The following is a 115,343-nucleotide window of genomic DNA, read 5'->3' as shown; positions in this document are numbered from 1 at the left end:
CACCGCCCTCATCATGCTCTTCATCCCCACGGGTTACAGCAGCCGCTACTTCATGCCCGTGGTCCCCGTGGTCGCCCTGCTGGCCGTGTCGTTTTTTGATCTCACCCTCGCCCGCATGCCCCTGGGCCGCTTTGGCATCCTCAGCCTTGTCCTCCTGGTCATCTTCCAGGTGCCGCATCTGCTGGTGAAAAACGTCCGTGGCTACCGCAGTGCCGTCGTTCAGGCCCTGGAAAAACCCGCCGCCGGGGAGCGCACGCACTGGCTGGTCTGCGCGGATCCGCGCGGGGAAGGGGCCGTCATCGCCTCCGCCGCCTTTGCCCTGCCGGTCCGTTCGCCCTCGCCTCTGCAGGTGCATCGCGCCAGCAAGGAACTCGCCGCTGCCGATTGGCTGGGCCGTGGTTACCAGGCCGCCTTTGACACGCCCGAGGCCCTCCTGGCCTACTTGGATAAAACCACCATCAGCCGTGTCTTTGTGCAGCTTTCCGCCGAGGGCGAGACTGCCCCAGCCCATGAGGAACTCCTGCTCAAGGCCCTGCGCAGTCAGCCGGAACGCTGGGCGCTGGAGCACAGCGGCCCCATCACCCGTCCGTACCAGGCCGCCCCCGGCCCGCTGGAAGTCTATGCGCGAAAGCTGTGAGTCTGCCGCCTCTCTTGCCCTCGTCTGAAAGACACGCCCTCTACGGTGGGTAATGTTCTCACTGGCACGTTTTGGGCTCCCCCCCGATCTCCCCTGGCGTATCCAGCCAAACGCATGGCCCCCCGACATACCTTTTCCGCCCTTCTGGTCCCCGCGCTCACCCTCGGCCTGGGTGCCTTTCTGCATGCCGCCGATGGCCCCCACCCCGGCAAGGTGATCTATGAAAAGCTCTGCGTGGAATGCCATGGCGACAAAGGCCAGGGCGTGGATGGCAAGTATGACGAGCCCCTCATCGGCGACCGCACCCTGGAGGCGCTGGCCCGCAAGATCGAGCGCACCATGCCGGAGGAAAACGTGGGCGCCTGTGTGGGCGACGATGCCAAACAGGTGGCCGCCTACATTTACGAGGCCTTTTATTCCCCCGAAGCGCAGGCCCTCACCCAGCCGCCCGCGCAGGATCTCACCCGCCTCACCATCGCTCAGTACCGCACCAGCGTGATGGACCTCGTGGGCCGCTTCCGCAATGGCCCCGGCTTTGACCGCCCCGTGAATCCTGAGACCGGCCTGAAGGGGGCTTACCGCGGTTTTGAGATCCCGCCCCCGGAGGAAAAGAAGCCCGAGGAAAAGCTGCCGGAACAGATCAAGCTCGACGAACTCATCGCCGCCAAGGCCGATGGCAAGCTCATCGCCAATGCCCGCAACGACCTCCGCAAGGCCGAGCAAAAGCGCCGCCAGCAGGAAATCGAAAAGGCCGATGAAAAGCGCAAAAATCGCAAGCCGCACCGCTTCGAGCGCGTGGATGGCCGCATCGCCTTTCATTGGGGCAAGACCAGCCCCGATGACGCGAAGATGATCCCCGAAGAATTCAACAACCGCTGGGATGGCGGTGTGGTGGCCGAGGAGACCGGCGTCTATGAATTCATCGTCAAAAGCGAAAACGGCGTCCGCCTCTTCGTGAACGACGACCAGGAGGCCCTCATCGACGGCTGGGTGAGCAATGGCCCCACCGTCCGCGAAGAGCGCAAGAGCATCTACCTCGTCGGTGGCCGCACCTACCGCCTCATGCTCGAGCATTTCAAATTCAAGGAGGAGTCCGCCTCCGTGGAGCTGTGGTGGAAGCCGCCGCATGGTGTGGAGGAAATCATCCCCCAGCACGCCCTGCGTACCGACCGCCCTCAGCAGCTCATGATCGTGAGCACGAATTTCCCCGCCGATGACCGCAGCGTGGGGTATGAGCGTGGCTCCAGCATCAGCAAAGCCTGGGACCAAGCCACCACCGAAGCCGCCATCGCCACTGCCGAGCATGTGGAAAAGCATCTGGACCGCCTCTCCGGCAGCAAGGCCGATGCCCCTGACCGCGTGGAAAAGCTGAAAAAATTCGCCCTCGCCTTTGCCGAGACCGCCTTCCGCCGCACCTTCTCCGAAGAGCAGAAGCAGCTCTACGTGGAGTCCCTTTTTCAAAGCGCCAAGACTCCCGAAGTGGCCGTGAAGCGCGTCGTCCTCCTCTCCCTGAAATCTCCCCGTTTCCTCTATCCCGGCCTGCAGGAAAAAGACCAGCCTGATGACTTCGATGTCGCCTCCCGCCTGGCCCTCGCCCTGTGGGATTCCATCCCGGACAAAAAGCTCACCCAGGCCGCTGCCGAGGGCAAACTGAAGACCCGCGAGCAGGTGCAGGCCCAGGCCTGGCGCATGATCTCCGACACCCGCACCAAGGCCAAACTGCATGGTTTTTTCCATCATTGGTTAGACCTCGAGCACGCCGAAAACACCTCCAAGGACCCCAAGGCCTTCCCCGGCTTCAATCAGGAAGTCCTCGCCGACCTGCGCGAATCCCTGCTGCGCTTCATTGACGATGTCGTCTGGAGCGAGAAGTCCGACTACCGCGAGCTGCTGCGTGCCGATTACCTCCTGCTCAATGACCGCCTCGCCAAGTTCTACGGCCAGAAGGTCGAAGGCGGCGAGTTCCAGCGCGTCTCCTTTGATCCCAAACAGCGCGCCGGGGTCGTCACCCACCCTTATCTGCTCGCCTCCATGGCCTACAGCAAGCAGACCTCCCCCATCCATCGCGGCGTCTTCCTCACCCGCAACATCGTCGGCATCTCCCTAAAGTCCCCGCCCATGGCCGTCACCTTTGACGAAAGCCACTTCAACCCCAGCCTGACCATGCGGGAAAAGATCACCGAGCTCACCCGCAACAGCTCCTGCATGTCCTGCCACTCCACCATCAATCCCCTCGGGTTCAGCCTGGAAAACTTCGATGCCATTGGCCGCTGGCGCACTCAGGATAACAACAAGCCTGTCAACGCCACCAGCGAGCTCGCCACCGAAGAGGGCCAAAACATCCGCCTCACCGGCCCGCGCGACATCGTCAACTACGTCGCCGACAACCCCGCCGGTCACCGCGCCTTCATCCGCCACCTCTTCCACCACACCGTGAAGCAGCAGATCCCCGCCTACGGCCCCGAAGTCATGGACACCCTCCAGCGCAGCTTCGCCGCCCACGGCTGCAGCATCAAGCAGCTCCTCGTCGAGATCACCCTCCTTTCCGCCCTCGAAGGCGTGCCCCAGAAGTAGTCTGCCCGTAGCTGCCCGCGCCAGCGGGTGGAGGGGCCGAAAGCTCACCCACCTCCGTTCGCCCCCTTGCAGCCCGTAGCTGCCTGCGCCAGCGGGTGGCCCACGCAGCCACACCGCCGCGAAGCGTCCTGGACTGCGCCAGTCCTCTGGCGCTTTCGAAAAGCTCTCACGCCTCCGTTTGCCATGGAGCGCGGGCGTCCCGCCTGCCGTTTCACGCGTCCTCGCGGGAAACTGTTCTCGCGCCCCGAAGCCCATGCCAGGCACCCCACAGTAGCCACCTCGGTTCACGGTCTTCGGCGGGACGCCGAACACAGCACGCGAGACGCGTGCGCTCCATCTAAAACCCCTCCGTCCGCCCCCTTGCCACACTTCCTGTTAATCCTGCCATCCTGTTAATCCTGTAAAGAAGGCCCCCCATTCCACCACCGATCCACGTCCGCTCAAAGCCCCCCAAGGAGCGGGACTTGCCAAGTCCCTGCCCCTGAACCTCCGCCCACCCTCAAGCCCCACTTCAGAAAATGGCAAAAGAGGTTGGGTGAAAAATGATGCCATTCCTCCTTGCCACTCAGCAACAGGACTCACGCAAAGGCGCAAAGCCGCCAAGATCCTGATTTTTTGCGCCTTTGCGTGCCAATTCATCCGGGCCGCATCCTCGCCCTATCGCCGCTTCCCAAACCACGGGACTTGGCAAGTCCCGCTCCTTGGGCTGTCCATGGCGGCACTGAGAAGTTTTGAGGCCTGGAACAATTCCGCACCCTCCCAAAAAAACTTAGGCTCTGACAGAGGTCGGAGAAAGGTTTGAACTTTCAATAACCTCCGTCAAAGCCTGTTTGAATTTAGAGAAAACGGATGGGTATTCTACATTTCGGAGAAGGCTTTCAATGTAGCTTGGGCTTTTTGGGCATCGGCCTTTCCGGTAGTTTTTTCTGAAGGCTTTTGCGCAGCTTTGTCCTGCTCGGTCTCCACTTGTTTTGTTTGCTGCGAAACCGTCGAGTCAATCTGGGCGATGCCACTGAGCAGCAGTCCAGATTCCCAATAGCGGCCTAAATCGCGAAGGACATCCTCAAGCGTGTATTGAGTCGCTTCTTTGTCGAAATTCACGGCCATCTCAGCATAAACTTTTTCTTTTTTGAGGTGGATCGCTTTAAGGATAACACTCAATGTTTGCTGTTGAAGCACGTGACCGTTGATAGAGGCTCCTAACCCTTTGGTGCCGGTGGCGATAGCGCTCAAAGCTCGGGTGGCTTGTACTCCTGTGCTGATTGCTGCAGAAGTGGTCAGTCCCATCGTTAAGAAATCGCTGATGATGTTGCTGCCCGTCATGTTGCGCCTCAATGACTCATGATAAATGGTGTGGTTCTCATCCACTAAAGCTGTCATTTCTTTAGCTATTTGATTTCTGACGACTTTTTGTTGTGGAGTGCCTTGATTGCTATCATAAACTTTCCTAAAGTAATTATCATTTCCGGGGTCGGTGTAATTAAACCGAGTTGAAGTGACATGGGTGCTGTACCTCGAATTCGCAGTGTCTAAACTGATTGCACGTTTAGGCACTTGATAGCCTCTGGACATGGGGACGCCGCATGAGCTGATGATGCAGGCAAACAGCGGAATGATAAGTATATTGATGGTGTTTCTCATCGGGAGTGAGTTGATGTTATTTAGTTTGTATTAATACACGGATGTAAAATCCATGGCGGCATAAGGTTGATGGCTTGGGTTAAGTCTTGCAAGATGCATTGAATCTTTATTTAGTTTAAATGAAATAAATATAATAAATTTTAATAAATAAGATAAATATGTATGCAAAATAACCAGGAGTCACTCTGGAGCAGGTCAGTGAACCTTAATGAGCGAGGGCTGCTCGTGCGCTAGAGCACATGGGTTGGCGCAAGCCCCATTGCCGCGCCCAACTCGAGGAAGAACAGGAACGGCGAGCGCGATCCGGAGATGCACCGGACAAAAGGGCGATCGTTGGCACTACGCTATCCCCCTCACTCCACCCATTCCAGCCTCATCGAATTCGCCACTTGCTGGAACATGGGGAAATATTTCTCCAGGCGTTCTTTGGCCATGGGGCTGTCGGCGGGGCCGGGGCAGTTGAAAAAGAGGATGATCATCTGGCCCTCGTAGAAAGTCTTGAACTCCACCACGGCCACGTGCGCTCCGGTGTTGCCCATGGGGCCCTCGGCGGTGGCGATCTTCAGCCGCAGGCTGCGTTTACCATCGGTCTCATTGAAGGTTTCCATCCTCGTTTCCTGGAACTGCATCAGGTTCAGCCCGATGGATTTGAAGTAGCGTGACTCCGAAGCCGGGGTACAGGCTTTGAAGGCCTCCTCCACGGTCTGGCCAGCGGGCAGAGGAAACACCTGAAGATTTCCATTCAGATGACCGTTGCCCCACACATGCACGTGTTTTTGGGTCATGTCGGGATTGCGCGGCATCATGGGCTTCCAGCTCATGGGCCAAGACAGCGTGATCTCCACTCCCTCGCGCTTCGTCGTCACCGGTGTGTGGTAGCCTTGCAGCATTTCCAGCGCAGGCTGTTCCCGATATTTCGGGCAAAAGCTCAGCAAGTGGCCACGGATCGCAGGCATCTTGATGTCCCCCCGCGCCCGCTCCTCCACACGCTGGAGAAAGAGCCGCAGCTCCGCCTCCCCGGTGATCTCCTTCACCGTCTCCACCGGGTCATCAAAGTTTTGGTCCATCTTGGCCAGTTCCGCCTTCATCGCCTCGCCACCGCCGCGCAGCATGTCCTCCTCCAGGGCACGTTTGCCCTGGGCCAGGGGCGACTGCGTCCACAGGCCCTGCGTCTTTTGGATCTCCGTTTTCATCGCCGGGAATTTCTCCAGCAGCAGTTCCATCTGCCGCTCCATCGCCGCGGCAAAGGCCCGCGCATGCATCAGCTCCGTCCGGCGATCCACCTCTTCCTCTTCAGCGGACGAGGACTGGCCCTGGGCAGGGAAAAGCAGCCCGACGAGGGCAAGGCAGCACAGCCACCGCAGCGGCGCCGAAAGGGCAGGGGAAATGGAAGGCATCCGCCTAAGAGAACGCCCGCGCCAGAAAAGTAAAAGGGGAAAACACCCCGGCGCAAACAACGCCCCCAGATGGCCGCCTGCCTGCTTCATGCCATCCAGGCGGGCCGCTGCTTCGTTGATCTCTCGGTCCCACCTTGCAACTTCCCGCAAGAAAGTCCTTCACTCCTCCGTAGCACCTTCACCCCCAATTCATGAAAGTCCTGAACCGCCGCCAATTTCTCCGCGACCTCGGCATCTCCGCCACGGCTCTGCCGTTCCTCGCGGGCCTGCCCAGCATCACGGGCGCACCGGCCCCGCAGAAGCGGCAGCGGCTCATCGTCATGTTCTCGCCCAATGGCACGCTGCCAGGCGAATTTTGGCCGGACAAAGAGGGCGCGGACATCGAGTTCAAGTCCATCCTCAAGCCCCTGGAAGCCTTCCGGGAAAAGACTCTGATCCTCCACGGTATCGCCAACAAAGTGCAGGGCGATGGCGACAGCCACATGCGCGGCATGAGCTGCCTGCTCACCTGCGATGAACTGCTGAAGGGCAACATCATGGGCGGTGGCGGCAATCCGGCCGGCTGGGCCAGCAACATCTCTATCGACCAGGAAATCAAAAACTTCCTCCAGAGTCGCCCGGAGACCCGCACCCGCTTTGGCTCCCTGGAGTTTGGCGTCGCCGTGCCAGACCGTGCCGATCCCTGGACGCGCATGAGCTACGCCGGGGGCAACCAGCCCGTGGCCCCTGTGGATGATCCCCACCAGATGCTGGGCAAGCTCTACGGCCGCATGAAGGACAAGGAAAGCCTCGTTAGCATCCTGGATGACGTGCGCAGCGACCTGAAGCGCGTCTCCTCCAAACTCAGCGCCCGCGACAAAGCCCTGCTGGACCAGCACATGACCCTCGTCCGCAGTCTGGAACAGGATCTGGAAAATGCCGATAAACAGGGCGCGCTGGCCCATCCCGTGCCGCAGATTGATCCCAGCATCGAGCTGGTGAATGACAACACGCCCGAGATCAGCCGCGTGCAGATTGACCTCCTGGTCAACTCCCTCGCCAATGACATGGCCCGCGTGGCCACACTGCAATACATGCGCTCCGTCGGCATGGCGCAGATGCGCTGGCTGGGCATCGAGGAAGGCCACCACTCCCTCTCCCACGATCCCGATGACAACAAGGACAGCTACGCCAAGCTGCTGAAAATCAACACTTGGTTCGCCGGTGAATTTGCCTACTTGGCCAAGCGCCTCAGCGAAACCCCGGAGCCCACCGGCGACGGCAACATGCTGGACAATACTTTGTTAGTCTGGACCAACGAACTGGGCAAAGGCAACAGCCACACCCTCAATGACATCCCCTATGTCATGGTCGGCGGCGGGGCCGGTTTCAAAATGGGCCGTACCCTGAAATTCGACAAAGCCGCTCACAACCGCCTCTGGCTCAGCGTCGCTCACAGCATGGGCCACACTGGCCTGCAGACCTTCGGCAAAGCCGAACTCTGCGACGGCGGTGCCCTCCAACTTTCCTGAGGCCAAGCGGCGGGAGGACACTTCCAATAAAGTCATCCGCCCTCACCGTCTGCTTGCACTCCGGCCTTGCCGGGGCGACTTCACGGGTTCATGACTCCCGCTGCCGATTCCCTCGCCACCCCTCCCCAGGCCCAGCCCTGGCTGGTGCGCATTCCTGAAATCTTCGAAGGCATTTCCGGCAGCATCCTCCAGCAGTTCGGCAGCAGCACCAGCACCCGCTTGGGGCATGAGTACCACCTCATCAAGACCCTCACGCCGAAGGCCATCCACCAGTCCGAGGCCGCCAAGTTTGCCCGCTGGAATCTGCCCATGCACCACACCTGGCCCTGCAATCCGCAGAAGATGGAGGGTTTCATCGAAAAGGCCGCCCAGACCCTGCTGAAGAAATTTGGCGAAAGCCAGCCCCAGGGCCTTTTCATCGGCCAGCTCAATCCCACCTCGCCGGACAAGTATTACAAAAGCCTCGCCTCGAATCTCCGTGGCCGCGCCCTCCAGGTCTTCCCGAAGATGGCCGCAGGCAATGTCGAGGAGCAGGACCCCGCCGCCAATACGCTCTACTGCCTTGTGGGCAAAGAAGGCCTCTTCACCGGCCTGCAGTCCCCCCGCCTCTGCAATGGCCTCTACCCTGGCGGCAGCAAGTACATCGACCAAGACTCCCCCGATACCATCAGCCGCGCTGGGGCGAAGATCGCTGAGGCCCTGCACTACCTCCTGCTGCACCGCCCGCCCATGCCCGCAGGCAGCCATTGGGTGGAGCTGGGCGCTTGTCCCGGTGGCATGACTTCCGAGCTCCTTGCCCGCGAGCAGCGTGTCACCGCCATTGATCGCGCCCCGCTGGATAAGCGCCTCAATGGCCGTGCCGGGCTGAAGTTCATCCATGCCGATGTCGCCACCTTCACCCCCCAGGACGGCACCGTGTATGATGCCCTCTTGTCCGATCTCAATGGCCCCCCGTTTGAGTCACTGGATCACGTCATTCGTCTGTCGCGCTCCCTGCGTCCCCGGGGCCTCATCGTCTTCACGCTGAAGGTGCCCCGCATCGAGACCGTGGAGGAACCATGCGACCTCTTCCGCAAGATCGTCAAGACCGCCACCGCCGCAGGCCTCCGCCTCTTTGCCCAGACCCACCTCACCTACAATCGTCACGAGTTCACCCTCTTCTTCGAAAAACAGGGTCAGGGAGTGGGCGAGTCATTTTGGAAAAACGCGCCGACCCGGAAGGATTAGGCTGTTTTACACCTTTGGTTAGGCGCATCAATCCTCGATGGAAACCCGCCCTCGCAAGGTCCAGCGAATGTCCTCCAGCGGCTGGAAACGGATGTCGTCCAGCAGCCAGCGGCTGCCCACACGCTTCAGCATCGGCATGTCCACCCACGGGTAGGTTTTGCCAGCCTCTTCATAGGTCAGCACCACAGGCACCCGAGCTTCATCGCCTGTGATCACGGCTTCCCCGACTTTGAAGGAGGTGCCCCCTTCGTAGCAAGACAGGAAGATGGAGCCCTCATTCATCGGCAGTTTCATCCCCTCGTTTGCGGGATCAGCCAGCCAAGTCTCAATCTTGGTCCGGCACTCATTAAAATGCGCCAGCAGGGAAGGGGTGAAGCAGCCCTGCAAATGTTCAGTCACCTGTTTTGGAATGGCATTGCGCTGGTGGAAAAAGATCTCGTTTTCGTACAGCGCCCGCACCGTCTGCTCTGGCGTGCTGCCAGCCTGGGGCGGGGGACCGGCCTCTGCATAGGGCCTTTGCGCGCCATGGAAAAGCTGCTCGTAACTGGTCCTCTCCTCGGTCTCCTTTTCAGGCCCAGCCCAGACAAGACCTGCGCATCCAGCACTGATGAGATAAAGACAGGCAAAGTTCATGGCGTGCGGTCTGTGACTTTCCAGCCCGCAATCTGTTCGACGAAATCCTTCCTCGCCTCCATCTTCCCTTCGTCGCCATGCCGTCCGCACTCCGCCTCTTAGCTCGCACCGCCCAGGCCCTGCTCGCAGCGTGGCTGCTCACGCATTGCGCCAGCATCACGCCCGTGCCCACCGTGTCATTTACTGATCACCGCCATGCCATGCTCCATGCGGACCTCGAGTATGTGGATGCCGCCACCGGCCAAAAGATCCTCGTGCCCGCAGGTTTTGTGACGGATCACGCCAGCATCCCGCCTAGCCTGCGCCCGTACTTTGAGTCCGGTGGCCAGGCTTACCAATACCCCGCCATCGTTCATGACTGGCTCTACTGGTCCCAGACCACCACTCGTGCGGAGGCAGACCGCATCTTCGCCTCGGCCATGGCGGATTGCGGTGTGGGCGAGGTAAAACGCAAGGCCATCTATGCCGGCGTGCGCGCTGGGGGCGAGTCCGCCTGGAAGAAGAACCAAAAGGAGCGCGAGCAGGGCCTGCCCAAAGTCATCCCCGCCACCCATCGCGATCCCCGCACCTGGCCCGCCCAGGTCACCTGGCCCCAGCTCCGCCAGCAGCTCTCCGCCGCCGGGGTGCGCTGAGCAGGTTTCTCTAAAACACGGGCAATCTCAGCTATTGCATCCCCAGGCCGAAAACGGCAATATTCGAAGTCATATCCGCCGCCGATCCGCGTTATCTCTCTCGTCCCCCCACATGCCCGAAGCCCCCGTCCTCCTTTACTGCCGTTGCGCCTATGCCCAGGTCGTCCCCTCCGGCGTTAAAAACGCTGTCCTCGCACAGCTCTGCGAATCCGGCACCAGCTTCGAGACGGTCTCGGACCTCTGCGAAATGGCCGCTCATCGCGATCCCCGCTTGCAGCAGCTCGCCCAGTGCGGCCGCCTGCGCATCGCCGCCTGCTATCCCCGCGCCGTCACCGGCCTCTTCCATCAGGCGGGTGCACCCTTGCCTGAGGGCACCGAGATCCTGAACATGCGCAGCCAGACCGCCGAGGACATCACCCAGCAGATGCTGCGCCCTGCCGATGCCCCACTCCCCGCGCCAGCCGTCGCTGCCGCTGAAGCCTGATTTTTCACCCGCCTGCCATCGTCATGATCACCCACACCGCCCGCCCGCTGAAAGTCGTCCTTTATGAAGGCAATGGTGCCCTGCCACTGCCGCCCGAGGCCCGCCTCAAGGTCATGACCGCCCTGCTGGACAAAGGCTACGCCGTATCCCGCGTCACCCCCACCAGTGTCACCGCCACACCATCGGACGATCACACGCTGCTCCTCCTCGGCACCTTCCCCCAGCGTCAGGCTCCGGCCCTGGAAGACGTCACCGGCCGCATCCAGATCGAAACCCGCGACATCACGGATCTCGATCCCGAAACCGTCGTCGCCTTGGTGGATAAAACACGCGGCGACAAGCCCATGAACGAACCCGGCAAGTGGAAGCCCTGGTTCCCCGTCATTGACTACAGCCGCTGCACCAACTGCATGCAGTGCCTCAGCTTCTGCCTCTTCGATGTTTACGGCGTCAGTGAAGAAAACAAGATCCAGGTCCAGAACAACGACAACTGCAAGACCAACTGCCCCGCCTGCTCCCGCGTCTGCCCGGAGGTGGCCATCATGTTCCCCAAATACCAGGCCGGCCCCATCAATGGCGACGACGTCAGCGCCGCCGACCATGGTCGCGAAAAGATGAAGGTGGACATCTCCTCCCTCCTCGGCGGCGACATCTACTCCGCGCTCAAGGACCGCAGCGCCGCCGCCAAGAGCCGCTTCAGCAAAGAGCGCAGCCCGGACAAGGCCCTCGACGAGCGCAAAAAATGCCTCACCAAACTCGTCAGCGATGGCTTCATCCCCATGGATGTCCTCGCCTCCCTCCCCAGCCCGGACGAGATCCTCCGCAAGGCCGAAGTGGCCAAGGCCCGCGCCGCCGCAGCCCTCGCCGCCCAGCCGGGTGCCCAGCCCGCCTCCTGAGCGGAAACTTTGACCCCCGCTTGACTTTCCTGGTAGCATCGGCACCACATCCGCTGCACATCGCCTCATGCCCAAAGCCTCTCCTCAAAAATGGTGGATCGTCCGCCGTTCCGCCATCCATCAGCGCGGCATCTTTTCCCGCACCCACATCCCGGCGGGCACGCCCATCATCGAATACACCGGTGAAAAAATCACCAAGGCCGAAAGCGAACGCCGTGGCAACGCCCTCGCCGCCCGCGCCGCGAAGACCGGCGGCGCCGCCGTGTACATCTTCACGCTGAACAAGACCCACGACCTCGACGGCAGCACCTCCGGCAACACCGCCCGCCTCATCAACCACTCCTGCGAGCCGAACTGCGAGGCCTTCATCACCCGTGGCCGCATCTGGATTCACGCCAAGCGCGACATCCCCGAAGGCGAAGAACTCTCCTTCAACTACGGCTTCGCTCTCGATACCTGGGAAGACCACCCCTGCCGCTGTGGCAAGCCTTCCTGCGTCGGTTACATCGTCGATGAAGAGCACTGGCCCAAGCTGCGCCGCCTCCTCAAAGCCCGTGCCCAGCGCGCCGAAAAAATCGCCGCCCTCGAAGCCCGCGCCGCCGAGCTCCAGCAGCAGCTCGATGCCCTCGACACCCCCAGCGCCCCCGCCACCAAAGTGGCCCAGAAGAAAACCACCAAGGCCACCAAGAAAAAGCCTCAAAGGTAGCCCGCACAGTCCCTGTGCGGAAAGCCGCGCCGCAGGGTCACACACCCCCGCACCAATAAACGCTACCGCCAAGCCTCACGCGTAGCTGCCTGCGCCAGCAGGTGGCCGAATCGTAGGGTGTGTTTGATAATCCGAACAAACACCGTCACCGCCCACCCGTAGCCACCTGTGTCCCGCACGCGGGATGGGCTCAAAGGTAGCCCGCACAGTCCCTGTGCGGATAGCAGCCCCGCTAGGTCACACACTCCCGCACCAGTAAACGCTACCGCCAATCCTCACCCGTAGCTGCCTGCGTCCCGTACGCGGGATGGGCTGTTTTTACAGGATTAACAAGATGGCAGGATTAACAAGATGTGTGGCAAGAGGTCGGGTTTGTTCGGTCTGCTGGTGTTTAGCCTTTAGGCGATTCAATGACCTCTCGCACCTTCTCAAAGATCGCCTAAAGGCTAGACACCAGCAGAGCTGGCGGGAGCCTGAATGTTAGATCGAAAGACCCCAAGGAGCGGAACTTGCCAAGTCCCGTGGTTTGGGGGGGGCGAACGGGGGCCTGGAGGAGTGGGATGGGCTGTTTTTACAGGATTAACAAGATGGCAGGATTAACAGGAAGTGTGACAAGGGTGCGGGTTTGTTCGGTCTGTTGGTGTTTAGCCCTCAGGCGATTCAATGACTTCTCTTACCTTCTCAAAGATCGCCTAAAGGCTAGACACCAACAGAACTAGCGGGAGCGTAGCGGTAGGCCGGAAGATCCCCAAGTCCCGCTCCTCGGGGGGCTTTGAGCGGACGACGGGTTTTAGATGGAGCGCACGCGTCTCGCGTGCCGTCTTCGGCGTCCCGCCGAAGACCGTGAACCGAGGTGGCTGCTACGGAGTGCCAGGCATGGGGCTGCGGGCCTGGAGAACCGTTTCCCGCGAGGACGCAGGAAACGCTCGGCGGGATCACCGCAGTCGCGGTACTTAGCGCCCGCGCTCCATGGCGAACGGGGACGGATGAGCTTGACGAAAGCGCCAGAGGACTGGCGCAGCCCAGGACGCTCTGCGGCTGCGGAGGCATCTCAGCCTAACCAAGGATTAGAAAGCGCTGGCCTGGTAGCGTTTGCGCAGGCGGGCGCGGATCTGGATGGCGGCGAGGTTCAGGGCCACGACGAGCAGGATGAGCAGGAGCGTGGTGGCAAAGACCATGGGCTTGGCCCCTTCGGAATCGGGGGACTGGAAGCCAAGGTCGAAGATGTGGAAGCCAAGGTGCATGAATTTGCGCTCGGCATGGATGAAGGGCCAGGAGAGGTCCAGGGGCAGGGAGGGGGCCAGTTTGACCACGCCGGTGATCATCAGCGGGGCGACTTCGCCCGCACCACGGGCCATGGCGAGGATGACGCCGGTCATCACGCCGGGCAGGGCGCTGGGCAGGACGATGCGCTGGATGGTCTGCCACTTCGAGGCACCGCAGGCGAGGGCGGCTTCCCGCACGCCACGTGGCACGGCGACGAGCGCCTCCTCGGTGGCGACGATGACGACCGGCAGGGTCATGAGGGCGAGGGTGAGCGAGGCCCAAAGGATGCCGCCGGTGCCGAAGGTGGGCGTGGGCAGGCTGTCACTGAAGAAGCCGCCGAAGTAGGGGCAGCGGGCCACGGTGATAATGACCAGGAAGACGCTGGCGATCCAGAGGGTGCCTTCGACCTTTTGCAGAAACTTCTGCCGCTTTTGCTGGGTGGGGATGGCGGTGCGGTTGTGGGTGGAAAGGTACACCGCGAAGCCGATGCAGGCCAGCGCGCCAATGCCTGCGGCAAACCACCAGTTGGGCGCGAGGGGATACTGCACACCACCGTCGATGAAGCCACCGACGCCATAAACGAAGAAGCCGAGACCGAAGACCCCGAAGACGATGGAGGGCACACCAGCGAGGTTGTTCACGCAGATGCGGACGACCTGCACCAGGAATCCCTGGCGGGCATATTCACGCAGGTAGATGGCGGCGATGATGCCAAAGGGGGTGACCATGAAGGCCATGAGCACCGTCATGACAAAGGTGCCGAAGATGGCGGGGAAGATGCCGCCCTCGGTATTGGCTTCGCGGGGCTCGGCCATGAGGAATTCCCAGATGGCCTGAAGGAAGACGATGAAACGACCGCCGAGGCCGAGGTCGTTGGGCTGGTAGAAGTGGAGGATGTCGCCGACGTTCTGCGTGCGCTCCTCGCCGGAGGCCAGCTTGTAGAGCAGCTTGTCGGCGGTCTGGGCGGCGCGGAGTTTCTGTGCCTCGTCGGCCAGGGTCTGATAGAGGGCCTGCTCTTTGGCGATCTCGGCCTTCACATCTTCTTTGCGGGAGCGGACCTCCAGCTTTTTCATGCGCGCATTGATGTCGCCAATCTCATGCTTCTCGATACGCAGGATTTCCTCGCGGCGTTCGTTGCCTTGCTTGACGAGGCGGGCGAATTCGCCAGCAAAGGCGGCATCGTCACCGGGGATCTTTTTGCCATCGGCCAGTTGCAGGGCCAGGGGGGTGAAGATGGCATCGCCATACTCCATGCGCTCGGCCACATAAATGCCTTTGGCATCGGTTTGGGAGACGATGTCGGAGTCGTTGATGAAGCGGAAGGCCAGGTTGTAGGCGTCCTTGTTGCCGGTGAAGATGGAGTGCTCGGTGACGAAGCTGCCGTCGGGCTTGCGGCGCTGCTGGGACTTCACCAGGCTGCCGGCGATGCGGGTTTCTTTGTCGCCTTCCTTGATGGTGTACACGGCCACGCGGTCCGGCCAGAAGACGGAGAGGCCATTGAAGGCAATGAGCAGCAGCAGGCCGCTGATCATGATGAGGCCGAGGGTGAGTCCTGCGGCGGTGAGCCACACTTTCACCTCGCCTTTGGTACGGGCCGGCTGTTGGGGAGTCGCGAGGGGCATCAGACGATTTTGAATTTGTCGCGCAGTTTCTGGCGCAGGACTTCGGCCACGGTGTTCAGCACGAAGGTCATGCCGAAGAGCACCAGGGCACCGAGGAAGAGGGTGCGGTAGTGGGTGGAGTTTTGCGCGGCCTCAGGCAGCTCCACGGCGATGTTGGCCGAAAGGGTGCGCATGCCGTTGAAGGGGTTCCAGTGGTCCGCCAGCGGGAACTTGCCGCCGCCGAGGCCGAACTCGCCTAACAAGAAGTTGCCCGAGGCATCGAAGAAGCCCGTGTTGCCCGTGGCCATCACCACGACCATCGTTTCACCCACGGCCCGGCCCAGGCCGATCATGACGGCGGAGAGGATGCCTGCGGAGGCGATGGGCAGGACGACGGAGCGCACCACCTGCCAGCGCGAAGCGCCGAGGGCTTCCGAGGCGGAGGTCAGGGAAGGGGGCACATTCGAAAGGGCATCCTCCGCGATGGTGAAGATGACGGGGATGACAGCGAAGCCCATCATGAAACCGACGACGAGGCAGTTGCGCTGGTCATAGGACATGCCGGTGAAGCGCGGCCACCACATTCGGAAATCGGCGATCTGGCTGCCATCCGGCATGGTGGCGACAAAGGCGACTTTCTCAAAAGCCGGGCCGAGTTGCCAGCCGAGCCAGGCAAAACCGAGCATGACCGGGGCGATGATGAGGTACTCCGTTCCTTTCGGCAGGCGGTTGCGGTAGACGATGGGCATGCGGCCCCACAAAACGCCCAGCAGGCTGGCGGAAACGGGGATGGAGATGACCAGCAGGATGACCGAGGGCACGCGGTTTTCGATGAGCGGGGCCAGCCAAAGGGCGGCGAGGAAACCGAGCACAACGGAGGGTAGTGAGGCCATGATTTCCATCGCCGGTTTGACGATCTTTTTCATCCCGGGGGCCAGGAACTGGGAGGTGTAAATGGCGGCCAGCAGCGCGATGGGCACCGCGAAGAGCATCGCGTAAAAGGTGCCCTTCAGGGAGCCCATGATGAGGGGGATGAGGGAGAGCTTCGGCTCAAAGTCATCCGTGCCGCTGGTGCTCTGCCACTCGTACTTGGGCCCGGCAAAGCCCTCGTACCAGACCTTGCCAAAGAAGGCGCTCCAGCCAGCTTCCGGGTGCGGATCGCTAATCTCATAGAGGTGCATACTGCCCTGAGTATCGAGAAAGCCGATGTGCTCCGCCTTGGCATCCATGGCCACGGAGACTGCCTCAAAGGGCAGCTTCACGCTGCGGCGCACGCTGGCCGTGGTGGCGTAGCAGAGGGCGCACTCTTTGGCATTGCCGACCAGGAAGGATTTGTTCCGCTGGCTGGCGCGGTAGTAGGTGATGGGGCCATCGAGGGGCTGAAATTCCTTGGTCTGGCCAAAGAGACGCATGGTGCCGCCCTCGGGTACGAAGAGGCTGAAGATGCGGACTTTCCCCTGCTCATTGTAACAAACGAGGCTGACCTGACCAAAGAGGTAATCCACCCCGGAAACCTGGCCGCCATCGAAGGGCTTGAAGCGCTGGCGCAGTTCCCAGCCGCTGCCCAGGCGGTAAAAATACAGCACCTCCCCAGCATCGGTGAGGGTCACGAGACTGTCGGCGGTACCCGCAACGAGGACGCGCTGAGGCTTGGCCCCGGCGAGGAGGGGGGTGAGGTCTTCGCGGGCATCAATCTCAGTCTTGCCCTTGCCCATGAGGCTCTTTTTTTGCCGCAGGCTCATGGTGGTGAGCTGGGGCTGGCCATTGACCTCCTGAATGGCGGCAAAGAGCTTTTTGTCACCTGAGTCCGCGTAGTCCATGTCTAGCACGGGGGTGGGCGTAGCGGCGGGAGCTGCTGCTGCGGCTTCGCGCAGGGGCAGCAGCGGCTCGGCCTTGACGGCGGGTTTGATCAGCGGTTTGCCCTGGGCCTGGTATTCCGACTGGTAATGGATGCCGACAAAGCCCACCTGCCCATCTGCCGTGCCGATGGCCATGCGGCCTGTGACAGGATCGTGACGTTTCGCGGTGATCTGGGTGCCTGTGGGCAGGCCCGTAGGCAGGCGCTGGGCGGGGCCGCCTTTCACAGGCTGGAAAACGACCTCGCTGCCACCATCAAAGTAGAAGGGCAGTTCCGACCATTCATCCAGGCCCACCAGGGCACCCGTGGGGGCGGAAAGGGCGATCTTGGTCTTTTCTTCCACCCGTGCGCCCTGGAAAAGCGGGGCGATCTCCAGAGCGATGAAGGCAAAGATGCCGGAGACGGCGACGATGATGCCGATGCCACCGAAGACGATGGCCGAGTTCATGAATCGATCCCAGCGCAGCGTGCCTTTAGAGACAATGAAGCGTTCTGGAACGGGGCGTGATGCACCCGGTGTCTTCGTGGCGGGTACGTCTGAGGGACTGGGCGACATGCGGGAGGAGACCGGGTCTTACCGACCCGAATGGCTAGAAAGACGGTGGTGGCCCTTTTTGCAAATGACAAAAACGACGCAAAGGTGACGGAATTGTCACATTGGACGGTGGGTAAAGCGATGCCAAAGGCTGGGGGTGACGAAATTTGCCCAAATCATAGAGGCGTGACTGGGGCCTGGGCCGCGAAGAGTGTGGATGAAGTGATTCATTCCGAGGCTGGACAGTCCCAGCATTCGGCTCTTTTTTGACGAGTTTTTGGAGAAGCGACCTTGCCCAGCGGCGTATCGCCCTCTACCTACCCAGTCTAACCCAAACCAAACGATTATGGCTCATACACTGCCCGCACTCCCCTACGACAAGACGGCGCTCGAACCGCACATTGACGCCACCACGATGGAGATCCATCACGGTCGCCATCACAACGCCTATGTGACGAACCTGAACAACGCCATCGCTGGCAAGGCCGATCTCGAGGCGCTTTCCATCGAAGACCTGTGCAAGAAGATCAGCAGCGTGCCTGCCGACATCCAGGCAGCCGTTCGCAACAATGGCGGTGGTCATTTCAACCATAGCCTGTTCTGGAACATCATGGGCCCGAACGCTGGTGGCGCCCCTTCGGGTGAGCTGGCCGAAGCCATCAACGCCGCTTTCGGCAGCTTCGATGCCTTCAAGGAAGCCTTCGCAAAGGCAGGTGCCACACGTTTCGGCTCCGGCTGGGCATGGCTGGTGGTGAAGGACGGCAAAGTGGCCGTGACCTCCACCCCGAACCAGGACAATCCCCTCATGGACGGCAGCGGCACCCCGATCCTGGGCTGCGACGTCTGGGAGCACGCCTACTACCTGAAGTATCAGAACAAGCGCCCTGACTACATCACCGCGTGGTGGAATGTGGTGAACTGGACGGCTGTCGCCGATCTCTTCGCCAAGGCCAAGTAAGCCTCGCCGGATAAAACTTTGAAGCGGGACCTTCGTGAGAAGGACCCGCTTTTTTGTGCCCAGGAAGAATAGAGGAACCGCAAAGAGCCACCGCACTTTTGATTGAAGCGGCGGTTTCAAACCGATACTGTTTCCTTATGCGTTTTGTTTTGCCCTTCCTGTTTGCTGCCACGCTCCATGCTGAGAACTGGCCGCAGTGGCGGGGGCCGCGCCTGGATGGCACGAGCCAGGACCGGGGATTCCCCATGGAACTGACGGAGAAGACGCTGGCCTGGAAGGCGGAACTGCCCGGGGAGGGCCATGCCTCGCCTATTGTGTGGGGTGACCATGTTTTCACCGTGGCCTCCCTGCCGGAGGAGCAGGCGCGGGTGCTGCTGTGCCTGGACCGCGCCACCGGCAAGGTGCAGTGGCAGAAGGAAGTGCTAAAAACGGGCCTGGAAGGCAAGCACCGGCTGAACAGTCATGCCTCCAGCACACCGGCCACGGATGGGGAAAAGGTATTCACCGCCTTTCTGGATCAGATGGAGGTGGTCGTCAGCGCGCATGATTTCAGTGGCAAGCAGGTGTGGCAGGTGCGGCCGGGCACATTTGCCAGCAAGCATGGCTTTTGCTCCAGCCCCATCCTGTTTGAGGACAAGGTGATCGTGAACTGCGACCACGATGGTCCGGGCTACATGGTGGCTTTTTCCCGCGCCGATGGGCGCGAGCTGTGGCGCATCCAGCGGCCCAACCAGACGCGCAGCTACTGCGTGCCGCTGATCCGCGAAATGGCTGGGCGCACCCAGATGGTGCTGACCGGGACCAAATGCGTGACCAGCTATGACCCGCGCGATGGCCGCCTGCTGTGGATGATGGACGGGCCGACGGAGCAGTTTGTGGCCTCGCCTGTCTTTGATGAAAAATCCGGGCTGCTGCTCCTCAGCGGCGGCTTTCCAGAGCATCACATCCTGGCCATCCGCCCGGATGGGGCGGGCGATGTGACAAACACCCACATCAAATGGCGCACGAACAAGGGCGTGTCCTACGTGCCCAGCCCCATCTGTGAGAAGGGCTGGCTGCTCATCGTCAGCGATTCAGGCATCGGCCACTGCTTCGATGCGAAGACGGGTGAGATCGTGTGGGAGGAGCGGATGAAGGAGCACCACGCCTCCCTGGTGAGTGCGGAAGGGCGTGTCTATTTCATCAATGACTTCGGCCTGATGCGCAGTGTGAAGCCCGGCAAAAAGTATGACCTGCTGGCAGAAAGCGAACTGGATGAAAAGGTGTATGCCTCACCCGCCATGAGCGAGGGACAGATCTTTGTCCGGGGCAGCAAGCACCTGTTCTGCATCGGCAAACGCACAGCCGCGACGGCGGCGCGGTGAGGATTACAAGCAGGCTTTGGCATCCGCCAGGAAGGTCTGCACATCCGCCTCGGTGGTGGCCCAGGAGCACATGAGGCGGGAGCCGCCGCCGATGAAGCTGTAAAAGATCCAGCCGCGTTCCTTCAGCCCGGTTTTGATGGATTCGGGAAGGCGGGCGAAGACGGCATTGGCATCCACGGGGTAGAGGATCTGCACCCCGGGCAGGTGGCCCAGGCCATCGGCCAATTGGCGGGCCAGATGATTGGCGCTGTTGGCGTGCTTGCGCCAAGTGTCATCGCTGAGGATGCGCAGCCACTGAGCGGAGATGAAGCGCATTTTGGAACAGAGCTGCCCGGCCTGCTTGCAGCGGTATTCGAAGTCGCGGGCGAGGTCGCGGTTAAAGAAGACCACGGCTTCCGTGACGGCCATGCCCAGTTTGGTGCCGCCACAGCAGAGCACATCCACACCGGCCTTCCAGGTGATGTCGGCAGGCTTGCAGCCCAGGGCGGCGAGGGCATTGAAAAAACGCGCACCGTCCATGTGCACATGCAGGCCATGCTGTTTGGCCACCTGGCAGAGGCCGGCGATTTCACCGGGGCGGTAGGTGCTGCCCAGCTCGGTGCTTTGGCTGAGGCTCAGGGCCCGGGGACGCGGGTAGTGCAGGTCTGTGCGATGGGTGATGAGGCGTTCGACGTCGGTAGGGTCCAGCTTGCCTAACGAACTTTTCGCCAACAACAGCTTGGAGCCGTTGGAAAAGAACTCGGGTGCGCCGCATTCATCGGTCTCCACGTGGGCCACATCGGTGCAGATCACGCTGTGGTAACTCTGGCACAGGCTGGCCAGGGAGAGGGAATTGGCTGAGGTGCCGTTGAAGACAAAGAAGACCTCGCAGTCCGTTTCGAAAAACTGGCGGAAGCTTTCGCAGGCTGCCGCCGTGATGGCATCGGCCCCGTAGCTGGGCTGGTAGCCTGCATTGGCCTCCGCCATGGCCTGCCAGGCCTCCGGGCAGATGCCGGAGGTATTGTCCGAGGCGAAGTGGTATTTGGCGGCGACCGTGCTCACAGGGATGGAGGGCAGGGGGCTTACTTGGCCACGTAGTCGAGCACGCAGACCTTATCGAGGATCGGCTTGAGCTGGGCGACAAAGCTCTGGTGGGAAGGATGCGGCAGGTAGGCTTCCAGGCCCGCTTTGTTGGCGAAGGTGACGAAGAAGCAGTGGGTGAAGCCGTCGTTGAGATTCTCCGGACTCACATTGGTGCCCCACTCGAAGCCTTCCACGGTATCGATCTTTTTGGCCAGTTCGATGAAGGCTTTTTCGATGGTTTGCACCTGCTCTGGTGTGGCGGTGTCCTTGAATTTGAAGAAAACGACGTGGCGGTAGGGGGATTCAGCGGCGGCGGAGGTCATGAGGAGAACGGTGGTGGCGAGGGTGAGGAGGAGGAGTTTCATGGCAGGAAAAAACGCAATATCCCGCTTTCATGATGCAGAAGATATCCGGTGTCGAGCCTGCATTCGCTCTGGCATGTGAAGTTCTACCGGGTATGTCTTGCGCCCCCCGCTATGCCCCCGCCGACTGCAGCCCTCCTTTCCGCCAATGAACTGGCCCTTTCCTATGGCAACCAACGCCTGCTGGAAGAGGTAACCCTAGCCGTGGCTGCCGGGGAAAAAGTGGGCCTGGTGGGTCGCAATGGCTGCGGCAAGACCAGCCTGCTGAAGATCCTGGCCGGGGTGGAGCGCCCTGATTCGGGCGAGCTCTCCATCCGCCGTGGCCTGCGCATGGGCTACCTGCCGCAGGAATTCGAACTGGACATGGACCGCACGGTTATGGAAAACATCCAGGCAGGTGCGGCCGATCTGACGAGCTGGCTGACCCGCTATGAGGAAGGGGACGGCAGCGAGGCGGAGCTCTCCGAAATGCTGCACCAGATCGAAGCCGCCGACGGTTGGAACCTGGATGCCCGCATCCGCGCCACGGCGACTGCCCTGGATGCCCCTGCGCTGGATGCCGTGGTGGCCCCGCTTTCCGGTGGCGAAAAACGCCGTGTGGCCCTGTGCCGGGCCCTGGTGGCCCAGCCGGACCTGCTACTGCTGGACGAACCGACCAACCATCTGGACGCCGACTCCATCCGCTGGCTGGAAGAGACGCTGCGGAGCTTCTCCGGGGCGGCGATCTTTGTCACCCATGACCGTTACTTTCTGGATGTCATCGCCACCCGCATCATTGAGCTGGCGGATGGCAAATGTTACTCCCACCCAGGCAACTACACGGCCTTTTTGGAAAGCAAGGCCGCGCGCCAGGCCATCGCCGAGCAGTCTGAACGCCGCCGTCAGCGCTTTCTCCGCACGGAACTGGAGTGGGTGCGTGCCGGGGTGAAAGCCCGTGGGACCAAGCAGCGCAGCCGTCTGGAGGCCTTCTACGCCATCGAAGGCCAGGAAGCCCCGCCGGAGGAGCGCGAAATGGACCTGCTGCTGCCACCGCCTGCTGACATGGGCGACATTGCCGTGAATCTGGAAAACGTCGGCGGCATGGTGGAGACGGATGCCGGTGAACGCTGGCTGTTTAAGAACCTGGACATCATCTTCCGTCCCGGCCAGTGCACGGGCATCGTGGGGCGCAATGGCGCGGGGAAGACCACGCTGCTGCGCATCTGCATGGGGCAGCGCCCGCCAGAAACTGGCAAGGCCACCGTGGGCAAAAAGGTGGTGTTTAACTACATTGACCAGACGCGCATGCAGCTCAGCGGCGATGGCACCATCCTTTCCGAAGTGGCGGATCAGGACGACGTGGTCTTTTTTGGCCAGCAGCGCCTCAGCGCCCGCGCCTACCTGCGCCGCTTCCTCTTCAGCGATGAGCGTACGAATGAGCGCGTGGACCGTCTGTCCGGGGGCGAACGCGCCCGCCTGATGCTGGCGAAGGTGCTGAAGCGCGGTGGCAACGTCATCGTGCTGGATGAGCCGACGAACGATCTGGACCTGCAGAGCCTGCGCATCCTGGAGGAGGCTCTGAGCAATTTCTCTGGCACATCCATCGTCGTCAGCCATGACCGCTACTTCCTGGACCGCGTGTGCGACCAGATCATCGCCTTTGAGGAATCCGGCGTGCATGTACAGGTGGGCAACTACAGCTACTACCTGGAGAAGCGCAAAGAGCGCGAGGCCCGCGACAAGCTGTGGACGGCCCCCGCCAAGGCTGAAAAAGCCAGCAGTGCTGCCGCCGCGAAAAGCCAGGCCAAGCCGCGAAAGCTGAGCTTCAAGGAGATCCGTGAACTGGAAGAGATCGAGGGGATCATCTTGGAGGCCGAAGGCAAAGTAGAGACCCTGGATGCCACGCTAAATGATCCGTCATTTTACGTCACCCGCTCCACCGAAGCGGAAGGACTCATCAAAGAACTCGAAGATGCCAAAACCCGCGTCGCCCGCCTGTATGCCCGCTGGGAAGAACTCGAAGCCGTGAAAGCCGCGAGTGAGGGAGTGTAGTATTGCAGCGAGCCACCTTGTCAAACAGGGTAAGGTGGCAGAAGTGAATATGCACCTTTGGAGTGTTAACTAGGTTCCCACCAGCCTCCGCAGCCCAGCAACGAAGACTTGAAAACTTTGGGAGAGATTAGCTTCCACGGCCATTTTGCCACTTATCGCCCTGGCCCGCCCCACCTTCCCAGGCACGTCTGTGAGCCGGTATAGTTCGTCTGCAGCATTGGTCATCCGGTCTGGGTCATGATATTTGCGGTGTGAAGCCTTCAGTTTACGGGCCGCTACCGGATATGCGGCCGCGACCGCATCCAAGTCTCCTAGAAACCATCCCTCCAGCTCCTGGCAGACGATTCTCACCAGTACCTGATTTACATCCCTGGCGGCTGCTAGACCGAGCAAACGTTGTTTATGAGCACGACAATCACCACCGTCGTTGTCACGCATGATGACAAAACGATCTTCCGGTATGTTCCAAGCGCGGAGTTTGCGAGGAATAGATGCTTCGAGGTCCGACTTGCCATTGTGATGCACGGCGATCCAGTGCTGGTTCTCCACCCAATCTGGAAAGATCTTGGGCAGAATTCCACGCAAGAGTTCGACCATGGATTGCTCCTCAAGGAGAAAAACGATGCGTCTCATGATCACAGCTTCTGGGAATCAAAAAATCCTTGGTTCCATATCCAGCCGGGCTTGTCTCCCTCCTTGACTAGGCGCTGGAGTAATTCTTTATCGGAGGCACGATGCACTGTGCTAGTACCGTCCTCCTTTTCCAACCAAAAGATACTCTCCAAAGGAACCGCGTTGAGGAAGTCTGGCGAGTGGCTGGATACAAAAACTTGTCCGCCTCTCTGAGCGTATGCTGCGAATTCCTCTGCTAGCACTGTCATCAAATCAGGGAAAAGTTGGTTTTCAGGTTCCTCCACACAGAGAATAGGGTGCGGCTTGCTATCCTCCAGCAGCACAAGATAAGAAAACATCTTGATGGTACCGTCAGATACATTGCTGTCGAGGAATGGATCCCTGAAGGCTCCATCGCGGTAACGCATCAACAGGCGTCCATCGTCTGTCGGTCGTACCTCAACATCAGCCACTCCAGGCACGCGTTCCCTCATTTTCGTGATGATTCGATCGAACGTTTCCCTTTCATTTTCATACAAATGCCGAGCAACAGAAGCCAAGTTGTCTCCTGAAGAAGAGAGATGAATGGAGGAGTCTTCATCCTTCACCCCACGTGTGGCAGTGATGTGAAAATCTGAGATATGCCAGTTCTCGATTAGGCGGCGAAATTCGCTCGCAGCTTTGAAACGTTCAAACTGGCCGAGCCCTTTTATAGCAAGGATGTCCGGCGAGTCGAGTTTCTGCTCTTCCCTGAGCAGTTTTTTCTCGGGTTCGTCAAACTCATTCTCGTTCGTGACCACCAGACCAGTACCGTTGGAGAAATCCAGGTACCGATATGGAGCACCATAACGTCCGCGCTTGTAGCGAAGAATTTCCCGCTTGATGTATGGACGAGCTCCAGTCTGATCGTAACCGATTTGGAGTTCATAAGTGACTAGTCGGTTGGTCCCCAAAATTTCAAGCCTAAACTGGATTTCGATCTCAATATGCTCATCGGCATGACCGCGTGACACCACCTCCTGAAATCCCAAACGACCGCCCTCCTGCTGCAATGCGATGCGGATGTTCGTTTCTAGCGCTTTTTTTAGAAAAGCAAAAACACGGAACAAAGTTGTTTTACCAGTGCCATTTTTGCCCACGAACACACAGAAACCGGGAAGATTCGTGAGATGGACGTCCTGTAACGCTTTAAAGTTCTGGATCCTTATGGTTTCAATTCTCATGGCATCACATGTTTATCGCTCAAATGTGTTTTGTCCGACATTTGTCAAGATTATCGACAGACTTTGGCCTTCAATTCATCATTAGGCTTAACTGCTGATGAAGTCCCAAAAAACGTTTCGGGCGGTCAAACAACGTTTTCTATGGCAGGTTCCAGGCTCCTGCATCTTCCGGGACTGAACTGCAGGTGGATTACTCTTTTCTGGCCGCAGGCTCATTGTTCCGGGGACTTATCTGTTCTTGGCATCCCGGATTCTTGAATCCGGGAGATCACCACTTCTTGGCTGCTGCGGAGGATGCTGTAGAAGATACCGGGCTGCACGGGGTCCCAGGCGAAGGCTTGGCCTGCGGCGGTGATGGGGATGGTATCGGTCCATTCGAGGACGGAACCGGCTTTGGGGAAGCGCAGGATGAAGAGCTGCCGGGCATCGTGGCCGGTGATGAAGAGGGTGCCATCGGAGGTGATGCTGCCGCCGGAGCTGCTGGAGTTGCCGAAGATCTCGACGATGCGCTTGGGGAAGATCCAGCCGCCGGTGCGCCGCCATTCGGGATCGAAGCGGACGAGTTCGGTCCAGGCGGGATCGCGGCCTGTGGCAGGCTGGCTTTTGGCATAATGGGCGAAGCAGGCGTACCAATGGCCGTCGTGCCAGGTGATCCAGGTGAGGGAGCCGGAGTCAATGCCCAGGCTATGAGTGCCCACATGGGTCATTGTTTTGGGATCAAAGATCTTGATGGAGCTCGTCATCGGCACGCTGGGGAAATTCGAGTGGGCGCACAGGAGCTTGCCCTCATGAATGATGCCGGAGTTCATGTGGATGAAGGGGCCGCCTTCCTGGTCCTTCCACTCGCCGACACGTTCCAGGGTGTCTTTGCGATACTTGCCCAGAGCGCGATTCGTGATGACGTAGATATGCTCATCATCGGCGGCGACACCCTGTTTGGCCTCGGGGGCTTTGAATCGTTTCAGTTCCTCATGCTTCCAGGTGCCGGTGGTGATGAGTGGCAGATCCTCCTTGGCTTTGTCTGCGGCAAACGCGGGGCTGAGAATGGCGAGGCAGAAGGCAAGGCAGAAGGCAAGGCAGAGACGTTTCATCACAGGGCGGTGGACTTCAGGCTGCGGCTGGTCTGGCGGCGGAAGCCGTGCAGGCGAAGGGAGCTGTCGGGCAGGATGTCCAGCAGGGTGTAGCCGCTGCTTTCGATGCCGGTGCCCTCGATCATGGCAACGAGGGTGCAGTAAGGGATGCCGTTGATTTCCTGGAGATCGTTCTTGTGGGAGTGGCCTTGGAAGACGGCGAGGACCTTCTTCGACTTCTCCAGGATGGTGCGCACTTCGGCGGCATTTTTTACGGCGTGGGCCTTGTCCAGGTCCAGCCGCTGATGGGCCAGGATGATGACGGGGCCGGGGGCGCGGGCGAGTTCATCCTTCAGCCAGGAGAGCTCCTGGGCGGGGATGTGGCAGTCCTGCCAGTGGGCGTTGTTGCGGCCATAGGCGGTGCCGTCTTCGCGGAAGCAGGCATCCAGCAGGATGAAACGGATGCCATTCTGCTCAAAGGAGCTGTAACCGGAAAGGGCGGCCCCGGTGTGGGCGGCGAATTCGGCCTTGGTGAGGGTGGCGACGCAGTGGTTGCCTAACACATAGTGTCGCGGCATGGTCAGGCGGGCGTAGTGCTGCTCCATGGTCTTCAGCCACTCCAGCTCCTGTTCCACGGTGGGGGCTTGATCAATGAAGTCGCCCAGCTCCACCACGGCGGCGGGTTTCTCCCGGTTCATGAAGGCGACGGCTTCATCCAGCTTGCCGAGGGCTTCGCGATAAAAGCGGGTCTTGGTGGCGGCCTTGTCGGCGTAATGGAGGTCGGTCATGAGGCCGATGCGCAGGAGCGGTTTGGCCTCGGGCTCGGCAGCGAGTAGAGTGCTGGAACCGAGACCGGCAAGGCAGAGGGACCCCTGCTGGAGGAAGGCGCGGCGGCTGGTCATGATCGGTTACTTAGCGGCGTGTTCGCGCAGGCGCCACCAGGCGGACTCCAGGGGGAAGAACTGGGAGAGGTAAGCCTTGTCGGGATTGTAGTGAGTGATCACTTTTTCAATCGCGGCACGCTGGGTCTCCACATAGGCGGAGTCCGGGCAGAGGGTGACGACCCAGGCGGCGAAGCAGGGCTCGCGCAGGTAGTCCTTTTCCAGCTTGAGCCGGGGGGAGCTTTTGCCCTGCACGCGCAGTCCCGCCTGTGCGACATCCACGGCATCCTTCTCGCTGAACTGGGGCTTCCACGCTTCATTCATGATACGCCAGTCGAGATTGAAAACCTCGGTGCCATTGACGTCGAATTTCTCGATGAGGGGCAGGCTTTGGGCGGAGAGTTCAGCACTGTGGCGCAGGCCCTCGGCATAGACGGCCTTGAGGGCGGGATCCTTCTCCATTTCCCAAAGGGCACGCAGGCAGATGACGCCTTCGCTGCCTGTCCAGGAGTGCCGTGCGCCCTGGCCGGGATCGAAGACCATGCCCTCGCGGCAGAAGTCAATGCGCGGGCGTTCTTTTTTGCCAACCTTTTCGTTAGCCGCAGCGAGGTAACGCTGGTGCCAGGATTCTTCACCCGTGAAGTGATGCATGGCCTTCATGACGAAAAGGAGGCGCGGCACGCCTTCCCAGGTGGGTTTGGTGAAGTCGCCACGGTAGGGGCAGGGCGGGCCGTCGGTAGGCATCTTCCAGCCGTTCTTGTCGAGGATGTTCATCTGCTCGATGAAGGCGGCAGTGAGCTTGGTTTTTTCCTCGGGAGTGGCGAGACCGTCGGTGAGGTAACGCCAGATGCCATAGTGCCAGGGGGTGCTCTGGTCATTGGAGCCGAGGGTGTAGGTGGTCTTGCCATCGGTGGCGATGCCACGGGCGATGAAGCCGGGCGTCTTACCCACGGTGGAGACGAGCAGGAGGCCCTCAATGAGGCGGCGGGCCTTGGCGCGGATGGCTTCGTCTTTCGTCAGCTTCCAGCGGGTGCAGAGGGCATCGAGGTAGAGGCCGTTGAACATGGGGCCGTCCTCATTGGGCACGCCCCAGCTCAGGGCGCTCGGTTTCATCTCGCGGCAGTCTTCCGGCGTGGGGCGGATGATTTTGCCATCGAGCCCGGTGTAGTCGAGCACGAGGTTGTACTCATCGACAAAGCGTTCCCAGATTTCATCATGGACCTTTTGCGCAGCCGCTTCTGGTGTGGCGGCTGGGGCGGAAAGGCAGAGGCTGGCCAGGAGGCTGGCGGCGAGCAGGACTGGGCGTGGGAACATGGCGAATAAAACAGGGCGAAACATACGCAGGGAATGCGCTGGTTCTATGTGAGGAACACGCGCCCCGTCGAGGATAAAACGAATCAGCACCCCCTGCGGAGTATCATCGCGCAAAACACATCCGGCCCACCACAGGGAGGCGTTTACGCCAGATCGAGGATGACTTTGCCAGCGCGGCCACCTTCCTGGGCACGCTGCATGGCGCGGCGGTGTTCGGCCATGGGGATGACCTCATCCACAGCGGTGACCAGCTCACCATGGAGGATCATTTTGACCAGTGGCTCCAGGACTTCATAAAGCTCAGCCGTGCTGGCCTTTTCAAACCAGCGTGTGATCCACAGTCCCTCTAGGCGAAGGTTTTTGAAGATCAAAAATTTGTTAGGCACCTTCAGACTGCGGCGACTCATGGCCCCGTAGGTGACGAGGGTGCCTTCTGGCGAAAGGAGGTCCATGAGGCGGATAGCGCTGTCGCCCCCCACGGCATTGGCGGCGAGCTTTAACTCCTGGCCTTGGAGAAGCTCTTTCGCGGCGGCAAACCCCTTTTCATCATCCAGAAAAACAGCGTCCGCCCCCAAGGCTTTCAATTCAGGAATGAGCTCCTCGCGGCGCACGAAACTCACGGTTTTGAGGCCGAGACTTTTGGCCACTTGAATCAGCGCGCGCCCGACACCGGAATTGCCCGCGTTTTGCAGCACCCACTCGCCTTCTTCGAGGGTGACATGCTTTTTCAGCAGATGCCAAGCCGTGACGGGATTGACGCGGAGCATGGAGGCCTGCACTCGATCAATGCCGGGCGGGAGCTTGGCGAAGAACTGCTCGTCTGCCGTCATGTGCTGGGCCCAACAGCCTGCGCCCAGAAGCGGGATGACAAGATCTCCCACCTCTAAAGACGTGACGTCCGGGCCGATGGCGATGACTTCGCCACAGCCTTCATGGCCAGGGATGGCGGGAGGATGGGCAGGACGACCATAGTTGCCTTCGATGAAGTTGAGATCGGCGGGATTGATGGGCGCGTAGCGCATGTGCACGCGGATCTCATGACCCGTGAGCGGCAGGAGCGGGCGCTCGACGACTTCAAGGACTTCGGCGGGATTGCCAGTGGTGGGGAAGGACAGGCAGAATGACATGAGACTTGATGGCACAGAATGGAGGCAATGCCAAGATGGAGTGCGGATGCTCCTTCACTCTCTCTAAGGCGTGGCCTTCAGCGCCCACTCGAGGAAACGGTAGAGGTGCTCGTTGGATTCGGGGGTGGGGGAGTGGTCGGGCCGGTTGGTCATGGCGATGCGGTTTTTATGGCCTAACAAAGTATTCAACTGAATGAGGTGGTTCAGCGGCACCCAGCGTTTGGGCGGGTCCTCGGCGCCACCGGAGACCAGGAAGGGACGCGGGGCCATGAGGGCCTGGAATTCGACGAGGTCGTGGCCTTTCTCGATCAGTGTTTTGTAAGCGCCGGTGCGCGGGCTGTCGGGGCGGATGAGGCCGGTCTTGCGGGTGAGGGCGGGATCCAGCCCCAGGTACCAGGGTTCCTGGTAGTTGATGCTCTGGCGGGTTTCATCAAAAACGATGCCGGGATCTGACCACACGCCGCAGGCATACTTGTCCCAGAGGCAGGCACCAAACATGGCCCACTTGCCGCCATAGGAGTGGCCCATGATGCCGATGCGTTTGGCATCCACTTCTGGCCTTTGCGAAAGGGCGGTCCAGGCATTGGCAGAGACGTAGCCCAGGTAGCTCAGCGGCTGGCATTGGGCCCCGGCAGTGAGCACGGGCTTGCGGGCATCGCCACCAGGAGAGCCAATGGAGAGGGTGACGAATCCGCGCCGAGTGAGTTGGTAGGCAAAGTCACGCAGAGGCTTGTCTGAATAGCCGATGCTGGTCTCTGGATCATAAAAGGGCACAAAGACGGCGGGGAAGGGGCCGGGGCCATCGGGGATGAGGAGGTAACCTTCACCCGTCTGTTGCGGGGCGATCTGCAAGCGGATGCGGTGCTGAGTAAAGTTGTCGCGGTGCTGGGTCTCCAGGATGTCGAGCTGCGGCTTTTCGACGAGGGGCGGCCATTCGCCCATGAGGCCGTGCCAGGTGGTGAGAATCTCCTGGCGGCGCTGGGCCCAGTCGGCGGCGGTTTTCACCTCACGCCCGTCTTTAAACTTCAGCGGGCTGGCGTAGTCACCATAGACAGCGGCGAACTCAGCCGGGGGCCGGAAGCTGGGGGCGATGGATTCCCACAGGGGATCGGCGGCATGGCCAACGGTGGCAATGAAAAGGGCGAAGAGACTGGCGCGAGTCATGCAGACTCATACGCATCCCTTCGCCCAAATTCTGGTCAGATTGGAATCTGTTTAAATACGGATCATGCCTCCAGCAGCTTGGAGCTGAGGCGGTCCACCATGGCGCGGAAGTCATGGGTTTCGCTCATGCGCTGGGTGATGACCTTGCAGGCATGGATGACGGTGCCGTGGTCGCGACCGCCGAATTCTTCGCCGATCTGGATGAGCGGAAGCTTCACCATGTGACGGGTGAGGTACATGGCCACCTGGCGGGCCTCGGCGATGTTCTTCGGGCGGCGGGGGCCGGTGAGGTCGCTCACACGGAGATCATACTGATTGGCCACAGCGCGCTGCACGCGGTCCACGGTGACGGACTTGGTGGGCTCCTCATCAATGACGTCGTGCAAGAAGGCAGCGAGGGCGGCCTCGTTCTGCATCACGCCTTCCAGGGAGAAGTGGGCGGCGACGCGCATGAGGGCACCTTCCAGCTTGCGGACGTTGGTGCGCACTCGCTGGGCGATGAACTCGAGGATCCAGGGATCGAGCTGGACATTGAAGTCGCTCATCTTGCGGCGCAGGATGGCCACGCGGGTTTCGAAGTCCGGCGTCTGGATCTGGGTGGTGAGGCCCCACTCGAAGCGGGAGACGAGGCGGCTTTCCAGGTTCTTGATGTCGCTCGGCGGACGGTCGCTGGCGAGGACGATCTGCTTGGCGTTGTTGAAGAGCTCGTTGAAGGTGTGGAAGAATTCTTCCTGGGTGCTGTCCTTGCCTTCAAAGAAGTGCACATCATCAATGAGCAGCACGTCCACCTTGCGGTACTTTTGGCGGAACTGGGTGAAGCTCTGCTTCTTGATGGCCTCGACGAATTCGTTGGTGAACTGCTCGGAGGTCACATAGCGGACGATGGCCTTCTTTTTGCGCATCAGCACTTCCTGGCCGATGGCCTGCATGAGGTGGGTTTTGCCCAGCCCGGTGGCACCGTAGAAGAAGAGGGGATTGTAAATGCGGCCCGGCTTTTCCGCGACGGCGCGTGCGACGGCGGCGGAGTAGCTGCAGTTGGAGCCGACGACGAAGTTGTCGAAATTGAACTTCAAGTTGAGGCCAGCTTCGGCAAAGGAGCGGGTGCTGCCTACCTCGGCGGTGACATGGGGGCTAGCCAGGGGGCGGTCGGTATCGCTGCGGGTGCTGACACGGGCGGCCTTCAGTTCGGGCTTGGCCGTGGCAGGGAAGACCGGCTGCAGTTCATTGGCAATGCTGTACTCAATGCGGGCAGCGGTGCCCAGCACTTCAGCGGCAGCATCGGCCAAGATGCCGGCGAAGTTGCTTTCGATCCAGAGCTGATGGATCGGGTTCGGCACATTGACGATGAAACGATGGCCATCGGCGATGCGGGCAGTGGTGCCGGAGAAGCAACGCTGGAAGTTGTCGTGGCCGAGCTTCTTCAGAAGGATGCCGCAGATCTGGTCCCAAGCGGTAGGCTCGAGATGAAACAGATCGTGTCCTTCGGTGCTGTCGTTGGAAATGGAGAGGGGGGGTTGGGATGTTTCTTCATGATCGGTCTCCATAAGTGATTTGGCTGCGGGTCGGGAAGGTGCGGGAAGGGACAAAGGCGGCGCTGATTCGGAGGGGAATGCAGCGCCGCAATTTTGTTTTTAAAATCTACCCCTGTGTATGTCGAAACTGACACGGTTCACAAGCAAATCTTGAGCTAATTTTTAAAGTTTTTGGATTCCTGACAGGCTGTCATCAAAAAATATCATGCCCACAGCTTAAGCATCTCTGTACAACTGGTGAATAAGCTGTGAACAGGGTGTGAGAAGCTGTGTGCAACTGACTCTTGGCATGGTTCATGAAACGCTCCTTGGCATTGGCCTGAGTTTGCAGCAGGGATAAGGCCATCACGCAATGACGGACCCCACGCACACCCTTTGGCTTCAGACCTTTTTGGTCATGATGCTGCTGGGGGCAGGGCTGATGCTGCACCTGAAGTGGCATCCCTTGCGGGAGGAGTTTTCAGAAGCGTGGGACATGCTGCAGTCGCTGCGCTGGCTGGTGCCGATGATGGCGGCGTTGCAATTGCTCTCCGGCACGGCCGTGCCCTGGGGCATCGCGCTGATGAATGGCGGTGAAGCAGGTGCTGTAACGGCGTGGTCGCAGATGCTGGCGCGGGTGCCTGTGGCGGCGCAGGAGGTGGCGGCCTTGACGCATGGATTCTTTCCCCCTTGGCCAGCGGCGCTGGCGGTGCCGTTTTTGCTGACGCTGCTGATGTGGCGCGTGAAGAAGTTTCCATATCGTTATGATTCGCGGCGGAAGCGGCCTGCGGTGTTTCGCGCGCTCATTGTGGCGGCGCTGGTGGCCTGGGTGTGGCTAGGGCTGGAGGTGGCCACGGTGATGAGGCCCATGCCGGAGTGGCTAGAGACGTTGCGACTGACCTGCCGCTGGGTGGCGGAGGCCTGCATGATGGCGGGTCTGCAAATTTACATGATCCGTCTGGTGATCGGCTGGGAGGAACCGACGGAGCCTGAGGATGAAAAGGACCTGTGGCTGGCGCTGGAGCACACGCTGGCGCGCTGGCAGGGCGGGGCTGTGCTGGCTGCGCTGGATCTGCTGTGGCTGCTGGCCTGGCGCACGCTGGGCGAAACAGGGCCTGCCTGGCCCGTGTGGGTGGTGGTGGAGGCCTCGCTGCTCTTTGCCGCCGTGCCGGTGGTGGCCGCGCGGCTGCGTGCGCCGCTGAGTGTGATGGTGGAGGCGACAGCCCAGGTGTGTGTGAAAACGCTGCTGCCTCTTTTGGGCTATGCCATCACGGCCACGGCGGTGCTGATGCTGGTGCATTTTTCTCTGCACGGGCTGCTGCCGCTGCTGCCAGAGGGGCCGCTTTGGCCGGGGCTGATTCGCATCTTGTCTGCTTTGGTGCTTGCCACCGTGCGCAGTTGGCTATTTCTAGCCTTTGTGCTCACTCTTCTTCGTCATGGTTTAAAAGCTGCCTCCCTGCAGGGGCAGGCGAATTGATGCGTCATGACTGATCCCCACCTTTCCTCAGCCGAGATCGCGAAGCGGGCGAAGTCCAATCTCGCCCTGGCGCTGGGCTGCCTGCCGGAAGAGCGGCGGCGCGACATGATCTCCTTCTATGCCTTCTGCCGCGTGGTGGATGACATCGCAGACAGCACCACGCTGAGCGAAGAGGAAAAGGAAAAGGAGCTGGCCCACTGGCGGCGCTGTGTGAGCGAGGGCGAGGCCCCTGGCCACCCGGTGCTGGATGAAGTGGTGCCGCTGGCGCGCAAGTATGGCTTTCCCCGTGCCTGGATGGCGGAGATCGTGGATGGTGTGGCCAGCGACATCGTGCATGTGCGCTATGAGACCTATGAGGAGCTGCTGGGCTATTGCTACAAGGTGGCCTCAGTGGTGGGTCTGGTGAGTGCAGAAATCTTTGGTGCCACGCAGCCACAGTCCCGAGAATACGCGGTGCGACTGGGCTATGCGCTGCAGCTCACCAACATCATCCGCGATGTGGGTCAGGATGCGCGCGAGACGGGCCGCATCTACCTGCCGCTGGAGGATCTGAAGCGCTTTGGCGTGACCGAGGCCGAGATCATGGAGGGGCGGCACAACCAGCGCTTCGTCCAGCTCATGGACTTTCAGTATCAGCGGGCGCGGGCAATGTATGATGACGCGGCCCGGCTGCTGCCTGCGGCGGACCGGGATGCGCTGCTGCCTGCGCGCATGATGGGCCAGGTGTACTTTGAAATTTTGGAAAAGCTGCATCGCGAGCGGTACCCGGTTTTTGAAAAACGCTGCCGCCTGCACCCGCTGCGCAAGGTGTGGATCCTGCTGAGCTACACGGCGCGATCCTGGCTGGCACGTGCGCGGCGAAAAGGGGCGTGATGATCTGAACAATTCCGAGGGGCCTGCCGTCAGAGGGGAAGAAGGGCGCTGCTGGCCCCGACGGGGGCTGTCATGGCCAGACCGTGGGGGCCAAAGAAACCCCTTGATGAAAATTAAATTTAAGAAACCTTAACGATATGAATACATGCCCCCTCCCTGAGCACGGAAAAGGCTCGCTCTGGCGAGTGCTGGCGCTGTCCTGCGTGGCGGCGTCGGCTTATGCCCAGCAGCCTTCCGGTTACAGTTATCCCCCGCCTCCTGGGTATGGCGCGCAGCCGCAGTATTCAGCCCCGCAGTACCCTGCCCAGGCTCCGGCCTATCCGCAGCAGGGCTATGCCCAGTCAGGCTATTCGCAGCCCTCCTACCCCCCGCAGGGCTATGCCCAGCCGCAGACGGAATATGTGAGCCCGGTGCAGTTTCTGCCGACGTTTGGCCGCAAGTTTGGCGACATGTTCCGCCGCGTGTTTTATGGCGATGGAACGCCTGACAACTACCAGGCCCCGCAGGGGTATCCGCCATCTGGAGGTTACCCGCAGCAGGGAGGCCGCAGCCTGGACAATGCACCACCGTCTTATCAAAGCCAGTATGGCCAGCCGCAGCCCGGCTACGCCACGCCGCCGCCGCGTTACCAGGAGCAGCCTCGCTACCAGCAGCCGCCAGCCCCCCAGCCGGGTGTGCCGCAGTACCAGACCCCGCCTGCACCGCAGCGCCAGGCCACCCAGCCCGCCCCACAGGCCGGCAGCCGCATGGGCAGCACCCCGCCGCCACGCACCTCGCTGAAGTCGAAGTCCGCCCAGACACCGGCCAAGAAGTACACGCCGCCGACGATGAGCCGGAAGCCAAAGCCTGCCGTGGAAGAGATGCCCCCGCCAGTGGTGGAGAAAAAGACCAGCCCAGGCGCGGCGGAGAAAGAATACTACCCACTGCCAGGGGCCAAGCCCAAGTCCGAGACCGCCCAGTCCACCCCGCCCAGCAAGACCACCTCCGACAAAGCCCCGGTGGGCGCGGGCAACAGCGGCTCCTTCCTCAAAGGCAAGCGCGCCAGCAAGCCGGGCCGTGTCATCAGTCCCTATGCGCCTTATCAGGAGCTGGATGTGACGGGCCTGAGCAGCGGCTCCCTGGCGCTGGACCCGACCACACAAAAGGTCTTTGAGATTCCGTAGGCGCATCGGCCAGATTTCCCCGCCCCACTTCACGGATTGGGCGGGTGTCACTTCAAGGGTGTCTTCGATGAAGACACCCTTTTTTGATGCGCTTTTTGTTAGGTCGGGCGCAGGTTTTTTTTCAACCACGAAAGATTCGGAAGACACGGAAGGGGGGCGATGATGGGGCAGACCCCCAAGGAGCGGGACTTGCCAAGTCCCGTGGTTTGGGGGGCGATGGGGCGGACGCTGCTTGAGGGAGTGGGCAGGAAGTGTGGCAACCGGCGAACGACGGTTTTAGACGGAGCGCACGCGTCTCGCGTGCTGTCTTTGGCGTCCCGCCGAAGACCGTGAACTGAGGTGGCTGCTGCGGGGTGCGAGGCATGGGCTGCGGGGTGGGAGAACGGTTTCCCGCGAGGACGCAGGAAACGGCAGGCGGGACGCCCGCGCTCCATAGCGAACGGAGGCGTGAGACCTTTTCGAAAGCGCCAGAGGACTGGCGCAGTCCAGGACGCTTCGCGGCGGCAATGTAGCTGCGCTGGCATGGGATTGAGATGGAGCGCACGCGTCTCGCGTGCTGTGTTCGGCGTCCCGCCGAAGACCGTGAACCGAGGTGGCTGCTGCGGGGTGCGAGGCATGGGCTGCGGGGTGGGAGAACGGTTTCCCGCGAGGACGCAGGAAACGGCAGGCGGGACGCCCGCGCTCCATGGCGAACGGAGGCGTGAGACCTTTTCGAAAGCGCCAGAGGACTGGCGCAGTCCAGGACGCTTCGCGGCGGCAATGTAGCTGCGCTGGCATGGGATTGAGATGGAGCGCACGCGTCTCGCGTGCTGTGTTCGGCGTCCCGCCGAAGACCGTTAACTGAGGTGGCTGCTGCGGGGTGCGAGGCATGGGCTGCGGGGTGGGAGAACGGTTTCCCGCGAGGACGCAGGAAACGGCAGGCGGGACGCCCGCGCTCCATGGCGAACGGAGGCCGAGAGACAATTCGAAAGCGCCAGAGGACTGGCGCAGTCCTGGACGCTCCGCGCGGCTTGACTCCCTTGACCCTTGACCCTTGACCCTTGACCCCTTTCCCGTCCCCCTTGACGGCCTGGGTGGGGTGCCTATGCTGGAGGGAAACATGGATCAAACGGGGTCGCACAATACTGGCAGGGGGGCGCAGCGTGGGCTGGCGCTGGGGGCTGGGCTGGGGGTGACTTTGGCGGGTGCGGCAGGCTGGATCATGGTGGGGACGGGGGAGCGGTCGCTGCTGTTTTGGCTCTGCGTCGCAGCGTTGCTGGGCGGTTTGCTGTGGGCGGCACTGGCGGCTTTTTTGCCGGAGGGGCGGCTGCTGCGGGCGCAGCGATGGGTGACGGGCAATGGGCTGGTGTTTGTGCTGATGCTGGGCGTAGTGGAGGGCGGATGCCGCCTAGCGGGGGTGAATTTCAACAATCTGACGGGCCAGACGGATGATCCTCGGGCGCATTACCCCCTGTGCCTGCGCATGCCGGACCGGCCCGTGGGGGAGATCTTTTTCACGCGGGCGGGGCCGCTGACGTGGACGGGGCGACCCTTGGCGACGTTTTTGAAGATCAATCACGGCACGGATGCGGCCTATGAGGAGGAGGCGGAGATCACGACGCGGTATGATGCGGACGGCTTTCGCAATCCGGAAGGTCTGAAGGATTGGCAGGCGGTGGTGGTGGGAGATTCCTTCACGGAGTGCGGGGCGCTGCCGGAGGAGCAGATGTTCACCACCGTGGCGGCGCAGCGCAGCGGGGTGGTGGTGCGGAATCTGGGCGTGTGCAATACGGGCACGCTGGCGCATGGGGAGTACCTGCGGCGGTTTGGTAAAGGGCCGTCCACGCGGCAGGCGGTGCTGGCCTTTTACGATGGCAATGACATCCTGGATACGGCGGAGGAGCAGGCGGATCTGGAGCGGCACCGACGCACGGGCTGGCGACCGCTGCGGGAGCCGCAGCCGCAGATTTCGCTGGTGAAGGCGGGCTATCAGGTGGCGCGGCATCTGCTGATGCGCCCCCAGGCGGTGAGTTACCAGAATGCCTGGCTGACGGCGGGTGAAAAGGAGACGCCGCTGATGATGCGGGCCCCGCCCATGCCGCTGGACCCGGAGACGGCGACGCGGGAGCAGATGGCGGTGATGGAGGGGGCCATCCGCCAGTTTGCCGAGGCCTGCCGGGAGCTGAAGCTGGAGCCTGCGCTGCTCTATATTCCGGCAAACAACCGCACGTACCACGGTCTGGTGCGGTATCGGCCTGAGGCGGATGCGACGACGCGGGCCTGGGTGCCGGGGACACTGCCGCAGCACCTGCGGGAGTTTTGCGCGGGGCAGGGGATGGCCTTCATCGATGCCTGCCCGGTGCTGAGGGGGGCTGCGGAAAAGGGGACACCAGTGTATAATCTCATTCTCGATACTCACCTGAATGCGGAAGGGGCGCGTTTGATCGGTGAACTGCTTGCAAAACATTTTGAAAATGCGAAAACAGGCAGACTGGAGATGACGACCCGACCATGAGCTTGATGCCCAAAATCGTGCGCGGATCCGCGATGCACGTGATTGAGCAGGTTGTCCGGCTCGGCTGTGGATTGTGGGTCACGCCCCTGATGGTCTACCATCTGGGGGAAAATGGCTTTGGCCTGTGGGGCATCCTGGTGGGGATTTTTTCGCAGTTCCTGCTACTAGACTTGGGGCTGTCCACCTCGATGCCGCGCTTTTTGGCCCGGTCCATCGGCAATGGGGATGTGGAGGACCTGCGGCACACGGCCAGCACGGGGACGGTGGGGATGCTGATCATCGGCTTCATCGCGCAGGTGGCCGGGGCCATCACGTGGGTGGCGCTGCCGTGGTTCCTTTCGGACGTGCATGATCTTGCGGAGGCGCGATCGGTGGTGATGGCGCTGACGCTCAGCTCGCTGGCGTTTTGGTTGGTGCGGCCCATCCTGGTGCATTTGCAGAGCCAGCTCCGGCGGGACCTCATCGCGGTGGCGGCCATCCTGCGGGTACTGGTGTGCACGGCGCTGGTGGCCTGGGCGCTGCGCAGCGGGCGGGGGCTGGTGACAGTGGCGTGGATCCATGCCTTTGGCGGGCTGGGGGAGCTGGTGCTGATGGCGCTGATGGACCGCTCGTTTTTCCCACTGGTGCGCTGGCACTGGGCGCGGCGGGGGAAGGCGCGGGAGCTGCTGATCTTTTCCCGCTGGAGCTACCTGCTGACGACGAGCGAGCGCATCAATTTCAGCGGCACGGACATTTTCATTTTGGCGGCGGTGATCAGCAGCGCGGCCTCGGGCATCTACTCGCTGGGGCAGAAGTTTGCGATCATGTTTTATGATGTGGCCTATGCCATTGTGGGGGCGCAGTTGCTTTCCACCTTCAGTCAATTGGACGGGGCGGGGAATCGCAGCGGGCTGGAGCGGGGGTTCATTGCGGCCTCGCGCATCTCGGTGCAGGTGGCGGTGATCGGGGGCGGCATCCTTTGGGCAGTGGGGCCGGCCTTTTTGAAACGCTGGGTGCCGCAGCAGGCGGCGGCGGCTACTCCGGTGCTGCTGGCGCTCATCCTGCCACATGTGCTGGGGGCGGCGCAGATCCCGGCGCGGCACTTGCTCATCAGCATGGCGCGGCATCGGCCGCTGGCATTGACGTTTCTGGTGGGTATCTCGCTGAACATTGGGCTGACCGTTCTGCTGGTGCGGCTTTATGGCATCGTGGGTGCGGCGGTGGCCAGCCTGGTGGTGATGAGCCTGGTGTATGCAGTGGCCATGCCGTGGCTGGTGGTGCGGCAGGTGGGGCTGCCCTGGCGCACGGTGGCGTGGGAGTGCCTGTGGCTGCCGCTGGGGCGCAGCACGCTGCTGCTGGTACCGGCCTTTGTGCTGGTGCGGCGGTGGCTGGAGGTGCCGACTTATGGGCACATCATGCTGGGCATCGCTGCGCTGTCGGCGGTGTTCTTTGCGCTGCTGGCGCTGGGGCTGCTGGGGCGGGAGGAGCGCACGTGGTTCCACCTGGGGCTGCGGCTTCTTTTCAAAAGGAACAAAGCCGCCGCAAGACCGCCGATGGCCTCGCCGTAGGTTAGGGCAGTGAATTCTGGTTCTCATTACAACTGCGCAGGCGTGGGCCGTCGCGACTTTTTGCAGATCGGCTTTGGGGCCATCGGCGGGGTGGCGTTTTCAGACATCCTGGCGATGCGGGCGCAGGCAGCCCAGGCGCGGGGCAAGTCGAGCCCGGACGAGATCAACTGCATCCTCGTTTGGCTGGATGGCGGCCCTTCGCACTACGAGACCTTCGACCCGAAGCCGGATGCGCCGCGTGAGATCCGGGGCGAGTTCAAGTCCATCCCCACCAGCGTGCCAGGCGTGCATTTCTGTGAAACGATGCCGAAGCTGGCAAAGTGCTTCGATAAGTTCACGGTGCTGCGCTCGCTCTGCCACAAGGATCCGAACCACGGCGGTGGGAACCATTACCTGATGACGGGCACGCCCACACCAGTGCCAGTGGGCTGCGGGGCCTTTGTCTCCTTCCACCCTTCGTTCGGCTCCATGGTCTCGCATGAGCGCGGGGTGCGCGGCGGCCTGCCGGGCTACATGACCCTGCCGAGCGTGACTCGCTCTGGCGGTCCGAATTTTCTGGGGGCGCAGCATGCACCTTTTGTGATTGGGGGCGACCCGAGCAGCAAGTCCTTTCGCGTGCGCGATCTGGCGATCCCGCAGGACATCAGCGAAGGTCGTGCCCTGAGCCGCAACAGCCTGCGCGCTTCTTTGGATAACCTGAAGCGTATCAACCACAAAGCGGCGGAAGATCCGACGGTGGGCTTTGATCAATTTTACCAGCAGGGCATGGAGCTGGTGACCTCCGACACGGCGCAGGCGGCCTTTGAACTGAGCAAGGAGCCGGAGGCCACACGCAAGCTGTATGGCGAAAATGACTTTGGCCAGCGCCTGCTGCTGGCGCGTCGCCTCGCTGAAGTGGGAGTATCCTTCACGGTCGCCTACTGGGGCGGGTGGGATCATCACCGCGACATTTTCAAGACCTTCAAGGACGGCTACGCGGCGAAGCTGGATCAGGGCCTGAGCGGCCTGATCACGGACCTGGACCAACGTGGCATGCTGGACAGCACGCTGGTGATTTGTCTGGGTGAATTTGGCCGCACGCCGAAGGTGAACAAGGACTCGGGCCGCGACCACTGGCCAGGGGCGATGAGCGTGGTGATGGCAGGCGCGGGCATTCCAGGCGGGCAAATCATCGGTGCTACCGACCCCAAGGGCTACTACGCGGCTGAAAACATCTATTCGCCGGAAGACTTCGCCGTCTCCCTGTACACGAAGCTGGGCATTGATCCGCATCAGGTGCTGCACACGAACACGGGGCGGCCCGTGCAGCTCGTCAATGGCGGCAAGCCCATCAAAGAGCTCTTCGCGTGAAGCCCTTTTCCGGACTGCGGCCCGCGTGGCCCCATCGTCTTCTTTGCGGCATCGTTCTGGGTGCCGGGGCGCTGTGGGCGGAGGCACCGAAGCTGGAGGCGCTGTTTCCTGCCGGAGGGCAGGTGGGCAGCAGCTTCACGCTGACGGCCACGGGCAAACTTGATGACACGGTGCGCCTGTGGACGGATGCGCCGGGGCTTTACCTGGTGCCCACCGGTAAGAAAAGCGAGTGGCAGGTGACGGTGACGGCGCAGGCGCGGCCAGGGCTGCACCACATCGTGGCGGTGAATGCAGAGGGCATCTCGGACCCTCGTGTTTTCAGCATCGGCCAGCACCCGGAAATCGCGGAGGCGGAGCCTAACGACATGGTTGGCAAAGGCCAGGCCGTGACCAAGCTGCCCACTTGTGTGAATGCCCGCCTGGACAAGGGAGGCGATGTGGACGGCTACACCGTGACCCTGAAAGCGGGGCAGACGCTGCATGCGCTGGTGGAGGCCTATGCGCTGGGATCGCCCGTGGATGTGATGGCGCATGTGCTGGACCCTGCGGGCCTGCGCGTGATGACGGTGAGCGACGGGCGGAATCTGGATCCTCGCCTGGTTTACACTGCGCCGAAAGACGGGGCGTACACAGTGCAGCTCGCAGGTTTTGCGCATCCGCCCCTGGCTGATGTGCGGTTCACGGGCGGCCCCACGGTGGTCTATCGCCTGCATCTCAGCACGGGGCCGGTGGTCACTCACCTGCATCCGGCGGCCATCGCCACCACGGGCAAGACGGAAGTCACCCAGATGGGCAGCGGGCTGGATGCGAAGAAGCTCGGCCTAACGGTGGATGCAACCACGCTGCCCAACAGCAGTGACAAGGTTCGGCAGATCCTCGTGGCAGGGGCCTTGCAGCCCATCCAGGTGCTGGCGGTGGAGAAACCGGCGCTGCTGGAAAAGGAGCCTAACCAACAATTGGCCCAGTCCACGCCGGTGCCTGCGGGCACGCTAACGCTGGCGGGGGGAATCGCGGACAAGGCCGATGTGGATCGTTATGCGCTGACGATGAAAAAGGGCGAAAAAGGGCAGGTGCGCTTGTACTCCCGCCAGCTAGGCCTGCCGCTGGATGCAACGCTGCGCATCGAGGGCCCCGATGGCAAGGTGCTGGCCACTGCCGTGGATCAGGGCGAGCAGCCAGACCCGAACGCGACCTGGACGGCGGCAGCGGATGGCGCGTACCAGATCATCGTGGAGGACCAGTTTCATCAAGGCGGGCCTAACAATCATTACGTACTCGATCTCTCCCCGGCATCTCCGGTGGTTGCCGTGACCCTGCCTGAGCGCAAGCCCATCGCGCTGGCCCCTGGAAAAACGGCAGTGGTGAAGGTGAATGTGAAGCCCCTGAACGGCTACAAACAAACAACCGTGCTACGCGTCTGCGGATTGCCCCCAGGAGTTGCAGCGGCAGAGGTGCCAGTGCCAGAAAAGGGCGGCGATGTGGAAGTGAAGCTGGTGGCTGCCACGAATGCCGAGCCTAGCCAGTCCCCCCTGCTGTTCCAGGCCTGGACGACCCAGGAGCCACTGACGACCATGATCGCCGACTACCCCTTGCGCAGCGAGGATGTGCGCGGCACGACCCTGCGGGACCGGAACTCGGTGCTATGGCTGCTGGTGGAGAAGAAGAAGTGAGGGGAGCGGGGGGAAAGTGCTCAGTGCGAGGTCAAGAGGTCAAGAGGTCAAAGGTCAAAGGTCAAAGGTCAAGATGGCGCGGAGCGTCCTGGAGTGCGCCAGTCCTGTGGCGCTTTCGATAAGCTCTCACGCCCCCATTCACCCCCTTGCCACACTTCCTGTTAATCCTGAAATCATGTCAATCCTGTCAAAAAAGCCCCCAACCCATTACCGATCCGCGTTCGCCACAAACACCCCCAAGGAGCGGGACTTGCCAAGTCCCGTGGTTTGGGAAGTGCCGATGGGGTAAGGAGGCGTTGTGTGAATTGTGCGTCCATTGTTAGGTGAAATGGATCATCCATCTTTTACCCGACATCATTTTGCCGTTCTCTGGAAGACGGTCCGTGAGGGTAGGCGCAGGTTCAAAGGCCGGGACTTGGCAAGTCCCGCTCCTTGGGGCGCTGAGGAAGCTCAGAAATGGATGAGCTTTCGAAAGCGCCTGAGGGTTGGCGCAGTCCAGGGCGCTTCATGCGGTATGTGGCACCTTGAGAGGCCGGTGTTACTCCAGCTTTTTCGGGCGTTTGGTGAAGCCGATGACCCAGTAAATGAGGGCAGGGAAGAGGACGAAGACGGCGATGAGGCCGGCGGAGTTGATGAAGGTGGAGAGGGGATCAATCGGGATGTCGGGGGAGTCCACGCGGAGGGAGAGGACGAGGACGAGCCATTGCAGACCCAGGCCGAAGAGTGCCCAGGTCCACCAGCGCTGGGGAGTCATCGTGGGGCTGCCCCGGCCAATGTGGTAGGCGGCGGAACCAAGCACCCAGACCAACGCGATTTTTAAGAGGAGACCGATCATCATAAGACGTGTCTCAGCACAGGCTGAGGGGTGAGATTTAGCCCTTCAGGGGCAGTTTAGAAAGGGGATTGTTCGGCAGCGGAAATTTTGTCCACGCGGGATGGCCTCCAAGGTAGCCCGCACAGTCCCTGTGCGGAAAGCGGCCCCGCAGCATCATACTCTCACGCCCCACTCCACAAGTGCCGCCGGGCCTGAATGGCCCATGAATTCAGCCCAGGGCGAAAACGCTGGCTCAACACACCCTCAGAATCTCACCCGCCTAACAAAAAGCATCGTTAGAGACCGCTCCGTCCCCCGCCTCACTTCGGTCGCAGCGGCCCGCGCATCTCCGGCGGCATCGCCTCCATCGGCAGCTTCCGTCCCAGCGCCTTCTCAAACCCCGCCCGGCACGCGGCCGACATGTATTCAGATTTCGCATCATGCTCTGCGAGACTCGCCGGGTAGGCGCGCGCGCTCGTCGGGTCCGTCGGCCGGGGCACCCCCAGCGCATAGCCGATCCCGCTCAGCAATTGCTTGTGCAGCCGCCCCAGCAGCTTCTTCCGCTCCGGCGGCATCTGGTTAAACTCACTTGTGTATCGCGCATAGGAGGTCACCGCCAGCCTCCCCCCCGTGAGGGCCGAGCCGAACAAATAGTTCACCTCATCCTCACACAGGTCCGCCGCCGTCACCCCCACCACCGTCACCGCACCGGGCATCGGCGTGCGCAGCAGATGGGCGCGCAGCATATCCAGCAGGCCCGAGGCCCGCCATTGCTTGTCCCATTTCTGAAAGTGGCGCATCTCTTTCTCCATGTTTTCAGCTTGCGCCTCCTGGCCCTCGGCACGCATCTGCGCCACCAGTCCACGCAAGAGCTTCTTCGGCTCGATGTCCGTCGGCACCTCACCTCCCAGATCCTTCAGCAATTGCCGCGCCACCGGGTGGCTCCACTTGATCGCCGGGATCACCTGCTTCGTCACCCACCGGTCCAGCGCACTGCGGTCCGCTGCCGGCAGTCCCAGGGTATCCTCCGCCAAATAGGCCGGCAGCCCCAGTGTCAGGCTGATCCTCTCCATCGCCTCCTTCATCACCACATCATCCACCGGGCCCACCTTCACAAAGCACAGCCACGGCCCCGCCACCGGCCCTTGGAAAACTGGCGGCCCCTCCACCGGCCCACGGCCCAGCAGCTTCAGCGCCTCATTCGCCAGTGCATCCCTCTCCGCCCGCTTCACCACCATCTCGCCGATCTCCACCGCCTCCTCCTCCCGTTTCAGCTTCCGCAGCACCTCCGCATACACCAGTTGTTCCTCCAGGCTCCACGGGCTCATTTGCAGCCCCTTGGCAAAATACTCCGCCGCCCGCGTCTCATCGCCCTTCTCATGCAGCGCCCGCGCCGCCTCAAAGACCGCCCCCACATCCTTCGCCGCATTCACAAAGTCCCGGTTCGAGGCCGCCATCACCTCCTCCGCCCGGCGCAGCACCTCATCCATCTCCGTATCCCGCGCAGGCAACTGCGCCATCACCGCCCCCGCACCCAGCAGCAGCATCGCCATCAGCACCTTCCATCGTGTATCACCCATGTTCATGCTTCCATCCTAGGGAAAAAGAGCGCCTGCACAAGCCCCACCTCCAGCCACCTTCACCTGCACCCCACCCAGCCTCCCGACGAACCGCATCAAAACCAAAGTTCCCCCTTTTCAACCCCACCGAGATGCCTTAAAATGCCCGTTCAGTTCCCCGAACGCATCATGGAGAGGTGGTCGAGTGGTTTATGGCTCCAGTCTTGAAAACTGGCGTGGGGTAATTCTCACCGTGGGTTCGAATCCCACCCTCTCCGCCACTTTGATCCAAATGCGAACTCGCAGTAGGATTTTCGCAATTCCTTGAAACCAAGTCACTTGCGTAAAGGTCCAAGTTCACCGCGAACCACTGAGTTCGTATTTTGGTGCTCCAAGTATGCGGATTCCCCGGAATCGGTTCCTTGTTCGGGTCAAGCCGGTTAACTCGAACCTGACGCAGCAGCAGCCGCAGAAGGTCGCATTGCTCGTCGAAAGAAACTCCGGCAATGGTCTTCTCGAAGTCCAGAAGGCTCTTCGCCACAAGGTGCTCGTCCGTCACCGCTCTCTCACGATACGCGATGTCGATCTTCACCTTCTCGATTTCCCGTTCCAGCTCGTGCTTTTGCTTCGCCAAGTCTTCCGCCGCCGCGAGGGTTTCCCGTCCGAAGTGCGCGGAATCGGTTTTGCGAACCATCACGAGGTAGCGCTGGAGTTCCTCGCCCATGTCGGTGTGCTGGCGTTGAAGCTGTGTGAGCTTCGATTTCAAGGGACGGATGGACTTGCTCTTTTCCTCATTGGACGAGGCGACCGCCGCCTTGATGATCTCAGGCCGACGGCCTATCTCTCCCAAAATCTGGATCACGAAGTCATCAATGGCCCGAGCGGGAACATTGCGCAGGGAGCACGTAGCGGCCTTGCCGTCCTTGCTCACGTTGTTGCAGGTGTAATAGAGGTAAGGATTGCCGTCTCGGTCCTTCTTGCCGCCCGGCTTGGGCGTGAGGCGGTGGCCGCATTCGCCGCAACGGATGATGCCCTTGAGCAGAGACTGATGAGTATTGCGCTCCAGCACCGCCTGCTGGCGGTTCTTCCCTTTGCCGCTCAGCGCGTCATTGGCGTCCTGCCAGAGCTTTTCACTCACAAGCGCCTCATGCTCGCCCGAATAGTCCTCCCCGTTGTGGTGAACAATCCCTTTATACAGTGGATTTGTGACGATTACCTTGATTTTGTTCGGGATGAACCGCTTGCCGCCCACGATCATTTCATTGCCCCGGCGACTCTTCACTGTCCGTTCAGGGGTGCGCAGCCCTTCCGCGTTCAACGTGCCGGCCACCTTTGAGGCACTGCGTAGCTCCTTGCTCAACTCGAAAACCCGACGGGCAATGGGAGCTTCCGTAGGATCGGGATGAATCTGCTTGGTGACGGGATCATGGGCATAGCCCAAGGGTGCCCAGCCGCCATTCCACAAGCCTTTCTTGGCGCGTTCCGCGATCTTATGGGAGACGCGCTCCGCGATCATCTCCCGCTCGAACTGGCCGAAGGAAAGCAGCATGTTGAGCATGAGCATTCCCATGGGGGTGCTGGTGTCGAAAGCCTGCGTGGCGGAAACGAAGTTGACCTTGTGCTCATTCAGGATTTTCCAGAACTCATAGAAGTCCGGCAGATAGCGGGTGATGCGGTCCAGCTTGTAGGCCACCACCACATCCACCTGCCCGGCCTTCACTTCCTGAATGAGCACCTGCATTCCAGGCCGCTCAAGGTTCTTTCCCGAGTATCCGGGATCATCCAGATACAGGGTGGTTTTCCACCCTTCATGGAGGTGAACCGCAATGGCGTGCTCGCAGATGTCGCGCTGGCTTTCCAGTGAGTTGTATTCCCCGCGTGCCTGGTCATCGGTGGAAACGCGGGTGTAGATCGCGCAGCGCACGAGGGGCGCGGCGGATGCCGTGGAGAGGGCTGAATTGGAGGCGGATCGTTTTTTCATAACCGGATGTGTTTCTGTGAGAAAGCATACTCTCAAAACCAAAAGTTCGCAATCGTTATCTTGGCATCCAAGGATAGATAAACCCGTTTTTTATAGGCCGCGCGCGCCCGATTCCGGGGTGCGCCTAACCGGCGCGAAAGCGGACATGGGCAAGCACTCATGGGAGTTTGGTTTCCGACAGGAAGCGGATTGCACTCGATTGGGAGCAAAGTGGAACGGCCATCTTGCCATGAGGCGGCCTGCGTCGTATGCTGCCGCCAACAACCCGCGCTTCCCGATGTTGAAGCGCCATCCCTGAATCCCGCTCTGGATTCCAACCGAGGATTTCCGCGCACCGACTGGCGTGCCCGCCTGCTAAACGCACGGAAACCTGTATCTCGTGGCCGCCAATGCGTCCGGGGTTTCCATGCCCCGCCATCGCATACGCCATGAATCTGTCAGACATTGGAACCATTGAAGCCGAATCCACTCACGGGCAATCAGGCCGTGCCTTCAGAAACGTGCGGCAGGAACAAGCCGCACGGAAACTGGCCGAAGTAACGCCGCTTCTCACTGAAACCCTTACGCACCACTGGAGCACCGGCCAAGGAACTCGCGTCCGCCACATCCTATGGAGTCTCTATTCGTGCAGCCATCTTGTGAACCTTGGCGATGCCTGTTCAGGATTGGATGCCAACCTCGCCCAAGCCGTGGGCACGGCGATTCACGCCCGTCTCAAATATGGCCCGGAGGTTGAGCCGTTGCTTGGCGAAATCCTGCGCGTCTCCGGCGAGTTCGCCCGCTTCGACCGGGAAGAAACCGCCACGCCGGAGGGCTTGCCCGTGATCTATCCGCCGACACCCGCCAGCGCGGAGACGCTGCGGCAACTGGCCGTTGCTGCCGAGCAGCGTCTTAAAGCCAGTTGCGGTTGAAGGAGCTGGTAGAGGCGACAACTGTCACGACTACCAGCGAGAAACCTCGATTCACTTTCAGACACCGAGGACTCTGTCGCATTCCTCGATCACGTAGTGAGGTATAAGTTCGTATTTCAGTGGGTTCACCTGCATTATAAAGTCATTCTCGATGTGAAATACCTCATTGATGAATTTAGCCAGAACCTCGTCATCTGGAAGATCCCCATCCTTAAGCACGCGGAAAATCTGCAATTTTTCGTAGTTCTTGTTTGCCGCCTTGTAGGCGGCAATCATTTGCGCATCGTCTGCGAATCGCGCTTGAAGAGCGCTGTAGTTGAAACCGGGAATATGCACTGATACCTCGGCGGTGGCCGCTGCAATCTCGCCTGATGTTAGCGCTGTCGTCACACCACCAATTCTTTTATCGGGGCTGACTCTTTTGTGGATTAGGCTCGAAAGCAGTTGGTAGGGCATCCCAGCAGGTTCGGTGATTTCCAAGAATCGACGCAGGTAAATGACCTTGTGCACATCGTCGGCTGCCCCCGCAATATTCGTCTTACAGACTTCACCATATGTCATGATGTCATCCTTCTTGATTTCGGTTTCAGTGATCTGTCCCTTCTGGTTCTCCAAGAAGGCAATGGTCACAGTCTGCATGAATTTTCCTGCAAGTGTGTGCCCCATGTCGATCACAGGCTCCAGATCGTGCGTCAACATCAAAACCGTTTTGCCTCGGAGGGATCTCGCTCCTCTAAAGAGCATCTCCACAACCGCGAACTTCTTACTGCGGTCGAAAGACGAAATCGGATCGTCTAGAATGACCAGGTTGGGGTTCTGTGCCAAGCAATCAAACATAAACAGCACAAGTGAAAGGGCGTTGCGTTCCCCGAAACTCAAATGTGCCGATCCGTCGGCTTGAGCATCCGGTGCGTCGATGTGGAAAAGTTTGAGCCGATACTCTTCGCCAGCCGGTTCAATATCTACGGTGTATTTGTAGCCTGCCGAACGAAGGAACAGATCGATGTGTTCTTTGTTGATCTTGATGGTTTTGGCGATGGCGCTCTTCTGTTTTCCCACTTCCCCTTGCAATGTCCCAATGTCCACGAGGACCTCGTCGATCTTCGCATTGATCGGATCAATCACCGCCCGAGTGGAGTCAGAATTTAGTGAGGTGAAAAATTCGAGTTTGATCCGCAAGTCCTCAAGGAGCGTTGAAAGTTTTCCAGCGTCTTTCAACGACGAGAAGCTCAGAAATCTCAGCTTCTGACACTTTTCTAGCAAAAGATCAATTTGCCTCCTGAGATCGACCAGATACGCTTTCTCCTCTTGGGAGATTTGGCCCGCACTTTTGGTGAGGGTGGAGATTTTCTGGCGTGTATCGTCCGTGAAATAGCTTCCCAGCTCTCCCACCACATGGCTGACGTTGTTGATATGCTCGACGGCTTTGGCATCATAATTCTCGCGCACCTTCTGAATCGTCGCCTTTTTGGATTCGATTGAAGATGTGCAGAATGGACAGTTATCTGACTTCGAGGAATACGTGGTTCCCTCCATCTGCCATTTGAGCCACTTCACATTGTCATCAGACTGAATGAAGAGCTTGTAGTCCTCCAAGCCTTCTGGAATATGGACGACACGATTACCCATTCCGGGGCCTCTCGCCCAAGCTCCCGATGCAGCCCATCCGTCTTTGCTTTTACCGAAAGCTCCGCTAAGTGTTTGAAGATCGGTGATGAGTTTGCTGAGATCCACTGAGTCCTTGAAGCTATCTTTGATCCCCTTGATGTGCGTCTCGATGGCCGCCAGATGAGCCTCATACTCGGGAGTTCTAACGAAAATATTGAAACTGTTGGCAATTACCTCGTCCGCTTGGAAGACGAATTGCCTAACATAATCCTCGTTGAAGACGAGAACTGACGAAAAGGACTCTGCGCCCTGGATGGAAGGCTTTGTTGCCACCTCGGTCGAGGCTTTATGCTTGAATGGGCAGAGCACACCGATGTCTTCACTCTTCGCGGCGAGGGTCAGGCATTTCGCGATCGTGCTTTTCCCTGTCCCATTAACGCCATAGCGGACATTGAGTTTTCCTTGCTCGATTGAAATATCTGCGGAGTCAATGCTATTGCAGTTTTTGATGGTGATGTTCATCGGGAAGGAGACGGGATAGCGCGACAGTGTTTTAGGCGTTGAGAAAGCTCAACAACGCGGGGTAGTAAATACACAAATGCACGGAGGAATTCAAGACCCTTGTCTTCAGTCAATGGTCTAAAATACCCAAGCTGAGATTCACTAAGGCGCGGACTCATCCGCGCCCGCATCTTGCTTGTCTTCCTCCACCTCAATCGAAGCGATCCACGTTGGCCCGTCGCCTTGGCTCATACGTTCGCTTTTCGTGGAGATCCGCACGGACTCCACGGCCTGCTTCTGGAAGGCGACGGCGAGCTTGCGCAGATTCCCCCCGGCAATTCGCACCTGATAGGGAGGAAACCGCAGTTCCAGCGTTTCGGTGGGAGACTCAGGACGGAACCACGCGGATTGCATTTGCGCATAGGGAAGAATGGGCCAGGAGCCGTCGACAAGTTCCAGCCGGACGCAGGGGCTTTCTTCGCGGGTCCAGCAGGTTTCGGATTCGCCCTCTTTATTCGACTGTCTGGATTGTTCTGACCGGATCATGATTTTGGTTCTGGTTTTGGAGTTCACGATGGCGGAGCCGCCACTTTTTGGCCGTCTCATGGCCTTTCTGGTTCCACTTGATGACATCGGGGTGATTGCAAGGCAGGACGCGATTGCCCATGCGCACCTGCGGCACCTGCTTGGCGGCGACCTCCACCGCCAGCCTTTCCTGCCCCGAACGGGTGACGTTCTCGCGCAGTCTCGCCTTGTCGGTGGTGAAGATCCGCACGCCCAGCCGACCGCGTGAAATGGTCACATACCATTGTTCCGCATTGGTCGCCGCCTTGATGCTGGAGTCTGAAAACAGCACATGGTCCACTGTCTTGCCCTGTGAAGCGTAGGAAGTCACGGCGTAGCCGCGCACAAACTCTCGATACTCGGGTGGCAGCACGCGGCCGTCATCGAGGTGAATTTTGCCGTTCTTCTCCACCCGCTTCACTGTGACGAGTTCCCCGTTGATGAAGCGCTTGCCTTGCGCGGTTTGCGCATTTGCTTTCAGTTGCAGGCGGTCTCCTTTCGACAGCTTCATTCCCTGCTTTTTGCAGACGGTGAGATGACCGGCTTGCGAGAGCGGAACCGCTCGGACACGCCCGGTTGCTTCCACCACGATGGATTCAGCGGTGACAGCCACGAGGCTGCCAATAGCACCCTTGGGAATGCCCCGGCAGGTTTGATTGAAGACGATGACGCGCCCGTCGTGGTAATAACGGGCATCGCCCTTTTGCGCGTCGGTCAGGTCATCCGCCTGCAAGGCCGAGACGGCCCATTCTTTTTTGCCGATCAATCCGGCAGCCTGCATCCTCTGCCGCACAGCGTCATTCACGCGGTGAATCTCTCCCCAGGTTGGAGACACGACCAAGGCGCTGCGGCCTTTCCGCACCAGTTCCAGATAGTGCTCCGCCAGCTTCTGCTGCTTGTCCGCGAGGGTGCATCCGACGACAGCCCCGGCTTCGTCGAGAAGGTCAAAGGAGCGGGCAAGCCTGCCCTCCGAAGCATCCTGCACCGCCTGCTTGTAGGTGGCGATCCATTGACGCTCCGCCTTGTTGCGGCCTCGCGCGGGGTCTTGGCGGCGGATTTCATTCAGTTCTGCAATGTGAAGATGCCCGTATTTCTCCATCGCCCGCAAAGCGTCCGATGCTTGCACGGGGCCATGCTGCCCCGTATCGCCGGAAAGAATGACGCGCCCTCCACGCTCTTTCACGAAGGTGAGCAGCGCGAGCATGTCCTTGGCTCCAATCTGCCCGGCCTCATCCACGATAACGACCGCGCCCGGCTCCATGCGGCGGCGCGTGAGAAACGCTCTGATGGTTTCCGCCCCGGCCATGCCGTCCTGCGTCAATCCCTCCACCTGCTGGCGCTGCGGGGCGAGCACCTGCACGGCATGGCCTTCCGCCTGCAAAGCGTCATACACGGTCTTCAGGGTGAAACTTTTCCCCGTGCCCGCCCGTCCGCGAAACAGCACGATGGAATCCCGAACGCTCAGGATGCGGCGGGCGGCCTCCGCTTGGGCGGCGTCCAGCCGCGCATCGCCCGGCCAGTCCGGCACGAGGGAGGAAGCGCAGGCATTGGCGCTTTCCTGTGCCAACCGGATGATGGCGGTTTCCCGATCCAGCACAGGCTGGATGCTGAATTGTTCCGGGTTGAGCGGATCATGAATGTAAGGCGCGCGGGCAGTGGCGGCGTGCAGGTCTTCCAAGGTGAAGGACTCACCCCGGCCCCGTTCCAGCGCATAGGCCCATAGCTGCCGCTCCACAACCGTCGTGTGACGGTCAAAGACATGCTCCTCAGCCCAGCGCAAAGCGTCGCTCTCCGTGATGGCCGGAGCCTGCTTGACCGCTTCCGGCCCGTCGCCCTCCCGCACCGTGGCCAACGCTGCCAAGCCCTGCTTTTCCTCCTCGCTCATTTGTTCCAGCCATGAGGCTTGCAGTTCGGCGGGACTCAGCGGTTCAGTTTTTTGGGGCCGCAGCTTGTGGGCCAGATGTGCTCGCACTTCCGCGACATTGCCCCCCGCCAGTTCCGGCGCTTGGGCCAGCAGTTCTCGGGTTTGTTCGTCAATCTGCCGGTCCCGTTTGGAAAAGGTCCAGATCAGGGAACGCGCCACGCTCTCCAGTTCAAAATCGCCCCGTGCCTTGTTGACGATGCCATAGCCGAAGCGCCTCAAATCGCGGGCCAGCTCGTGGTAATAGACGTTCTCCGCGTATTTGCGGGCTTTGTGCATTTCCTCCGCCTGCAATGCCTTCCAGCGCCCCTCCACTTCATCGTAAGTGGCGTTGAAGACGATGCAGTGGCTATGCAACTGCGGATCGACCGCCCGCGAGGTATCATGCCGAAAAATGGCGGTGACGAGTTCTCCGGTGTCCCGGTCCTCATTGCGACCGCCCCGGCGCACGCGGGTGGCGGCGAAGCATTCCAGTTCACGCATGGCCACGCGCACCGCGCGGTCATGGGATTCAATGATGCGTTCGTCACCCTTCACCAGCGCGGCAATGGAAACGGACTTCGGCGGCGAGATGGTGACATCGTAAAACAGGCGGCGGTTCGCCGCTTCCTTCACCTTGCCGTCGGCACCGAGTTCCTTCCGCGTGGTTTTGTGCAACGGAGTCAGTTGCTCGCCCGTGACGGGGTGGAGGTTTTCGCAGAGCGCGACAAACTCGTCTTTGCCAACGATGCCGGCCAAGCCCAGCCGCTCCGCGCCCACGCCCATCCACTCGCCGGGCACCACCTGCCCTTGGCTGTAGTAGTCACCCACCACCAGATGATTCTCGAAATACTCCCGCGCGTTGCGCAGGTTGCTTTGCGGCGTGAAGGTGAGCATGGCCCTCCATCAGTTGAGACCGAAAGGAGACGGGTTCGCCGGTGATCCGAGACATACGGCACCACCAGAGGCGAGTGCTTCCAGCAGCGACAGCAGGCCGCGATGGTGGCGCATCACGTAGGCGTATTCGTCGGCCATATCGGAAAGAGCCAGCTCCATTTCCGAAGTGTCCAGCCCGCTCCATCCATCCTCCGCCTTGTCAAAGGTAAGATTGAACAGAACGAAATGCGTGGAGAGACGCCCCGCCCCCATGCGGATGCAACAACGGTCAAAGCGCATCCCGACCACGTTGCCAGTCACTCTGAAGAACCCCACGGAACCAAGGTCCGCGCCCGCGTATGCTTCCAGCAGGTCAGCAATCACCCCCGCGGCTTCCCGATGCCGTTCAGTGAACCAGCGATCTTCATCCAGATCCACGGCGGGCAGGCGGACGGACGAAACGACGAGTTCCGTCAACAGCGGCATGGCATCCGCCTTCCACTCCGGCGGCACCAACGTCCATCCCTCCGACGGATGCCGGTTTCCGCACAGCGCTTCAATCGCTTCCATCTTCACGGCTCCATGCAGGCCCAGCCGCTCGGCACCGTCGCCAAACCAGACCGGTTCTCCCGTCAAACCGTTGCCGTCGTTCCTGCCGGACAACCGCTTCCCGACATAGGCCAACGCGCCAGCAGGATCATTGTGATATTTGAGAGTCATCATGCCGCGAGTATGCGGCACGGATTCGCCTTTCGTGGCCCGGATCGGGAGCAATGCTCAATCGCCAATACTGACGGGAGCCGCACCACTGGAAAGCACGCCATCCGCCGCCGCCGTCACACCGGGACGCAGCAAAGTTTCATCGCGGAAATCATTCCGGCGCTATTCCGCAGAGCAGGAATCCCCGCAGCAAATTCCCACATTCGTGAAGGGCTGCTCCCAATCGGGAATCTGAATCAGTGGACGCGATGCCATCATGCGAGGCATCGCGTTTCAACAGGGGAAGCCTGTCCCCTGGCTGGCGCCACGAACAAATTGAAGCACCAACCACCGATCAGATAAGCCATGAACAACGAACCGACAACGGGCGAACGCCAGAAACTCATCGCGGCAGCCGCCGACTCCTACACCGCACCGCCGCCGCAAAGCCATACGGTGCTCATGCCCATCCGTGAAAGTCTGGCGACGCTGCGGCGCAAGGGCGCATCCTACCGGACCATCGCGCAGATTCTGCGCAACGTGGACATCGAAGTGTCGCTCGACACGCTGTCCCGCTTCTGCCGCGAGCACGTCGAAGAACCGCCACCGCAAAAGGACAAGCGCCGCCCCGCCAACCGGGCCGCGTCCGGTCAGCCGGACGAAAGCACGCCGCCCGCTCATCCCGCTCCCACCGAGCCGGACAGTCCGCCCCCGGCCCCGCCGTCCAAGGAGGCGGACACTCCGCCACCGCCACGCGGCAAAGGCCCGCGCATCGCTGATCCGTCAAACATCTGACACCGCACCGGAGACTTCACCACCGCATGGCCATGAAGAAACGACTTGTTCTCATCCTCAACGGCAAGGGAGGCGTCGGAAAATCGTTCTTCGCCGTAAACTTCGTTCAGTATCTCAAAGACCGGAAGCACGACCATCGCGCCGTGGACACGGACAACGAGAACTCGACCCTGAAGCGATACCACCCCGAGGCAGCATTTGCCGATTTGAACGACCCGCGCGGGCTGGACAGTCTGTTTGCCGCACTGGAGGATGCCCCGCTGGTCGTGGTGGACGGCAGAGCGGCGTCCACCGATCTCGTGCTGGACTACTTCGCGGAAGTGTCCGCCTTTGAGTTGCTGGACAGTCTGGATGCCCGCCTGACCATCGTCATGCCGGTTAACCACGAGGCGGACAGCGTGACGCAAATCAAACTCATTGCCGACGCGCTGGCCGAGCGTTGCCGCTATGTCATCGTCAAGAATCAGGCCCACAGCGAACACTTCGCCCTTTATGAAAAGAGCCGGACACGCGGGCGACTGGTGGACGAATTGAACGCCGGGGAGCTGGTCATTCCCCGCATGTATGACTGGCTGGTCGCGGCGATCAATCAGCACAACCTGACCGCCACTCAGGCACAAGCCCACTCGTCATTCAACGTGGTGGACCGCCAGCGGTTGAAGAACTGGCAGAAGGCATTCTACGCCCAAGTGGACACGCACACCGGGGCTTTGTTGTCCGATGCCCAAACCTCCACGCCCCATGAGTGACGAGGCAACGGATATGGACCTGCGGGCTGCCATCGCCCGCTGGCAGCAGAAGCACGGCATTGGCGACGATGACCCGGCTATCGCCTGCGTGGAGTTGTTCGATTTGTATGTGACCGCACTCCGTGCCCGCACACCGGACAGTCCTCCGCTTCGTTTCGAGGAGTTCCGCTCGACGCTGGAATTGCTGGACGCCCGCAGCAAGACCTTCTCCAAGCACGCCGCCGAACTGATGCACGAGCTGCGCCAGACGGCGCAGACGCAACGCCAGCTACGCCGCGTCAGTGTTCTGTCCCTTCTTATGACCGCTCTCGCCACCTTCACCTCCGGGCTGCTGCTTGGCCGCTTCGTATGGTAATCCTCCGCCCGTTTCTCGCGGCCTTGGCCGCCGCCGCAGGCTGGTATGGATTCACCAGCCTGCCCGAGCCGTGGCCGGCCATCGCCCTCAGCGTCGGCGCGGCCTTCGCGCTGTGCCTCATCGTCCTGCCCGGCAGTCCGTCCGTATGGCGCTCGCCCGTCGTGGCGAAGATCAACGGCATGACATGGCGCATGGAAGACTTTTGCCGTGGCTGGCTCATCACTGGCGATACCGGCTCCGGCAAGACACGTTCGGGCATCACGCCCCTGCTCTATCAAGTCTTCAAGAACTGCCCCGGATGGGGCGGCCTGTGCATTGATGACAAAGGTTTGTATTGGGAAACGCTCTCGGCAATGGCCCGGCATTTCAACCGTGAGAATGACCTGATCCTGCTGCAAGTCAGGCCGGACAGCGCCCATGCCGACTGGACGCCCACACATACGTTCAACCTGACCACCGACCGGAGCATTCCCTTCGGCACGTATGCCAAGTTCGTCGTGGACACCGCCAGCAGCTTGGGACAACAGGGCGACAAAGGGTTTTTCAAAAGTCAGGCGCACACGCATATCGCCGCCGGGCTGGAACTCCTTTATGAGATCGGCGCGGACGTGACGCTGGAGAACGTCTATCATTTCTTGCTCAACCAATCGGACATGGAGGAGGCGCTGGACGACCTCGCCACGGCGGAGCCGACCGAACGCCGTCGCTTGTTGGGCGAGCACTTCACAAGCCGCTTCCTCAGTCAGCCGCCCGAACAGATCGGTGGCGTCAAAGAGACCATTGCCAACTACCTGCAATACTTCCTCACGCCGGACATTGCCCAGGTATTTTGCCCGACCGAGAACAGCTTTGATTTCTCGGACATCGACCGGGGCAAGATCATCTGCATTGCCATGCCGCAGAAATATCAGACCGAACGCCGTTACGTGAACACCTTCCTCAAGATGCTGTTCTACACGCACGTCCTGCGCCGCTTCGACAAGCCGAAGCACGAACGGCAGGAAGACAACCTGCTTGTCCTATGGGCGGACGAAGCGCAGCGCTTCATGACGGCAGCGGAAGACGGCATGTCGGACTATAATTCTGTCGATGTAATCCGCGAGGCCCGCGCCACGGTCGTGGCTGCCGCGCAATCCTCCAGTTCATTCATTCCGCCGCTGGGCCGGGAAAAGGCCCGCGTGCTCACGCTGAACTTGCGCAACCGCATGATCTTCCGTGCGGCGGACGAGGAAGGAGCCAACGAAAGCGCGGATTTCCTTGGCAAGAAGAAGGTCATCAAGAAGTCGTGGGGATATTCAGGGGGGCGGCAAAGCAGCAATTATTCAGAACTGGAGGAACACAAGATCAAGCCGCACATCCTCCGCAGCCTTCCCAAGCACACCGCCGTGCTCGTGCATTGCGAGCGCGGTTTCAAGAAGACCCTGCTGCCGCCGATTGAGCCGGACGGGAGCGTGTCGCCGTGGTTCTCGAAAGGTATCTTCTGAAACTTCAATAGCTTTTGAGCATCAGCTTGCAGAGTGTTTCGTGGAGGTTTGGATCTTGTGGATCAACCAACGGGAACAGCTCTTGAACTGGAACCTCGAAGGCTTTGGCCAGGAAAAACAAATGGGTATCGCCTACCTTTATCCTCCTCGATTCGATTTTTGCCAGTGCCCCGCGCGATATGTTCCAACCGGCCATTTGCAGTTTGACCGCCGCATCATGCTGAGTCCATCCCCTCAGCATTCGCAATCTTCTGACTTGTGGGCCGATGAGATTCAGATTTCTCATGATCGTATTGGGTTGAATCAGGCCATTGTGCTCATGACGCAGCATGGCATTGGGCAGATGCCAACGGTGATGCCGCTCGGGGGGACCGTTTCGCTGACCGCTTGAGTCATTGTCTATGCTTCTTATGCTCTTGTCCGATTGCTTTCAGACCGCCGATGGCGAAATGATAGAGATGCGCCGCCAGCGCCTCGCGCGGTGTGCTGGAAACCGCTTCGGCGACAGCAGGCACGTTGCGTCCAACGACCAGCATCATTGCGCAGGGTGCCGCGACGCTGATCGCACAACGGAACAGCGCGGGATCGTCCGGCGGAATCGAGGTGATTTCGCTGATGATGCCCAAGATCAGCCGAAACTTGGGGAAGACTTCGTTTTGCTGGAGAACCTGAAGGTGGGAGGAAGGTGACAGCAGTTCCCGCCCGAGAACTCTGGTGTGCCAGCCTTTCTGCCCGGCAGCGGCTTCCACCATGCCTTCGATCACTTTTTTCAGCTTGTCGCGGGCGGGCAGATTGGCGGCGGTGAGTTCCTGCAAGACCTCCATGCTAATGAGGCGGCGATGGGCTTCCGCCAGCACCGCTTGATATAGGCCGCTCCGGCTGCCAAAGTGGTAGTTGATCGAGGCGAGGTCCACCTCGGCTTTGGCGGCGATGGCTTTGCTGCTTGTCTCGGCGAAACCTGACGTGGCAAAGAGTTTGCCCGCCGTTTCTAAAATGCAGTTGTAGGTGGCTTCTCCGTCTGTCCGGAGAGCGCGAGGCGTTTTGTTCATGCGAGTGAATACAGGGTAGTTTCCGCGGCACTTTCGGGTTGACCCTAAGATCGGTTTAGTCTAAAGTAAATTTAATTTTGGACTCCGGGAGGGCATCAACCCCTCCGCTCCTTTCCAAGTTCCATCAGAATGAAAAAAGCTCTCATCGCTGTCCTGCTGCTTCTTGTCTCCATCGGTGCCGGGTGGTTCTGGTGGAGCGGGCGCGACGCCCGCGATGCCAAGGACGAACTGCTCCTGTATGGCAATGTGGACATCCGGCAGATTTCGCTGGCCTTCGATGGCAGCGGGCGGATAGCCGAGCTTCGCGCGGAGGAGGGAGACCGGATCAAGGCCGGTGATGTGATCGGCGTTCTGGATACGCGGACGCTGGAGCTTCAGGCCGGGCAGGCGGAGGCCGAAGTGGAAGCACAGCGGCAGACGCTCCTGCGGCTTCGCAACGGTTCGCGTCCGGAGGAAATCGCCGAAGCCCGCGCCAAGCTCGCATCGGCGGAGTCGGACGCCCGGCGGGCGGAACAGGAACTCTCGCGGAAAACCCGGCTTCAGGAAAGCCGGGCGGTGAGCGTGCAGGATGTCGATGAGGCGAGAAACAGCGCGGAGGTGGCGGGAGCCAAGGTCGAAGAACTGCGTGCGACGCTGCGCCTTGCCGAGCTAGGCCCCCGCGCCGAGGAGGTCGCCGCGGCGGAGGCGCAACTCGTGGCCTCGCAAGCGCAACTGGCCCTGCTCCGGCATCAGATCGAATTGGGAACGCTCCGCGCTCCCACCGATGCGGTGGTGCGCTCGCGTCTGCGCGAGCCGGGCGACATGGCCACGCCGCAGCAGGCCGTTTTCGCGCTGGCCCTCACCCGCCCGAAGTGGATGCGTGTCTATGTCGGCGAGCCGGACCTCGGCAAGATCAGGCCCGGCATGGAAGCCCAGGTTTTCACGGACAGCCATCCGCACCAGCCGGTCAGGGGCACGGTGGGTTATATTTCGTCGGTCGCGGAGTTCACGCCGAAGGCGGTGCAGACGGAGGAACTGCGCACCAGTCTTGTCTATGAGGTCCGCGTGATCGTCGAGGACGACGCCGACACCCTCCGCCTCGGGCAACCCGTCACCGTCCATCTCCCGATCAAGCCCGCCCCGTGAACGATGCCGCCGCCACAGTCGTCGCCCGGAGCCTGCGCAAGACTTTCACGGGGCCTGATGGAAACAGGTTCGCCGCCATCGACGAGGTGTCGATGACCGTGCGAGCCGGAGAACTGACCGCGCTGGTCGGCCCGGACGGAGCGGGCAAGACGACGCTGATGCGCCTGATGGCCGGATTGCTCAAGCCGGATGCCGGTTCGTTGCGGGTGCTCGGCATCGACATCGCGGACGATCCGCAGGCGGTGCAGGACCGCATCAGCTACATGCCGCAGCGTTTCGGCCTCTATGAAGACCTGAGCGTGCAGGAAAACCTCACCCTCTATGCCGACCTGCACGGGGTGCCGCAGGCCGAGCGGCGCGAACGGTTCGCCCGCATGTTGGAAATGACCGACATGGCGCGGTTCACCGAGCGCCCGGCGGGCAAACTTTCCGGCGGCATGAAGCAGAAGCTCGGACTCGCCTGCACGCTGGTCCGCTCGCCCGACCTGCTGATTCTCGACGAGCCGAGCGTCGGCGTCGATCCGCTGTCACGTCGCGATTTGTGGAAGATCGTGCAGCAGCTCGTCGATGAGGAAAACCTGAGTGTCATCGTCAGCACGGCCTACATGGACGAAGCCGAGCGTTGCGGGCAGGTCTTCGTCTTCAACAAGGGCCGGATGCTGGCAGACGGCGCTCCCGCAAAGCTGCGGCAACGGGCGCATGGAGTCACCTTCACCGCCAAGCCGCCCGTGGGAATGCCCGCGCGGGAGTTGCAGGCCCGTCTGATCGACAAGCCCGAACTCATCATCGACGCCGTGCCGAGCGGTGGCCGCGTCCGCTTCATCCGCCGGGCCGGGGAGGAGGAAACACGGCTGCGCGAATTGCTCCATGACGCGCCTTTCGCGCCGCGCCCGGAGGAACTGGAAGACGCCTTCATGATGATGCTGCGGCAGCAGGAGGAAAAGGAGGTGAAGGCCGCGCCGAAGCCCGCCGATGAGACTCCGCCGGTCGAGTCCAAGGGAGCGCACGACCCGCCGATGATCGTCGTGCGCGACCTCGTGCGGAAGTTTGGGGACTTCACGGCGGTGGCCAGCACCTCCTTCGAGGTGGCCCGTGGCGAAATCTTCGGCTTGCTCGGCCCGAACGGCGCGGGAAAGACCACTACGTTCCGCATGTTGTGCGGACTGCTGCCCGCCACCAGCGGCCATCTCGAAGTGGCGGGCCGCAATCTGCGCACCGCCCGCGCGGAGGCGCGGGGACGCATCGGCTACGTCTCGCAAAAGTTCGCGCTCTATGGAAACCTGAGCGTCCGCGAGAATCTGGAGTTCTTCGGCGGTGCCTACGGCCTGCGGCGCAAGGCGCTCAAGGCGCGGGTGGCGGCCTCGCTGGAGCAGTTCGACCTCGATCCGTCGGCCCAGAGCGGGATTCTCCCCGCCGGTTACAAGCAACGCCTCGCGATGGCCACCGGCCTGCTGCACGAGCCGGACATCCTGTTTCTCGACGAACCGACGAGCGGCATCGACCCACTCGCCCGCCGGGCCTTCTGGCGGACGATCACCGCCTTGGCCCGAAGCGGCGTGACGATCATCGTCACCACGCACTTCATGGAGGAAGCCGAGTATTGCGACCGCATCGCCATTCAGGATGCCGGGAAGATGCTGGCGCTCGGCACGCCGCAGCAGGTCCGCGAGCAGGCGGGCGGAGCGAGCGCGATGGACATGAACAGCGCGTTCATCGCCATCGTCGAGCAAGGCCGCGCACGGCGGGAAAGCAAAGGAGGTGCCGCATGAACGCCTCCGGCTTCACCACGCGGCTCGTCGCCCTGACGCGGAAGGAAACCCGCCAGATGATGCGCGACCGCAGCAATCTCGTCGTCGGCCTGCTGCTGCCCGTTGCGTTGATTCTGTTGTTCGGCTACGGCCTTTCCTTCGACGTGAAGAACGCCCGCCTCACCGTGGTGCTGGAAGACAGTTCGCCCACGGCCCGCCAGACCGTGGCCGGGCTTCAAGGCTCGCCTTACCTCGCGCCAGTCTGGGTCAGGACGATGGACGAGGCCGAGCATCTGATACGGGCGGGCAAAACCGACGCCATCCTGCGCGTGCCGGGGGATTTCTCCCGCCAACTGGCCGCTGGCAACGGGCGTGTGCAACTGCTGCTCAACGGCGTGGACTCCAACACCGCCGCGACCATCGAGGGCTACGTCAGCGGCGCACTCTCCACCCCGGCCCAGCAACAAGCCGACCGCACGGGCAACAAAGCCGCCGGTGCCACCGGCATCGTCATCGTGCAGCGCACATGGTTCAACGAGGCAGGAGAAAGCACCTGGTATCTCGTGCCGGGGTTGATCGTGCTGGTGATGACGCTGATCGGCGCGTTCCTGACCTCGATGCTGATCGCCCGCGAATGGGAACGCGGCACGCTCGAATCCCTCTTTGTCACCCCGGTGCGGCCATTGGAGTTGGTCTTGGCGAAGCTCGCGCCCTACGTGGTCATCGGCGCCATCGACCTCGTCATGTGCCTGCTGGCGGCGAAGTATCTCTTTCAGGTGCCGATGCGCGGTTCGCTCATCGTCATCATCGGGTCGTCGCTCCTCTACCTGATGGTATCGCTCGCGCTCGGGTTGTTCATTTCCGGCGCGATGCGCAACCAGTTCGTGGCCAGCCAGACGGCGCTGCTCGCCAGCTTCATGCCCGCCATGATGTTGTCGGGCTTCATCTTCGACCTGCGCAACGTGCCGGTCGTCATTCAGGTCGTCAGCCATGCGCTGCCCGCCACACACTATATGTCTCTCATCAAGACCCTGTTCATGGCGGGCGACCTCTGGCCGGACATCCTGCGAAGCGGCTCCATCCTCACCCTCTACGCGCTCGTGCTCGTTGCCGCCACCTGCCGCAAGCTGCGCAAAACACTGGAATGAAGGCCATGAGAAACTTCCTCGACTCACTCGCGAAAATCATGGCGCTGTTCCGCAAGGAACTGCTGACCATCCTGAAAGACAGGTCGAGCCGTTCGCTTCTCATCGCGCCCGCGCTCATGCAGGCGCTGCTCTACGGCTACGGCGCGACCTACGACCTCACCAACGTCCCCTACGCCCTGCTCGATCAGAGCCAGGGAGCCGCCTCCACGGAATTGCTGGCCCGGCTGGACGGAACCGGAGTCTTTCACCGTGTGGCGACGCTCGCCTCGTCCGACCAGATCGCCGGGACGATTGACAGCGGCGATGCGCTCCTCGTCATCGGCATTCCCTCCGACTTCGAGACCCTCCGGGCCTCCGGCCAGCAGGCTCCCTTGCAGGTCATCCTCGACGGACGCAACTCCTCCACCGCCGGGTTGGCGTCGGCCTATGTCTCGTCCATCGTCGCTGCCTACAACCAGTCGCTCGGCGGTGCCCCATCCGTGGCCGTCGTGCGCCGCGCTTGGTTCAACCCCAACCTCGAATCCCGCTGGAACCTCATGCCCGGCCTGATCGCCTCGCTGAGCATGTTGCAGACGCTCATGCTGGCCGCGCTCTCGGTGGCCCGCGAACGGGAACAAGGCACCTTCGACCAGTTGCTGGTGACGCCGCTGACCCCGCTGCAAATCCTCATCGGCAAAGCCCTGCCGTCCATCTTGGTCGGACTGCTCCAGTCCACGATCATCTTTCTGATTATCCTGTTCTGGTTTCAAATCCCCATGAACGGCTCCGTCTGGCTGCTCTATCTCGGATTGTTCACCTTCACCGTGGCATCGGTCGGCATCGGTCTGTCCATCTCAGCCGTGGCGTTGAACATGCAGCAGGCCATGCTCTACACCTTCATGCTCATCATGCCCCTGATGCTGCTCTCCGGCCTGCTCACGCCGGTGCGCAACATGCCCGCGATTTTGCAGATCGCCACCTATGCCAACCCGCTTCGCTTCGGTATTGATACGGTGCGCCGCGTCTATCTGGAAGGAGCCGGGTTCAGCGATGTGGCCTTGAACTTCGTTCCATTGCTGATTGTGGGAGCCATCACGCTGCCGCTCGCCGCATGGTTGTTTCGCAACCGCCTCGCCTGATCGGGAACGCATCCGCCTCGTTTCAGCCACGCTTATGAAGCCGCATGAGGAAAGAATGGCAAAGCCGCCTCCCGCATCCGTCGGTGTCAAGTGTCCGGAGTGCAAGGGAAGCGGAACGATCCGTAACGAATCCTTTTGCAGCGCGTGCCGGGGCACGGGATTCCATTTCAGGCGCGTTTCCCGCCCGGTCATGGAACCTTGTCCGGGGTGCGGTGGCAGTGGCCGCATGTCTGCATTTCAGGAAGAACGGCAATGTTCGGCGTGCGGCGGTGCGGGGCGGATGAACCGCTGGAGAGACGATGAAGAACCCGATGGCCCGTGCCGGGTCTGCGACGGTGAACCTGTATCAGAATGGTTTACCGATTGTGCGGTTTGCCACGCCACGGGCCGTATCACCACCCGTCAGAAGAACCGGCGATGGCTGAAAATCGTCGCCGTGAAGCTCCTGAAGGTGATTGTCATCATCGCATTGTTTTATCTGCTGCGGGGAGTTTTCGTGTATGTCACGCAGCGGCTATGACATCGTGTTTCCGTCAGCATCCTCCCTGCCATCATTTGTCTCCGGGCAGCGCCCCACGCACCACGTCCGCAAGCTGCTTCGCCGTAGGCAGCTTCCCTTTGAACTCCGCCGGGAGGTTATCTTGCAGCCGGTATTCCGCCACTCCGATAGGATTCGTCTTCGATTTCAGGGCGAACTCGACTTCCACGTCATTCTTCTCCGCGCAAAGGATGATGCCGATGGAAGGGCGGTCGTCCGAGGCGCGTTCCTTCTCGTTCAGCACGTTCAAATAGAAGTCCATCTTGCCCGCGTGCTCCGGCTCGAAACCCCGGACCTTCAAATCCACCGCGACCAGCGCTTTCAGAAAGCGGTGGTAAAACAGGAGATCCACAAAGTATTCCTTTTCCCCAAGCGCCAGCCGATACTGCCGCCCGATGTAGCAAAAGCCGTAACCTAGTTCCAGAATGAACTGCTGCACGCGCTCGATCAGCCGTTGCTCCAAGTCCCGTTCCCTCATCCGCTGCTTCATCCCCAGAAACTCCAGATTGTAGCGGCTTTTCAGCATCTCCTCCGCCTGGTCGGCCATGTCGTCCGGCAAGGCCAGTTCAAAATTATGGGTTTTCTTCTCCCGCAATGAGCGCTCGAATGTGCTCGCCTTAATCTGGTGCAGAAGCACGGCGCGGCTCCAGCCGAAGCGTGCAATTTCCCGCAGATAGAACAGCCTCGCGTCTGGTGTCTTCACTTTCTTCAGCAGCTCGACGTGATGGCCCCACGGAACCAGCGCCATCAGTTCCCGAACGGCCGCCACCTGCCTTTCTGGAACAGCCTGTTCCAGAATCCCGCTTTTCCGCCGCTCCTCACTTTCTGGAACAAGCTGTTCCAGAAACGACCCCACCGCAGACGAATCGAAAAGGGCGAGAAATTCCGTGCCCGTCCCCTCTAAGTAGAACTGGCGCATCCGCCAAAGATTGTCGGCGGAAAATCCGGTCACTCCGGGGAACTCCCGCCGCAGGTCCGTCCCCAGCCTCTCCACCACCGCGTTGCCCCAGCCTTGGGTGCGCTGCTTCTCCACAATGTCACGTCCGATGTCCCAATAGAGAGCTACCAGTTCACGGTTGACGGCCCGTCCGGCTGCCATTCGCGCCGACTGGACACGGTGGGTAAGTTTTGCAAGAAATTCACCATATTCAGGATTGGTCACAGAGAAATCGCTCATCGGTTGGTTGGAAATTGAGATTTGTATGGAAAGATAAATCGCCTTTTTTCCCGGCCGGGCGGGAGAAAGCGGGCACATTTTGCCTTTATGCACCCATTTTCAGACGAACCGTCGCCTTGGAAGGCGGAGTACGCCACTCGTAGCCTATGAGTGAGAAAAACCTGATTGGCCCAAAGGTTCGCGAACTCCGTATGGGCAGGGGATGGTCGCGAGAGCAGCTTGCTGCCAAGGTGGGAGAACGCGGCTGGCATTGCAGCGGGGAGGATATATCCAACATCGAACAGGGCGTGGAGCCGGTTTCCGACGTGCAGTTTCTGGTGCTCGCCATTGTTCTTGAAGTTAACCCTGTCGAACTGTTTCCGCCGGATCTGGCGAGAGAAATTCGCCGCGACAAGGAGCCCGGCTTGGAGTGATTTGCTTGCTGTCATGGCTGGCCGGAGGCAGTTGATGGGGACTGGACTGCAACGGAGGGATACTTCTTCTCCCTCACACGCAGGACGCGGTCATCTTCCACCAGCAGAAAACCGCTTCCGCTTTCGGCGTGCATCAAACTGGCCGCCACTGCATCCCCCACAAGACGCTCAATGGCGTCACGCAAGGGACGAGCGCCAAGACGCGGATGAAAGCCGTGCCGGATGAGGAACGGCAATACATCCGGCTCCTCCACCAGACAGTGGCCTCGCTCCTCCAGCATCGCCAGGTGTCGTGTCAGCATCAAACGAGCGATGTCCGTTTGCACTTCGTAACTCAGCCGCTCGAATACGAGCTTTTCCGTAATGCGGGCGTAAAGTTCAGGACGCAGCCATTGCTGTGCGCTGGTCAGAACATGGCGCTCCATCGTCGCAAAACTGGAGTGCTGCCAGTCCAGCAGTTCGCTGGATGCGATGTTCGAGGTGAAGACGATGTAGAAGCTGCTCAAGTCCGCCGTGAAGCCGTCCGCAAACGTCACGCGGCCCGCGTCGAGGATTTGCAGGAACACATCCATGATGCGTGGATGGGCTTTCTCGATTTCATCGAACAGCAGCGTGCCTTTCTCCGCGCCGATCACGCACCGCCCAAGGTTGCCGCGTTCCTGACTGTCCGCTCCGAGCAGCAGGCTCAAGCTGTCCTGCGTCTGATACTCCGACATGTCGAAGCGGAACAGACAGTCATCGCCCATCAGGTAACGGGTGAAGACCACGGTGGATTCTGTTTTTCCCACTCCCGTGGGTCCGAGCAGCAAAAAGCTGCCCTTCGGACGATGAGGTGAACACAGGCCAAGCTCACCGCGCCGCAACACGGACGCCATGCGGACAAGCGCCGTGTCCTGGCCACGGATATTTTCAATCAGGTGAGCTTCAAGGTTCAGCAACAGCTCACGGCGAGTTTCGGTGATGGGATCAGGCTTCATGATTTGATGAAGCCCATCATCCACCAAACAGGGACCATTCATGCTCCCGATCGAGAGCGGGGGTTAGCGCGATCGGCGGTAAAACAGGGGCGCTATGAAAGCAACATATCTAACTCTACTCTCCAAATCGTCTCCGATTCTCGCCCAAGCCGGAGGACTCGCAGAAGGGGCCAGCAAAGCAATGGGCATCGTGATGCTCATCGGATTCATCTTCGGAACCATCTGCGTGGTGGGCGGCGGATTCGCCATCCGCCGTGGTGACACGGACGCGGGCAAACTCTCCATCATCGGCGGCCTCATCATTGCGGGCGCGCCGGTCATTGTGAAGGCGCTCTTCACCGCCTTCGGCCTCGATGGTTCAACCGTGGACGTGGGGGCCTTTGAATGAAGACCCAAACATCAGACCTGCGCCTGACGGAAACCAACAGTGCGGACGACTCGTCGGGCCGCACTTGGGGGCTGGAAGGCAATCTGTTCTGGCATGTCACGGGCGGCGTGTTCGCCGCCGTGATCACGCTGCTGCTCTGTTTCAGTGCGCTGCGTTGGAGCCTGGGAGCGTCGGCGGCACTCGCTGCCGTGCCGCTGACGCTTTCGTTGCTCTACGTCTTCGGACTGCGGCAGGGCAAGCCGCCCGGTTACGACCGCGACCTGCTGGACGGCTGGCTGCATGGCGCGGGATTCAGCCCCGATCCCACCGCTCAACCCGAACACCCGCTTACCGCCGATGAACAAGACTAACTCCATCTCCGAAACCGCGCCGAACGGTTACTTTGTCCGCGACCTGATTGTGTATGGCAGCCTCCGACACGGAGGAGCCGTTGCGAAAGGTTTCGTATTTGAACCGCCCGACCTCGCCAACGCCGCCACGTCCGAACTGAACGGCTTTCAGGACCAGCTCAGCCTGCTGCTGGCATCGCTGGACGATCATCAACGCCTGCAAGTGCAGTGGTATTGCGATTCCGACTACCGGCAGGAACTGCTGCGCTATCACGACGAAACCCAGAACGCGGCCAATGTCTGGACGCGCCGGGTGCGCAACGAACGCTTCACCCGTTACTGGACGGCGATGACCGAGCGGCAGTTGCGCCGTCAACGACTGGTCCTGTGGATCAGCCGCAGGATTGACCACTCGCCTTCGTCCAGCCTCTCCCGCGCCGCATTGACCCAGCACTACGAACACTTGCTGGATCAGCTTCAGCAGGAGTTCGCCCACGTCGAGGAAACTCTGCGCCACATCTTCAGCGGACAGGGCGCGAGGCTTCACGCCATGAGCGATGAAGACCACTACCGGCACTACGCGCGTTTCCTCAATCCGTCGTTCGCGGATCGTTTCGACTTCGATCCGCTCAGCACCTTTGAGCCGCAGCTTTCCATTCAGGAAAATTGCTGGCACAGCGAAGGCCACGCTTCGCCGGATGGCGGTTTCTGGATGGATGGACATTACCACTCCATTCTCGTGATGAGCCGCTGGCCGCGCGTAACCTTTCCGGGCATCATTCACCGGCTCACCCACTTGCGGCTGCTGGACTACGCCATCACGGTCAATGTCGAACCGCTTTCCGTTCACGCGGAAATCACCCGCGAAGAAAAGGCCCACGACCGCCTTGCCGGAGACTACGCAAGTGAAAAGAAGGTTTCGCTGCTGACGGCGATGCAGAAGAAGGAGCGCAAAATCGCCGCGCTCATGCAGGGGCACACGCTGCCCTTTCAGGCGCTTTTCGTCATCCATGTGTGGGACAAGACCAAGGCCGGAGTGTCCGCCAAAGCCATCGCTCTCAAGAACGCGGTGAACTCCATGAACGGCGCTCAGTACGTGGAAAGCACGCTGCCCGCGACCACACGAAAACTGTATTTCCAGACGTGGCCCGGCTGGTTGTGGGGACGTTACACCTGCCGCCATCTCTACGCGGAGCATTCCTATCTGGCCGACCTTCTGCCGATCAGCGCCACATTCACCGGACATCTCGACGGAGCCGAAGCGCTTTATGATGGGAACGCCGACAATCTTGTCGGCCTGCGCACCTTCCTTGGCGGGGGCGGATCGCAGACACCGCAGCACGCCGTGGTTCTCGGGATGAGCGGGGCCGGGAAATCCGTCACGATGTGCGACCTGCTCTCACAGACGGAACTCTACTTTGATTACACGGTGTTGATCGAAGAAGGGCTTTCCTACGGCATCTACACCAAGACCGTGGAACCCGGCGCGGAGCCGATAATTCTCCAGCCCGACGGCACGCACACGCTGAACTATCTGGACACCGCCGGGCTTCCGTTGACGCCGCTGCACCTTTCCACCGCCACGGCACTCGTGGCCCGGATGGTGGGGCTTCCCGCCGATGAAGACCGGCAACGGCTGCAACAGGCGCAGATCGCCCGTTACCTCAATCAGCTCTATGACGACGCTTTCAACGAATGGTGCCAGAGTCACCCGCAAAAGCTGGTTCCCATCGCCCGCCACGCGGTGGCGCTCATGGCTTACCGGCGCGACAAGCTGCCGCCCGGCACTTCGTCATTAGAAGCCTTCGCGGATTTCCGCGACTGGTCCGAAGCCCACCGCGACGAATCGAAATCCTATCTGGAGAGCTTTTCGGAAAGCGAAGTCCTACGCTACCTGAAAGAACCCGACAGCAGCCGGGAGGTGCGCAACCTCGCCTTCGCCTCGTTCCATCCGTCCGAGTATCCGACGCACCAAATGCTTCAGGAACTGATGCACCTGGAGGCGCACGGCGCGGAGAAGGATGCCGTGCGGCAGATCGCCACGTTGCTTCAGCCGTGGTGCCGCAACGGTCTCTACGGCCCGTTGTTCGATGGCGAAACCAACCTGTCCCTGCATGGGAGGATCGTTCACTTTGAACTCGGCTGCATTCCCGAATCCGCGCCCGAACTCAAAGCCGCCGCCGGATTCCTCATCACGCACCACACGCGGCAGCACCTTGTGACGCTCCCGCGCTCGCAGCGGAAACGCATTGTATATGAGGAAGTGGCGAGATTCCTCGACATTCCCGAGGGAGAGAAAATTGTCCGCGAGAGCTACGCGCAGATGCGAAAGTTCAACTGCTGGACTGTCAGCATTGTTCAGCAATACGCCCGGTTCAAAGAGAGCCGCATCCGCTCCACGGTTTTCGGCAATAGCCGCCAGTTCATCCTGCTGCGGCAGAACGACCGAGCCGACTTGGAAGACATCGCGCAGGACATCGAACTGCCGGAGATCACGCAGCAGCGCATCATGGGTTATCCGCTGCCCGACCAGCAGCCGGGCAGAAAGTTCACCGCGTTCACCTACTTCCATCTCGACACTCCGCGTCCGCTTTGCGGGACCGTCCACAACATCGCTTCCCCGGAGATGCTGTATTGCAGCAGCACCAGCGGCGACCACTTCGAGCGCCGCGCCCGGCAGCTCAAAGCCCACGGCGACCTCATCGAAGGCATCGTCACTGAGGCGGAACGTCAATCCGCCGAAACAACCGCCAACCCAACATTGCCATGAGAATCCCATATCTACCTGTTCTGCTATCCGTCTCCGGCCTCGCGCTGTGCTCGTGTTCCAGCACGTCCCGTCTCGTCACCAACGCACTCGGTGCGGCGGGAGGCGCGGGACTTGCCAGCCACCTCAGCGATGGCGACCCGCTCATCACCGCGGCGGGCGCCGGGGGCGGTCTCCTGCTGGGGGAAACACTCAACTTCGCCCAGGAGAAGAAGGCCAAGAAGTCCTTCACCGAAGGCTACGACAAAGGCCGGAGCGATGCCGTGAAACAACAATACTGGCTCCTCGTCGATCAGCAAAAGAGCGATGCCGGTTATGAGGGTGATGTCAGCCTCTTTGATTTTCCACTGCCGGAAGGCGGGCCGGATGGCTCGCTGTTTCACCCCGGCTCCACCCGAACCCTGCGCATCGACCACTAAAAGCCATGATCGAACCTTACAAACCCTACGAACCGAACCTCGACCGCATCAACGATGCCGAGCAAATGCGCCGCGAGCGTGAAGAACAGCTTCGCGCCGAACAGGAGCGCATCCGCCAGCAGGAGCAGGAACGCCTGCGCCTGCTGCAACAGCAACAACGGGGCCAATCCATGCGCCCCTGAAACCCGTCGTCACGAAACTCGAACTCACTTCAAAACCATGAAACGAATCATCCTCATCGCCGGGCTGGCCGTCATCGGTCTCGCCCCTCATAAAACGAACGCCCAAGTCGTCGTCGAAGATCCGATTGCCATTGCGCAAAGCGCCACCCAGCACGCCATCGACCTCGCCAAGTATGTCGAAATGATTTCCAAGCAGGTCGAGCAGATCAATCTGCTGACCTCGCAGTTGCAGCAGGTCACGGCCTACGTGGAAGCCTTTGGCGATCCCTCCGCCTTGCTGCAAATCACCGGGGCGGACAACATCATCAGCCAGCTTCAGCAGCAGCCCATCGGCCAGCTTTTGGAGCAGCTTCAGGAAACCGCCTCCGGCGTGCAGTCCCTGCAAAACAACGCCAACGGACTTTACCGCAGCATCGAAAACATCTCGATTTCCGGCGTCGAAGTCCCGCGTGCCGAATCCCTCTATCGAAAGTTCGGCGCACTGGAAAACACCGTGGACAACTTTCAAACCGTCCACGAGCAGGCGCAGGGCCGCATCCAGTCCCTCAAGCGCGAAATCAGTTCCACCACCACTTCGTTGCAGGCGGCAACCACCGACGCACAAGTGCAAAAGCTCCAAGGCGTGCTGGCCAGCCAGCGGGCGGAACTCGCCGCTCTACAAGCTGAAGTGCAGCAGGCGGCTTCCCAGGTCACGGTGCAGGACACGCTCAACCGTAACGACGAGGAGAAGCAGGCGCAGGCCCAGCGCGAAAAGGACGCCGCCGAATGGGGCATCACCACCCAGGAGTTCGATAAGCTGATGACGCTGCCCGAAACAAAACGCTGATCCAAAGCCATGAATGAGTTCTACACCAGACTCTATGAGAAGGCGGAGCTGCTGTTCGACACTCTGGCTCCCATCGCCTTCGTGCTCGTCGTCTTCTCACTGTGGAGCAGCGTCAGCAACGGCAACCGCTCCGGCACGATGTATCTGCGGGCCATCGTTCACGCCATCATCATCGTGCTGATGTTGTCGCAGTTCAATACGTGGCTGAAGACGGGCGAAACCGTGGTGCATTCACTGGTTCACGATACCCTGGAAGCCGACCCCGGCGCGGTCTATGAGAAATACAAGGCCATGACGGCCTCCTCCGAAGATGACGCCGAAGGCGGCTTCTGGTACACCATCTTCAACTCCGAGAAGCAGTTATTCAAGGCGCTCATCGCCGCGATGCTGTGGATACTTCAGTTCTTCGCCAAGACGGTCGTCTTCATCGCCTACATCATCTACAAGCTGGTGCTGGCGTTTGCGATAGCCGCAGCGCCCATCTTCATCGGCTTCCTCAGTGTCAGAACGCTGTCCTCCGTAGGAGTGCGTTTCCTGCTCGGCACGGTGGGCATCCTGATGTGGCCGCTCGGCTGGGGCTTCGCCTCGATGGTCACGGACACGCTTCTGGAGATCATGTCGCAGGACAGCTTCGTGTCTGCGACGGGACTGGAGGAACTCAAAAACCTTCTTGCCGTCGCCGCCGCAGGTCTGTGGATCGTCTTCAGCACCATTGCCGCTCCGCTCGTGATCCAGAAGATGATTTCCGAAGGAGCCAACGCGGGAGCCGCCTTCCTAAGCGGTGGCTGGCGAGCCGCCAGAGCAGGAATACAAAGCGCCGCCACCACGGGGGCCTCCATGGCTGCCACGGGTGCTGGCGCACCGCTCGCCCTCGCAGGAGCGGCGGGAGCGGGTGCGCTGGCCTTCGGGTCATCGGCACTGACCGGCTCCAATTATTCCAGCATCGGTGAAGTCGCCGGCAATGCCGCGCGGTGGAAGAAATCGAACTCGTCCTATGACTCGTCCGATCCGGCCAATGACAAAAAGGCCGCCGCCGCCATCGGCAAATCCCGCAAATCCAAAAGCTAACCATCATGACATCATCATCCACTGAATCCCTCCGCGAAACGTCCGTCCCACTCAAAACGAACCGGCCCGCGAAGCCCCGCTTTTCCCCGACCCGCATCTTTGTGGACAAGGACCGCACGGCCTTGCTCTGGTTCGCGGTGGCGGGATTAGCGGTCGCCGTCGCGCTGGTGCAGCCTCACTTGCTCATCCGGCAACTGAAGGAGCGCGAGCGCGTCGTCATCCTCGATCCGGCAGGCACTTATCATGTCTCGCCCCTTCTCAGCTTTCAGGAAGCCAAGGAGTTCCACGCGCAGCAAAGCACGTTGGTCGTCATGGCCCTTCTCGAACGCAGCCCTTCGGGTGTCGATCATCCCGAACTGCTGAAACAACTGCTCCTCAAGGGAGCTTATGAAAAAGCCCTGCGCCAGCTTTCGGCTGAAGCTCCCGAGTTCAAAGCCAAGCGGCAGCACCAAAAACCGGAGGTCGCCAAAATCGACATTCTGGAAACCCGTCAGGACTTCGTGCTGACCCAGGTCACGGGGCAGTTGCTCCGCACCGGCGTCTTTGAAGGCAAGGTCTTCAACGAAGTCGTTCCGTTCAAGCTCGCGCTGAAAATGCGCCGCAATCCCGACCTAGTGCAAAACGGGCGGTTTCCCACCGCCGTCTCCGACTACAAATATGAACCCGCTCTCTAACATACTGCTTCATCACGGTCTCGTCGTCCTTCTTGCCCTGTCAACAGGTGTCAATGCCGCCGAAGACCCGCCCAAAGCCATCCACTCGCTGGCTCTCGACGAGCACCGCGTTTATGCGGTGCCGGTTTCCGTCGCCCGTGTCACCACGGTTTCGTTCCCCTCATCCATCGCCGCCATCGACGCGGCGCTGGTGTCCACCGACGACAAGACGCAAGGTTTGTTCCAACTGGCCCACCAGCCAGGCACGGCGTTCTTCTCCGTGCGCAGTCTCATCAAGGACGCCACGACCAACGTCAACGTCCGCTGGAACAACAAGACCTATGTGCTGGAATTGAAGGACAGCGCCGCGCCGGTCTTGTCGCTCATTTTCCAGACGCCACCCGACCCGCGACTGGAGGCCGCCAAGCGGCAGCAGCCGGTGACACCCGTTGCCTTGCTGGCTCTACTGGACACCGCCAAAGCCTATCCGGTGCTGAAGGCAAGTCAGCCGCTCACAGTCAAGCAAGTCATCTTCAAGGATTACCGGCCCAAGCCGCCCATCATGGATCATGGGCACATGCAGATCCTGCTGGAAGAAGCCTTCCGCTTCGATGTGCAGGACACGCTGGTTTTCCGTGTCACGATCCGCAACACCACGGAAAAGGAACTCCGCTACGATCCGGGCGCTTTCGTGCTGAAGGTGGGTGAGCGGCGGTTCAACGCCTCCATCAGCGACGCCTCCGGCACCATCCCACCCAAGAAGGATGCCGTGGCCTACTTCGCCGTCACCGGCACGCCGGACGGCGGACGCAACGACCTCTCCGTCGAAAACGACTTCGTGATCGTTCTCGACTCGATGGCTTCGCCGGGTGTCCTGCCCGAACTCAAACTCCCAAGCAAAGGAGGCTCGAAATGAACCCGCGCGATGCCGTCCAATTCATGAAGTCGCGCACGGGCGCATTCCTCATCTTCCTCGTCCTGTGCGTGATCGGTTACTTTATCGTTCGCGGTTTCCGGCCGCCCGGCTCCAAGGAACCGCCGCTCGAACCTCCCGCGAAGCAAACCCCGCAGGTCGTGCAGTCCGTCACCAAGGACATGACGCCTTTCCGCCCTCCACGGGAGGAAACCAAACCCGCTCCTCCGCCAGCGGCCAAGCCCGAAGCCAAGCCGAAACCGCTTCCACCGTTGAGCCTGTTCGCCCAGCCGCCCGCGTTGCCTGATACGCGAAGCGAGTTGAGCAAGGACTACGCGCCCTTTGGTCGCCTCATCTCCTGCCAGCTCATCATCACGGTGGATTCCTCCGCGCTCGACACGCCGATTATCGGCCTCATTACCGAGGACGTATGGCACGACGGACGCCTGATTGTCCCCGTTGGCACCGAGGTTCACGGAACCGCCCGCGTGGATCGGATGCGCGAACGCATCGCCAGCCAGGGCCAATGGACATTGGTCTGGCAGGACGGAAAGGAAATGCGCCTTTCCGGCATTGCCCTCGACCGCGAGAAGGAAGCCAACGGAGAAGGCTGGGCCATCACCGATGGCAGCGCCGGACTGCGCGGCCAGCTTCTCAAAAGCGACGATTACGCGGAGGTGAAATTGTTCGTCGCTTCGTTTTTGAGCGGAGCCGCCGGAGCCTTCACCGAACGCGAAAGCACGCTGCTTGGCTCACAGGCCACGGCCACCGTTGGCAACGCCGGGTTGGGAGGCATCCAGCAGGTGCTCAATACCTACGCCCGCCAGATCATGGATACCATCGAACGGGAGGGGTTCTACGTCCGCGTTCCCGCTGGCAAACAGTTCTACCTCTACGTCACCGAAACGATGGACGCCTCCAATGCTTCCGTTGGTGGCACCCGCATCCCACTCACCACCACCGCCAAACCATGAAACCGTTCCTTTTTGCCATCCCCCTCGTCGTGCTGCTGGCGTCATGCGCCAGCAAGCCCGCCCAGCGCATCGTTCCCGTCACGCCGGAAATGTCGGGCCGGGTCTTGAAGCGCGGAGAAACCGCCAGCGTCCGCCACCCCGAGGTCATCAAAGCCTATCCCGTGGGCCGTTACGTGGAACCGCGCAAGCGGGGCGTGATGCACGAGGCGCACACCCTCTATAGGGTGGAATCTTCGCCCAAGTGGAACCTCACGCGCCCGTCAGGACCACCGACCATTCCCACACCTGTCGCCACGGCTTCCAGACCTTCAGGGAATGAACTCACCGTGGAACTGAACCGGCAGCGCCAAGCCACGCAGGCGGTCATTCAGGGTGGACAGATCGTTTCCGGAAAACTCACCGAAATGACGGAAGCCTTGCAGCAAAACCGCGTCCTTGCCGAGCAAAACGCCGCCATGCGCAAGGAGCTTCAGGACACCCGCCAGCGCTTGGAATCGCTGGAGGACGAGATGCGCTCCCGCCTTCCAGACGCCTCCAAAAGCGCACCAGCAACCGACGACATCCCTTGGTGAGCCATCTCCGAAACCTACTTCACCGCGCCCCCCATAACCCCAAACCGTTCCATCAAGGAACCACCTACTATGATAAAGAGAACCAAATCCAACGGTGCCGACAGCGCACCTCAAGCCGGGGAATCCACCCCTACGTTCCGCGACAATGCGGAAGTCAACGCCAAGATCGACGCCTACATCCAGCAGAACCCGAAGTATTGGCAGTACGTCCAGAGTATGCCACGCGAACGGATGGAGCGGGCGATGGTCCTGACGAAAGTCCAGCAGCAGGAGCGCCAGCAGAAGCTCGACCAGGGCGTGCTGCGCAAGATCGAAGGCGATCCCGAGTTGAAGCAAAGCCTTCAGGCGCTCGTCAAAGACTTGCCGGAGGAACAACAGCAAAACGCCCTCGTGCGCATGGGCAGCAAAGTGCTGCGGGACATCGGGTTTTTCAAATCCCGCACGCAGCAACAGGGCGGCGTGAAAGTCTGACCGCCCCACCGCATCAGGACTGCGGCCCCGTCCGCTTCCGGCTTCCGCTCCGCACGCCCTCCGCTCCCGGCACCGCAGACCTGATTGCCCGCCGCCCTCCACTCTCACGCCAACGCCCGGAAGACCTCCGGGCGGTCGCGTGTCAGGGGTTCATGCTCCAAATCGGGAGCATCCCGTCTCCCATGCAAAACGGGCTGGCATTGCTCCCACGAGGGAGCGGGCATTTTTAGAGAGCCGTTTACGCTTGCCCCAAAAACGGCTATGATTAAGCGCAAAGGCAAGGTCTCCGCTCAACCGGATGCCGAACAACTCAACTTCTTCGACCTTTTTCAAAACCATGAACGCGACGAAGACCGCATTTCCGATCAGCGCCTACGGACTGATGGCCGAGAAACATTGGCGCGAGTTCCGTCCCAAAATGGTGCGCGAACTGGAGGAAACGAGCAGACTGGAGGAAGCTCTCTACGAAGCGCAGGAGCGGACACTGGACGAATTGCTGCCCTTGGAGGACAAGCTGGTGGCGGACGGACTGACGATGGATCAGGCCAGCCGTCAGGCTTGGGAAATGGTGCGGGAGAGATACATCCTCCTGCCGCCCGAGGACGACCAGGAGGACTAAGCCGCCCTGTCGGCTATCGCATCGGCCCCGGCGATCACTTGGGGGCTGGCTCGCTCAAGGAAAAGTGCCACGGCAATTTCCGGGCCATTGAGAGTCTCCGCACCGTCGAGAGCGAACGCCGCAAGGCCACGCCCGAGGAGCAGCAAACGCTGGTGCGTTATGTCGGGTGGGCGCATGGTTCGTGCAGGGCAGTCCGCAGGCCAAGGTTTCCGTGGCCAATACCACCGAGTGGGGCACGGCGCGATATGCCGCCCTCGATCTGATTCAGGATTGCCTTAACCTGAAAACGCCCACCGTCTATGACCGGGACGAAAACGGGAATCCCTACGTCAACGCCACCGAGACAGAAGGCGCGCGCGACCGGCAGGAGAAGATCAAAGAGCGGTTCAAGACGTGGGTATGGGAGGACGACGATCGCCGGGAAAGGCTCTGCCGCCTCTACAACGACCAATACAATTCCGAGCGTCTTCGTGTCTTCAACGGCGCTCACTTGACCCTGCCCGCCAGCAGTCGCCAGGTCACGCTGCGCCCTCACCAGAAAGATGCCGTCTGGCGCATTATCCAGAGCAGGAACACGCTTCTGGCCCATGCCGTGGGCGCGGGCAAAACCTACACGATGGTGGCCGCCGCCATCGAAATGAAGCGTCTCGGGCTGGCCCGCAAACCCTTGTTCGCCGTGCCCAATCACATGCTTTCGCAGTTTTCCACGGAGCTTCTCACCCTTTACCCCAACGCCACCATTCTCGCGGCGGGTAAGGATGACTTTGCGAAGGATCGCCGCGCCCAGCTTTTCAGCCGCATCGCCACCGGGAATTGGGACGCTGTGATCGTCACCCATTCCAGCTTTGAGAAAATCCCGCTCTCCGCCAGCGCCCGGAAGGAGTTCATTGAAGCGCAGATTGAGGAAATCGAGGATGTCATCCGCGAACAAAAGTCTGAGACGCGCGGAACGCGCTTGGTCAAGGAACTGGAGCGCGTGCGCAAACGGCTTGAGTTCAAATTGGATTCCCTCTCTGCCGAGGAAAAGAAAGACCAGACGCTGACCTTTGAGGAATTGGGCGTGGATCGCCTGTTTGTCGATGAGGCCCACAAGTTCAAAAATTTGTTCTACACCACCAAAATGACCCGTGTGGCCGGATTGCCGCAAACGGCGTCGGAGCGGGCTTTCGATTTGTTCCTGAAGGTGGGGCACATTCAGCAACGCAACGGCGGCGGGGGCGTCGTTTTCGCCACCGGGACACCCATCTCCAACACGATGGCGGAGATGTTCACCATGCAGCGCTATCTGCAAATGGCGTCGCTTCGTCGTCTCGGGCTTCAGCACTTCGATTCATGGGCCGGGACATTCGGGGAAACGGTGACGGCGATGGAACTCAGTCCCGATGGAGCAGGCTACCGTCTGCAACACCGCTTCGCGCGTTTCGTCAACGTGCCGGAACTCATGCAGCAGTTCCGCCAGACGGCAGACGTGCAGACAGCCGACATGCTCAAGCTGCCGATTCCCAAACTGGAAACCGGGCGGCCCATCATCGCCAGCGCCCCGTGCAGTTCACGTCTCCAGAAATTTGTCGAAACACTGGTCAAGCGATCGGAGCAGATCAAAGGCGGAAAGGTGAATCCGAAGGATGACAACATGCTGAAAATTACCTCGGAGGGGAGATTGGCCGCTCTGGACTTTCGTCTGATTGCGCCTGCCGCTCCAGACGCCCCGGATTCCAAGGTGAATCTTGCGGTGGAGAAAATTCATCGCATCTGGCTCGATTCCTCGCCTCAGAAAAGCGCCCAGCTTGTTTTCTGCGACCTCTCCACTCCGAAGAAGGGGCAGCGGGAATTTTCCGTGTATGACGACATCCGCGCCAAGCTGATTGCCCACGGCGTTCCTGAAAAAGAAATCGCCTTCATTCAGGATCACGACACCGACACGGGAAAAGCCGCGCTGTTCAGAGCGGTGCGAGAGGGAGACGTGCGCATCCTCTTGGGCAGCACCCTGAAAATGGGCGAAGGAACCAACGTGCAACACCGTCTTATCGCGCTGCATCATTTGGATGCTCCGTGGCGTCCCTCCGACATCGAACAGCGCGAGGGCCGCATTCTCCGGCAGGGCAATACCAACGAGTTTGTCAGCGTTTTCCGTTATGTCACCGAGGGCAGCTTCGACGCTTATATGTGGCAGACCTTGGAGACAAAGGCGCGCTTCATCGCTCAGGTGATGATCGGGGACGCCACCATGCGCAAGGCGGAGGACGTGGACGCCACCGCTCTCAGTTACGCCGAGGTGAAGGCGATTGCCTCCGGCAATCCGATGGTCATTGAAAAGGCCCAGGTGGATGCCGAAGTCATCCGTTTCAACCGCCTGCGCCGTCAGCACATGGACAGCCAGCATTCCATTCGTCTGCGGATCAAGAGCGCCGAGCATAACGTGACCGTGGAAGAAAAATTCGTCGCCAACCTTCAGCAAGACCTCGCGACCCGCACGCCGACACGTGGCGACAACTTCACCATGACCATTAACGGCAACCATTACGACGAACGGGTCGAGGCCGGCCGTCAGTTGGTCTTCATCGGGGCCGCGCTCAAACCCATGCAGTCCAGCCGCAAAATCGGCTCCGTCGCCGGGTTTCCCATCTCACTTCATCGGCTGGATGCCCGTATCGAACTGCGTATTCACGGGAAGAACACCTATCAGGCGACGGTTAGCGACAGCCCGCAAGGAACCATCGGTTCACTGGAGCACGCCCTTGGCGAAATGGAATCCCAGCAGGCCGACTCGGAGGAGAATCTGAAGCGCCTTGGAAAACGCATCGGGGAATTGAAGACCCAGCTCGATGTTCCGTTTGAACATCAGGAAAAGCTGGAAAGCGCCGAGAAGCGTCAGCAGGAAATCATCGCCGCTTTGGATCTCTCCAAGAATCAGGCCAGCACCCAGGTGGACGAGCAAGCCGAGACCGAAACCGAATCACTGACTACGGCCCGTTCGATGCGGCAGGGTGTGAAAGTGTGACCGCTGGCGTGGTCCGGTGCTCGCTCCGGGACAAGTGGAAATCCGGCATAACTCCGCTTCGCTCCGGCCCTGCGGGCACTTATTCCGTTTTCCCCTTGCCCTGCGCTGTGCTCCGTAAAAGAGGCTTGTATGGGCTTTTTCCGAAGGAAAAAGCTCTTTGGCTTTTCCCCTTTAGAACCGGCGTGTCATGAGCCGGTCTATCGTCTCGTGCAGGTCCGGGTCTCGCGGGTCGATGGGAGGAAAGAGTGCGGACACGGGCATCAGGGTGAAACGGCCGACGGGGTCTGGACCTGCCGCTCGCATAAAAAAGTGAAAGCCGGCGATCGCTTTTTGATGCTGCGTCAAGGTCGTGCCCCACGAGGCATCGTGGGCAGCGGCTGGATCCGCAGTTTTGGCTGGGAGGCAGAGGAAGGTGGCCACTGCGTTGACATCCTTTGGAGGGCACTGACGGATCTAAATCTTCCGCTGGATCCCGGCACCATTGCAGGTGCCGAAGACTTCCACTGGACCCCGCAGGGCAGTGGGATCGAACTCGATCCGGCCATCCGCGATGCCGTGTGGGCGGCCTGGGAGCGCCATCTCCAGGAAGATCCCTACTATGCCAGTGGGGAAGGGGCGGCGGCCACCGATCTCTCCGAAACGAGCGAAGAGATTTTCGATGACGAGACGTTCGCTCACAGGGAGGAAGACCCTGCCTCCAGCCTGGAGGGGCGTTTGATCGAAACATGGAGCACTCGCCGCGAACGTGATCCGCGCAACCGTGCCCTCTGCCTCGCCCTCCACGAGCCACGCTGCACCGTGTGCGAGATGAATTTCCTCGATGAGTATGGGGAGATCGGTCGCGACTTCATTCACGTCCATCACGAGCGCCCGCTGGGCAGCATGGATCCTGCTGGTGAATTTCATGATCCCGCAAAAGACCTTAAACCCGTATGCCCGAACTGCCACGCCATGCTCCATCGTGGCCTCAACTCAGCTAAAGGTGAGGTGCGCACGATCAATGATCTGCGTGAGATCCGTGCACGAGCGAAAGGCTTGAATCATTCACCCGCGCAACTCCTACCGACAGCCTAGCGCCAGATCTCTCCTCTGGCTGGGTCCCCAGTTACATCCAGCATCTGCACTTTGTTGATGCTGGTGAAACGGGCGTGGTCCGTGAACTGGCGGACGATTTTCTTCTGTTCGTCCAGCTCGAAAAACTGTGCCGTGGTGGCGAGGTAACCGTGCCCTAGCCAGTTGATGACGAGGGTGTGGCCGTCCGGCAGGCGCTGGAAGCCGCTGATAAGGCGGAGGGGATTGTTCGGCACTTCCTGGGTGCCCAGCTTCCACACCGTCTTGCCTTCACGATCCAATTCAATCAGGGCCTCACCCTCGCCGCAGGCAATGAGGAGATTTCCATTCGGAAGCTCACGGACCTCGTGTGGATCACCGGGTGTTTTGATTTCACGAAGAACATCTCCTTTCGCACTGAGTTCGAGGACGGCACGGTCACCTTTCGCGCTGATAAGGTAGCGCCCATCTGCAGTGCGGCGGCAACCCCGCATCTGATCATGCGCTTTCTTCGTCTTCACCGGCACGGGAATTTCGCGGGCGATTTTACCATCCCGCCCGATCTCGACGAGTCGCTTGGTACCGCCTTCCACGACCATCACGCTTCCCTCAGGCAGAGGCTGGCAGCCGTGGACCTCCGTTCCCTTCGGGCTGGTGTATTCCCAGACGATCTTTTTTTCCATTGTCACTTCACGCGCACCGCGAAGATGGCTAAAGAGGATGTTGCCGTTGGCGAGCATCCACACATCCTGAGGCTTCTCCGCTGGGTGCTCCCACTCCACGCGTCCGTCCGCAGCGATGATGGCGATCTTGTCGCCACCGTAATCGCTGACGAGCACCCGGCGTCCGAAGGGCGGCACGCTGGTTGGCTCTGCCTGCGCGGCATCGCTGAGGTGGTTGCGATTGTTGCGCATGAGAGGTGGCTCAGGTTTTTCCCAGCCTGCCGGCGCACCGAAAATGATGACCGGTTTTTTCGTGTTATCGTGGATGCGGAGATTGTCCCGGATGATGCCATTCTTCGAGTGCCGCCAGCAGTGAATGGCATTGCCCCCACTTTTGATGACATTCCCGATCACTTCATAACCATCGAGATTGAAGTTGGGCTCGATGGCTGTCACGGCCGTCTCCATGTAGTTGTGGTTGCACTTCACGTTACGCAAGTGACCTCGAAAGGAAGGGTGCCCCAGCAGGTAGGCCGCCCCGTTGGGATTCAGGGTGCGAGTGTGCTGGATGGTGATGTTTTCGGCATCGAAGGACTCTCCTGGCGTCACCGCACCCCCTGGAAGAAAGCGTCCACTGTGCTCGCCATAGCACATCACGGAGCGGTTTGTTTCAGTCATGGTGATGCCTTCGACGACCACGCCGCGCACGCGCCCGTGAATGAGAACGCAGGCGTTGATGTCCTTCACCAGGAAACCTGGCTGCACGTTGTGCGTAGCGTTCATGTCGATGGTGCCCTTGCCTGTGATGCGCACGTTTTCAATGTATTCAGGCTGCCTGCCATGACCGATACGGATGCCGTAGGCCTCCGGTCCATCATAGGTCACAAACCAGCGGCTCCCCTTGTTGTGGCCCGTCTGGCTGCCAAAGCGAATCTTCACCCCGTGCTCCAGCTCCTGCCATTCTCCGGTGATGGGCACTTTCTTGTGCGGTGTTTCACCGAACTTGCTTTCTGACGCCGCAAGCTTTGCGGTGCCTTCTGGATTGTCCACGTTGTGAAACACTCCCCACGCGAACGTGTCTGGCTGCCCATCACGGCCTTCGGAGTCGGTCACAATCGTAAAGATGGATGGACGTTTGAGATCGAATTCGCCCCCCACTTCCATATCATCGAGCTTCTTCCCGGCGTCCTGATCCGTGGTGATTTCGGGCGCGGCTTCGAGCTTCGTCGCGTTATCAGCGAGCTTGAGCGTTGCGCCCTCCTTCAGCTCGATCTCGACGGATTTGTCCACATACAGCAGCGCACGATGTTTGGCTGGGGCATGCCGATGCTCGCCAGGGAGAAACACAAGGCGGTCACCGGGCACGGCGCGGTCCATGATGGCTTGAGGATTGTCGCCGGGTTGGATCGAGTGCTCGGCCGCATGAACGAACGGCGAAAGGAGGAGCAAGCTGAGGAATGTGCGCATGGTGGGTTGTTTGGAATTAAAGTTGAGTCATCGGCTGCACCATTGGCCAGAGCTTGATCTCCTCCGCGATGAGGTGCGGCGGCAGACAAGCGGTCTGCACGATGAGCTGGCCCAGGTCAGCAGGGGAGATGCACTGCGTGAGGATGGCTGGATCACGTGGAGGCAGGTTTGCGGCCTCGGTGAACTCCGTCTGCCCCCACGATGGCATAACGGAGGTGACCCGCACGCCATGAGGCCGCAGCTCTGTGAGCAGACAGCGTGTGAACATGAGCAGCCCCGCCTTGGCGGCCGAATAGATGCTCCACCCTGGCCAAGCGTGGGTGGAGCAGGCGCTGCCAATGTTCACGATGAGGCCGCTTCTTTGTGACTGCATGATCGCCGCTGCACGTCGGCATCCCAGCATCGCACCTGTGAGATTGCTGGCCAGGCTGCGGACGATGGCTTCGTCCGTCTGCTCGCTAGTCTGGCAGACTTTGACTCCCTCTCCCGCGTTATTCACCAGCACATCCAGCCTGCCGCTGTTGTTCAGCACTTCTTCGATCAGCCTGTCCCAGGCCTGCCCATCGGCCACATCTGCAGAAAAAGGAATAGCCCCGATTTTGTGTGCGGTCGTTTGCAGTCTTTCTGCATCACGACCGGTGATCCAGACACGAGCTCCAGCTTTCACAAACGCCTCGGCAATACCCGCTCCATAACCGCGTGAGCCTCCGGTGACGATGACGGTGGCGTTTTCTAAAGTTGATATGAGAGACTGCATTTGAAATGGAAGACAGCATTCAAACGGTCGAAACCTGCGTTTGCAATCAAGAATCTTGTTTGATATAAAAAACACATGCCCGCAAAACGCCGAGAACCCACCAGTCCACTGAACCGATACCGGGTTCCGATTCTGGATCGTACCCTCGATCTGTTGGAGCGGCTCTCGCAGCATCCGGAAGGACTCACCTTGACCGCGATGACCGAGGGGCTGGCCATGCCGAAGAACTCCGTCTTCCGCATTCTCACCACGCTCACCCTGCGCGGCTACGCGGAGCGTGATGAGTCCACGAAGGTCTATCGCCTGAGCCGTAAGCTCCTCTCCGTGAGCCATGGTGCCATCGGTGGTCAGCGCCTGCTGCAGGCTGCCAGTGCCGTGCTCACCGCGCTACGAGATGCCACGGGAGAAACCGCGCTTCTTGGAACCCTATCGGGTTCGCAGGGGGTCGTGCTTGATCAAGTCGCGTCTTCTCATCCCGTGAAGGTCGTGGTGGAGGTAGGTCACGCTTTCCCGCTCCACACGGCCGCACCTGCAAAGGCGATGCTGGCCTTCCTTTCGGAAGACATGCGGAAAGCCCTGATCCAGGGCATTCACTTCACCAAACACACCAAGACCACCCTCACCTCCGCCAAAGCCTTCGCGGCTGAACTCGCCGAGGTGCGTGACAAAGGCTATGCCCTTGACCGCTGTGAGGAGAGCGAGACCTACGCCTGTGCTGCGGCACCTGTGTTTGATGCTAGAGATGAGGTCATCGCCGCGATATGGATCAGCGGACCGAGTGATCGTCTGCCTCTCTCCAAACTGCCCGCTGCTGCAAAAGTCGTTGCCGATCATGCAGCGAAACTTTCGGCATCCATGGGTCGTCCAGCCACTCATCGAAAATAATGTCCGAGTATCGCGGGCGATAATCCCGCCCTGATTACCGATCCTCCACCAATCTCTCTGCCACCGCTTTGGAAACGGCAGCAGTTGCGCAGTTGACGTGGAGCTTGCGGTAAATGCTGCGGGTCACGTAGTCTGCGGTGTGAGGATTCAGGCTCGTGGCTTCGGCGATTTGTTTGCGCGGCATTCCGGCGACCATGCATTTCAAAACCGCCTGCTCACGCTCATCCAGGCCGTAGTCCTTCTTCGCTGGGGCGAGCTGCGCGAACATGGCAAGCACTCGCGTGGCGATGCGTGGATTCATGGGCGAGCCACCGGCGATCGCTTGATCAATCGAGGTGATAACCTGGGCCATGGGCTCGGATTTCAAAAGGTAACCGGAGGCACCAGCGCAAATGGCGCGGAAGATTTTGTCATCATCTTCGAAGACCGTGAGAATCAGAATGCTGGCGGCGGGAGCACGGCTTTTCAGATGCGTGATGCCTTCAATGCCATCCATGCCGGGCAGTCCCACATCCAGCAGGATCACGTCCGGCAAGTGGGGGCAATGCAGCGCCTCAATCGCATCTTCGCAGCTCATGAACGCCCGCACCTCATGTGCATGGGGCTTCATCGTCAGCGCACGTTCTGTGCCCCGGCGAAAGGCGGCGTTGTCTTCGATGATCCAGATGTGTGGCATAGCCTTGTCAGATCAATCTGCACAAAAGGAGACTCCGGCGGAGGCTCCGCCAGCATGATGTGCTGAATGCCAAACTCAGCGACCGTATTCCCGATCATCGGCTCTCCAAAGCCAGCCAATTCCTTCACCACTCCATTCCGCAAGCCCAGGGCCTTGCGCAGATCACCGCTTAAACCCTCCAGCCAGGTAGCCTGGGCTCCCTCGGCAAAGGAGAGCAGGCAAACGGTGAAAACAAAGTGCGAAACATGGTCCCGCACGATGCACCTTTCACGATACTTGGCATCTTCAGGATGCTTCCTTGGACGAAATCGCGAAAGCCCTTTTGAGACGTGCCGGCCACTCAGTGAGCAGTGAGGGTTGTCTGGTCCAAATTTCCGCTCACCCCTATGACGAATGGGCCCGCAGCGGCAGGACATTCCATCACTTTTTCATCAACAAACCTGCCTGCTTTAGCAATTTTTAACATAGCTCTAGCCAAACTAAAACCGCCACAGAAAGCTGGTGTGCAGGGTAAAGTCCGGGCTGCTCTTCGTCAAACCACCGCCGATCCCGAGCCGAAGTGACAGATGATTTGGCAAACCCATCATCGTGGTCAACAAGACCTCGTGCGAGCTGCCATAGCTGCGGAAGTCTCCGAGGGTTTCGATCCCCATCGATAGGTCGTGATTGAACTCATACCGCAGACCCAGCGCATAACCAAATCCGGGGCCGCCACCAGCGCCGGAGACAAAGCTGATGAGATTCAATACAGCGCGTGTGCGCTCCGTGAGGTCGCTCTCTAAAATAAGGCGGGAGTAAAGACCGCTCTCTCCATGGCGGTGGATGCCCCCATGGGAATGGGAGCCGTGATCGTGACCGGAACCGCCGTGGCTGTGCGGCACCTGCGGGCCTGCATCCGGGCCCGAACCGGTATTATGGGAGTGTGCGCCTACGGCATGACTGTGAGAATCGTCCTGCGCTTCAGCAAATTCATAACCTGTCCAAAGTCCGACACGAAAATTCGTCGGCCCAGTGGGCGGCAACAGGGAAATGACAAACTGGGGCGTGATGCCGGTGTAGTTCCAGTCACCACTTTCATCTGAAAAACCTGCGGACAGTCCGAAGGCGAGTGCGGGGGCCAGGCCGATAAAAAAGCCGGGCTCGGTGGAGAAGGAGTCCGTGTCTCCATCACGCTGCCATTCATAGCCGGCGATGGCGACGCCGCTGAACCGTGCGGGGATCGCACTGTCCTGGATGAGGATGAAATCGCGCCCGTGATGAGCGGTGGCGATGGAGGAAATAAAGTGTGAGAGGGCGAGGAAAATAGAAATGACGAAGGCCCGGCGGCGGAGGCCGAGGCTCCCGGGCCGGGGATCGATGAAGGCTGTTGCACGGTCGGTCTTCATGGATGGCTCCTTCGTCATTTCTAAAGGTTTTTCAGGCTGTTACTATTCGGTCGGGATAGCTTCCAGCAGGACAGCACCCGAGAGAATCGGCGAGGTCTTCGCGGTCGTTTTCGGGCTGGCGGTCGGCATTTGCGGCAGCATGAAGAAGCCGTAACCTTTCACGCTTTCACCATCGTCCACGATCATGCCCTGGAAATTGGCAGAGCGTTTCAGTGGCTTCGCGGGTGTCACACTGGTGTCATTGTCTGTCAGCTCAAAGCTGCCCTTGAAACTGCCGCTGGTGCCAGGCGTGAATTTGCCTGGGGCACCTGCGACCACCGTCAGTTTGACCTTGGCGGGGTTCGGCTCAGTGATCTTGGTCGTTTTCAGACCGAGCTCAATGGTGTCCAGATTCAGGCGTGTTTCAGGATCAGGCGCACCACCCTCGGTGAAGGTGATCTTGGCATTGCCTGGGCTGGACTGAGCGCCCAGGGCGAGTTCATCACTGGCGGGTGTGCTGTATTTGCGGCCAATGACTTGGAGGTCAAGGGGACCAAAACCCTCTGCATAGGCACGGTCTTTGGCGACCTCGCCTTTGAACCAGGAGAATTCAGAAACGGCTAGATTTCCAGTCGTTGTGCTGTTTTCACCCGCGGTTGTAGGAGCTTCGATGTCGAAGGCTCCGAGTAGTGAACCCACGCCTTTGGAGAGGACGCCGAAGACGGTCAAATGACCATTTTGTTCCAGGGGCCCCCCGAAGGTCAGCTTGGTGCTGTCTGCCAGGATGATCACACCCGTCGCGGCCCCAGTAGGGGCGATTTTGAAAGCGCCGATACTGGCTCCCTGAGGTAGGGACACGTCCCCTACGTCAAGCTCATCCAGCCGCATGGCCAAGGTGTAGTCGCCAGCATAGGCACCTGCCGGGGTCAGCGGCTGACGCGCGATAAAGGGCAGCACGGTCGTGCCGTCTGTGATCTCACCATAGATGGCTTTGGCTGCGGCATAGACATGCAGAGACACAGTCAACGCGGGCTGTCCAGGGCGTGGCAAGCTGAAGCTGGCCTCCGGTGATTCCAGCGAGGTGTCTAGAAGTGCGGCTACTTTGTGTGACTTGCCACCCAGTGTAACGGTGCCTGTTAATGCACCCGTGCCAGTGACTTGGAGTTTAATCAAGCCGCCAAGAATCCCATTGATAGAAGCATCACGGCCCAGCGGTCCTGTGAAGCTGCCTCCCACGCCTGTGGCCAGGGAAGTGACCGCAAAGGTGTCCGTGGTCTTCTCACTCTTGCCTGCTTTGTTCGAGGCGATGATTTCAACCGTCACCAGAGGACTGACCACCTGTGGGCGACCACTGATGAGAAGTGTCTTGGAATCAAAGGTCAGCCCGCGTGGAAGCCCCTTCACAGCAAAGGCCGTGGGGCTGTTGATCGCCGTGAGCTGGATCTGATAGGGCTGCCCAACGATGAGATCAGGGATGTCGAAACCAACCACGACGGGAACTGCGACAACCGCCACGGATGCGGCCGTGCTAGTAACCCAACCTGCTGCGTTACGCACCTCCACCGTGTAGCTGCCAGCATCACTCAGGGTGGTCTCTTCGATCACCAAAGTGTCGGAGGTGCCGTCCTCAATGGCTTTCCCATTACGGCTCCATTGATAGGAAAGGGCTGGGCCGCTGGCTTTGACGCTGAGAGCGGCTTTCTTTCCTTCCACCAATTCGACTCCCTTGGGCTGCTGCGTAATCACCGGGGAAATCACGACGGGATTTCCAGTCGTCCAGGTGAAGCTGAATCCTTGACGGTTCGTATCCCGCTCATCGGCTGGCGCATTGCTGCCGAGAGCGAAGGTGTAATAGCCGGGAGCGAGGGTGTAAGAGCGAGTGATGACCCCCAATGAACTGTTACCGTAGTGGTCCACATAGCTAATATCTTCCGCCCAGGCAACGTTGCCACTATTGCTGTAAATGTGGCTGTCAGAGCCGTCATTGTCCCAGCCACGATAGAGTGTGAAGCTCGGATTCATTTTATCGACGGGGGCCAAGCGGCCAGGATTTTCGGTGCTCGGCCATGAAACATTGGCATCACGAGCCATCGTGATGTTCAGCGTCAGAGGATCTTTGATGTGCACGGCAAGCCAGCGACTCTGGTGTGTCCAGCCGACAGGTTCATCCGCATCGAGGCCTTGATCTTCCCAGCTCCATGAACCGACATGATCTGAAAAGGTGCCGCTGTCTCCGCGGCCCACATTGATGACACGGGAGTAGCCGATGCCGCCTGCGGCGGGATCTCCTGTGACGACAGCACCTGCCGTGAGCGCCTGGTAAGAAACCTTGTAGCCTTGTTCCAGCAGGGTGTCTGCCGTGGCATTGCTGCCCAGGGCGAGAGTGTATTCCCCGGGCGGCAGACGCCAGGTGCGGGTGACTTTGCTCGCGGTGGAGTTGTCCACATGGTCCAGGTAGCGGATGTCTTCCGCCCACAGCACGTTACCTTTGTTGCTGTAGGTGTGATTGTCAGAGCCGTCGTTGTCCCAGCCGCGGTAGAGGGTGAAGCTGGGCTTCATGTGGCTTGTATCCGCCTTACGGTCAGGGTTTTCGGTGCTCGGCCAGGGGACGTTGTCGTCGCTCTCCATGGTGAGTGAGAAATAGGCCTCCTCTTCAAGCTTCAGTGCGAGCCAGTTGCTCGTATGGGTCCAGCCCAAAGATTTCTGTCCAGGAGAAGAAGGCAAAGAACTGTCTTCCCAGCTCCAGGCTCCCACGCGGTTGCTGAAGCTGCCAGCATCACCAACCTTGGCGATGACAGTGTGAGCATAACCAATGCCTCCGGTGCCAATGTATTCAGGCGGCAGGTAAGTATTGGGCACAGGATCGACAGCTCCCGAGGACTGTGTAGAGAATGAAATGCTGTACCCCTGCTTTTTGAGGTTGTCTGCCGTGGCATTGCTGCCCAGCGCGAAGGTGTAGTCTCCGGCACGAAGGAACCAGGAACGGGTGATGGTTTCCTCGGTGGAGTTCTCCACATGGTCCACGTATTGGATGTCTTCCGCCCAGGCAATGTTGCCACGGTTGTTATAGGTATGGAAATCGTCCCCATCATTGTCCAGTCCGCGAAACAACGTCATGGAGGGATTCATGGATGAGGTGTCCGCTTTGGCGTCCGGATTTTCCTCCGTGGGGTCCGGCACGTTGGCATCACGTGCCATGGTGACGGTCAAGACCGTATCTTTTTGCAGATGCAGCGCTGCCCAGTTGGAGGTGTGTGTCCAACCTACCGGGTCGGTGCCCTGGCCGTCGCCGCCGAACAATTTATTGTCTTCCCAACTCCAGGCACCCACAAGGCCGCTGAAGCTGCCAGAGCTGTTTTCCCCCAAGGTAACCTGATGCTGATAGCCGATGCCACCTTCCACCGGATCACCGGCAGCATAGGTAAAGGCTGAGGCAGAAATTGTGCCAGTCAGGCCGTAGGAGGTCGCATCTGGGGTGGGAAACTGGCCCGTATAGTTCGCGCCCCCCACAAAGATCGAATAGTCTCCTGCGGGGAGGAACAATGACTTGGTCACCGTCCCATCGGCATTGTTGTCTCCCACGACTCCAGGTGCTGAACCAAAGAGGCTGGCATTGCCATCCACGGCATAGCCTTTGAACACGAACGTGCTCAGGCCATCGGCAGCATCGAAGTCAAAAACAGGTCCAGGCTGGTTCTCTCCACCCACTCGCCAGTCCGCGAGCGCACGGAAAGCGCCTTCCTTTGCCACCCCGCCCAGGCTGGCCAGATAGGCCAAGGTGATCGGAGCACCGTCATGGTCTGCACTGCCCGGCGCATTGGTGATGGGGGCAAGGTGAGCAAGGCCCTGGAAGACAGAAAATCCAGGCTTGATGCTGCCGTTCTTGGTACCGCCATTGGTGGAGCCGCTGAAGCTGATGGTGACATAGGCCGGTGCCGCAAGGTTGAAGCGGTAGTAGCGCAGCTTGTGGCCATCGCCGAAGTCGGCGTCGGTGCCATCAGCCCAGCCATAATTGCTGGTGACGGCTTGATTGGCAATGGTGACGGGGGCCGCGTTAGGCACAACCGTGCCGAAGTCACGGCCAGTATAACCGATGTGCGCTGATGCGGACAGAGTGCCCAGGAGGAGCACCGTGCCGGTCAGAAGCCGGTTCAGGGAGTATCGTTTAGTTTTCATGTGAATGAGGTAGGCGTATCAGGTGTCTGGGTCTTGGTTGTGGGTGTGTTGTTTGCTTGGTTTTCCGCTAGAAAGTCAGGGCACGGAGGCCTCTAAGAGGACGCTGCCGGAAAGCTGGGGGCTGGTGGAGGTCGTCGTCTTCGGCTCTGCAGTCGGCATCTGGGCCAGGATGAAAAAGCCGTAGCCTTTGACCGAAGTGCCATCGTCCACGAGGGCGCCACTGAAGGTCGCCGTCCGTTTCAAAAGCTTGTTAGGCGTCAGGCTGTTATCCATGTCTGAAAGACTGAAGCTGCCTTTGAACACGCCCGTTCCTCCAGCCGTAAAGGCCGCTCCTTTACCTGGTGTCACGGTGAGTTTAACCAGGCCAGGGTTACTCGCTGGGAACACCAGCTTGGCTGGGCTGCCAGGCTGGATCTCCAGGGCCTCCAGGTTCAGCCGCGTCGCAGGATCAGGTGCTCCACCTCGGGCAAAAGCCAGGCGTGCATTGCCCGCGCCTGCTTCCAGATTCATCGCAATCTCAGTGGAGGAGGGGACGGTGTAAACCCCGCCGATGACGCCTAGATTCAGCGGACCAAAAGTCTGCGGATACAGCCGCGAGAAACGTGCCTGAGTTTCTTTAAACCAAGACACCTCACTGCCCACTGCGAGCCTATGCATCGCATCGGAACCCAATTTTAAAAGCCCCTGCGCGGAACCTGTCTTGGCATACAGCAGACTGTGAAAGGGTAAGTGTCCGCCCTCAGCGATGGGGGCCGCGAAGGTCATCTTCGTACCATCAGCCAGAAAAATCACCCCCGAGGCCGCCCCCTTTGTGGATACCTTAAAGGCCCCGTGGCTATGACCTTGGGGAATGTGCGGTTGCCCCTGATCCCCCAGGCTCAGTTTCAGAGCCAGGGTGTAGTTCCCTGTGTAACGGCTGAGTTCCACATCCGGCAGACGTGCAGCCAAAGCCAAGGTAGAGCCCTCCTCCTCAATCTCTCCCGTCACCATGCGGCTTTGACGCCCCAGGGTGAGTGTGACCTTAAGGTCCGACTTCCCTTTGCGCTTCACGAACATTTCGTGAGTGGGATCCTCATCCGGCAGCACCTTCAAAGCCCCCTTCAAGGCATGCGTCACCGAGCCCAAGCTTAGCGTGCCCGAATAAGCACCCGTCTTGGCAACGGTGAGTTTTAACCGACCTCCCAGAAGGCCGTTCATGCCCAAGTTTCGTGGCATGATGCCATCGTAAGTGCCGATCAACTGAGCCGGAAAAGGCTCCACCGTCAGCTCTTGCGAAACCTGTGGCCCAGTGCCTGCCCCATTCGTGGCCGTGGCCTTGACTAAGTACGTTTTACTCACCGTGGGTCGTCCACTGATGACCCCAGTGCTAGCATCGTATTTCAGGCCCGGGGGCAATCCTGTAATGGTAAAACGAGTGGGCTCATGAGTAGCGCTCACTGCGTCTGAATAGTCCTGTCCGATGATGGCCCCTCGAAGATTCAGGGGATTCATCACGGGTTTCAACTGCACACTTAACTGCGCCTCTCCACTGGTATCGCTACCGGCTCCGTTGCTGACGACCACATTGTAGCTGCCGATGTCAGCCGCACTTACACCATTGAGCGTTAGAGTGCGTGCCGTCGCACCGCCAACCTGGGCGCTGCCACGCCTCCACTGGTAGGTGATCCCGCTGCCAGTTGCTGTGACGCTAAAGGTGGCGCTCTGCCCCTCTTTGACGCTCAGCGACACTGGATGCACCGTGATTACCGGGGCAGGATACACCTCCAGCTTCATCACTCGGCTGGTTCGGCTGCCGGAGGCATTCTGCACCTGGACGCTGTAGTTGCCTGCATCCGCTGTCGTCACCTCCTTCAGGGTGAGCGTCGCTTCCGTGCCTGTGATGATGGGCTGCGTTCCCTTATACCATTGGAAGCTCAGCCCCAGCCCTTCCGCTTGAACGGTTAGACTCACATCCGCTCCGGGCGGCACTGCACGGTCCACCGGCTCCTGGGTGATTGTTGGCGGGCCATCCTTGAGGCCGGGATTGGGGTCATCACCATTGAGGAAACCATCTTCATCTTCATCCACGCTCAAGCGTGGGCCCGCTCCTGGCAATGTCCCCAAAAACGAAACCGAATCACTGCCCTCGATCAAGGAAAGAAGCGCACTTCTAGTTAGGCTTCCTTCGCTCGCCTTTTCACTTCGGTAAGTTTTAGGGCCGGGGCTGAACTGGTAGCGTTTTTCCTGGCCTCCCACCTTGCCTCGCACGATCAGGTCACAGTCACCAGGATCCACCGCCGCACGGGCTTCGAGCAGATTCAGCACCGTGCTGACACTGGCATCGGCGCGATTGGCAACATTCACGGTGGCGCTCATGCCCACCGCAGGTGCCACCCCCGAGTCAAAGCACTGAAGGAAAGCCGTGACGTGCTTCAGCTCAGCCAGGTCCAGATTGTCCAGCACGTAGGGATGAACGATGGGCAGAACAAAGCCGGTGCCATCATGCAGCATTCCAAAGCCGCTCAGGGATTCCGCCCCTGCTCGTGGATTATAAAACATACGCTGATAAACCGTGCGCAGCGGAGGCGTCTTCAGTGGCTGGGCAGACCCCACCTCCTGTGGCAGATCAATGTTGTTGTCCGTTCCCTTGGGCAAAAGATGGCAGACCGCACAATGGGACTTGTTGTGATTGTTATACAGATCACGACCCGTAACAGGATTCCCGTTGCCAAAGGAAGTGGGCAAACTGCGATCGTTGTTGCGGTTTGGGTTAGGATGATTGACGATGCTTAGCAAATAGCTGGTTAGGTCAGCCATGTCTTCTTCGTCGATTTGCTGTCCACCCATCAGGAGATCGAAAGTCGGATTGAACGCAGCGATGGTGGCCCGGTCACCCCGCCAATGAAAGGGGGCACCATCCTGCATGCCCCGCAGCGTTTGCGTCGTCATCGGCCCCTTCATCGGGTGCATCACACGTGGACGCGGCGTATTATCATGAACGGAAAGATTGGCCCCCAGCACGGTCATCATCTCCCCCGCAGGGTCACCCAGATCCCATGCCAGCCCATCCCGGTCCGCATCGAAATGGCAGGTGCCGCAAGACACCGTGCCATTGCCAGACAAACGGGCATCGAAGAGATAGCCTTGCCCCGCTTTGACGGATGCTGGCATCGGATTGAAGGCAGAAATCGGGATCTCATGCGCAATGGCCAGTGAGTCTGTGGATATCACGCTGAGAGTGTGTGACAGCTTGTTCAGCACAAACAACCGCCCGCTTGCCTCATCCAGCACCAGCCCACGCGGTCCCCGCATCGCGGCGGCACTGGCATCTGCACCTGTGCGCAGATCCACACGAGCCTGCACCGCTGCATCCTCTGCGTTCACCTTGGCAATGCGATCCGAGGCAAAAGCGGCGATCCATAACGTGCCGCCATCGCCACTGAAGGCTAGGGCCGTCGGCTGTGCCAGCGCAGTGGCCTGGGCGGCAGCGTTGGGCAGCGTCTGGTAGTCAATGCCCGGATTGAGATCAAAGGCCGTTACCTGCCCCGTGCCTGCGGCGATGCGCGTCAGCCGGTTCGCTGCGAAGCGACCCCGGAGATTCGGCTCATGGCGGATCAGGTTAAAGGCCTCCGTATTGCCCACCCAAAGGTCTCCCGATCCGGGGCGAAAAGCGAGGTCAAAGAGCGTCGTGCCAACACCACTGGCATAACCAAGGATGCTGTGATTGCTCGCATCGATCTCCACCACATCATGATCCAGCGTGAAATGGCTGACCCGTGAATCATCGGATGGAACAATGAGCGCAGTCTGCGGCGGCGCAGGCAGGCTTGGGTTCGATGGCGTAGGTTGTGCTGGTGCCGCACTCTTCGGCAGAATGGTCGTGCGGTTACCAGAGTCCATGAACGCCGCATACACTTTGGCACCGTCGGCACTGACCGTGAGCACTCGCGGATACAGTCCCTCCAGAGGAATCGTCGCGACCAGATTGCGCGTGGTCACATCAAAGATGCGCAGGCTGTTGTTTCGGGCGCAGGTGACGAAGGCCTTACCTTGGGCAAAGACCACATCCGCTGGCTCATCCTCCGCACTCAGAGTAGCCAGCACCACCCCCTGACTCAGCGAGATGACCGAGACACTGTCACTCAATTCATTGACCACCCACACCTCATCATTCGTGCGCGCCCTCACGGAAACGGGCTCCAGCCCCGTGGGGATCTCCGTCACCCGCACCGGGGCACCGGAACCCGTCACATCAAAAACACTCAACCGAGCATTGATGGAATCCACCGCCAACAGCCGCGTGCCGTCAGGAGTCAGGCCGACGGGATGCGTATGGCGTGCCTCAGCATGCTCAAAAGCAGCGTGCGCCGCCTCTGTCGTGCCCAGATAGGTCGCCAAAAGAACGAGGAATGGAAGGAAGGTAAATTTCATCAGCGTGTAGGGGTTGCGCTTGAAGGCTGAACCAGTTTGAGAGAGCGAATGTCGAAGTCCTTGGCCTTGTCTCCCAAGGCCTTGACCGCATCCTCACGGGTCAGCCGGTCCGTCGTGGCCGTGAGGGTCAGCTTAGGAAGCTGCCCTTCCGGCGCGATTTTGATCTTCACATCCTGCACACCCTGGATCGTCATCAGCGCTGCTTTGACATGGCTGGAGCACACGCTGCAAAACACCCCGGACACCTCGCCTTGATAAACAAAGGTGGGGTCCGCCGCATGGCAGGGAATAACAAACAATAGAATCGTAAACAATAGATTTTTCATGGCTTTAAAGTTCCGGGTCTTCGAGCAGGCGCTGCACATCCTGAGGCAGGCGTTCACACATCACGGCAGCGATTTCCGGCTGCGGATGAAAGACCGAGTAATAGCGGCGCACGCGGCCCTGGCGGTCGATCAGCACCATGCGCAGATCATGCTCATAGTGGTCCATCGGGTTTATCCGCTCATCTTCAGGGATGGGCTTCGCCTCCTCCAGGTGCAGTTCCTTCGTCATGAAGTCCCACAGTCCTTTCTGCTCGCCTGTGACAAACCACCACGGTGAATCCCCCTGGGCCCCCACAGCCTCAGCATAGCTGCTCAAAAGGGCGGGCGTGTCCCGGTCTGGATGAATGGCGACCGAGAGCAACTGGAAGTCCGCACGGTCACCAAACCGCTTGAGCAACTGCTGCATCTGCGCCGTGATCGCCGCGCACCCATGCGGGCAAACCGTGTAAAGATAAGCACACACCACCACCTTCCCCTTAAGGTCGGAAAACTTCACCGTGCGGCCAGATCTCTCCGTCGCCACAAGGTCGCCCTTCACCGTGGTGATGATGGGGATCGGCATCGAAGGACGGGTGTTTTCAAACAGCGCATTGGCACCCACGATCACCCCAAAGACGAGGCAGCCGCCGATGCCATAGGCAAGCAAACGGGTCACCCAAGAGGGCCATCCGGCATGAGATGATCGCGAGTCGGCCATGGCTCAGTTCACAGGGATTTTTTCCAACTCGGCCTGCGTCCACATCGCCGTGCGCGCTTTCTCTGCCTCACGGATGGCCTTCACTTCGGCAGCGGTAACGGCACCGGCCTTGTTGCCAAAATTCGTCCGCACATACGTCAGCACATTGGCGATCTGCTCATCACTCAAGGTGCCCTGTGTCGGCATGATCGGCGCAGGTGAATTGAAAGGCTGACCATTGAGTTGGATCGGCCCCGTGATGCCATGCAGCACGATGCGGATCAGGCGATCCGGCTTGGCCGCAGCGACCCAGTCCGAACCCGCCAAGGGCGGAAACATATTGGGCAATCCCAGCCCGGTCGGCTGATGACAGGCAAAGCAGACCTGCATGTAAACCGTCTGACCTGCCGTAGAATCTTGAGCGTGAACTTGATGAAGGGCGACCGCACAGGCCGCCGTGAAAATGAAACGAAAAGATGAAAACATGAAACGAGAGTGTGATGAAAAGCCGAGGACATGGACCGTCCATCCAGCGCGAGGGCGGATGGCGGCTGTCGTTTAAGAATGAGATGAAAAGTCAGAATGGCGGGAGTCGTGTCCCGATCCTTTTCATGCCCATCGCGGCGGAGGCAAAAGCGGTGTCGCAGCCCTCCGATCACATCGAAAGTCTAACCAAGAATACTCCTGCGGCGGAAGCTTCGGCCGCCATAACGAAGGTGGATTCAGAGGCAGCATCTCCAGCTTCTTTTTCGGGCTGCCGCCCTGGTCCTGTTCCTGTTTCTTTTCCTTCTCTTGCCCGTCGGAAACCGCATGGCAGAGAGCACAAGGGTGCGCCCCGTCAAACGTGTCGCTCAATCCCTCCACCACCGATCCCTTTTCCACCGTGTAAGTCACGGCCATGCCGATCCAGGCCACCGACTGCAAAGCCGCCCATGGCAGCCCGATGGAGACCATCAGGGCAGCCACGATGAAAAGGCGGGCAATGCGTTTCATGAAGAAGGGAAGGCGGGGAACACTCCCCACCGTGGGAGTGTCCATATCAGTGAATTTTAAGGGTCCTGGGGGATCTTGTGACAGGTCTGGCAGTGGTCCTCAGCCGAAGGAACTCCGGCCGAGATAGATGGATCGCCCCTGCCTGGAAACGGCCAGACAGGGGCATCCCGGAACATGGCAACTAGCGGAAACCATGCTCTGTTCTCCGGGAAAGGAGCGCGTGCGAATCGCGAAAAGACAGGATGGCAAAGCAGGCATGACCCCGCCTCAAAGAAGCCTCATTGAAAGGAACAAACGTCGATCCCCGCATTGAGGCCCGGACCTCAAAAGGTCTTTGTTCGGCCATGCATCGCCTCCCCGCTGCAAGCAGGGACCACGAGGCACGACAGCCCTTTGAGACAGGATCAGTTAGGCCAAAAGACCGCTTCGTGGCGGCAGTGGCTCAGGCGTCAAAGCGCGAATGTCACCCGTCTGGGATGTCGTCATCCACTCAGGTGCAGCAGGCTTCTCAAAAACAAAAACAGGCGCAGTAGTCACCGCCAGATGCAACTTCAGATCCTTCAGGATCTTGGAGGGGGCGGGATCTTTCTCAGAAGAAGATTTTTGGGTGCCTTCTTCGACTGCATGGCAGAGAGGGCAGGCATGTTCACCATCGAAGGTATCGCTCAGACCTTGAACCACCGACCCCGTTTTCACCGAATAGGTCACCGCCATCCCCACCCAAGCCACCGACTGCACAACCGCCCAGTGCAGCCCGATGGAAATCATCAGGGCGGCAACGAGCAATAGGCGCGAGGCAGCTTTCATGGTCACAGATTAAACGCCTGATTTCTTCTGTCGGCAACGCCTTTTATCAACGCCCTGTTTCGCTCCTTCGTTTCCGCTTCATCCTCAGCTTGCACGGCTGGGTGCCATCATCAGCCGATACTGCTTCACATCGCGCAGGGGGGGCATGCAGCGGCCCTGTCATTAAAATGGCGCGGCCATTCACGGGCCGGGGCACGTCCTCTGCCACGCCCCCTCTCCGCATCCGCCCGCTACTTCTTCGCCCCAGCCGGGGCAGGGGACTTCGCCTTCTTTTCCACCCCCGTCGGCGCAGGCAGCTCCGCCACCAGCACCGCCGTATCGGGCGCCTTGCCAGAGTAAAAAGAAACGTAGTGCTTGCCGCCCATCACCGTCGCATTCGCATTCCCCGCATCCCACATCACCTTACTCCCCGTGCCCACCACCTCGGAGGCCGGCCACTCCTGCGGATGGTCAAACACTTGGTTAGGCTCCACCACACGCCGCCGCAGCACCCCCTTGCCACGGTGGTAATAGTAATTGCTCACCAGCCCCGTCTTCGCATCCAGCACCAGGCTCGGGGTCGATCCCGCCACATCACCAATGTTCGTTGGCTTGCGCACCCACGTCTTCCCGTAGTCCGTGGACACGATCTGGAACTGCGCCGGCCCCGTCTCCGTGCGGGCGATCACCAAAATCCGCCCCTCACCCACATACACCGCCGCAGCCTCCGTCGGCCACTCCGGCTTCGTCAGCCCCGTCTCCACGGGCGTCTGCGTCCACGTCGCACCATCATCGCTACTCGTCACCATGCCCCACCCATTCGTCGGCTTGTCCCCATAGTCCCCGGAGAACCACAGCGCCATCAGCCCCACCGTCGGCACCGCAAAAACATCCGTGATCTGCATCGGCTGCACCGCCAGCTTCGGCGTCGCCAAAAGCGTAAACGTCACCCCATCCGTGCTGCGGTACAGATCATGGTTCCACTCCTTCCCGATCCTCCGCACCCACAGCAGCATCGCCCCCGTCGAGTCCAGGCCCTTGCCCACCTCCACCTCACCGTAGTTCGGCGTATTCGCCACCACCGTCTCCGGCGTCCACGTCTGGCCACCGTCTGTCGAGGTCCGCGCATACACCGCCCGCTCATCATCGTTGATCGTGTGCGCCTTGCCCCGGCTGTACACGCACACCAGCTTATCACCCAGGGCCTGGATCATCGGCCAGGAATTGTAGCCGCCCCCATCCTGCACCACGTGCGTCTTCGCCGGCGCATCCACCGGCGTCACCTTCACCATCACCAGCCCCGTCGGGCGCGTAAAAGTATCCCCCGCCTCACCCGGCTCCCGCTGGATCCTCACCCACAGCGGCGCATCCTCCACCACCTCGTAGTACGACTCCAGCAGGATCGTCCGGACCTGAAACGGCCCCGTAGGCAGCGCCGTCCGCACCGGAGTCCCCAGCACATACCGCGACATCAAAGGCGCACCCTCCACCAACTGCGACAGGTGCACCCGATACACATCCGCAAACTCCGCACTCGTCGCCGCGTCCGAAGTCGTCACCACGATCTCCACCTTCACCGCCTGGCACCCCCTCGGCAGCCCGCCCACCACCCCCGCCACCGACTGCCCCACCGTGCCCCCAGACAGCGACCACACCGGCACATGCATCGATCCACTCGACATCAGCACCCGCGAAGGCTCCCCCGTCGCGATGGATAAATCATTCGCCGTTAGGTAAACCGAGTCCCTCCCACCCATCCCCTCCGCAGGCAGAGCAACATCACTCGCCCCAAAGCAGGACAGGGCGCAGGCAAAAAAGGCAAGAGAGAGGCGATGAACAGGCATGGTTTCGAAAAGACCTACTTCGCCAAACCCCCGATTCAATCAGCCATCTTCCGCTTCACCTCGAAATGAACTCTTGGACCAAAAAAGCAGGAACCGAAAAATCATCGCCGATCACCACCCTCGACCGAATAGGCCAAGAATTCACGACGGCATTGCATCAGGATAAGGGCCAAGGAATTTATCCCCATTGAAATGAATCATGTGAGCCGGGTCCTCGGCAATCCAAACTTCGGACTCCCAGGCGATGGAAGCCAGGAATGATTGCATCACACGGCGTGTGTCGAACGCCGTGACAAAAACTAGGCCCGCTTTGCTTCCGGCAAATAGCTCTTTGAGCTCCTTTCGCCGCTTTCCATCTACAGGCCCGGCACTCGTAACGGCTTCAATCAAAAGAAGCCAGTTTCGCTTTGTGCAGTGAATGATCACGTCCGGCATCTTGGCCGCGCTATCCAGTGCCACACCAAGCCCAGCGAGGTAATCTGCTTCAAGATGAGCAAATTTGTTTTCCGTGTCTCCGATATAGGCCACCACGCCACCCGGCGCAAAGTGAGGGCAGAAGTCTTCGATGATGGCCTTGATAAGCGGGTTCTGTCCGCCCGGTGAAAGGGCTACGGTCTTGCCATCTGGCAGCGTGACAGGAACGCGGGCCAACTCCCTATGTCGGGCAATCTCTCGCTTTATCGTCTCCACGTTGGCAAGGTAAGCCTTGAGTTTATGCGCCCATTCCAGTGTTCCAAAAGTGCGGAGCAAGGCAAGAGCCGATGGTTCCACCTGATAAACAGTTTTTCCGCTGTTTGTAGGGCGGTTGGGATTGTCAGGGTTCCGTAGCAGCAAGCCCGCTTCCGCGAAGAACTTCACAGATTCATCACGGATCGTTTCCCGAGTGTTGGGGGCGTAGCGAAGACTATATTTCTCCGCGATGAAATTAATGATGGGCGTGATGCCTCGCAAAGGACTTTCAGCCTCCTCCCAAGACTTTTCAGGGGCTAGATCAAGAAGCGCCAGGAGGGTATGTGCGGCACCTTCATTTCGCTGCCTCGGCCCAAATTGCAAAGCTGTGAGAACTTCAATCGCTTCAGCAAGCCTCTGCTTTCTAGCGGCGCTTTTGCGGTCGGGTTTATTGGATGCCATGAAGGTGATGCTCTACAAGTTGGTCTAGTTCTTCTTGGGAAATGTCGGGCCGTGGAAGGGCTTTTCCCATTGCTTCTAGTGTAGCTCGGTCTGGGTAAGCCAGCTTGCGTAAATCGGTAGCGTTTACCTGTGTGTGACCACTGAAACAGCGGAAATATTGGTCAACCAAGGTGGAGTTCAGATAAACGAACAGGCCAAGAGCCAATGGTCTTTCCAAGCCCTTGCCGCTGGCATGGAAGTAATTCAAATGATTCTCAAAGCCCAGCCATTCCGCTTCAACGTCGGAAGGGTCAAGGAGACAGGCCACCAAACGGCGCCGTTCTTCCTTGGACGTGAACCGCTTCGTGAGAAGATAAATGCCCGATGGAACGAGCCAAGGGCGTGTTTCTTCGTTGTCCAAGATGGCGTTAGGCTTGCGGGCATCCAGCTTCGGCCAATGCACGGTTCCGCCGTTGAAGTGACAGGGATAAAGCAAAGGCACAGTGCCCGGTACTGGCGCGGGCCGGAGCGCGTCTTTGAGACGAAAATCCACCACGCGACCCGTGGAGACGGTAATACCTAAAGACGCCAGCGTAGCGGGCAGTTCTGACAGTCTGTCTCGTGCGCTGGCATGGCCTGAATCGGCGGGGATGTGAATGAACCGCGCGGGATCGTTAGGATGAACGATTTCCGCGAAGGGGAAATCCTTGGCCGTGACAGATGCGCCAGTTTCCCCACTACTAGATGACACCGTAACGACTGATGGCTGTTTCCTGCCTTTAGTGGCGTGAAAGATGATGTTCTCTTGCAACACTCCATCTCCACGGAAAGCAGCTTCCCGTGAATCGAAGACGTGAAGCCGTTGAAGCGCCGTCAGTTCCAAAAAGTATTCCCGGAAAGGCTGGAAATAGGGGCCGTTGCAGAAACTACGAGGGGTAATGGCTACAAGTTGCCCCCCGGCTTCCAGAAGACACGCTAGAAGCCCCACAAAAGCCGTGTAAAGGTTGCTCGTTTCCAAACCCACAGACCTTAGCGCTAGCCGTTCCGGCGAGTTCGTGTTGATCTTCTTGTATGGAGGATTGGCGATTGCCACGTTGAAGGACGGGGGTGAAGCGCTGAACAAATCACCCGATACCTTTCCGGCCATTTCCTGAATGAAATCTTCATGATGAACCGAAGCCGTGAAGGCAATTCCTTGTGCCTGGCAAGCGGCTTCACACTCCGCTAGAGTCTCCTGCAATGCGGGAATAATCATCAGGTCTAGCTCATAGGCCGTGGCGTGAATAGACTTCACTCCGGAACCCGGCAAGCATGCCCGCCGCACAAAGGCCAATGTCAAGGCCCCGGCCCCAGCACCCGCGTCAATCAGGCGCACGGCTGGCGGCAGGACATCAAAGAGCGAGGCCATGAAATCACCCGTAGGCGAGGGCGTAAGGAACTGCCCAAGGGCTTCCTGCCGCTCTCTGCCTTCTCGCATTGGGAACGAGGGGCTTACATCTGAAATCATGCTTCCACCATGACTCTAGCAAGCCCTCCCCGTCAACGCATAGCTTCCTTCTCTCGTTCGCTCTTTCGAGCTGAGATTCTTATTTTTAAGGCGTTGTGATTTTTTCATTTTGTCGCCCTGCGCATGTCCCCTTTGAACAGGCGTCGTTTCCTTCTCTTAATCTCTCGGCCAGGAGAACGGATGATGTTTTCATTCTACCTAAATGCTGTATTTCGACGCGGCTCTCGATATACAATTTTGAATATATACAAATGTGTATCTACGGCTATGGGGGCCTTACGTGATAAATCTTTGTATGAGTGATTAGAGGGCTGCGATATCACCTCACAACTCGAACCCTTTGGGCCTAAAAAAGGAGCAAACCGCACGGTTTCAAGAGACATCTTTAACCCATATTAGAAACTCTGAGTCCGCTCTCATACAACACAAAATACGTTCCACACAGATGTTTGCTCAGTCGGTTAACGATGAAGAAAAAAGCCCTGTGTGGGCACAGTCCAGAGGGCTCCAATTGCCCAAAGAGGTGACGCCACACAAGACCAGAAAGGTTTTGCCTGACTCTGAAGAAGTTGTCAAGTTGACACACCCCCACCCAACCCACTTGAAACAACCCGCCATCCGTGCTACTCTATTGAACAACAATACCGTGGCCAGATTCTCCCCATCGCGATCCCCATTTCCCCAGATTCTCCCCATCCTTTCCCCAAGAAATCCCCATCGCAAGCCGTTGAAAATCAATCGTTAGCAGCCGAAAATCCCCAAATGGGGATAAATTTGAATCTCCCCATTTCCCCATCCGCTCGCGCCTGCGTTCTCTCCTGAAACAAACGGCCCGTTGCTGACGTATTGAATGCACCCCTTATGAACCGTCGTCGTTTCCTTCTCCAATCCCTCAGCACCTCGCTTGCGTTGCCAGGGCTGCCTTCGCTCATGGCCAAGTCCGTGGGCGGGAATTCGGCGGTGCAGGCGGCAAAGGGGGCCGGGGCAGGGGCGCAGCGGTTTGTCGCCATCGGCAACCTGCTCGGTTATCAGACGAAATCCCTTTTCCCCACCACCACGGGCCGCAACTACGAGAAGACCACGCTGCTAGAGCCGCTGTGGGAAAATCGCAACCACATGACGGTGTTCAAGGGCCTGGACCACGGCGTCAAAGGCGGGCACTTCGCCGTTCATTCCTTCCTTTCCGGCGTGCTGAATTCCGAGGCGCAAAACCGCCCCGATGGCAACGTCAGCATTGACCAATACCTCGCCGACGAAGTGGGCTTTGAGACCCGTTTTCCCTCCCTCACGGTCGGCTCCGAAGGCGGCATCCACGGCGGTTGCCAGATCGCCTGGACCAAGTCCGGCGTGCGCGTTCCCCCCATCACCGGCCCGGCAGAATTGTTCGAGCGCCTGTTCATCAGCGACTCCCAGGAACGCCAGGCGCGCCGCGTGCAGGAAAACCAGGTGCAGGCCTCCATCCTCGACTCCGTGCTGGAAGATGCCAACCGTCTCTCCCGTCAGGTGAACAAGGAGGACAAGGACAAGCTGGACGAATACCTGACCTCCGTGCGCGATGTGGAAAAGCGCCTGGAACTGCGCAAACGCTGGGCCAGCCAGCCGAAGCCCAAAGCCCCCTTTGAAAAACCGGCGAACCGCAACCCGGTGCAGGATCTGCCCATGCTGTATGAGCTGATCGCCCTCGCCCTCCAGACCGACTCCACCCGCATCGCCACCCTGGAGATCGGCGGCGACTTCCTGCCGCAGGATCTGGGCATTGATAAGTCTTACCACGGCCTCTCCCACCACAGCAATGATGCGGAGGCCATCGCCCACCTCATCACGCTGGAGAAATACCAGATCGAGCACTTCGGCAAATTCCTCACCCGCCTTTCCAAGATGCAGGATGGCGACCGCACCCTGCTCGACTCCACCGCCGTGCTTTTCGGCAGCGGCATGAGCGATGCGAACTCGCACAAAAACACCGATCTGCCCATCATCCTCGCAGGGGGCGGCTACAAGCATGGAGAATTCCGCGAAGTGCCGCGTGACGGCATCAACAAGGTGCCGCTGTGCAATCTCTTTGTGGACATCGCCCAGCGCATGGGTGTGGAGACCGATTCCTTCGGCAGCAGCACAGGCCGCTTTTCCTGATGCGCACACCTGCTTTCCCCCCGGCCCGTCTCGTCGCCAGCTTGGCCACGATGCTTTTCACCGTGGCCCCTTCTCACGCCGAGGAGGCCCTGCCGCCGCCCAAGATCGTGCAGCAGTTCCTCGGCAAGTACTGCCTGGAGTGCCACGATGCCGATGCGCAGAAGGGGGATCGCGAGTTTGAAAACTTCGCCCTCCCACTGAAGTCGGAGGCAGACCTCATCTCGGCCAAGGAGATCATTGATCAGGTCACCCTGAAGGAGATGCCGCCGAAGAAGTCCGACCAGCCGACGGATGAAGAACGCCTCGCCGTGCTGCGTGCGCTACGCGAAGGCACCGTGGCCGCCCGTGGCAAGATCGAAAGCTCCGGTGCACGCACCATCATGCGCCGCTTGTCCAGCCGCGAGTATGAAAACACCCTGGCCACCCTCTTTGGTCGCCGTGTGGATACCCTCGGCCTCACCGGCGATTTCCCGAAGGAGAAGACCAGCCAGCACATGGACACCATCGGCAAGTCCCTGGTGACTTCTGGATTCCTGGTGGACCAATACTTCCAGGCCGCGAATCGCCTTGTGGAAACGCGCCTGGGCAAGCCCGCCATGGAACCCAAGAACTGGCGCTTCAACGGCCACTTCGTCCAATACGAAGAACTGCAAGGGCCGCACAAATCCGCCTTCAACTACCGTTACCTCAACCTCTACGAGCAGCCCAACACAGACACCCGCCAGGGCGGCTACGGCCACATCGAGGACTTCCTCAAAGGCGTGCCCGTCTCCGGTCTGTACGACATCGAGGTGGAGGCCCAGGCCCTGCATCGCGATACCCATTACGACCCCGCCATCTTCGGCATAGATTTCTCCGAGCCCTTCGTCCTCGGAGTTGTGCCGGGCGATGTCACCAAAGGTCACATCCACTACCCGCAGCCCATCGAGCCCCTATTGGCCAGCAGCGTGGTGCCCGATGAAAAGCCCACCTGGCTGAAATTCCGCGTCTGGCTGGAGGCCGGGCAGACCCCCCGCTTCATCTTCCCCAACGGCCCCTTTGAATCCCGCGCCTCCGTGCTCGCGGTCAACAAACGCTACAAGGACGAGTTCAAAGGCAAGGTCAACGACTCCGGCGTGGGCCGTGCACACCTTTTGTTAGAGGGCAAGCTGCCCCACATCCGCATCAGCGAGATCAAGATCCAGGGCCCCATGCCCGAAGCCGGCGGCAGCGCCGAGGAACAGGCCGTGTTTGGCAAGGAAGGCTTCCAGCCCGAACGCGCGCTCGATCAGCTCCAGGCCTTCGCTGAGAAAGCCTACCGCCGCCCGCTCACCGATGCTGACCGCCAGCCCATCCGCACGTTTTATGAAAAGCGCCTCGCGGAAAAAGCCACCCCGCGCCAGGCCGCTCTGGATTCGCTGAAGCTCATCCTTTGCTCGCCGTCCTTCCTCTACTTCACCGAGATCACGGAAGACTCCGCCAAGGCCCTCACCGCCTACGATCTCGCCACCCGCCTCTCCTATGCCCTTTGGGCCGCCCCGCCCGATGCCGAGCTCCTCGCCTCTGCCAAGTCCGGCAAGCTCACGCAAAAGGCCGAGCTGAAAAAGCAGATTCAGCGCCTCATCGCCGATGACCGCAGCAGCGGCTTCACCAACGGCTTTCTCGATAGTTGGTTAAACCTTCGCGACCTCGGCAGCATGCCGCCGCCCCGCGAAACCAACCGCGGCTACTATGCCGAGGACCTGCCCACCTCCATGAAGACCGAGGCACGCCTGTTCTTCCGCGACCTGCTGAAGAACAATGGTTCTGTGGCCCGCTTTCTCCACGCCGACTACACGTTTGCCGACAAGAAGCTGGCCAAGCTCTACGACCTGCCCGAGCAGAAGACCCTGCGCCTAGCCGATGGCTTTCAAAAAGTCAGCTTCAAGGACAACCCACGTCGCGGTGGTCTGCTCGGCATGGCCGGCGTCCTCACAGTCAGCGCCAACGGTGTGGAAACCTCGCCCGTCACCCGTGGCGTGTGGGTCAGCGAAAACATCCTCGGCATCCAGCCACCTCCCCCCCCCGATGAAGTGCCCGCCATCGAGGCCGACATCTCCGGTGCCACCACCATCCGCGAGCGCCTCGCCAAACACAGCACCGACAAGACCTGCGCCGAATGCCATCGCAAGATCGACCCTCTCGGCTTCAGCCTGGAGTCCTTCGACCCCATTGGCCGCTGGCGCAGCAGCTACCCCAAGCCCAAAAACAGCAAGGTCCCCGCACCTAAGGTGGACTCCTCCGGCGAATTCCCCTCCGGCGAAACCTACACAGACTTTGCCGGCTTCAAAAAAATCATCCGCGAAACTCGCGAAGACCTCTTCGCCCGCCACCTCATCCGCCAAGTCCTCTCTTATACCACTGGCCGCCACATGGAGCCCGCCGACGACTTCGAGATCAACGAGATCCACACTACCGTCAAAGAAAACCGCCTTGGTCTCCAGACCCTTATCGTCGAATGCCTAACCAGTGATATCTTTCGTTCCAGGTAAGGGGGGCATGCATCACATCTCATAAAAAAGGCCGAAGGCAGTCTGCCTTCGGCCCAGGCCGGATGATCTCCGGTGTTGGTATGAATTACTTCGTGCGGACCACCAGCACGCGACGGTCCATCTGCATCTGCTCTTCGTTGCCGTTCGGATACATGGGAAAGGTTTCACCATAACCATGGGCGCTCAGCGCAGCAGGAGGCACGCCATAGGTCAGTGTCAACTCATCGTAGATGCGCTTGGCACGGGCTGCGGAAAGCTCAATGTTGAACGTGTCCGTGCCGTCGGTGCTGGTGTGCCCTTCGATGTCGAACAGCGTGCCAGCCTCCGTCTTGGTGATGGCGAGGATCACCCCGGCGATCTGTTCCAGGGCCTTGCGCGACTGGTCATCCAGCAGCTCGGCGGTCTCCTTCACGAACAACACCGGCAGGGTCACGTAGGGCAGTTCGCGGCTCTGGCCCTGCTCCTGCACCACCACCACGCTGCGCTCGGAATTGTAAACACGGGTCGGTTTGCCATCCGTGGTGATGACCGTGGTCGTCTTGGTCGTCTTCAACGTCGGTGCAGGGGACGTCACCGTCACACTGCCGGGCGTGGCAGGCACCACAATGACCTGGGGCGAGACCGAAAGCTGGCGCTGCGCCTGCACCGGATCAATCACCCGGATTCCCGGGCGCACGACCTCCACCACAGGCTCGACCGGGACGGCCTGGACCGGAGGAGCGGGCACGACGGTGACCTGGGCCTGAAGGGGGAGGGCGGCGAGGCCCAGCAAACAGAAAGAAGCAAAGTTGGATTTCATAGGGGTAGGAATAGCGGGTCTGAAACCCGGCGTTCATGTGGGAATCGTCTCCGCCTCTCCTTTCAGCCCTGCCAATCGCTCCGGCCGCCGCCTGCACCCACGCGGAGAGATGCCAAAAACATTCCTTTGAACCTGCGCCTTCATCCGCTGGTCAAACACTATCGTTATGAATGAATGGGCTCTCTCGCCTAACCAAAAGAGAGATCATGCCTGCAAGCCTTTCCCCCGGTTCCCATGAACCCCGACCCCAAAGCCCCCCTGGACAAAGCCACGCCTGATGAGCTGTGGCAGATGCTCACCGTGCCCGGTGGTGACGCCGGCGATCTGGCCCGCATCCGCGAAAAGCTGACCCGTCATGCCCAGGCAGACACGCAGCGGAAGCTGGATGCCCTCTCCCGCCAGATGCAAACCCTGGCACAGACCACGCAAACTTCCACCCTGGCCACGCCTACCTTTTGGCTGGCGCTGCTGGCCGCTGCCTTCTCCTCCTTCGCCGTGCCCTGGGACACGGTGGGCGAGACCTTGGAACGATGGCAGGAGCGTGCGAGCCAGACCGCCCAGACCTCCCTCCGCCCCCAGCGCCTTCCTTCCACGGACACTCCACCCGCCGGGTATCGCCCCACGCCTGAACCCGCCCTGCCCACGCAGCCCTCATCCGCACCACTCCCTGCCTCGCCCCTCTTTCCTCAGTAAGGCGAAAGAAAGCACTTTAAGGCCTAACTAAAAGGAGTGATGCGATGCGCCATCACTTCAGCTCTTCTTCTGTCCAGAGGCCGCTGCGTTCGCTGGTGGCCGCGCGGACCTTCTTCACTTCATCGGGGGTGACGGCGGGGGCTTGGTTGCCGAACTGGCTGCGCACGTAGGTCAGCACATCGGCCATTTGCTGGTCATCCAGGCCCATGGGCGGCATGGGCAGGGGAGCCACCTGTTTGAACTCCGCGCCATCCACATGAATCGGGCCGCTGAGGCCGTGCAGTACGATCTTGATCAGCCGTGCGGCATCGCCGTTCACCCAGTCGGTGCCTGCGATGCTCGGGTACACTCCTGGCAGGCCCTTGCCTTCGGGCTGATGGCAGTTCAGGCACAGCGCGTCATAGACGGCCTTGCCAGGGTGCGCCACCACCGGTGCCGCTTGGGCGATCTTCCGCACGTAGTCCGCCTGGGCTGCCTGCCCATGAAAAGTCAGCTTGGCCAGCACCGGCTGCCACTCGGGCTGCAGCGCCCGCACGGCCTGCCGCAGCGCATAGTCCAGAAACTTGTCCGTAGGCTTCTCCAGGACCAGCGTGGCTACTTCCACCGACTCCGGTTTCGGGATGCGGGCACAGGCCACCACGGCCTCCAGGCGCACGCGGGGGTGCTCATCGCGCGCCGCCTGTGTCAGCAGCGTCAGCGCATCGGGAAGGTGGTCTGCCCAGGCACCGGCCACACGGGCACCGTAGGCGCGCACGCGGGCATCCTTGGCTGTCAGCAGCCGCTTCAGCAGCACCGGGTTGGGCGACTGATGCGCCTCATACACGCCGCAAACCTCCATGAGCTGGTGCTCATCCTGGGTCTTTGCCACGAAGGCCTCCGCCGCAGGGATCACATCTTTGGTTAGGCCGTCAAACAGCAGGCGCTTGGCCTGGTAACGGGTCCAGCGTTCGGGGGAGGCCAGTTGCTCCAGCAGTTGCGCGGGCTTCATGTCCGCCAAGGCCGGTTGTTTCACCAGGGCGCGACCTTTGGCCGTGATGCGCCAGATGCGGCCATGCACCCGGTCGCGGCGCGGGTCCGCATAGCTCGCCTGGTAATGACCGATCACCGGATTGAACCAGTCGCACAGGTACATCGCGCCATCGGGGCCCACGCTCACATCTACCGGGCGGAAGGAGGGGTCCGAGGACTTCACCAGCTTGGGCAACTGCGTTGTCTGATAGCCGGATCCCGCATCGGCAAAACGATGCAGCTCCACCACGCTGCCAAAGTAACCGCCGATGAGGGCCGTGCCCTGGATGTCATCCGGCAGCGCGCGGGTGCCGATGATCTCGATGGAGTTCGTTTTCGGGCTGGTGTCAAAAAGCATGCCGGTGGGGTGATACTCATCCGGGTCTTTCATGGCGATGAGACCGGGGGTGCTGAAGTAACCCGCCGGGCGGTCGCCGCTTTTGTGAAACACTTGGTTGTAGTCATCAAAGGCCACTCCCCAGCAGTTGTGCCCGGCTTTGCCACCGTTGAAAAACGCATCCATCTTCTCGGTGCGTTTGTTGTAGCGCCAGACGCCTGCCTTTTCGAGCACGGCCAGACCGTGCGAGGTCTCCACCCGCGAGTAGGCATGCAGCCCCTGGGTGAACCACAGCGTGCCGTCGGGTCCGTGGCAGATGGAGTTCACGAGCTGGTGCGTATCGCCAATGCCAAAGCCCGAATAGAGCACAGTCTTCACGTCGGCCTTGCCGTCACCGTCTGTGTCCTTCAGGTGCAGGATCTGGTCGAAATCACACACATACACGCCGCCATCGCCCGGCTCCACACCCTGCACCATCGTCAGACCTTCGGCGAAGCGGGTGGACTTGTCCGCTTGGCCATCGCCGTCGCTGTCTTCCAGGATCAGGATGTAGTCGCTGGGCTTCACCCCAGGCAGCGTGTGTGGGTAGGTGGGGGAACAGGCCACATACAGCCTGCCGCGCTCATCCCAGGAGAACTGGGTGGGCTTCGCCACGTCCTGCGCCTCAGAGGCAAACAGATTGATCTCATAACCCTCGGCCACGGTGAATGCGGCCATCTGCTGGGTGGGAGTCAGCACCGGGGCAGGGGCTGCCTTGGGCGGCTCAGGGATCGCGGTTTCTTCACTTTCCGGCTGGCCCTTGGCGATGGCGGCAATGCGCGCATCCATCTTCGCCACCAGTGGCTTGTAGCTCTCAAAGCTTTCGCGCAGGGAAGGGGCCGCCTCGGCCGGTTTGCCAAACATCTGAGTCACCCGGTCCCCATACACAAAGGACCAGTTCGCCGGACGCCAGCAGTCGAACCACAAGCGGTTCTTTTCCACGATGGCGGCCTTCAATTTTGTCAGGTCATCCGCCTCGCTGGTGGAGATGCCCAGTTGCCCGGCCACCAGTCTAGCCACCACCTTCAGGCCCTCTTCATTGAGGTGTAGGCCGTTGTCCGTCAGCCGTGGGGCGCTGCTGTTGCGCTCAGACAGCGGGGTGTAAAGATCCACATAGATGGCCCCGCGCTGTTTGGCGATGTCCCGCACCGCATTGGCATAGAGGGCCACGTCGTCATTGCGCAGCGTGAGGTCCGGCGCGTGAGGGGCGTCGGTCTTTTCAAAGGGCATCGGGCCGATGAGAATCAGTCGGGGGGTGACGGCGCTGAACTGGTCTAACAAACGATGGTAAGCCGACTGGAACTCCGCCAGCCGAGCCTTGCCGTCAAAGGACTCCACCTGGCCAAACTGGGCGATCACAGTGCCTGCGCCCACCGCCTGAAGCTGGCCCTTCCAGTCGCCGAAGTTCAGGTCGCGCCACTGCTCATACACGGTATCGCCCTCCCAGGCCATGCTGCGAAAGCGCAGGGCCTTCTCTGCCAGGCCTTGTGTCATGGCGGCCTCCAGCTCGCCGGACTTCTGCTCGCGCACTAGGTTGGTCTGGCCTGCCATCACCAGGATCTCGCCCGGCTGGACCGCAAACTTGCCGTCCTTGAAAGGCTGGGCAGGGGCCTGTGCCGCATCAGGATCACCAAAGCGGTTGAGGATCTCCTTTTGCCCTGGCACCAGCGCATCTGGCATTTCATCGATCACGATGTTGCGGAAGGCGATCTCCGCCTTGCAGTTGCCATGGATCTGCAGCGCGATGAGGCCCTTGGGCGCGATGTCCGGCGCACGTTCGGTATAGTCCACCGTGCGGACCCCGTTCACCAGGATGCGGATGCGCTCAGCCTCGGCGATGATTTCATAGGTGTTCCACTCACCGGGTTTCTCGGCCTTTTCGATGATCTCCTTCACCGCCTTGGCCAGCATCACCTTGCGGCGGGATTCATCGTAAAGGCAGCCGCTGTAGCCAGCCCCGATGTCTGCCTGGTAGCCGAACATTTCGTTAGGCGGATTGGCAATGCGCACGCTGCGGAACTGCACGCCGCCATTCACAAAACCCTCGGTGCCGGTCAGCTTGTACTCCAGCTTCAGGTGGAAATTCCGGTAAGGCTTTTTTGTCGCCAAAAACTCGTTCTGCGGATTCCCCGCCAGGGATCCACCCACAATGGTGCCATCCACAATGCGCCATACCTTGGAGGTCTCGCCCTCCCAGCCTTGGAAGGTCTTGCCATCAAACAGGGACACAGGGGCCGCCAGGGCCGGGGAGGCCAGCAGGCAGGTGAGGGAGAGGAGAAAACGCAACGTCATGGGAAAAGGGAGGGAAGGAACGCGATAAACGGGCTGATGCTTGCGGGCAACCCCCGAAGATTCGGGTTCTGCACGAGCTGCCTCCCCATGAGACCCAGGGGGATAGTGCTGGTCTGGCGTGGACAGCAAGATGTTGGGATACCACGCCCTTGCCCCCAGGCCATCGCAGGGGCATAAAAAAACCGCGCCCAGTGAAGGTGCGCGGCTTTTTGGGGTTTTTAAAGGGATGCTTATTCAGCAACTTCTTCGGTGTCACCAGCAGCGGCGTCGGAATCGGCGACCACGGTCAGCTTCAAGAAGCAGCTCACGTCAGCGTGCAGCTTCACCGGGATTTCGAAGACGCCCGTGCTCTTGATCGGCTTCTCGAGCTGGATCAGGTGACGGTCGAGTTCCACCTTGGCAGAGCTTTCGGCCACGGCCTTGGCGATGTCCATGTTGGTGATGGAACCAAAGGCTTTGCCGCCCTGGCCCGTCTGAAGGGTGAGCTTCAGCTTCAGTTTCTTCAGCTTGGAGGCGGTCTTCTCCGCTTCCTGCAGTTCCTTGGCTTCACGCTCAGCGCGTGCGGCCTTCAGATGGTTGATGTTGCGAAGATTGCCTGCCGTAGCTTCGTATGCCTTGCCCTGTGGGACGAGGAAATTGCGTGCAAAACCACGCTTTACATGCACGACATCAGCCTCGGCACCGAGGTTTTTGATCTTCTCTTTGAGTATTACTTGAACGTTTGCCATAAAGTCTGCCCTCCCAGGGAAAGGGGGGCGATTGTACATGCAGGTGAGTGCGTGTCAAACGGTGAGCAAAGTTTTTCACAATGATTCTCGTTTGACAAATTCCGGCATGACCTTGGTATCGCCCCTCGCGCCGGGCTGTCGCACCAGGCGAAAGATGCGTTTGGCGAAGGTCCCCGCCGTGATGCTGTAGCGGGCAATCTGCGGCAGGGTCTCATCCAGAAAGACATCGTCATCCCGGCAGATCAGCGCCACATCCTGCGGAATCCGCAGCCCGCGCTGCAGCAGGGCGGTGCACACCGTCAGGGCGCTGGAGGTGCGGGCGATCAGCAGGGCATGTGGCCGCTGGCGGGCGGAGACCAGCCGGTCCAGAGCCTTCAGGAGGCCTTCGCGGCTGCCATCGTGGCGCTGGATGTGCCCGGTCACGCCCCGTGCCGCCGCTGCCTGCAATCCCTCTTCAAAACCCGCCTCGCTCTCGCGGTCCCCCGCATACTGCGGTTCCTGGATCAGCAGGGCCAGCCGCTGGTGCCCGCGTGCCGCCATGAGGCCGACCGCATGGCGGCACACCGCCCGGTGATCCCGGTCCACCGAGGGCAGGGACAGGCCCTTGAAGACGGACCCCACCACCACGCAGGGAATCTGCCGCTGCTCAAACCACTGCTGCATGGCCTCCGTGCTGCGATACAGCACCCAGGCGGCCGCTGGCACGGTGGCCGTCAGCGATTGCAGCGCCCGTGCCGGATTCTTGCCACCAGACCAGGCGCGGCCCACATGCACCTGCAGCAGGTGGCCTTCGCTGGCCAATTGGCTGCGCAGTTCATCCACCCACAGTAGAACAAAGGGCGGCATCGCATGCAGCGGCTCCGGGCTCAGCAGGCAGACCGTCAAAGGTTGCGGCTGTCCTGCTACCGTGGCCGCCGGGCTCGGCTGCGCACAGACACGAGTGGGCTTGCCCTGCGCGATGATCACCCGGCCTTCCGCGGCCAGGGCTGTCAGCGCCGCACGCAGCGTCGGCCGGCTGATGTGCCACTCCTCACACAGGCGGCGTTCTCCTGGCAGTTCATCCTTCCAGCGACCGCTGGTGATGGCCTCCCGCAGCACACGCAGGGTTTCAGCCACGAGGGAGGATCGTTGGGGGATGCTGGGAGTCATGGCGGTCAGCAAATGTAACCAGTGGGTGCCGCTGGCCTGCAAGCCCTATCCTTGCCCGCTGAGCAGTTTTCCTGCCCGGCATTGGTTTGATCTTGGAAAGGCGAGGTGGCGATTTTGCTTCAGCCTCCCACCGATATCTGCTAGACCCTACAGGATGCCCAAGCGTCCTTTCTGCCCCGTCAGCTTCAGGTGGTGCTTCCTAGTCGCGGCGTGCCTGGGGCCGGTGTTTGCGGGACTGGCTGCGGAGGTGACGGGGGCTCCCAGGCCAGTCGTCCCAACTGCCGTGTCAGCAGATGGTCGGTATCGGCTGTCCCTGGCCAATGCGGAGCAAGGGCCCTCCCCCTGGGATGAGAAAGTAGCCGCGATCACGGCCACCTTTCGCCTGGAATCCCGCATGCCTGCGGAGGCCGATTTTTCATCTCAGGTACCCGCCGATGTGTTTCTGGAGAAGGTGGATCTGCAGGAAGCGGTGCTTTTGTCGGGCGAAGATGTGGCGGGCCAAAAGGGCTCAAAATGGACGGATTCATCGGCCCTTACGGTGACGATCCACACCCTCGAAGTGGGGAAGGAACAGCGGCAACTGCGCAAGCTGACGCTGGCAGTCACGGTGGTGAAGGTTACGGAATGGGAGCCGTTGGAATTTAAGAACATTCAGAAAGCTGACGAAACACCGCTTCACTGCGGTCCGTTTGAAATCGTGGTCAGTGAGGTGCAGCCGCAGCATCTCTTGTTAGCCGCCGCAGCCTTTTCGGATCACGCCAAGGAGCACGAGGCCTACCGTCAGCGCATGCCCTTGCAATTTCTCACGCACCGTTATGCCATGCAGGCCGTGCAGATCAGCGAT

At 60.4% G+C, this 115,343-nt stretch carries 93 protein-coding genes, 1 tRNA gene and 2 pseudogenes (2 of these 96 running past the window's edge); 51 read left to right on the top strand and 45 right to left on the bottom strand.

Annotated elements, in window-relative coordinates; genetic code table 11:
* A protein-coding gene (locus ABEB25_RS16275) for an ArnT family glycosyltransferase (protein ID WP_345737479.1) crosses the window boundary here: on the top strand, positions 1 to 637 show its end. The gene continues 950 nt to the left of window position 1, outside the view; 637 of the gene's 1,587 nt are visible here — the last part of the coding sequence; its start codon lies beyond the left edge, outside the window; the stop codon is at positions 635 to 637.
* 114 nt (positions 638 to 751) lie between these two features.
* Complete coding sequence (locus ABEB25_RS16270; RefSeq protein ID WP_345737478.1) at positions 752 to 3,211, top strand: DUF1592 domain-containing protein; 2,460 nt, start codon at positions 752 to 754, stop codon at positions 3,209 to 3,211.
* A gap of 858 nt (positions 3,212 to 4,069) precedes the next feature.
* Here the strand turns inward: ABEB25_RS16270 and ABEB25_RS16265 are convergent.
* Positions 4,070 to 4,852 (bottom strand): hypothetical protein, encoded by a 783-nt coding sequence (locus tag ABEB25_RS16265; RefSeq protein WP_345737477.1) that lies wholly within the window; start codon positions 4,850 to 4,852, stop codon positions 4,070 to 4,072.
* A 237-nt stretch (positions 4,853 to 5,089) separates the two neighbouring features.
* Between ABEB25_RS16265 and ABEB25_RS24535 the strand changes: the two are divergent.
* Positions 5,090 to 5,201: pseudogene (locus tag ABEB25_RS24535) on the top strand (IS5/IS1182 family transposase); the annotation flags it as partial.
* A gap of 4 nt (positions 5,202 to 5,205) precedes the next feature.
* Here ABEB25_RS24535 and ABEB25_RS16260 read toward each other — a convergent pair.
* Entirely contained in the window at positions 5,206 to 6,249 is a 1,044-nt protein-coding gene (locus tag ABEB25_RS16260) for a hypothetical protein (RefSeq protein ID WP_345737476.1), read from the bottom strand.
* Between the two features lie 191 nt (positions 6,250 to 6,440).
* On the opposite strand from ABEB25_RS16260, the gene ABEB25_RS16255 reads away from it, so the two are divergent.
* The gene (locus ABEB25_RS16255; protein ID WP_345737475.1) at positions 6,441 to 7,760 is read left to right on the top strand and encodes a DUF1552 domain-containing protein; all 1,320 of its coding nucleotides are present in this window, start codon (positions 6,441 to 6,443) and stop codon (positions 7,758 to 7,760) included.
* Between the two features lie 90 nt (positions 7,761 to 7,850).
* Complete coding sequence (locus ABEB25_RS16250; RefSeq protein ID WP_345737474.1) at positions 7,851 to 8,987, top strand: SAM-dependent methyltransferase; 1,137 nt, start codon at positions 7,851 to 7,853, stop codon at positions 8,985 to 8,987.
* A gap of 27 nt (positions 8,988 to 9,014) precedes the next feature.
* Here the strand turns inward: ABEB25_RS16250 and ABEB25_RS16245 are convergent, their stop codons facing one another.
* The gene (locus tag ABEB25_RS16245) at positions 9,015 to 9,620 is read right to left on the bottom strand and encodes a hypothetical protein (protein WP_345737473.1); all 606 of its coding nucleotides are present in this window, start codon (positions 9,618 to 9,620) and stop codon (positions 9,015 to 9,017) included.
* 77 nt (positions 9,621 to 9,697) lie between these two features.
* On the opposite strand from ABEB25_RS16245, the gene ABEB25_RS16240 reads away from it, so the two are divergent.
* The 4 genes from ABEB25_RS16240 (at position 9,698) to ABEB25_RS16225 (ending at position 12,338) form a co-directional block, all read left to right on the top strand.
* Positions 9,698 to 10,252 carry a DUF1353 domain-containing protein gene (locus ABEB25_RS16240; protein WP_345737472.1) on the top strand — a complete coding sequence of 185 codons (555 nt, stop codon included), beginning with the start codon at positions 9,698 to 9,700 and terminating at the stop codon, positions 10,250 to 10,252.
* 112 nt (positions 10,253 to 10,364) lie between these two features.
* On the top strand, positions 10,365 to 10,736 hold the full coding sequence (locus ABEB25_RS16235) for a hypothetical protein (RefSeq protein ID WP_345737471.1): 372 nt from the start codon (positions 10,365 to 10,367) through the stop codon (positions 10,734 to 10,736).
* Between the two features lie 23 nt (positions 10,737 to 10,759).
* On the top strand, positions 10,760 to 11,632 hold the full coding sequence (locus tag ABEB25_RS16230; RefSeq protein WP_345737470.1) for a ferredoxin family protein: 873 nt from the start codon (positions 10,760 to 10,762) through the stop codon (positions 11,630 to 11,632).
* A 67-nt stretch (positions 11,633 to 11,699) separates the two neighbouring features.
* A complete protein-coding gene (locus ABEB25_RS16225; protein WP_345737469.1) occupies positions 11,700 to 12,338 on the top strand; it encodes an SET domain-containing protein in 639 nt (212 codons plus the stop codon).
* Positions 12,339 to 13,405: 1,067 nt separating this feature from the next.
* On the opposite strand, the gene ABEB25_RS16220 is transcribed toward ABEB25_RS16225, so the two are convergent.
* Together ABEB25_RS16220 and ABEB25_RS16215 are read right to left on the bottom strand one after the other, a co-directional pair.
* Positions 13,406 to 15,226, bottom strand: a complete 1,821-nt coding sequence (locus tag ABEB25_RS16220) for an ABC transporter permease subunit (RefSeq protein WP_345737468.1) — start codon at positions 15,224 to 15,226, stop codon at positions 13,406 to 13,408.
* Entirely contained in the window at positions 15,226 to 17,619 is a 2,394-nt protein-coding gene (locus tag ABEB25_RS16215; RefSeq protein WP_345737467.1) for an ABC transporter permease subunit, read from the bottom strand. Before ABEB25_RS16215 ends, ABEB25_RS16220 begins: the two co-directional genes overlap by 1 nt.
* Positions 17,620 to 17,944: 325 nt before the next feature.
* On the opposite strand from ABEB25_RS16215, the gene ABEB25_RS16210 reads away from it, so the two are divergent.
* Positions 17,945 to 18,556, top strand: coding sequence for a superoxide dismutase (locus ABEB25_RS16210; RefSeq protein WP_345737466.1), 612 nt, complete (start codon positions 17,945 to 17,947; stop codon positions 18,554 to 18,556).
* Positions 18,557 to 18,693: 137 nt separating this feature from the next.
* Complete coding sequence (locus ABEB25_RS16205) at positions 18,694 to 19,920, top strand: PQQ-like beta-propeller repeat protein (RefSeq protein ID WP_345737465.1); 1,227 nt, start codon at positions 18,694 to 18,696, stop codon at positions 19,918 to 19,920.
* 3 nt (positions 19,921 to 19,923) lie between these two features.
* On the opposite strand, the gene ABEB25_RS16200 is transcribed toward ABEB25_RS16205, so the two are convergent.
* Complete coding sequence (locus tag ABEB25_RS16200; protein WP_345737464.1) at positions 19,924 to 20,961, bottom strand: threonine aldolase family protein; 1,038 nt, start codon at positions 20,959 to 20,961, stop codon at positions 19,924 to 19,926.
* A gap of 20 nt (positions 20,962 to 20,981) precedes the next feature.
* A complete protein-coding gene (locus ABEB25_RS16195; RefSeq protein ID WP_345737463.1) occupies positions 20,982 to 21,347 on the bottom strand; it encodes a Dabb family protein in 366 nt (121 codons plus the stop codon).
* A 111-nt stretch (positions 21,348 to 21,458) separates the two neighbouring features.
* On the opposite strand from ABEB25_RS16195, the gene ABEB25_RS16190 reads away from it, so the two are divergent.
* Positions 21,459 to 23,375: an ABC-F family ATP-binding cassette domain-containing protein gene (locus ABEB25_RS16190; protein ID WP_345737462.1), complete on the top strand. Its 1,917-nt coding sequence runs from the start codon at positions 21,459 to 21,461 to the stop codon at positions 23,373 to 23,375.
* 69 nt (positions 23,376 to 23,444) lie between these two features.
* Here ABEB25_RS16190 and ABEB25_RS16185 read toward each other — a convergent pair whose 3' ends face one another.
* The 8 genes from ABEB25_RS16185 to dnaA form a co-directional block, all read right to left on the bottom strand.
* The gene (locus tag ABEB25_RS16185; RefSeq protein ID WP_345737461.1) at positions 23,445 to 24,008 is read right to left on the bottom strand and encodes a DUF4276 family protein; all 564 of its coding nucleotides are present in this window, start codon (positions 24,006 to 24,008) and stop codon (positions 23,445 to 23,447) included.
* 2 nt (positions 24,009 to 24,010) lie between these two features.
* Positions 24,011 to 25,210, bottom strand: coding sequence for an AAA family ATPase (locus ABEB25_RS16180; protein ID WP_345737460.1), 1,200 nt, complete (start codon positions 25,208 to 25,210; stop codon positions 24,011 to 24,013).
* Between the two features lie 212 nt (positions 25,211 to 25,422).
* The gene (locus tag ABEB25_RS16175) at positions 25,423 to 26,301 is read right to left on the bottom strand and encodes a hypothetical protein (RefSeq protein ID WP_345737459.1); all 879 of its coding nucleotides are present in this window, start codon (positions 26,299 to 26,301) and stop codon (positions 25,423 to 25,425) included.
* Positions 26,301 to 27,182 carry a metallophosphoesterase gene (locus tag ABEB25_RS16170; protein WP_345737458.1) on the bottom strand — a complete coding sequence of 294 codons (882 nt, stop codon included), beginning with the start codon at positions 27,180 to 27,182 and terminating at the stop codon, positions 26,301 to 26,303. The genes ABEB25_RS16175 and ABEB25_RS16170 overlap by 1 nt, the downstream gene beginning before the upstream one ends.
* A gap of 6 nt (positions 27,183 to 27,188) precedes the next feature.
* Positions 27,189 to 28,475: a hypothetical protein gene (locus tag ABEB25_RS16165; protein WP_345737457.1), complete on the bottom strand. Its 1,287-nt coding sequence runs from the start codon at positions 28,473 to 28,475 to the stop codon at positions 27,189 to 27,191.
* A gap of 143 nt (positions 28,476 to 28,618) precedes the next feature.
* Complete coding sequence (locus ABEB25_RS16160) at positions 28,619 to 29,602, bottom strand: MDR family NADPH-dependent oxidoreductase (RefSeq protein WP_345737456.1); 984 nt, start codon at positions 29,600 to 29,602, stop codon at positions 28,619 to 28,621.
* 63 nt (positions 29,603 to 29,665) lie between these two features.
* On the bottom strand, positions 29,666 to 30,766 hold the full coding sequence (locus ABEB25_RS16155; protein WP_345737455.1) for an alpha/beta hydrolase family protein: 1,101 nt from the start codon (positions 30,764 to 30,766) through the stop codon (positions 29,666 to 29,668).
* Between the two features lie 62 nt (positions 30,767 to 30,828).
* Positions 30,829 to 32,310 (bottom strand): chromosomal replication initiator protein DnaA, encoded by a 1,482-nt coding sequence (gene dnaA, locus ABEB25_RS16150; protein WP_345737454.1) that lies wholly within the window; start codon positions 32,308 to 32,310, stop codon positions 30,829 to 30,831.
* Between the two features lie 340 nt (positions 32,311 to 32,650).
* Between dnaA and ABEB25_RS16145 the strand changes: the two genes are divergently transcribed.
* From ABEB25_RS16145 to ABEB25_RS16115, 7 genes are all read left to right on the top strand, one after another.
* Entirely contained in the window at positions 32,651 to 33,754 is a 1,104-nt protein-coding gene (locus ABEB25_RS16145; RefSeq protein WP_345737453.1) for a hypothetical protein, read from the top strand.
* Positions 33,755 to 33,760: 6 nt separating this feature from the next.
* A complete protein-coding gene (gene hpnD / locus ABEB25_RS16140; RefSeq protein WP_345737452.1) occupies positions 33,761 to 34,627 on the top strand; it encodes a presqualene diphosphate synthase HpnD in 867 nt (288 codons plus the stop codon).
* Between the two features lie 137 nt (positions 34,628 to 34,764).
* The gene (locus ABEB25_RS16135) at positions 34,765 to 35,790 is read left to right on the top strand and encodes a chromosomal replication initiator protein DnaA (protein ID WP_345737451.1); all 1,026 of its coding nucleotides are present in this window, start codon (positions 34,765 to 34,767) and stop codon (positions 35,788 to 35,790) included.
* 1,033 nt (positions 35,791 to 36,823) lie between these two features.
* Positions 36,824 to 38,284, top strand: coding sequence for an alginate O-acetyltransferase AlgX-related protein (locus tag ABEB25_RS16130; protein ID WP_345737450.1), 1,461 nt, complete (start codon positions 36,824 to 36,826; stop codon positions 38,282 to 38,284).
* Positions 38,281 to 39,831, top strand: a complete 1,551-nt coding sequence (locus ABEB25_RS16125) for a lipopolysaccharide biosynthesis protein (protein WP_345737449.1) — start codon at positions 38,281 to 38,283, stop codon at positions 39,829 to 39,831. Before ABEB25_RS16130 ends, ABEB25_RS16125 begins: the two co-directional genes overlap by 4 nt.
* Positions 39,832 to 39,840: 9 nt before the next feature.
* The gene (locus ABEB25_RS16120; protein WP_345737448.1) at positions 39,841 to 41,181 is read left to right on the top strand and encodes a DUF1501 domain-containing protein; all 1,341 of its coding nucleotides are present in this window, start codon (positions 39,841 to 39,843) and stop codon (positions 41,179 to 41,181) included.
* Positions 41,178 to 42,851 carry a PPC domain-containing protein gene (locus tag ABEB25_RS16115; RefSeq protein WP_345737447.1) on the top strand — a complete coding sequence of 558 codons (1,674 nt, stop codon included), beginning with the start codon at positions 41,178 to 41,180 and terminating at the stop codon, positions 42,849 to 42,851. The genes ABEB25_RS16120 and ABEB25_RS16115 overlap by 4 nt, the downstream gene beginning before the upstream one ends.
* 538 nt (positions 42,852 to 43,389) lie before the next feature.
* Here ABEB25_RS16115 and ABEB25_RS16110 read toward each other — a convergent pair.
* Complete coding sequence (locus tag ABEB25_RS16110; RefSeq protein WP_345737446.1) at positions 43,390 to 43,689, bottom strand: hypothetical protein; 300 nt, start codon at positions 43,687 to 43,689, stop codon at positions 43,390 to 43,392.
* 296 nt (positions 43,690 to 43,985) lie between these two features.
* Complete coding sequence (locus ABEB25_RS16105) at positions 43,986 to 45,245, bottom strand: hypothetical protein (protein ID WP_345737445.1); 1,260 nt, start codon at positions 45,243 to 45,245, stop codon at positions 43,986 to 43,988.
* A 170-nt stretch (positions 45,246 to 45,415) separates the two neighbouring features.
* Between ABEB25_RS16105 and ABEB25_RS16100 the strand changes: the two genes are divergently transcribed.
* Positions 45,416 to 45,505: transfer RNA gene (locus ABEB25_RS16100), tRNA-Ser, on the top strand.
* A 632-nt stretch (positions 45,506 to 46,137) separates the two neighbouring features.
* Here ABEB25_RS16100 and ABEB25_RS24530 read toward each other — a convergent pair.
* Positions 46,138 to 47,205: pseudogene (locus ABEB25_RS24530) on the bottom strand (recombinase family protein); the annotation flags it as partial.
* Between the two features lie 428 nt (positions 47,206 to 47,633).
* Here ABEB25_RS24530 and ABEB25_RS16085 point away from each other — a divergent pair.
* Positions 47,634 to 48,116, top strand: a complete 483-nt coding sequence (locus ABEB25_RS16085; protein ID WP_345737442.1) for a hypothetical protein — start codon at positions 47,634 to 47,636, stop codon at positions 48,114 to 48,116.
* Positions 48,117 to 48,173: 57 nt separating this feature from the next.
* Here ABEB25_RS16085 and ABEB25_RS16080 read toward each other — a convergent pair whose 3' ends face one another.
* The 4 genes from ABEB25_RS16080 to ABEB25_RS16065 all read right to left on the bottom strand — a co-directional run bounded on the left by ABEB25_RS16080 (position 48,174) and on the right by ABEB25_RS16065 (position 54,288).
* Entirely contained in the window at positions 48,174 to 50,246 is a 2,073-nt protein-coding gene (locus ABEB25_RS16080) for a hypothetical protein (RefSeq protein ID WP_345737441.1), read from the bottom strand.
* Positions 50,247 to 50,387: 141 nt separating this feature from the next.
* Entirely contained in the window at positions 50,388 to 50,639 is a 252-nt protein-coding gene (locus ABEB25_RS16075) for a hypothetical protein (RefSeq protein WP_345737440.1), read from the bottom strand.
* A 97-nt stretch (positions 50,640 to 50,736) separates the two neighbouring features.
* A complete protein-coding gene (gene mobF, locus ABEB25_RS16070) occupies positions 50,737 to 53,586 on the bottom strand; it encodes a MobF family relaxase (RefSeq protein WP_345737438.1) in 2,850 nt (949 codons plus the stop codon).
* A gap of 9 nt (positions 53,587 to 53,595) precedes the next feature.
* Positions 53,596 to 54,288 (bottom strand): relaxase domain-containing protein, encoded by a 693-nt coding sequence (locus tag ABEB25_RS16065; protein WP_345737437.1) that lies wholly within the window; start codon positions 54,286 to 54,288, stop codon positions 53,596 to 53,598.
* 342 nt (positions 54,289 to 54,630) lie between these two features.
* On the opposite strand from ABEB25_RS16065, the gene ABEB25_RS16060 reads away from it, so the two are divergent.
* The 4 genes from ABEB25_RS16060 to ABEB25_RS16045 are packed head-to-tail and all read left to right on the top strand — an operon-like array spanning position 54,631 to position 57,647.
* Entirely contained in the window at positions 54,631 to 55,059 is a 429-nt protein-coding gene (locus ABEB25_RS16060) for a hypothetical protein (protein WP_345737436.1), read from the top strand.
* 32 nt (positions 55,060 to 55,091) lie between these two features.
* Positions 55,092 to 55,808, top strand: coding sequence for a nucleotide-binding protein (locus ABEB25_RS16055; RefSeq protein ID WP_345737435.1), 717 nt, complete (start codon positions 55,092 to 55,094; stop codon positions 55,806 to 55,808).
* Entirely contained in the window at positions 55,801 to 56,163 is a 363-nt protein-coding gene (locus ABEB25_RS16050; protein ID WP_345737434.1) for a hypothetical protein, read from the top strand. The genes ABEB25_RS16055 and ABEB25_RS16050 overlap by 8 nt, the downstream gene beginning before the upstream one ends.
* Positions 56,157 to 57,647, top strand: a complete 1,491-nt coding sequence (locus ABEB25_RS16045; RefSeq protein WP_345737433.1) for a type IV secretory system conjugative DNA transfer family protein — start codon at positions 56,157 to 56,159, stop codon at positions 57,645 to 57,647. The genes ABEB25_RS16050 and ABEB25_RS16045 overlap by 7 nt, the downstream gene beginning before the upstream one ends.
* Positions 57,648 to 57,651: 4 nt before the next feature.
* On the opposite strand, the gene ABEB25_RS16040 is transcribed toward ABEB25_RS16045, so the two are convergent.
* Positions 57,652 to 57,978 carry a helix-turn-helix domain-containing protein gene (locus tag ABEB25_RS16040; protein ID WP_345737432.1) on the bottom strand — a complete coding sequence of 109 codons (327 nt, stop codon included), beginning with the start codon at positions 57,976 to 57,978 and terminating at the stop codon, positions 57,652 to 57,654.
* 61 nt (positions 57,979 to 58,039) lie between these two features.
* A complete protein-coding gene (locus ABEB25_RS16035) occupies positions 58,040 to 58,696 on the bottom strand; it encodes a TetR/AcrR family transcriptional regulator (RefSeq protein ID WP_345737431.1) in 657 nt (218 codons plus the stop codon).
* A 129-nt stretch (positions 58,697 to 58,825) separates the two neighbouring features.
* Between ABEB25_RS16035 and ABEB25_RS16030 the strand changes: the two genes are divergently transcribed.
* From ABEB25_RS16030 to ABEB25_RS16010, 5 genes are all read left to right on the top strand, one after another.
* Positions 58,826 to 59,821 carry an HlyD family secretion protein gene (locus ABEB25_RS16030; protein ID WP_345737430.1) on the top strand — a complete coding sequence of 332 codons (996 nt, stop codon included), beginning with the start codon at positions 58,826 to 58,828 and terminating at the stop codon, positions 59,819 to 59,821.
* Positions 59,818 to 61,590 (top strand): ATP-binding cassette domain-containing protein, encoded by a 1,773-nt coding sequence (locus tag ABEB25_RS16025; protein ID WP_345737429.1) that lies wholly within the window; start codon positions 59,818 to 59,820, stop codon positions 61,588 to 61,590. Before ABEB25_RS16030 ends, ABEB25_RS16025 begins: the two co-directional genes overlap by 4 nt.
* Positions 61,587 to 62,717, top strand: a complete 1,131-nt coding sequence (locus ABEB25_RS16020) for an ABC transporter permease (RefSeq protein WP_345737428.1) — start codon at positions 61,587 to 61,589, stop codon at positions 62,715 to 62,717. Before ABEB25_RS16025 ends, ABEB25_RS16020 begins: the two co-directional genes overlap by 4 nt.
* A 5-nt stretch (positions 62,718 to 62,722) precedes the next feature.
* Complete coding sequence (locus ABEB25_RS16015; RefSeq protein ID WP_345737427.1) at positions 62,723 to 63,835, top strand: ABC transporter permease; 1,113 nt, start codon at positions 62,723 to 62,725, stop codon at positions 63,833 to 63,835.
* 226 nt (positions 63,836 to 64,061) lie between these two features.
* Positions 64,062 to 64,355 carry a hypothetical protein gene (locus tag ABEB25_RS16010; protein WP_345737426.1) on the top strand — a complete coding sequence of 98 codons (294 nt, stop codon included), beginning with the start codon at positions 64,062 to 64,064 and terminating at the stop codon, positions 64,353 to 64,355.
* A gap of 31 nt (positions 64,356 to 64,386) precedes the next feature.
* Here the strand turns inward: ABEB25_RS16010 and ABEB25_RS16005 are convergent, their stop codons facing one another.
* Positions 64,387 to 65,628 (bottom strand): PDDEXK nuclease domain-containing protein, encoded by a 1,242-nt coding sequence (locus ABEB25_RS16005; RefSeq protein ID WP_345737425.1) that lies wholly within the window; start codon positions 65,626 to 65,628, stop codon positions 64,387 to 64,389.
* A gap of 68 nt (positions 65,629 to 65,696) precedes the next feature.
* On the opposite strand from ABEB25_RS16005, the gene ABEB25_RS16000 reads away from it, so the two are divergent.
* Positions 65,697 to 65,963 (top strand): helix-turn-helix domain-containing protein, encoded by a 267-nt coding sequence (locus ABEB25_RS16000; protein ID WP_345737424.1) that lies wholly within the window; start codon positions 65,697 to 65,699, stop codon positions 65,961 to 65,963.
* An 11-nt stretch (positions 65,964 to 65,974) separates the two neighbouring features.
* On the opposite strand, the gene ABEB25_RS15995 is transcribed toward ABEB25_RS16000, so the two are convergent.
* Entirely contained in the window at positions 65,975 to 66,940 is a 966-nt protein-coding gene (locus tag ABEB25_RS15995) for an AAA family ATPase (RefSeq protein WP_345737423.1), read from the bottom strand.
* A 94-nt stretch (positions 66,941 to 67,034) separates the two neighbouring features.
* Between ABEB25_RS15995 and ABEB25_RS15990 the strand changes: the two genes are divergently transcribed.
* The 15 genes from ABEB25_RS15990 to ABEB25_RS15920 all read left to right on the top strand — a co-directional run bounded on the left by ABEB25_RS15990 (position 67,035) and on the right by ABEB25_RS15920 (position 81,196).
* A complete protein-coding gene (locus ABEB25_RS15990; RefSeq protein WP_345737422.1) occupies positions 67,035 to 67,328 on the top strand; it encodes a hypothetical protein in 294 nt (97 codons plus the stop codon).
* Positions 67,325 to 67,678, top strand: coding sequence for a hypothetical protein (locus tag ABEB25_RS15985; protein WP_345737421.1), 354 nt, complete (start codon positions 67,325 to 67,327; stop codon positions 67,676 to 67,678). Before ABEB25_RS15990 ends, ABEB25_RS15985 begins: the two co-directional genes overlap by 4 nt.
* Positions 67,665 to 70,427, top strand: coding sequence for a TraG/VirB4 family ATPase (locus ABEB25_RS15980; RefSeq protein ID WP_345737420.1), 2,763 nt, complete (start codon positions 67,665 to 67,667; stop codon positions 70,425 to 70,427). Before ABEB25_RS15985 ends, ABEB25_RS15980 begins: the two co-directional genes overlap by 14 nt.
* Positions 70,424 to 70,843 (top strand): hypothetical protein, encoded by a 420-nt coding sequence (locus tag ABEB25_RS15975; RefSeq protein WP_345737419.1) that lies wholly within the window; start codon positions 70,424 to 70,426, stop codon positions 70,841 to 70,843. Before ABEB25_RS15980 ends, ABEB25_RS15975 begins: the two co-directional genes overlap by 4 nt.
* A 5-nt stretch (positions 70,844 to 70,848) precedes the next feature.
* Positions 70,849 to 71,025, top strand: a complete 177-nt coding sequence (locus tag ABEB25_RS15970) for a hypothetical protein (protein WP_345737418.1) — start codon at positions 70,849 to 70,851, stop codon at positions 71,023 to 71,025.
* 37 nt (positions 71,026 to 71,062) lie between these two features.
* The gene (locus ABEB25_RS15965) at positions 71,063 to 71,851 is read left to right on the top strand and encodes a hypothetical protein (RefSeq protein WP_345737417.1); all 789 of its coding nucleotides are present in this window, start codon (positions 71,063 to 71,065) and stop codon (positions 71,849 to 71,851) included.
* A 9-nt stretch (positions 71,852 to 71,860) separates the two neighbouring features.
* Entirely contained in the window at positions 71,861 to 72,919 is a 1,059-nt protein-coding gene (locus tag ABEB25_RS15960) for a hypothetical protein (protein ID WP_345737416.1), read from the top strand.
* A gap of 5 nt (positions 72,920 to 72,924) precedes the next feature.
* A complete protein-coding gene (locus ABEB25_RS15955) occupies positions 72,925 to 73,593 on the top strand; it encodes a hypothetical protein (RefSeq protein ID WP_345737415.1) in 669 nt (222 codons plus the stop codon).
* Complete coding sequence (locus tag ABEB25_RS15950) at positions 73,577 to 74,488, top strand: hypothetical protein (protein ID WP_345737414.1); 912 nt, start codon at positions 73,577 to 73,579, stop codon at positions 74,486 to 74,488. Before ABEB25_RS15955 ends, ABEB25_RS15950 begins: the two co-directional genes overlap by 17 nt.
* Positions 74,485 to 75,459: a TrbI/VirB10 family protein gene (locus ABEB25_RS15945; protein ID WP_345737413.1), complete on the top strand. Its 975-nt coding sequence runs from the start codon at positions 74,485 to 74,487 to the stop codon at positions 75,457 to 75,459. Before ABEB25_RS15950 ends, ABEB25_RS15945 begins: the two co-directional genes overlap by 4 nt.
* Entirely contained in the window at positions 75,456 to 76,031 is a 576-nt protein-coding gene (locus ABEB25_RS15940) for a vacuolar protein sorting family 37 protein (protein ID WP_345737412.1), read from the top strand. Before ABEB25_RS15945 ends, ABEB25_RS15940 begins: the two co-directional genes overlap by 4 nt.
* A gap of 69 nt (positions 76,032 to 76,100) precedes the next feature.
* Positions 76,101 to 76,502, top strand: coding sequence for a hypothetical protein (locus ABEB25_RS15935; protein ID WP_345737411.1), 402 nt, complete (start codon positions 76,101 to 76,103; stop codon positions 76,500 to 76,502).
* A 337-nt stretch (positions 76,503 to 76,839) separates the two neighbouring features.
* Positions 76,840 to 77,121 carry a hypothetical protein gene (locus tag ABEB25_RS15930; protein WP_345737410.1) on the top strand — a complete coding sequence of 94 codons (282 nt, stop codon included), beginning with the start codon at positions 76,840 to 76,842 and terminating at the stop codon, positions 77,119 to 77,121.
* A 166-nt stretch (positions 77,122 to 77,287) separates the two neighbouring features.
* The gene (locus tag ABEB25_RS15925) at positions 77,288 to 80,122 is read left to right on the top strand and encodes a DEAD/DEAH box helicase family protein (RefSeq protein ID WP_345737409.1); all 2,835 of its coding nucleotides are present in this window, start codon (positions 77,288 to 77,290) and stop codon (positions 80,120 to 80,122) included.
* A gap of 309 nt (positions 80,123 to 80,431) precedes the next feature.
* Positions 80,432 to 81,196: an HNH endonuclease gene (locus ABEB25_RS15920; protein WP_345737408.1), complete on the top strand. Its 765-nt coding sequence runs from the start codon at positions 80,432 to 80,434 to the stop codon at positions 81,194 to 81,196.
* On the opposite strand, the gene ABEB25_RS15915 is transcribed toward ABEB25_RS15920, so the two are convergent.
* Positions 81,193 to 83,301 (bottom strand): beta-propeller domain-containing protein, encoded by a 2,109-nt coding sequence (locus tag ABEB25_RS15915; protein WP_345737407.1) that lies wholly within the window; start codon positions 83,299 to 83,301, stop codon positions 81,193 to 81,195. The two genes, ABEB25_RS15920 and ABEB25_RS15915, sit on opposite strands and share 4 nt — an antisense overlap.
* A 16-nt stretch (positions 83,302 to 83,317) precedes the next feature.
* Positions 83,318 to 84,058, bottom strand: coding sequence for an SDR family oxidoreductase (locus tag ABEB25_RS15910; RefSeq protein ID WP_345737406.1), 741 nt, complete (start codon positions 84,056 to 84,058; stop codon positions 83,318 to 83,320).
* 75 nt (positions 84,059 to 84,133) lie between these two features.
* On the opposite strand from ABEB25_RS15910, the gene ABEB25_RS15905 reads away from it, so the two are divergent.
* Complete coding sequence (locus ABEB25_RS15905) at positions 84,134 to 84,943, top strand: IclR family transcriptional regulator (RefSeq protein WP_345737405.1); 810 nt, start codon at positions 84,134 to 84,136, stop codon at positions 84,941 to 84,943.
* Between the two features lie 34 nt (positions 84,944 to 84,977).
* On the opposite strand, the gene ABEB25_RS15900 is transcribed toward ABEB25_RS15905, so the two are convergent.
* The 13 genes from ABEB25_RS15900 to ABEB25_RS15840 all read right to left on the bottom strand — a co-directional run bounded on the left by ABEB25_RS15900 (position 84,978) and on the right by ABEB25_RS15840 (position 102,712).
* Positions 84,978 to 85,619: a response regulator transcription factor gene (locus ABEB25_RS15900; RefSeq protein ID WP_345737404.1), complete on the bottom strand. Its 642-nt coding sequence runs from the start codon at positions 85,617 to 85,619 to the stop codon at positions 84,978 to 84,980.
* Positions 85,556 to 85,876, bottom strand: a complete 321-nt coding sequence (locus ABEB25_RS15895; protein WP_345737403.1) for a hypothetical protein — start codon at positions 85,874 to 85,876, stop codon at positions 85,556 to 85,558. Before ABEB25_RS15895 ends, ABEB25_RS15900 begins: the two co-directional genes overlap by 64 nt.
* Positions 85,877 to 86,098: 222 nt before the next feature.
* Positions 86,099 to 87,004, bottom strand: coding sequence for a hypothetical protein (locus ABEB25_RS15890; protein WP_345737402.1), 906 nt, complete (start codon positions 87,002 to 87,004; stop codon positions 86,099 to 86,101).
* Positions 87,005 to 87,046: 42 nt separating this feature from the next.
* A complete protein-coding gene (locus tag ABEB25_RS15885; RefSeq protein ID WP_345737401.1) occupies positions 87,047 to 91,159 on the bottom strand; it encodes an immunoglobulin domain-containing protein in 4,113 nt (1,370 codons plus the stop codon).
* A 75-nt stretch (positions 91,160 to 91,234) separates the two neighbouring features.
* A complete protein-coding gene (locus tag ABEB25_RS15880) occupies positions 91,235 to 95,569 on the bottom strand; it encodes an immunoglobulin domain-containing protein (RefSeq protein ID WP_345737400.1) in 4,335 nt (1,444 codons plus the stop codon).
* The gene (locus ABEB25_RS15875) at positions 95,569 to 95,895 is read right to left on the bottom strand and encodes a heavy-metal-associated domain-containing protein (protein ID WP_345737399.1); all 327 of its coding nucleotides are present in this window, start codon (positions 95,893 to 95,895) and stop codon (positions 95,569 to 95,571) included. The genes ABEB25_RS15880 and ABEB25_RS15875 overlap by 1 nt, the downstream gene beginning before the upstream one ends.
* A 4-nt stretch (positions 95,896 to 95,899) precedes the next feature.
* Positions 95,900 to 96,550 carry an SCO family protein gene (locus ABEB25_RS15870; RefSeq protein ID WP_345737398.1) on the bottom strand — a complete coding sequence of 217 codons (651 nt, stop codon included), beginning with the start codon at positions 96,548 to 96,550 and terminating at the stop codon, positions 95,900 to 95,902.
* Between the two features lie 45 nt (positions 96,551 to 96,595).
* A complete protein-coding gene (locus ABEB25_RS15865; RefSeq protein ID WP_345737397.1) occupies positions 96,596 to 97,057 on the bottom strand; it encodes a c-type cytochrome in 462 nt (153 codons plus the stop codon).
* A 123-nt stretch (positions 97,058 to 97,180) separates the two neighbouring features.
* On the bottom strand, positions 97,181 to 97,564 hold the full coding sequence (locus ABEB25_RS15860; RefSeq protein ID WP_345737396.1) for a hypothetical protein: 384 nt from the start codon (positions 97,562 to 97,564) through the stop codon (positions 97,181 to 97,183).
* Positions 97,565 to 97,972: 408 nt separating this feature from the next.
* The gene (locus ABEB25_RS15855) at positions 97,973 to 98,371 is read right to left on the bottom strand and encodes a hypothetical protein (RefSeq protein ID WP_345737395.1); all 399 of its coding nucleotides are present in this window, start codon (positions 98,369 to 98,371) and stop codon (positions 97,973 to 97,975) included.
* A gap of 230 nt (positions 98,372 to 98,601) precedes the next feature.
* Positions 98,602 to 100,194 (bottom strand): sialidase family protein, encoded by a 1,593-nt coding sequence (locus ABEB25_RS15850; protein ID WP_345737394.1) that lies wholly within the window; start codon positions 100,192 to 100,194, stop codon positions 98,602 to 98,604.
* 141 nt (positions 100,195 to 100,335) lie between these two features.
* Positions 100,336 to 101,325, bottom strand: coding sequence for a BsuBI/PstI family type II restriction endonuclease (locus tag ABEB25_RS15845; protein WP_345737393.1), 990 nt, complete (start codon positions 101,323 to 101,325; stop codon positions 100,336 to 100,338).
* Positions 101,312 to 102,712 carry an Eco57I restriction-modification methylase domain-containing protein gene (locus tag ABEB25_RS15840; protein ID WP_345737392.1) on the bottom strand — a complete coding sequence of 467 codons (1,401 nt, stop codon included), beginning with the start codon at positions 102,710 to 102,712 and terminating at the stop codon, positions 101,312 to 101,314. Before ABEB25_RS15840 ends, ABEB25_RS15845 begins: the two co-directional genes overlap by 14 nt.
* Positions 102,713 to 103,672: 960 nt before the next feature.
* Here ABEB25_RS15840 and ABEB25_RS15835 point away from each other — a divergent pair.
* Both ABEB25_RS15835 and ABEB25_RS15830 read left to right on the top strand, forming a co-directional pair.
* On the top strand, positions 103,673 to 104,944 hold the full coding sequence (locus ABEB25_RS15835) for a DUF1552 domain-containing protein (RefSeq protein ID WP_345737391.1): 1,272 nt from the start codon (positions 103,673 to 103,675) through the stop codon (positions 104,942 to 104,944).
* Positions 104,945 to 104,994: 50 nt separating this feature from the next.
* On the top strand, positions 104,995 to 107,454 hold the full coding sequence (locus tag ABEB25_RS15830; protein ID WP_345737520.1) for a DUF1592 domain-containing protein: 2,460 nt from the start codon (positions 104,995 to 104,997) through the stop codon (positions 107,452 to 107,454).
* 85 nt (positions 107,455 to 107,539) lie between these two features.
* Here the strand turns inward: ABEB25_RS15830 and ABEB25_RS15825 are convergent, their stop codons facing one another.
* Positions 107,540 to 108,253 (bottom strand): OmpA family protein, encoded by a 714-nt coding sequence (locus tag ABEB25_RS15825; protein ID WP_345737390.1) that lies wholly within the window; start codon positions 108,251 to 108,253, stop codon positions 107,540 to 107,542.
* A 234-nt stretch (positions 108,254 to 108,487) separates the two neighbouring features.
* On the opposite strand from ABEB25_RS15825, the gene ABEB25_RS15820 reads away from it, so the two are divergent.
* Entirely contained in the window at positions 108,488 to 108,946 is a 459-nt protein-coding gene (locus ABEB25_RS15820; RefSeq protein WP_345737389.1) for a hypothetical protein, read from the top strand.
* Positions 108,947 to 108,998: 52 nt separating this feature from the next.
* On the opposite strand, the gene ABEB25_RS15815 is transcribed toward ABEB25_RS15820, so the two are convergent.
* From ABEB25_RS15815 to ABEB25_RS15805, 3 genes are all read right to left on the bottom strand, one after another.
* On the bottom strand, positions 108,999 to 112,622 hold the full coding sequence (locus ABEB25_RS15815) for a PVC-type heme-binding CxxCH protein (RefSeq protein WP_345737388.1): 3,624 nt from the start codon (positions 112,620 to 112,622) through the stop codon (positions 108,999 to 109,001).
* A gap of 230 nt (positions 112,623 to 112,852) precedes the next feature.
* Positions 112,853 to 113,350, bottom strand: a complete 498-nt coding sequence (gene rplI, locus ABEB25_RS15810; protein WP_345737387.1) for a 50S ribosomal protein L9 — start codon at positions 113,348 to 113,350, stop codon at positions 112,853 to 112,855.
* A 75-nt stretch (positions 113,351 to 113,425) separates the two neighbouring features.
* Positions 113,426 to 114,499: a substrate-binding domain-containing protein gene (locus ABEB25_RS15805; RefSeq protein ID WP_345737386.1), complete on the bottom strand. Its 1,074-nt coding sequence runs from the start codon at positions 114,497 to 114,499 to the stop codon at positions 113,426 to 113,428.
* 154 nt (positions 114,500 to 114,653) lie between these two features.
* Between ABEB25_RS15805 and ABEB25_RS15800 the strand changes: the two genes are divergently transcribed.
* Positions 114,654 to 115,343, top strand: the 5' portion of a protein-coding gene (locus ABEB25_RS15800) for a hypothetical protein (RefSeq protein WP_345737385.1). Its footprint extends 264 nt past the window's final position; only the first 690 of its 954 coding nucleotides appear in the window; its start codon is at positions 114,654 to 114,656; the stop codon falls past the right edge of the window.

It is taken from the genome of Prosthecobacter algae, assembly GCF_039542385.1.
Classification (GTDB): domain Bacteria; phylum Verrucomicrobiota; class Verrucomicrobiia; order Verrucomicrobiales; family Verrucomicrobiaceae; genus Prosthecobacter; species Prosthecobacter algae.
The sequence above is the reverse complement of the archived record's forward strand: the minus strand, read 5'-3'. Positions and strand labels throughout refer to the sequence as shown.

Bases quoted from the DNA above. Each gene is read 5' to 3' on its own strand.
- mobF (WP_345737438.1), bottom strand. From the start codon at position 53,586: ATGCTCACCTTCACGCCGCAAAGCAACCTGCGCAACGCGCGGGAGTAT.
- ABEB25_RS16065 (WP_345737437.1), bottom strand. From the start codon at position 54,288: ATGATGACTCTCAAATATCACAATGATCCTGCTGGCGCGTTGGCCTAT.
- ABEB25_RS15910 (WP_345737406.1), bottom strand. From the start codon at position 84,058: ATGCAGTCTCTCATATCAACTTTAGAAAACGCCACCGTCATCGTCACC.
- ABEB25_RS15815 (WP_345737388.1), bottom strand. From the start codon at position 112,622: ATGACGTTGCGTTTTCTCCTCTCCCTCACCTGCCTGCTGGCCTCCCCG.
- ABEB25_RS16170 (WP_345737458.1), bottom strand. From the start codon at position 27,182: ATGACCAGCCGCCGCGCCTTCCTCCAGCAGGGGTCCCTCTGCCTTGCC.
- ABEB25_RS15955 (WP_345737415.1), top strand. From the start codon at position 72,925: ATGACATCATCATCCACTGAATCCCTCCGCGAAACGTCCGTCCCACTC.
- ABEB25_RS16230 (WP_345737470.1), top strand. From the start codon at position 10,760: ATGATCACCCACACCGCCCGCCCGCTGAAAGTCGTCCTTTATGAAGGC.
- ABEB25_RS16060 (WP_345737436.1), top strand. From the start codon at position 54,631: ATGAACAACGAACCGACAACGGGCGAACGCCAGAAACTCATCGCGGCA.
- ABEB25_RS16225 (WP_345737469.1), top strand. From the start codon at position 11,700: ATGCCCAAAGCCTCTCCTCAAAAATGGTGGATCGTCCGCCGTTCCGCC.
- ABEB25_RS16020 (WP_345737428.1), top strand. From the start codon at position 61,587: ATGAACGCCTCCGGCTTCACCACGCGGCTCGTCGCCCTGACGCGGAAG.
- ABEB25_RS15900 (WP_345737404.1), bottom strand. From the start codon at position 85,619: ATGCCACACATCTGGATCATCGAAGACAACGCCGCCTTTCGCCGGGGC.
- ABEB25_RS15945 (WP_345737413.1), top strand. From the start codon at position 74,485: ATGAACCCGCGCGATGCCGTCCAATTCATGAAGTCGCGCACGGGCGCA.
- ABEB25_RS16180 (WP_345737460.1), bottom strand. From the start codon at position 25,210: ATGAGAATTGAAACCATAAGGATCCAGAACTTTAAAGCGTTACAGGAC.
- ABEB25_RS16250 (WP_345737474.1), top strand. From the start codon at position 7,851: ATGACTCCCGCTGCCGATTCCCTCGCCACCCCTCCCCAGGCCCAGCCC.
- ABEB25_RS15835 (WP_345737391.1), top strand. From the start codon at position 103,673: ATGAACCGTCGTCGTTTCCTTCTCCAATCCCTCAGCACCTCGCTTGCG.
- ABEB25_RS16210 (WP_345737466.1), top strand. From the start codon at position 17,945: ATGGCTCATACACTGCCCGCACTCCCCTACGACAAGACGGCGCTCGAA.
- ABEB25_RS15850 (WP_345737394.1), bottom strand. From the start codon at position 100,194: ATGCCTGTTCATCGCCTCTCTCTTGCCTTTTTTGCCTGCGCCCTGTCC.
- ABEB25_RS15885 (WP_345737401.1), bottom strand. From the start codon at position 91,159: ATGAAAACTAAACGATACTCCCTGAACCGGCTTCTGACCGGCACGGTG.
- ABEB25_RS16155 (WP_345737455.1), bottom strand. From the start codon at position 30,766: ATGACTCGCGCCAGTCTCTTCGCCCTTTTCATTGCCACCGTTGGCCAT.
- ABEB25_RS16235 (WP_345737471.1), top strand. From the start codon at position 10,365: ATGCCCGAAGCCCCCGTCCTCCTTTACTGCCGTTGCGCCTATGCCCAG.
- hpnD (WP_345737452.1), top strand. From the start codon at position 33,761: ATGACTGATCCCCACCTTTCCTCAGCCGAGATCGCGAAGCGGGCGAAG.
- ABEB25_RS15970 (WP_345737418.1), top strand. From the start codon at position 70,849: ATGATCGAACCTTACAAACCCTACGAACCGAACCTCGACCGCATCAAC.
- ABEB25_RS16190 (WP_345737462.1), top strand. From the start codon at position 21,459: ATGCCCCCGCCGACTGCAGCCCTCCTTTCCGCCAATGAACTGGCCCTT.
- ABEB25_RS15875 (WP_345737399.1), bottom strand. From the start codon at position 95,895: ATGAAAAATCTATTGTTTACGATTCTATTGTTTGTTATTCCCTGCCAT.
- ABEB25_RS16175 (WP_345737459.1), bottom strand. From the start codon at position 26,301: ATGAAACGTCTCTGCCTTGCCTTCTGCCTTGCCTTCTGCCTCGCCATT.
- ABEB25_RS16195 (WP_345737463.1), bottom strand. From the start codon at position 21,347: ATGAAACTCCTCCTCCTCACCCTCGCCACCACCGTTCTCCTCATGACC.
- ABEB25_RS16080 (WP_345737441.1), bottom strand. From the start codon at position 50,246: ATGAACATCACCATCAAAAACTGCAATAGCATTGACTCCGCAGATATT.
- ABEB25_RS16265 (WP_345737477.1), bottom strand. From the start codon at position 4,852: ATGAGAAACACCATCAATATACTTATCATTCCGCTGTTTGCCTGCATC.
- ABEB25_RS16260 (WP_345737476.1), bottom strand. From the start codon at position 6,249: ATGCCTTCCATTTCCCCTGCCCTTTCGGCGCCGCTGCGGTGGCTGTGC.
- ABEB25_RS16245 (WP_345737473.1), bottom strand. From the start codon at position 9,620: ATGAACTTTGCCTGTCTTTATCTCATCAGTGCTGGATGCGCAGGTCTT.
- ABEB25_RS16125 (WP_345737449.1), top strand. From the start codon at position 38,281: ATGAGCTTGATGCCCAAAATCGTGCGCGGATCCGCGATGCACGTGATT.
- ABEB25_RS16165 (WP_345737457.1), bottom strand. From the start codon at position 28,475: ATGTTCCCACGCCCAGTCCTGCTCGCCGCCAGCCTCCTGGCCAGCCTC.
- ABEB25_RS16220 (WP_345737468.1), bottom strand. From the start codon at position 15,226: ATGCCCCTCGCGACTCCCCAACAGCCGGCCCGTACCAAAGGCGAGGTG.
- ABEB25_RS16055 (WP_345737435.1), top strand. From the start codon at position 55,092: ATGAAGAAACGACTTGTTCTCATCCTCAACGGCAAGGGAGGCGTCGGA.
- ABEB25_RS16160 (WP_345737456.1), bottom strand. From the start codon at position 29,602: ATGTCATTCTGCCTGTCCTTCCCCACCACTGGCAATCCCGCCGAAGTC.
- ABEB25_RS16110 (WP_345737446.1), bottom strand. From the start codon at position 43,689: ATGATGATCGGTCTCCTCTTAAAAATCGCGTTGGTCTGGGTGCTTGGT.
- ABEB25_RS16240 (WP_345737472.1), top strand. From the start codon at position 9,698: ATGCCGTCCGCACTCCGCCTCTTAGCTCGCACCGCCCAGGCCCTGCTC.
- ABEB25_RS16085 (WP_345737442.1), top strand. From the start codon at position 47,634: ATGAATCTGTCAGACATTGGAACCATTGAAGCCGAATCCACTCACGGG.
- ABEB25_RS15975 (WP_345737419.1), top strand. From the start codon at position 70,424: ATGAGAATCCCATATCTACCTGTTCTGCTATCCGTCTCCGGCCTCGCG.
- ABEB25_RS15930 (WP_345737410.1), top strand. From the start codon at position 76,840: ATGAACGCGACGAAGACCGCATTTCCGATCAGCGCCTACGGACTGATG.
- ABEB25_RS15860 (WP_345737396.1), bottom strand. From the start codon at position 97,564: ATGAAACGCATTGCCCGCCTTTTCATCGTGGCTGCCCTGATGGTCTCC.
- dnaA (WP_345737454.1), bottom strand. From the start codon at position 32,310: ATGGAGACCGATCATGAAGAAACATCCCAACCCCCCCTCTCCATTTCC.
- ABEB25_RS15890 (WP_345737402.1), bottom strand. From the start codon at position 87,004: ATGAAGACCGACCGTGCAACAGCCTTCATCGATCCCCGGCCCGGGAGC.
- ABEB25_RS15940 (WP_345737412.1), top strand. From the start codon at position 75,456: ATGAAACCGTTCCTTTTTGCCATCCCCCTCGTCGTGCTGCTGGCGTCA.
- ABEB25_RS15840 (WP_345737392.1), bottom strand. From the start codon at position 102,712: ATGGCCTCGCTCTTTGATGTCCTGCCGCCAGCCGTGCGCCTGATTGAC.
- ABEB25_RS15950 (WP_345737414.1), top strand. From the start codon at position 73,577: ATGAACCCGCTCTCTAACATACTGCTTCATCACGGTCTCGTCGTCCTT.
- ABEB25_RS15825 (WP_345737390.1), bottom strand. From the start codon at position 108,253: ATGAAATCCAACTTTGCTTCTTTCTGTTTGCTGGGCCTCGCCGCCCTC.
- ABEB25_RS15820 (WP_345737389.1), top strand. From the start codon at position 108,488: ATGAACCCCGACCCCAAAGCCCCCCTGGACAAAGCCACGCCTGATGAG.
- ABEB25_RS15995 (WP_345737423.1), bottom strand. From the start codon at position 66,940: ATGAAGCCTGATCCCATCACCGAAACTCGCCGTGAGCTGTTGCTGAAC.
- ABEB25_RS16215 (WP_345737467.1), bottom strand. From the start codon at position 17,619: ATGTCGCCCAGTCCCTCAGACGTACCCGCCACGAAGACACCGGGTGCA.
- ABEB25_RS16000 (WP_345737424.1), top strand. From the start codon at position 65,697: ATGAGTGAGAAAAACCTGATTGGCCCAAAGGTTCGCGAACTCCGTATG.
- ABEB25_RS16205 (WP_345737465.1), top strand. From the start codon at position 18,694: ATGCGTTTTGTTTTGCCCTTCCTGTTTGCTGCCACGCTCCATGCTGAG.
- ABEB25_RS16075 (WP_345737440.1), bottom strand. From the start codon at position 50,639: ATGCAATCCGCGTGGTTCCGTCCTGAGTCTCCCACCGAAACGCTGGAA.
- ABEB25_RS15980 (WP_345737420.1), top strand. From the start codon at position 67,665: ATGAACAAGACTAACTCCATCTCCGAAACCGCGCCGAACGGTTACTTT.
- ABEB25_RS16005 (WP_345737425.1), bottom strand. From the start codon at position 65,628: ATGTGCCCGCTTTCTCCCGCCCGGCCGGGAAAAAAGGCGATTTATCTT.
- ABEB25_RS15830 (WP_345737520.1), top strand. From the start codon at position 104,995: ATGCTTTTCACCGTGGCCCCTTCTCACGCCGAGGAGGCCCTGCCGCCG.
- ABEB25_RS15905 (WP_345737405.1), top strand. From the start codon at position 84,134: ATGCCCGCAAAACGCCGAGAACCCACCAGTCCACTGAACCGATACCGG.
- ABEB25_RS16255 (WP_345737475.1), top strand. From the start codon at position 6,441: ATGAAAGTCCTGAACCGCCGCCAATTTCTCCGCGACCTCGGCATCTCC.
- ABEB25_RS15915 (WP_345737407.1), bottom strand. From the start codon at position 83,301: ATGCGCACATTCCTCAGCTTGCTCCTCCTTTCGCCGTTCGTTCATGCG.
- ABEB25_RS15960 (WP_345737416.1), top strand. From the start codon at position 71,861: ATGAATGAGTTCTACACCAGACTCTATGAGAAGGCGGAGCTGCTGTTC.
- ABEB25_RS15865 (WP_345737397.1), bottom strand. From the start codon at position 97,057: ATGTTTTCATCTTTTCGTTTCATTTTCACGGCGGCCTGTGCGGTCGCC.
- ABEB25_RS15990 (WP_345737422.1), top strand. From the start codon at position 67,035: ATGAAAGCAACATATCTAACTCTACTCTCCAAATCGTCTCCGATTCTC.
- ABEB25_RS16135 (WP_345737451.1), top strand. From the start codon at position 34,765: ATGAATACATGCCCCCTCCCTGAGCACGGAAAAGGCTCGCTCTGGCGA.
- ABEB25_RS16010 (WP_345737426.1), top strand. From the start codon at position 64,062: ATGTCTGCATTTCAGGAAGAACGGCAATGTTCGGCGTGCGGCGGTGCG.
- ABEB25_RS16040 (WP_345737432.1), bottom strand. From the start codon at position 57,978: ATGCTGCGTCATGAGCACAATGGCCTGATTCAACCCAATACGATCATG.
- ABEB25_RS16185 (WP_345737461.1), bottom strand. From the start codon at position 24,008: ATGAGACGCATCGTTTTTCTCCTTGAGGAGCAATCCATGGTCGAACTC.
- ABEB25_RS16030 (WP_345737430.1), top strand. From the start codon at position 58,826: ATGAAAAAAGCTCTCATCGCTGTCCTGCTGCTTCTTGTCTCCATCGGT.
- ABEB25_RS16145 (WP_345737453.1), top strand. From the start codon at position 32,651: ATGACGGACCCCACGCACACCCTTTGGCTTCAGACCTTTTTGGTCATG.
- ABEB25_RS15880 (WP_345737400.1), bottom strand. From the start codon at position 95,569: ATGAAATTTACCTTCCTTCCATTCCTCGTTCTTTTGGCGACCTATCTG.
- ABEB25_RS15805 (WP_345737386.1), bottom strand. From the start codon at position 114,499: ATGACTCCCAGCATCCCCCAACGATCCTCCCTCGTGGCTGAAACCCTG.
- ABEB25_RS16015 (WP_345737427.1), top strand. From the start codon at position 62,723: ATGAGAAACTTCCTCGACTCACTCGCGAAAATCATGGCGCTGTTCCGC.
- ABEB25_RS16050 (WP_345737434.1), top strand. From the start codon at position 55,801: ATGAGTGACGAGGCAACGGATATGGACCTGCGGGCTGCCATCGCCCGC.
- ABEB25_RS15845 (WP_345737393.1), bottom strand. From the start codon at position 101,325: ATGGCATCCAATAAACCCGACCGCAAAAGCGCCGCTAGAAAGCAGAGG.
- ABEB25_RS15855 (WP_345737395.1), bottom strand. From the start codon at position 98,371: ATGAAAGCTGCCTCGCGCCTATTGCTCGTTGCCGCCCTGATGATTTCC.
- ABEB25_RS15965 (WP_345737417.1), top strand. From the start codon at position 71,063: ATGAAACGAATCATCCTCATCGCCGGGCTGGCCGTCATCGGTCTCGCC.
- ABEB25_RS16105 (WP_345737445.1), bottom strand. From the start codon at position 45,245: ATGGGTGATACACGATGGAAGGTGCTGATGGCGATGCTGCTGCTGGGT.
- ABEB25_RS15935 (WP_345737411.1), top strand. From the start codon at position 76,101: ATGATAAAGAGAACCAAATCCAACGGTGCCGACAGCGCACCTCAAGCC.
- ABEB25_RS16035 (WP_345737431.1), bottom strand. From the start codon at position 58,696: ATGAACAAAACGCCTCGCGCTCTCCGGACAGACGGAGAAGCCACCTAC.
- rplI (WP_345737387.1), bottom strand. From the start codon at position 113,350: ATGGCAAACGTTCAAGTAATACTCAAAGAGAAGATCAAAAACCTCGGT.
- ABEB25_RS15985 (WP_345737421.1), top strand. From the start codon at position 67,325: ATGAAGACCCAAACATCAGACCTGCGCCTGACGGAAACCAACAGTGCG.
- ABEB25_RS16045 (WP_345737433.1), top strand. From the start codon at position 56,157: ATGGTAATCCTCCGCCCGTTTCTCGCGGCCTTGGCCGCCGCCGCAGGC.
- ABEB25_RS16270 (WP_345737478.1), top strand. From the start codon at position 752: ATGGCCCCCCGACATACCTTTTCCGCCCTTCTGGTCCCCGCGCTCACC.